Origin of the sequence: Cellvibrio sp. PSBB006 (assembly GCF_002162135.1) — a bacterium.
Lineage (GTDB): Bacteria > Pseudomonadota > Gammaproteobacteria > Pseudomonadales > Cellvibrionaceae > Cellvibrio.
Genome location: NZ_CP021382.1, coordinates 4,246,571 through 4,361,913, shown reverse-complemented (window position 1 = coordinate 4,361,913; position 115,343 = coordinate 4,246,571). Strand labels below are relative to the sequence as shown.

Here is a 115,343-nt window from a genome sequence, read left to right as displayed (position 1 = left end):
TTTACGATTGCTTAACGAGAATTTCCCTGGGATGTCTTTGGGCGAACTCCGTCGCCCTGATGTTTTAAAACGGGTGGCAACTCTCCCTGGCGTGCAAGGGGTTCATCCATGGCACAACCTATTCCTATCGGTCCTTCTAACCCACAACAGTACCTCTGCCACCTAGAAGACACAGTAGCGGCAGACCCCCTCCACTTTTTTTAAGAAATTTTTATATTTTTTATTATGGGTCTGCGGAAGTGTCCTGCAGGAGAACCACACCGGAACCCGCTTGAGCAGGTTCAACGCGCAGGTTGAGCGATTGACCCACTGCCCGGAGAGTGCTGGTGAGGTCGGAGAGCTGAATGACGGCGGTAATGCGCCGCTCGCCCAGAGCCGGATCATCCAGACGAATAGGCTCAGGAAAATAACGGCCCAGGTCGGCAACAACATCGGCCAAGGGTTGATCGCGATAAATCAATTGTCGGTTGCGCCAGGATAACGCAGCTTGGGCATCCAGCACCTCAGCACCTTTGCCGGCTTGCGCCGCGTCCAAACTTGCGCGCTCATTCGCGTTTAGCGTCAACCTTGGAACAAATTCATTTTGGTCAGCCGGTTTGCCACCCAGCGCAACGCGACCTTCAACCACAGTAACCACGGCATCGGCATCCAGCCGACGTACAGCAAAGCGCGTACCCAATACCCGCACCTGCCCCGAGTCAGTCACAACATCAAACGGCCGCTGTGGATCGGGTGCAATATCAAAAAAGACTTCACCTTGCTGGAGCTGTGCGATGCGTGCGTTATCTGTAAACGTCATATCCAGTTTGGTGTCAGTATTCAGTGTAATCCTGCTGCCATCTTCCAACTGGATCTCGCGCTGCTCGCCAATAGCGGTTTGGTAACCCTGGTGTGAATCCTTGTGGTTGAACTGGGGCAATAACACCAAGCCCACTACCAACAAACACGCACAGGCAACGGCCCAGCCTTGCCACTGTTGCATGGGTACTTTCAGGAAAGTGCGGGGTGGCGCAGCAGAAACGCGCCGTAATGCATCGCCCCGCTGCCAGAGTTCTTCGGCTTTAATATAAGCCGCCTGATGCAATGGCGACGCGTTTAACCATTCAAAAAAGCGGGCTTCATCGGCGGGTGAAAGATCAGGCGCATTTAATTTGGCTAACCAGGCAATGGCTTCGTTTTCTGCGCGAGTCAATCCGGCATTTTTTCGACTCATGATTTCACCTCCTCATCCAACTGATCCCGCAAATACTTCAGCGCCTTGATGATATGTTTCTCCACCGTGCTTTCAGCGATGTTGAGCTGTTCACTGATTTCGCGGTAGGACTTGTCGTGCATACGGCTTAAAAGAAATGTTTGCCGATATTTTTCCGGGAGCTTTACCAATGCCTGTTCAAGCCGCTGCAAATCGTGACGCGCCAGCACAGAACGCTCGGGCGATAGCTCATCCAATTCTTCCGCCTCGGTTGCGCCAAGGTCATTGAGGTATTGGTGATGGCGCTGATGCTTGCGGATACGGTTTAACGCCAGGTTACTGGCAGTTTGATAGAGGTAGGCTTTGGGGTTTTCCAGTTGCTCGACATTGTCCGCACGCAGGATATTGTGAAAAGCATCCTGCACGATGTCTTCGGCCTCATGATGCATCTTGCCAAATTTGCTGGCAATCAAGCGCTGCAAATCCAGCTGATGCTTTGCAAAGAGTGTGGCTAAAAAGTGCGATGCTTTCATTGTTCGATAACGACCCTGTTAAATATCCACGCGCAACGAACCGAGAATCGTTCGACCTTCGGATTCGTTCATGCGCAATCCGCCCAGAATGGCAGTGTAATAACGCTCGTCCAACGCATTGTTAACCGACAACTGCACTTTTGCATCGCTGCCTAACGCAGTGAAGGTGTAAGACACGCCCAGATCCAACGTGGAATACTCACCCAACCAAAATGCGTTGGCGTCTTCGGCATAACGCTGGCTGACATATTTATAACCGCCATTTAGTGACAACCCATTTTGCCATCGATAGCTGGCAAACATACTTGCCGTTTGCTCCGCCGCCAACGCCGGCTGATTGCCCTGGTTTTGACCAGACATAATTTGGGGATCACTTAAAGAGAACGCGCCTACCAGGTCAAACTGGTTCGATACCTGCCAGGTGATATCCATATCGATACCGCGCACCTGTTGCTCATGGCTTTGCAGTAAGGTGCGGAAGCCTTCTATCACTTGAACGTCGATGATATTGCGTTTATTGATTTCATAGATGCCAATGGTCGACAAGAGTCGTCCATTAAACAGCAAGGATTTCACACCCACTTCCACCTGATCGGAAAGCTCCGGATCAGCCAACTGCGGGCCAACCTCATCCAGATGGTAGTTCGCGCGCATGGCTTCGCTGTAATTCAGGTAGATGGAATGATTGTCAACCGGCTTATACACCAATCCAAACTGCGAGGAAAAATGCTCGTAAGTTTCCAGTTCGGTGAATGCCCATTCGGTGATGTCCGTGTAATCGCCGGTGATGATGTTATAGCGGGTACCGATGTTGGCCGTCCACTGCTCGCTTAACTCAATGCTGTCATGCAAGTAAAAGCCAACATCGTCGTACAGCAAACGCAGCTCTTTATATTCCAGTTCACCCAGCGGCTGATTCGGATCGAACATCACCTCCGCTAACTGCGGAAGAATCGCAACAAACTCGGATTCAGGTAACACCAGATTGGGAAACAAATCGCGCGCTTCAATCGTATATTGCTTATAAAGATCCTGCTGATGCCAATCGGCACCGAGTGTCAGGTGATGCGTCAAGCCACCGGTAGTAAAGGAACCCTCAAGATTCAGGCTGACATTATTTTCCGTTTCAAACGCTTGTTCATCATAAATGCTACGGAGTTTGCCAAGCCGGAAAAGCCATTCCGGCGACTGCGGATAAATCACCAGCGGTATCGCTACCTGGCCACCCAACACAAATACAGCAAAATCATTACCTAATTCTTCGCGCTTGAAAAACATGCCGTTGGTCAGCAGATTTTCCGAGGTGGTGCGAATACCCAAGCGCTCTTCGTCATGCCACACGTACTTCGCGCGCAATCGCCAATCCGGCGAAAAATAATGGGTAATAGCTGCATCAAACAACGTGTAGTCGGTGGTGAAATCCGGCCGCGCCTGTTTGGCGCTTGCGCCCAGAGACGCCCCGGGAAAAATATCCTCGTAAGCATTGAAGATAAGAAAATTCCGATCCCACTGCTGCGACGCCCGCTGATATTCGTAACCCATATCGATAATCGTGTCAGGCGTAAACTCCCAGCTCAGCGACCCGGCAATCAGTTGTCGGTGCACATCAGTAATATCTGCCTGTTCGTCCTGCGCGTCGTCCGCCAAGATCAAACGCACATCAACATCACCCGGCCCCGGCAATTGGTCGTTCATATCCAGGCTCGCAAAGCGTCGCCCTGATGAACCGCCACCCACCTCGGCGGAAATAAACGTCTCATCTTGCGGCCGTTTCCGCACAACATTGACCACCCCACCCGGCTCCGCTTGACCATAGAGCAAGGTAGACGGCCCTTTAATAATGTCGATGCGCTCAACATTCGCCGGTAACTGTTTAACGCCCGTGCTATCGCTCAAGCGAAAGCCATCGATATAAATAGCGTGCCGCTGGAAACCGCGAATGAAAACGTCGTCGTTAGAATCGGTCACGCCATCGCCCGGCGTAACGCCGCTGACAAATTTAAGCGCATCACCAATGTCCTTGGCCTGTTGGTCTTCCACCAAAGCACGGGGAACAACATTGAGAAAACGGGACGAATCGAAATAGGACATGCCGCCGTGCAAATGCGTATTGGTAACGGTGTGATAGCGAAAGGGATAGCTCGCCGAGGTCACCACCACCTCATCAAGAATCGGCATGGCAGGTTTGGCAACAGGAACCGGTTCCGCTGGATCGGCATCGGGCAAAGAAGGTTTCTGCTGAATAATAAAGGTGGCCGTGTCCGCGTCGAAGCGAAACGCCAGCGGCGTATTGACGAGCAGCCCCGACAGTGCCTTGCCGACTGGCTGCGGACCCACCACCGGACCGGAACGATAACTCGCAATCAGGCGGCTATCCGCAACCACCGTCACCCTGGCCTGTATCGCAAACTCTACCAGGCTGCTCTGCAACGCCTGACCGGGCAAGTCAAAATAACTGATTTGTTGTGGAGATAAGCCGACATCAGCGTTCACCGCTGCCGCCATCAATCCCCCAAGAACCACGCCGAACCCCAGGAACTTCACTGTCTTTATCATTATAGAAATATTTAAAAGTGGATTTTGAGGCCATTATGCAAGCGAGCCGACCAAATTGCGACCCCCGGCCAACAGCAGCCGACAGACGGAAAAACCGTAAAAAGTCACTGGCATTCCCCGCCCCAGCGCCCTACAATGCCGCCCACGTCGTCGCGAACCAACGCCAACAAGACTTGTCTTAAAGCAGGTTCATGACGAATGGGGCCGATTAGGATTCGACGCTGGTAACAAAGTCCAAGGTGCATGTCGTGAGGGTAGCCAATCACGTTAATCCAAAGCTGCAAACTTACAGTTGCCAATGATGACAACTACGGTGCCCAATTAGCTGCGTAAGCAGCTTTTGAAAGCACCACTTAGCGGTTCGCCGCTAACGGTCTCTAACAAGGTGCCAGTACCGCGTTAAAGCCCGTCATACAGAACTGGATCGCAGTGAAGCCTGCCTGGGGTGGATCAGCTAAAACTTATCAGGATCGCGTTTTACGTCCCGCCCGCTGGGCTGTATTACGCTAAATCAATAGGCGGTTCTAAACATGTAGAGCTGCGGATAGAGTGCTGGCGGACGGGGGTTCAAATCCCCCCGGCTCCACCAATAACAAACCCGGTGCCCAAAAGGCACCGGGTTTTTTATTGGCCGCAAAGCAGCGGTTTGCACTTGCAAAGTCGGGGTTCACAAAATGCCTGGAGCATTTTGTATCGCGTAGCGCCCGCAGGGGCAGCGCCATGGATGGCGCTGGGTACAATCCCCCCACCTCCACATTCCCCCATTTCCATAACAGATGTTATATTGCACCACCAACTTCCCCAGCTAATAACTCATACCCAAGGCACGGAAATGTCACCCACTTCCAACGACTTCGCCTCCACCGTCAAAGCCCTGCGAACGCAACTCCACCTATCACAGGAAGATCTGGCAAAGGAGCTAGGCGTAAGCTTCGCCACGGTAAACCGCTGGGAAAACCAAAAGACCCAACCGTCCAAGCTGGCCAGGAGGCAGTTGGAGCAATTCATCGCATCACAAAAGGAGCAAGGAGCGCTAACGCATGAATAATCAGCAACAAATTCAGCTATACACATCTGAGGATGGCCAAGTGAGACTGGAAGTCACCCAAGATGCCGATACCCTCTGGCTAACACAGGCTCAGATTGCAGAACTGTTTGTGGTTTCTCCGCAAAATATCACTATGCATTTGAAGAAAATCTATGCAGAGCAGGAACTTAAGGAAGAGTCAACTTGTAAGGATTATTTACAAGTTCAATCTGAGGGTGGACGAGAGGTTAAAAGAACAAGAAAGCATTACAACCTCGATGCCATCATCTCCGTTGGCTACCGGGTCAACTCCAATCGCGCCACCCAATTTCGTATCTGGGCCACTAACACGCTCAAACAACACTTGGTAGAAGGCTACACGCTAAACCAACGCCGGCTTAAGGAACGCGGCATAGAGTTTGAGCAAGCACTTACTCTGCTCTCGCAAACTCTTACGAACCAAGCGCTAATCAATGAACAAGGGCATGCCATTATTAATGTGATCCACGACTACGCCCGCAGCTGGAGCTTATTGCAAGGCTACGACGAGCAAAGTCTGAAAGACGTCACCAATAAGCAAGATGCCATGCGTGCACTCAGCTTGAATGATGCACTTGAAGCTATCGGACAACTAAAACGCGAACTAATGAATAAGGGCGAAGCCACTGAGTTATTTGGTCAATTGCGTGGCGAAGGCTTGGCATCCGCCATCGCGACGATAGAACAAGGTTTCGGCGATGACTTGTTTTATCCCAATATCGCAAGCCGCGCGGCACACCTGCTTTACTTCGTTATAAAGAACCACCCACTTGCAGACGGTAACAAACGCACAGGGTCGTTTTTGTTTCTGTGGTACCTACGAATCAATCAACACCTATTAGCAAAGTCTGTAGAGCAACTCATTAATGACAATACGTTAGTTGCGTTGGCTTTATTGGTAGCGGAGAGCAAACCCGAGCAGAAAGAATTAATGATTAGATTGGTAGAGCACTTTGTGATGTTAGTTGATTAAGGTGCGCACCATGGATAGCAAAGACAAAAGAAAGCTGTCAGAGCGCGACATTTGCAGTAAATACATTACTCCCGCACTTATTCGTGCCGGGTGGGATCTGCAAAGACAGATACGGGAAGAGCTTTCCTTTACTGCTGGCCGCGTGATTGTGCAGGGAATTGTGGCAACGCTACTGCCAATGGAAGGGTCTAACACCAGAAGCCCGTGAAGTCGTCGAGGCTCCTTATTATGATGACGGTCGTGGCCGCGCCCCCGCTATTATCAAATGAACGCTATCAATCGTACCGTAGAGGCCGTTGTGCGCGGCCAAGATCGTATTCTATTCGTTATGACCACTTGTTGGTATGAAGGGCATAAACATGAATCAGTTGGATGAGATAATAAAGAAGCTGCGTCAATTTTCATTGGATCGAGAGTGGGATCAGTTCCACTCGCCAAAGAACCTTTCTATGGCTTTGGCAGGTGAAGCTGGAGAGCTCTTAGAAATTTTACAATGGTTGACAGAAGAACAGTCGAAAAATTTAACGCACGAGCAGCTACTAGCGATAGAGGATGAGATTGCAGATGTTTTCCTATACTTGGCTCGATTTGCAGACATATTAAACATTAATCTATTTGATGCTGCTGAAAATAAAATCAGCAAGAATGAATTAAAGTACCCGGTAGATAAAGTAAAGGGTAGCGCTAAAAAATACACGGAATATTAATTATGCTGGTTTACAGTGGTGACAAGAAGAAATTTGTTGAAGATGTAAATTCAAACCAAATTGAGCACATCATACTTTCGGAATTTAAAAGAAAATTATTGAAGCGCCCATCCAAAAGCGAGATTCGCTCATGGAAGAACTCGATGCAGTATATGTTTAAAGTAATTATTGACCCTGAGATACCACAGGATGCAGGTGTATCAATTGAATACACTTTGCCATTAACGAACAATCGTATTGATTTTATCTTGACTGGAAAAGACTCTAACAAACGAGAGACGGCTGTAATTATCGAGCTAAAACAATGGAGCGAAGTAAGAAAAACGGAAAAAGATGGAGTGGTTGTAGCTCTGTATCCTAAGCAGGAAATAGAATTCAATCATCCTTCATATCAAGCTTGGACTTATGCTGCATTAATTGAGGATTATAATGAAACAGTGCGAAAGGAAGACATTCGATTAATGCCTTGCGCGTATTTGCATAATGTGGATGCTGATGCTGCTATCAATGATCCATTTTATTTAACACATACTAGTAAGGCTCCTGTTTTTATATCCTCAGATGCAAGGAAGCTTGCTGAATTTTTAAAGAGATATGTCAAATACGGTGATACTGACAATATTATGTACCGTATCGAGCATGGAAAAATAAAGCCATCTAAAGGGTTAGCAGACAGCCTTTCTTCGATGCTAAATGGCAATCAGGAATTCCTGATGATAGACGATCAAAAACTGGTTTATGAAGCTGCTATTGATCTAGCGCACAGGGCTCAAAAAGGTAAGAAGCAGGTTTTAATTGTAGAAGGCGGGCCTGGCACTGGAAAATCTGTAGTTGCTATTAACTTATTGGTTGAGCTGACTAAGCGAGAATTGGTAACCCAATATGTATCCAAAAATGCAGCCCCAAGAGCCGTGTTTTCAGCCAAGTTGACGGGCACACTGACTAAAACAAAAATTAATAACATGTTTAAAGGTTCAGGTTCCTATATTGACACCGAATCCAATTTTTTTGATGTGCTAATTGTAGACGAAGCTCATCGACTAAATGAAAAGTCAGGACTGTACCGCAACAAGGGTGATCACCAGATAAAGGAAATTATTCTTTCCTCTAAATTGGCAATTTTCTTTATCGATGAAAACCAGCGGGTTACTTTAAGTGACGTGGGATCGTTAGGTGAAATACAGCGCTGGTCATCGGAGCTAGGCGCAGTTTTACATACGATGAAGCTAACTTCTCAGTTCCGTTGTAACGGATCAGATGCATATTTGGCGTGGATCGACTCCACTTTACAAATCAGAGAGACAGCCAACCATACCTTGGAAAATATTGATTATGATTTTAGAATTTTCGATTCGCCAGTAAAAATGAGAGAAGCAATTTTCCAGAAAAATGCTATCAACAATAAGGCAAGAATGGTTGCAGGATATTGCTGGAAATGGATAAGTAAAAAGAAAGATAAAGATGCAATGGATATCAATATTCCAGAACATCAGTTTGAAGCACAATGGAATTTAGCTACCGATGGCAGTCTTTGGATTATTTCACCTGACTCGGTAAAGCAAATTGGATGCATTCACACATGCCAGGGCTTGGAAGTTGACTATATTGGAGTGATTATTGGTCCTGACCTCGTTGTTCGAGACGGCGTTGTAATGACCGATGTTAGTAAGCGAGACGGAGGAGACAATTCAGTTAAAGGGTACAAAAAGCTCTCCAAAGAAAAGCCAGAAGAGATGGCGATTATCACTGACAGAATCATCAAAAACACATATCGGACCCTAATGACACGCGGACAAAAAGGATGCTATTTGTTTTGTACTGATCGGGAAACTCGAGAATATTTTGAAAAGATGATTGAGCTATCTCAACAGGTTCGTAAGCTAACACTTGAAGAAAAATATCCGGGGTTAAATCTTAAAATATTGCCAGTACAAGAGGTTAAGCCGTTTATCAACTCTGTCCCAATATACAATCTAAAAGTTGCGGCGGGTGATTTTAGTGATTATCAGGAGGAAACTGATTTTGACTGGGTTGAGCTACCAGAGCATATCAGAGTATCAAAAGACTACTTTGTAGCTCAAGTCATTGGTGAATCCATGAACAAGCGAATCCCAAATGGATCTTGGTGTTTGTTTAAATCTTGTGCAGGAGGATCACGCGAAGGGAAAATAGTGTTAGTCCAACACCGCGATATTCAAGACCTAGAAACGGGTGGTCAGTACACCATAAAAGAATATCATAGTGAAAAGGTTGCTGTGGATGACGACAACTGGGCTCATTCTAAAATTGTATTACGCCCTAAAACTAGTTCACTCGGATATAAAGATATTATCCTTGAGCCTCATCAAGCAGAAGAATTGAAGGTGATTGGGGAGTATCTTTCTACGCTATCCTAATTAATGGATTTTCGGTTTAATCCGTCAACATAAGTTGAAAATACTGGAAACAACCTCAGAAAGAAGCGACAAAGAAAATTTCACCAACTTTGGGTAACAAGTGGCGAAACAGGTGTAGAGTACATTCGAGACACTAAAGAGAAGTTTTCTTGGAAAGCCGTAAAAGAAACTAAAGTCTCCATTTATCCAGCTGGAACGTTAATAATTGCAATGTATGACCAAGGAAAAACCAGAGGTCAAATTACGGAATTGTTAATTGAGGCAGGCACAAATCAAGCTTGCGCTGCTGTGCGCCTATTAGACAATTCAGCACATCACAGAGAATACATAAAATTATTTTTATCAAATCTTATGATAAGTTGTGTGAGTAATCATCCGGTGGAGCACAACCCAACTTAAATGTAGGTAAAGCTTTGACAACAGTTATACCGTTACCGCCTCTCGATGAACAACAACGCATAGTCGCCAAAGTCGATGAACTAATGTCTCACTGTGACACATTAAAAGCAAAACTCGCTTGAGGCGCATTACGCCGATATTGCCGCCTTTAGCTTACACAAAGGTGTACCAGACAATATTGCCACTCAATACGACATCGCACGCAATATTTACAGCTACGCATGGTTTGAGTATCGCTTTTTCAATGTAGCAGAAGCTAATGTACTGACCGTGTTGGAACTCGCGCTTAAAGAGCGTATCGGCCAAGAAAATATCAAAGCATACATAAGCAAAAGAAAGAACGATGCTAAATCTGAGACCGGCAAAAACATCCATCTCCAAAAAGGTTTAAGAACTTACATGGAGTATTGTCGCGACAATCAATTGGTTTCGAACCGTGGATTTAGCGCGTGGCATCGCTATCCCACGCAGCAAGCTCGTCATAAAGCGGAGCAAGAACAACTTGAATGGGCTATTGCCGAACTGAATAGGACGGGGAAAACCTGGATTGAAACACCGGGCATCACTGTTAAAAAGCTGCCGCCTGATGAAAACTATGATCATGTTCAGCATCTAATTAACCATGTAAACCACTTGCGTAACGGCTACGCCCACGGCAACACCAGTCTCTATGCTGAAGTTCTGCAGACATTTGAGATGGTCTCTGAGTTTATAAATCAGTTATATCTAATATCGAATAGCGTATCCGATTCAGAATAATCGCAGCCAAAGTATCGGAATTGTGAAAAGAGCCCCTCCCTCCCCATCTGGTGCCTATTTATATTATGATAGGTTGTAGTCATCCAGACTTTTTGGCGATTACGAGGATAAAACATGAATAAACTCATCGGCGCTTCACTACTGGGGCTCGCGGCTGTACTAATCGGCTGTGACTCCACCAACAACACCGAGCCTGGCGCGCAAGCAACGCAGGTCCCCGCGAGCAGCGCGGCCCCTGAAGCCGCAAGTGGCGCCCTCTCTGATAAGACGGCGCGCTTCACCAGCTTTCGTTACGAAGGCGAATCCCAGGAAAAAGTCACCGTCGGCGAAGGCGAATTCCGCAATCCTATTCTCTCCGGCTACGCCCCGGACCCCACGGTGGCGCGCGTGGGCGACGATTACTATCTGGTGCCGTCCACCTTTACCCACTATCCGGGCCTGCCCATTTACCACTCTAAAGACCTGGTTAATTGGACCCACATCGCCAACGCGATCAACCGGCCGGACCAGTTCGATTTTTCCGGGCTTAATGTGTCGCGCGGCATTTTTGCGCCTGATCTGTCTTATCACGACGGCACCTACTACCTCACCTCCACCTGCGTGGATTGCAAGGGCAATTTTGTGATGACCGCCAAGGACATCACCGGTCCCTGGTCTGATCCTCACTGGCTGGGCTTTGAGGGCATAGATCCCTCGATTCACTGGGATGACAGTGGCAAGGCTTATATCCTGAACAACGGTGCGCCCAATGAAGAGCCTCGCTACGACGGCCACCGCGCGATCTGGATTCAGGAGTTTGACTACAAGAACCTGACCATGACCGGCGAGCGTAAACAGCTGATCAACGGCGGTGTGGACATCTCTACCAAGCCGGTGTGGATCGAAGGGCCACACATCATCCAGCGCAACGGCTTTTACTACATCACGGCGGCCGAAGGCGGCACCAGCGTGCATCACTCGCAAACCATCTTCCGTTCGGACAATGTGCTCGGCCCATACAAGCCCGCGGAACATAATCCGATCCTGACTCAGCGCGACCTGGATGCTGATCGGGATGATCCGATTATCGCTGCGGGCCACGCCAAGTTTGTGCAGCTTCCTAATGGTGACTGGTGGGCGACTTTCCTGGCGATCCGCCCCTATGATCGCGAGATGTTCAATATCGGCCGTGAGACTTTCCTGCTGCCCGTTCGCTGGGAAAACGATTGGCCCTACATTTTGCCGCAGGGTGAGCGCATTCCTTTTGCGCTGAAAAAGCCCGCGCTGCCCACGCAACCACAAGCTACGCCACCCACCTCGGGTGACTTCGGCTACACCGATTCATTCGATGGCGATTCACTTGGCCTGAGCTGGATGGGTATTCGCGATCCGCAGGCGTCGTTTTATCAAGTGGAAGGCGGCGCGCTGAATCTGGCTTGCCACGGTGGCCTTGGCGACGTTAACAAAGTGCCGTCGTTTATCGGCCGACGCCAGCAGCACCACATCGCCGAAATCTCCACCACGGTGTCTTTCGCTCCCGTAGCAGAAGGCGACGCTGCCGGCTTGGCCGCCGTACAAGACGACCAGCACCTGATGCTTATCGGCATTACCCAACACGAAGGCAAGGACCAGGTCGCGCTTTATCGTCGGCAGGGTTCCAACGATGACACATTAATTAATGCCGTACCGATTTCCAGCACGCAGGATGTCACCCTGTCGCTGGCGTTTAATGGTGGAAAAATGCAGGCGTTTTATGAAGTGGACGGGCAGCGTCAACTATTGGCCGAAGGCGTCGATGCAACCAACCTGAGCACCAACGTGGCCGGTGGATTTGTGGGCACGATTGTTGGGCCTTACTGTACGAGTAATTAACGGCTTATTTGTTTAGGCTTTCCTGCAACTATCGAGGGTTCCACGGTAGTTGCACTGCGCAAGCTAGATCGAGGGTCAGATCAGATATCGGCTAGTGCAGTTAATTAGAAGCCATAGCATGCGCTATGGCTTTTCCCAATAGAAGCATAATAATTCTTATTCTTCTATACCCGTGAGAGGCGCAAGTTTTTGCATAGCGGGACAATCCCATTCTTTTCCCAACTCCGCTTCGGCACCGGTTTTAAAAATCTCGTAACGATCTTCGGGTACGGCATAGCTGACAGCCTCCCAAGATACTGTCACAGAACTGGAAGGTAGATTTTTATTTAGTCTCTCTGTGATAAATTTATTGCGTTGGTCCAGCGACATTGCCGACTTGCTGTCGGCTTTATCCAGCTCCTGGAAATATTGACACACCATGTCAAAGTCATTTGGTTTTTCATTGTCAACGCAGCCATATAACGATGAGGTAACAACCAAGAGCAGGATGCTATTACGAAGATAATTCATTTGGTGATTCCCCATACAAATTTTCCATTTTTCCTTATAAGAGGCTCTTTGGGTTGATAAATCACGACGTAGACATTCGGCTTGAAGTCTTTGACCATACGACCACGTGCATCAGTGATATATACCCACAACCCATTAGGATGTTTCCATGCAGTTCCGCCATTGCTGGCGATAATTTGGGCACTGATAGCGGGAGCTGATGAGCTAAAGTGATAACAATTTTTAATATAGGGAGACCATTTTGAATTCTCTTTTTTTTGAACCTCTGTCAGCTTTTTATTCATATCATCATCTACATGAGCTTTAAGTAAGCCCACAGCGACAGACGCTCCAGCCGACAGAAAGCCGGTGGCATATATTCCGACATCTGTTTTATCTGGCTGCGCCCCTGTTGCACTGTGATTGAGTGCCCATACGGCGGGCGTGACCAATATTCCGCCTATTTTCTTACCAGCATGATCCAGCCCCATTGATGCAATAGAACCCGCTGCTGATTGAATAAGATTTTTATGGTCCTCTAAAACTCTAACTGTTTTTTCCATAAAGTTGCTCCATGATGGTATTGTCGTTAATTAAATTCCGTTAATAGCCAGTGTGGTTGCATCAACTATTGATTCCAGCCATCGAGAGATAAACTGGAGGCGCGGCAATCTTAGTCAATGTGGTAGTTTGTTGCAATAAATGCCACTGGTACATGATCTATATCACAGATTCAACCCTAAAAACCTCTCAAAGGCTGCACCAATAACCAGATGGCTTCCGATAAAGGCATTTACATTACATGAACGTGCTTATTCCGCTCGCTTTAGCTTTGATTCTAATTAACCATCAGAAAATCAGAGATGATCAGTACTACCGGTTCTCTGTGCTATCGATTGTTGGCATAACCTATTTTTTTATTTTTAGGTACATTGATTACTATTTATCAATATTTACGCTTGGAGATATATGGCATTCGATTACCAAAGTAATAGTGGTATTGATAGCTGTCGGGATATGCCTTAGCCCATGGATGACTAAATCAACAACAGTTAAGGCTGGAGTTTGCGTATTTCTTTTTGTCGTAAGTATTTTTGCCGCCTTCGGCTTTGATCGGCTTATTAAAATAGCTATCACTGATTTGGGGGGATATTTCGGCGAACCACCTAAGATAGGTGCACCGGAGTATGCCGGTGATGCGGTACGGTACGTCAGCGACACCGGAGGCTATTCCCTAAGCATTCCGATCCACTGGGAAAAAAGAAGCCATGAATCTCAGGCTGATTACTTCGTGATCCAGCACGAAGACATCACTTTGGCGGAGCTGCGTCCAAGGTGTTTCCATGAAACAGGGATAGTGATGGCGGAGGTTATTAAGAACCTGAAGGCCGATGCGTTAATTGAAAGCAGGCTGGCCGAATCACACTGCTTTAAGCAAGCACAAGCCCATGTATGCTTAGTAAAAAGCATTGCCTCCGCGCCAATCAGTCCGCTAGAGCGATGGCGCTGGCTGGTTATGAATCCTAAAACGCAACAGAATATTGATATTGATGTATTAATTTATAGCGATAATACCGCAATAAAAGATGAGATAAATTTTGTATTTTCTTCATTAAAAATCAATTCGTTACCGACACCAACACCGACTTGTTTAACTAGCATGGACTGGTTTTAAAAACCTTATCGTTTTCCCCGGCTGATGGCACTCAAGAGTGAGTCCGACTGTGTACGACTATACGTGGCCGGAGCTATCGATGGGAATCATTGACGTCTACTTAGTCTTGGAACTTAAACCCCAGCCCTCTCGGACTGGGATTCATGACCAGCACTAGACATCAATACAAATAAACCCGCCAGTTAGTGCAATTCCCTTGAACATAGTAACTGCTGTTGCCGGGATAGAAAGTGCACTGATACGGATTTTGTTGCGTATTAAAATACACACCAACTTTATAAGGACCGCCCGCTGGACAGGTTATTTGATATTCATCGTACAGGAAGCCACCACCGCCTGTTGAATAGACTTTTGTGAAGGTACAACCCGCGTATGAATTGCCGATGACAGGGTCACCGAATTCAGCAACTTTGGTTGCGTGTGCGGAAGACATAAAACCAAAGAAAAGGGATATTGCAATGAATAATTTAAATTTCATGTTTGCTCCTTTGCCTATTGAATTGACCTTGCTTCCTGCAACCTTGCCCCAACCATGAGGCGATAGATTCGGCCTTCATCTATCACGGTACTGCTCCTTTTTACAAACTTATAGCGTCGATGCTTACATGACTTTTTTTGTAGTGTCTTTTCCTGTAGTTTCTTTTCTTGCGTAGATTTTTCTTGTGGCTACCTTTCTTGTTACTGCACTAAATCCATAACCCCACCCTGAGATACATAAATAATCATCTGGCCCGCAGCCGGGTCAGAAAAATAGGAAACTGTTTGATTAGGGGAATCCTGATGGGTAGTTACAGCCTTTAACATTGCGTCATACATAAAATCAGTTTGCTGTTGGTCGCCCGCTGCCAGGATAATTTGGCAATTTTTAGATTTGCAGCTTATATCCAAAGGTTTGAATGTGTGCAAATTTTCACTGGTGTCAAATAAGGAAAGTATCGCGTTTTCTTTATTAACTGCCCATTCATAGTTCAGCGGTTCAGATGCATATCGGTTTTGAATAAACTCCAGAGGACTGGCATCTTTGATCTTATCCAGCTGGCTTCTGAATGCAGCAATCTGATCTTCGGTGTCTTTAACGGGTTTGGCGGATTTTGATACTTCGGAGTGATTACTTTCAGGGCTTTGTTTCGAAATGGTTACATCGTGGGTTATTGTTCTGGGGATGGGTTGAGTTTGTTCGAGGTCGTCAGCGATTTGAATGTGCTTCGTAAGTTCATCTGCACTTTTCACTCCAACCAAATTAGCATCTGGCGTTTCGCATGAGGAAACAGACGTTGAAGCATCAACTGCCGGCTGAAAAAAATGATACGTTCCTACCGAACTGATTAAAGCAGTGGTGATGATTATTAGAAATAATTTCATCGCGCTCAATTCCTATGGGCTACTGGGCCGCATAGTAGAATCTTTATTATCGTAAATAAAGTGAATCTCCCGCCAAATTACATTTCCCTGGAATTTAATGAGAAGGCGCTTTAAAAAATTTTATCTATTAAACAAATTTTATTATTTTTTAATGTTTGGATTATTTTAATAACAAGAAAGTGATTAATCATTTATTAATATTCCAAAGAAAAAACTGTAAAGAATGAGTCAGGCCTTCCTTGGCGAAAAATACTTTTCCGCGTAATTATCTAAAACACGCGAGCCTCCATCAATACTTCCACTTCACCGTAAACGACACATTCCTCGGCTCACCATAGTTGGCGTAATCGATATTGGCCCAATAGGTTTTATCAAACAAATTGGTTGCGCTTAACGAAGCGGACCATGAGTCATCGAAACGCCAGGTGGCATAAAGGTTGGCGAGGGTGTAGGAGCCTTGTTTGAAGGTTACGCCATCTTCCTCCAACGGGTGGCTTACGCCATAACCCACAATTTCACCAGCCCAATTAAATCCACCACCGAGGATCAGCGGTTCGAGCACGCCGGCGAAATCATAATGCGTCGACAGTTGCACACTGTGTTCCGGCAGGTTGGTCCAGATGCGGTCATTGCCGTGGCGTTTGGTGTCCACGTAGGTGTAGCCGGCGTTGATGCTCCATTGATCGGTGATATAACCACTCACACTGAATTCCACGCCCTCGCTCTCGGTGCCATCAACCCCAACGTAAGCCGAGCTGCCGTCGGGCAGCGAGTTGTCCGGCTGGGTCATATCGCGCACGGCGTAGTTGTCCTGTTTGGTTTTAAAGAGCGCTGTGGACATCGTCAATTTGCCATCGAAATACTCGGCTTTTAAACCGACTTCTGCGTTGCTACCCAACACTGGCTCTAGCAGATTGTTGTCTTTGTCCTTGTAATTTTGTGGATTGAAGATGTCGGTGTAGCTGGCGTAGAGCGAGTAGGTCTGATTAATGTCGTAGACCAGACCGACGTACGGCGTTAATTCATTATCAACTTCAAATGAGCCGGTCGTGTTGACGAATGAACCCGCGGTATCGAAATTATCGGTGCCGGTTTCCCAGGAAGTTACGCGGACGCCAATGATCGCGGAGAATGAATCCGTCAGGCTAAAACGGTTCGCGACGTAAACGCCGAACTGCTCAGTGTTGGCGATGCGGAAAGAGCCGGTGCGCGAATAAGTTGGCATCGGCGCGCTGCCATCATAATTCCAGGCATCCGGCACCTGATAACTCCAGGAGGCGACAGAGGTGTACCCCGGCGTGACGGACTCGATCTCATAACTGTTAGCGCCCAGCACCAGGGTGTGGTTGCGACCAAAGAGGGTGTAATTGCCGGTCAGGTACACATCAAGGCTGTCGCGAGTGTCTTCACCGGCACCCACACCGGCCAGCAAGGTTAAGCCCTCGCCGGTATTGAGGTCCGGAAAACCTGTGGCGTAAACACGCAGGCTGAATACTTCGCCTTCCGTGCGGCTCACGGCCGCGCGCAGTTTCCAGTCTTCGTTAAAACGATGCTCAAGGTCAGCGAATAACGTGCTCGATTCCCGTTGCCATTGCGTCCAGCTGGGCGCGAGACTGGTGGATACCGGCAACTGCGCCACGGAACCGTCGGCGGCAAAGATCGGGATGGTTCCCCAGATAGTACCTTCGGGATTGTTGTCCTGATTCTGGTAACCCACCGCCAGGGTTGTGTTCTCGCCGATATCGCCTTCCACTACGGCAAGTACCGCCGTTTTATCCTCACGATAGCGATCGCGGAAACTGTCGGCATCCTGATAGGCCACCACAACACGGCTGCGTAAACCGCCCTCTGCACTTAAGGGCGTGGAGACATCCACCACCCCGCGCTGCCGATCCCAGGAACCCAGGCTGCCGGACACAGAAGCACCGAATTCTTTATCGGGGCGCTTGCGAACCTGGTTCACTGTCGCAGAAGGTGTGCCGACACCAGAGAGCAAACCATTCGCCCCCCGAATAACTTCGACGCGCTCGTAAAGCGCCGTGTCGTACTCCTGATTGGTGGAACCGCTGTAGGTGGGGATGCCGTCCACCTGGAAGTCGGTGATCTGAAAACCGCGCGAAAAATACAGCGGGCGTTGTGAATCGTAGAGGCTGACGTTGATGCCTGTGACATTCATCATGATGTCGTCCATGTCGGTCATCGATGCCAGCTCTATCATCTCCCGGCTGATTTCACTGACCGACTGGGGCAGCTCACGCACAGTGAACGGCAAACGCATTGAGGCGACAGTTTTGGTGGCTTCACCGTTGACTCGCATCTCTTCAATGCGCTCCGGGGATTTGTTTTTGCGGGATGTTGACGAGTCTTTTACATCCTCGGCGGCGCCAACTACCGGAGCCAGGCCAAAGGTCATTGCGGCAATCGCTAAAGCCAGATAATGCTTTTTAAAAGGTGTACCAGATGCAGCTGTTTGCTGCCCTGCGGAATGTGTGTGGATCATAGCGGCTTTGTCCTATTAACAATTATTTTCAAATACAAATGAGAATTATTATCTTAATGGCGCGGATTGTGCCTGTGCGATATCTGGTCGTCAAGGAAATAGGCGTCAGAGGTTGGAAAAATTTAAAGGGAGTGCCGAAAGAGCGATGGTTGGAGCGGATACAAGATATAAAGGCCCGCCATATGGAGAGCCTTAGGCCTGCCCGGCTTAAGAACCTGTGGGCCAAAACACGCGCAATAAACCCGGCCGCCAGGTAAGCATCATGCTGATTGATGGCGCCGAAGCAGCCAACAGCATTATCCACACCAAGGCTGCCATGGAGGGGCGATCTGCCATAAAACAAAACACCGCTGACACGAACAGGCCGGTGCAGCCGAGGCGGCGTAACAAGCTGACAGGCCGTGCGGCAGAGGAAGCCTGATGGACCGCCTTCCAGTGAGGCTCCATCGCCAGGGCCAACCAGGCCATGCCCGCAAGAGTGGAGATCGCGGCTAAACAGAGGAAAACCCAACTATCAACCACCTTTCACCTCCGCCGCCATATCAATGGCTCCCGCTACCGGTGCTCGCGCAGGCTTCTCCGGCATATTTTCCGTAAGGCGCGCGCGCTGTCCGAGTTTGCGGGCGGCAACTATCGACAGGAACGCCGCCGCCAATAGGCTCAGGTCTACGCCCGCCACAGCAAGATAGGTATCGGTAAACAACGTCTTGATCAGGTGATCGCCGGTACTCATCCAATTCAGCGCCACGGCGGCAATGGCCAATAGGGCGATAACCCAGCACTGCTCCCGCCACGCCGGATTAAATGCCGCCCGGGCGACCGGCGCGCTACGCCAGGCAGCATGCACAAGTGCCAGCACCCAACTGCTCCAGAATACATTTTGCTCAAAGCCACCTTTGCCGGGCAGATCAGCAGGCAATAAACGATTGGCGACCAACATGGCGATGGCGGCAATCACCATCCCTGTCACCGCTGTCACGGCCAGTGCATCCACAATACGAACACCCTGGCTGTTGGTTTTAGCGTGTTGCTGCTTGCGTTTTTCGACAAAAAAGATGAAGCCGGTGGCGATACACGCACAGCCCAGCAAGCCGCCGATCACGTACAACCAGCGCAGGAACCAGTGCTCGAAGTGCTGCAGGTGTAGCCCGGTCAGAAATTCGTTGATCTCAGAAACGACGGTGCGCGGCGGATCTTCTCGCAAGACCTCACCGGTGCTGGCTTTAAAGTGAATAGCCTCGCCCACCAAGGCCACGCGATCGCTACCGGCGCGGTAAATACTCACGTAGCCGTTCTCATCGCCGAGGTGATCCATATACAGATAACCCACCTCCCCCGCCATATCGCGCGCCGCCCAACGGCGCTTGGCCTCTGCCACCATGGCATCCACCGAGGCTAAAGGCGCGACAACGCCGGCTGGCTCATGCGGCAAACCGGTACGCTCTGACTCCAGCACCTCATGCTGATCGTGCAAAGGTTTAAGCATGGTGTGGCCGACCGGCAGGTAAATACCTGCAAAGATAATCAAACCGGTAAGCGCGAAGAAAAAGTGAAATGGCAGCGCAACAACGCCGGTCATGTTGTGCAAATCCAACGCGCTCCGCTGGGTGCGCTTTTTCGGGCGGAAGGTGAAGAACTCTTTAAAGATCTTGCGGTGCATGATGATGCCGGTCACCAGGGCCGCGAGCATGACCAGCGCCGCCAGACCCACAAACCAGTAACCCAGGTTTTTCCAATGCCAGTTCAGGCTGTAATGCATGGGATAAAACCAGCGGCTGCCGATCTTGAGTGCGTCGTCCGGGATGGCTTCACCAGTGCGCGGATCGATAGTCGCCCAGCCATGCACATGCTGGTGATCATCGGAGAGATCTTTGGGTTTATTGGGGATACTGAACTCAGCGCCGATAGCCAGCACCGGGTCACGGTGAGTGGTGTAGGCATAAAGGGAGGCCATGGGCATGGTTTTGGGATCAGGCAAGTCACCAATCACTCGCTGGGCAGTCGCCGCCATATCAACCGGATGGGGCTCCAGCTTCTCGAATACCGGCTTCAGCAAATTATCGAAAGACGGCATAGGCTGCGGCTCGAAGCGAGTCTTGGGAATAGCCCAACGATCAATCTCCCGGTCAAACACCGACAGCGCGCCAAAGAAGAAGCAAATCATCAGGACGTAACCCAACACCAGACCAAACCAGGTGTGTACCCACGTCATTGAAAGGCGAAAATTGTTATACATAGCGAATCTACCTAGCCCACCAACAGTTGCTGAATCGCCAGTGCTGCGCCTGTCATCGCAGCAGCACCCCCGGCGAAAACCACCCACACCTTCACCATGCTGTTCGCCGCGAAGGCCCACAGAAACAACCCCAGGAACAGCAAAAAGGCCAGCAACATCACCCCGGTTTCGGCTTCATGAAAGCTCACACCCAGTGCCGCGAGGCCCGCGACGCCAAGCGCGCAAAAGCCCCAGGTAAAGCTGTAACCGCCCAACAGCGCAGCGACAACACGATTAATGATGGGGAGATATTGAGTCATGAGTGATCCCGGAGCCATGGCCAGAATTAACGGTGATGAATATTGCGCATGTTTCCACAAATGATACATATTCGCAACAAGAAATGATTCTCATAATATCCCGAGGCGGCCATTGGGGAAAGCTGGCGGGGGAGGCAGGCTAGCACAGCGAAAGCGGACCACCGGGCGAGGCTTTGGGCACAAGCAGTCAACACACCAAGACTTGTATTAGTCGTTCTACTAAAAATTTATTCATTGATTTCTATTGTGTGCGTTTATTTTTCTTCGATCATTTACGGGGCATAAAAAATAATAGCTCCGTTGCTCGCGATCACACACCTCATCAAAAAAATAAAAACAAACAGAAATAAATACAACACCTTAGATCAATTCCACCGCGCATAAAAAACCTTGGCATAAAAATCGCGTAACCATAGGTGAGTTGTTATTCCTTGTTAATACAAGTTGATGCTCACGGTTAGTCATTCGCCACACTCCGCGTGGCGCCGCCAGCGGTAATTACATTTAATCAAGAGGGCGTAAGATGAAAGCAAAACGGTTTTTGGCAGTCATTATGGCAAGCGGCGGTTTATGGTGTAGCCATCTTTTTGCGGCTGAGCTCAATGATATTTTTGAGACCGGCAAGGTCAACGGCAACATCCGGGCTTATTACAACACGCGCGAGTATGATTACCGAACAGATGAAGGGGCGTTCTCGCTCGGAGGTGCGCTACGCGCCGAAACAGGCAGCATCAGCGGAATAAAATTCGGCGTTGGTTATTACACCGCGCAGGATCTTGGCACTAATGATGATGATCCGGCAAAAGTAAACACGCGTTTGGGCAGCGATCTTGAAGTGCTCGGTGAGGCTTATGTCAACCTGTCCGGCTTTAACACAGCCGTTACGCTCGGCCGCCAGAAGATCAATGCACCGCTCGCCAATCCGGGCGATGCATTTATTATTCCTTTCACCTTTGAAGCTTTCAGCCTGGTGAATACCAGTATTCCCAAGCTGACGTTGCAGCTGGATCACATCAATGAAATCAAAAATCGCAACAGCGAAGAGTTTGTTGATGTGGGGGAATGGTCGACGCTGCGCTATGGTATTGCGTCGCAGGAAACCAGCGGCACGACCAATCTCGGCGCTATTTATAATGCTAATCCGCTCAAGCTGGAATTATGGCTAACGCGCTTTGATAATTTATTTGACAGCATCTACCTGCAAGGCAATTACAACTTTTCCGGCACTGAAACAATTAAACCATTCCTCGGCGCGCAATTTGTGCAGCAGGAGGACTCGGGTGATTCACTGCTCGGCACCGTTGATTCAACGCTCTACGGTGTACAAGCCGGTGCATCAATGGGTAAAGCTTCTCTCACCCTGGGTTACAACACGGTTGCCGAGGAGGAAGGCACTTTCAGGAATGGTGCATTTCTGGCGCCCTACAGTTTTTCCACCAGTCCTATTTTTACCAACAACATGCTGGAAACATTTGAGAATGTTGATTCCGGGGATGCCAGTAAGATTACGTTCAATTACAACTTTTCCCCCGCGCTCGCATTTAAGCTCAGCTATGCAACGTTCGACTTTAATCTTGCGCCGGATCGCGATGCGACCGACGTTGATATCACTTACAGCTTTGATGAATATTGGAAAGGTTTGTCGCTTCGCTGGCGCGTTGAAGTCGTCACATCGGATACCGAAACGGTTGAGCAAACCAACCATCGTTTGCAACTGCAATTTGTTTTTTGATGATGGGTTTTCACACCGCATCACTGCCGTAACAATCTTCATGACTACTCCAGCTAGTCAAACACATTGGGGGCTCACTGAACGCCTTGGTAAAAGCCCCCGTTTTTTTCTTATTTACTGTCCGCCTTCTTTTCCGCCGAGCCATTTTCCCGCGCAACGCATCGATTCGCTTCCCGCCTCCATGCGTGACTTGTACTAAAAAAATTTCAGTCATTTATCCATTCCTGCCCGTCCCCATGAACGCTTGCGTGCACGCGCTCATTCCGAGTGCAGAATTGATCGTTATCGTGAATGGAGGAATTTTTTGGGATCAGGCGCGGGTAGAAAAAACACTTTAGAAAATAGGGAGTTACAAAACTAATAACCACTCTTCCCGTTATTGGCATGACTTATGCGTTTTTATTGGGAGTGATTATAACATGCCAATACAAGTTGAAATTTACGCTAACAATACAATTCGGGGATTGCATGATGATATCGATAAGATTGGTTTCAATGATTCTGGGGATCACCCTGGCAGCCGGCGCCAATGCCAAAACGATCAATATTGCGATTGGCCACCAAAGCATGTGTACGGATACTTACACCGCAGGCATCGTGGTAAAGGAATTGAAACTACTGGAGAAACACTTGCCCAAAACCGGCAAGTACGCCGATGCCACGTACGACGTTACCTGGAGCGATTACTCCTCAGGCGGTCCCATCACCAACCAGATGATGGCCAACAAACTTAACTTCGGTGTTATGGGCGACTACCCGCTCATCGTCAACGGTGCAAAATTTCAAGCCACTGAATCCCTGCGCACAAAATATATTGCCGGCACAGGTTACAACCTCAAAGGCAGCGGCAACGCCATTGTGGTACCCGTCAAATCCGATATCTTCAGCATTGACCAACTCAAAGGCAAAGACGTATCTGTGCCGGTTGGTAGTGCCGCCTGGGGCATGCTGCTAAAAGCCATGCAAGACAACAAGATCGAAATCAAGGATTTTGGTTTGAAAAACCAAAGCCCTGCCGTGGGTGCAGCCAATATTGCTGCCAATAAAATTGATGCGCACGCCGATTTTTGCCCCTGGTCTGAATTAATGGAATTTCGCGGCACCGGCCGCAAGATTTATGACGGCAGTGAAACCGGTGTGCCTTACCTGCACGGTGTAGTGGTGCGTGAAGATTTCCTGAACGAGTATCCGGAAGTGGCGGTGGCATTTATCAAAGCCATCTACGAAGCTGGCGAGTGGATTCGTGAAGATCCGGTGAGAGCCGTGGATATGATGGAAGGCTGGACCGGTGTGGAAAAAGAAGTGCTCTACATTTATTTTTCCAAAGGCGGCCACTTGACCCTGGACCCGACCATCAAAGCACAATGGGTTGATGCGCTCAAATTGAATCACGGCGTTCTCGCGCGGGAACAAGCTATACCCGCCCTGGATTTCCAGGCGTGGATTACTGAAGATTACATCAAGTCTGCCTACACCAGCCTCGGCAAAGATTACGCTGCGGAAAAAGCCGCTGTGGTTGACCCCGCTGTAACCAACGCGGCACTGCCGATGGAAATCTGGCATGCGCGAGAAGGCATCTCCTCCTACCCCACGCTCACGGATTTTTTGCATGCCGCTGGAAAATTCAACGAGACCGGAGCCAAGCTTAACGCCACCTATGTTTACGACAAAAAAACCGGTTTGAAACTGTTTGGCAAGACCGCATTTTTTGTGAAATCCAAAGAAGGATTCTCCACCTTCCTGCGCAAACCGGACGCCGATGCCTATGCCGCAGAACATCAGGGCGCGGTGATGGATATGGATAAAGCGTTGGATTCAATAACCAGTGAAATGGTGACATCACTTTAAATAGACCGGCAAGGATGCCACCCCAATGCGCTTTAATCCGATGTTCTTCTACTCCAATGCTCTTCTAATAAGGTTAGCTTGCAGGATGGGTGATCAATTATGACTATGACGTGCGAGAAAGTGGTTATCCGTGAAGACACGGTTACACACGGGGCCACTAATGAAAAGACAAACAAAAACGAAATACTCACAGCAGGAACCACGCATCATCAATTTTTGAAAGATGCCGAAAAGCAACCAGAGGGCGATAAATCCATTGCGCATAGCCGCGCAGCTCCAAGCGCAACAGCGCCTGTGTCACTAACCGCTAAATTGTCATCCTTGCTGCCAAAGCTCAAGCTGGAGATGATAGCGATCGGCCTCGCATCAATCCTTGGCGGGATATTTATCTGGCATGTAGCGACGCTCTACAATGTCAATTATTTTATTAATTTTGAAAATATTCCCGCGCCATTGGAAGTGGGCTCTGCCTTTCTCACCCATGCCGCTGATACTGAATTCCATACGCACATTTTGGTCAGCTTACGTCGTATCGCCATCGCTTACTCTCTGGCGGTAGTGTCGGGCATTGTGGTCGGCTTGTTAGTGGGTCGATCGCGTTTTGCGCGCGCGGCAGTCCTGCCCTATATCGAAATTATCCGCCCTATTCCCGCTGTTGCCTGGATTCCCCTCGCAATCCTCATGTGGCCCACTGAAGAGTCTTCCATTATCTACATCACGTTTCTGGGCGCGTTGTTTCCGATCATCCTCAATACAGTCCACGGCGTTGAACAAACACCGGAAGTGCTGGTACGCGCGGCATTATCCTTGGGTGCAGCGCGCTTAAAAGTTTTCTGGCATGTGGTGTTGCCGGCGGCATTGCCCAGCATCGGAGCCGGGCTTGCGATAGGCATGGGTGTGAGTTGGTTTTCATTATTAGCTGGCGAAATTATTTCCGGCCAATACGGCATCGGTTATTTCACCTGGAATGCCTACTCATTAATTAATTACCCCGACATTATTGTAGGGATGTTAATCATCGGCGGCCTGGGCTCCCTATCAACCTACCTGATTCGTGTGGTGATGGCACCGGCGTTGCGCTGGAAAAAATCCACTCGTTAGCGTGCACAATTTTATGCTGCCTCGATTAAGACGTATTGCACAGATAGTTCGCCGGAATTTGCTGGTGTGGAGCATCGCCACCTGCAGCATTACCGCGCTGTATTACGTCGGCCTGTTAATCGCGGTCATCATAAAATTTGGTGATCTACCGAATTACGTGAATTACTACCACTGGTTTGACAATGTGCAACGCATCATCGCGTCAACACCATCGGTAAAAGACCAGCTAGCCATCATCAAGGATGAATGGTTGATCGAAATTGGCTACATGAATTATGACTTTGGCATTGGCCTCGCCGAGTGGAGTTTATTTATTGTGCCCATCATCTTATTGGAGATTGCCTTGCTGTCAGCACTGATGACCACTTACTGGTTGCTGTTACGCGAACGACGTAACAGCTGCGCAGCAACTGCATCGCATTCCACCAGCATCGTCGGTGGTGTGGGTTCAAGCTGTGTGGCATTAACGTCCATCACACTCTCATGGGTTGTGTGTTGCTCAACCCCCACCTGGGTCGTCGGTCTCGCGATGATGGGGTTAGGTGTTTCCACAGCCTTGTGGCTTGAGCCTATCGGCGCCTGGGTAAATCTTTTCGGTTTTGTCTTGTTGATTGGCGCCATCGTAAAACTGGCCGGTGATGAACAGCCACACCTTGCAGCCAGACCAATGCGCTTACAACGCGTGTGAATCCATCAGGAGTGACAATGAATAGTAAAGCCATGATCGCTGAACCCTTAACGCCATCGCGTGCCAATCGCCGCTCGATGGATAAAGGCCACATTGAAATTAAGGATGTCACTATCGCGTTTGGCACAGGCACATCCGCCAATATCGCGGTGGAAAAAACCAGCCTGGATATTTCGCCGGGCCAGTTTGTGTGCATCCTCGGGCCATCCGGTTGTGGCAAATCCACCTTGTTAAATTCCGTTGCCGGTTATGTAAAACCCACCTCCGGGCAAGTATTGGTAGACGGTGGACTGGTGACCAAACCCGGTCCGGATCGCGGCATGGTATTCCAACAGTACTCGTTGTTTCCGTGGAAAACCGTGCGACAAAACATTGCCTTTGGGCCAAAGATTGCAGGCCACAGCGCGCGTGAATGTGACTCCATCGCCAACACATTTTTAGCCATGATCGGGCTGAGCAAGATTGCGGATAAATTACCGGGTGAACTCTCCGGCGGCATGCAACAACGCGTGGGGATTGCCCGCGCCTTGGCGAATTATCCCAGCGTGTTGTTGATGGACGAACCCTTCGGCGCACTGGATGCACAAACACGTTTGATCATGCAGGAAAGTCTACTGAATATCTGGTCGGAGTTTGGCATTACCGTCCTGTTTGTCACCCATGATGTTGACGAGGCGATCTTTTTAGCGGATCGCATCCTGGTGATGAGTGCAAGCCCCGGTTCAATCATCGCTGACCTGCCGGTAAAACTGGAACGGCCACGCACGCCGGAACTGGCTACCACAGAAAAATTTATCCAACTCAAAAAAGAATGCCTGGCATTGATCCGTGCCGAAAGTCTAAAAGCCTTTGAAAAGGTTGGAGAACACTAATGCGTAATTCACGGTGGTTTTCAGTGCTGGTTATCGCGCTGGCGCTCAGCAATAGCCTTACGGTTTTCGCCGGTGCCAATCAATATAAAACCCTTGAGGAACCTAAACCCTTAACCGCATTTTCATTAAAGGATCAAGCCGGTAACGATTTTGGGTTGGCACAACTCCAGGGCCAGTGGTCATTGGTCTTTATTGGTTTTACCACCTGCCCGGATATATGTCCGCTGACGCTAATGCAACTGGAAGCAGTACGCGCCGACCTGGGTTTGCGTTTTACACCGGAACGCATCCCCAACATTATCTTTCTCGCCGTCGATCCCAAGCGTGACCAGGCAATATTGGGGAAATACCTGGCGCACTTTCATCCGGACAATATTGGTGTTACCGGCGAGAGCAAGCAAATCGATATCTTCGTAAAAGGTATTGATGCGTTTTATCGCTTCGACCAAAAACCTGGCAGCGACCATTACGATGTTATGCACACCACCGCTATCGCGGTTGTTGATCCTGAGGCACAACTCGTCGCCAAGATAAGTCCGCCGTTTGAGGTTAATCCCATCGCGGAATATTTAACACACATGATTCGCCAGGCTAAACGTCATGAATAAATGTCGTCCGTGGATTTTTTTAGTCATTCAATTCATGAGCGGTTTGATCTGCGCAGTGGACGTTGCGGCCGAACAAGGTGGCTTTACCGAACATTTTATTATCCGGGATGCGCGCCAACCGGAAATTTCCTTACAACTGGACAGGCAGCTGGATAATCAACAGAGTCATGAATAAAGGGTATCGAGCTTTGGGTATCGCTGCGACGCTGCTGATGCCGACTGTGCCAACATTGGCAGACATGATTGACACCAGCGGCATGGCGGCGTGGGAAACCTGCGCGCTGTGCCATAGCGCTGATGGTATTAGTCCGATGGGCAAATTCCCCAAACTGGCGGGGCAGAAGCAGGCTTACATCAAAAAGCAAGTGCTGGATTTTCGTCTCGGCCAACGCAGCAACGATGGCGGACAAATGCAGACCATCACCGCCGAGGTGGAATTGGCATCGCTGAACGATATTGCCGATTATTTTGCGTCGCTCCCGCCATCACAAGGAGCGACCTGGGAACCAAACGATGCGCAACAAGCGCAAGATTATGCGCTCGGCAAGCAGCTATTTGAAAAAGGGCGCGAGGGTTTACCGGCCTGCGCCAGCTGCCATGCAGACAAGCGTCATGTTGCGCCCTGGATCAACGCCCAACATCGGGATTATTTGAAAAAACAACTCAAGGATTTTAAACAGCGCGAACGGAAAAATGATGCAGGACAGCAGATGCAAAATATTGCTAATGCATTGCAGGAAAACGAAGTGGACGCCGTGGTTTTTTATCTATCGACCACGCCATTAATGCGTGATTAAGGTGCAAAAATCAGAAATTTATTGCGTTGTTTTTGTGCGCGCGCACCGCGATAGGACAACACAGAAAAATGATGTTTTTACCGGGTTTTTTAGCGTTTTTTAACTTGTTATGACAAGTAATGATAGGTAGTATCGGTGTTAAATAGCCGTTAAAAAATTATGTATCCAAGCAACCAGACTGATTAGCGGAAGACTTACATGCTGCCACAAAATATGTCTCACCAACCGCTGTATTTGCAAATCAAAGAAGCGCTGAAAAAGCAGATTCTTGCAGGGGAATATGCGCCCTACCAACGCATGCCTTCCGAGAGCGAATTGATGAACAGTTTCGGTGTCAGCCGAATTACGGTTCGCCAGGCACTGCGGGATTTACACAGCGAAGGTTTGATATTCACCTCACAAGGTAAAGGCACATTCGCCAGCAAACCAAAAGCCATGCAAGACGTGCAACATCTCGAAGGTTTTGATGAGGCAATGAAACCCAAGGGTTACGAAACCTCTGCACGACTTATCAGCATTCGCGAAACCACAACCAGTAAAGACGTGCAAGAAAAACTCGGGCTCAGCGCCAAGGATCGCGCGGTAGAAGTGGTGCGCGTGCGCTACCTCAATCGCGAACCCGTGTCGGTTGATCGTTCCTATTTTCCCATCGCCATCGGCCAGGGATTATTTTCCAAAGACTTGAGTCGCGACATTTTTCCCATGCTCGAAAACCAATTGGGCATCGCACTGGGAAGAGCTGAGATCAGCCTGGAAGCACGGCCTGCCGATGCAGACATCGCAAAATTTTTAGGCTTGGAACCCGGCAGTCCGATTATGTGGGTCGAGCGACTCACGCGCGACCGCGACGACAACCCCATCGATTATGAATACCTTGCGTTCCGCGGCGATTCTTACAAATACCGCTTCCAAATTGAACGTGACCCACACAAGCACGCCAACAATCAAGAGGATTAATCATGATGCTTCCCGATGATATTTCATTAACGGATGTGGACATACTCGTCATTGGCGGCGGCACCGCTGGCCCTATGGCGGCAGTAACGGCCAAAGAAAAAAACCCGGACGCAAAAGTCATGCTGCTGGAAAAAGCCAACGTCAAACGCTCCGGCGCAATCAGCATGGGTATGGATGGACTGAATAACGCCGTGGTGCCGGGCCATTCCACGCCGGAAAATTATGTCAAGGAAATCACCATCGCCAACGATGGCATCCTGTTGCAAAAAGGCGTGATGGCCTACGCGCAAGGTTCCTACGACATGATCAAAAAACTCGATAGCTGGGGCGTTTATTTTCAGAAAGACGAAACCGGCGAGTACGACATGAAAAAAGTTCACCATCTGGGAACTTACGTGCTGCCCATGCCCGAAGGCCACAACATCAAAAAAATTCTCTACCGCCGTTTGCGCCGTCACCGCGTCGACATTGAAAACCGCTACCAGGCAATACGTTTACTGAAAGATAAAACCGGCACCGTGTGCGGTTGTATTGCACTCGGCACCCGCGATGCTGATGTCATCGTGATTCGTGCCAAAGCAGTCATTATGTGCACCGGCGCTGCAGGTCGTATTGGCTTGCCCGCCTCCGGTTATTTATTTGGCACTTACGAAAATCCATCCAACTGTGGCGATGGTCATTCAATGGCCTATCACGTCGGCGCCGAGTTAAGTGGTCTGGAATGTTACCAAATCAATCCGCTGCTGAAAGATTACAACGGCCCGGCCTGCGCCTACGTCACTGGCCCCCTGGGTGGTTACACGGCCAATGCCAAAGGTGATCGCTTTATCGAATGCGATTACTGGAGCGGCCAAATGATGATGGAGTTTTATAAAGAATTGCAGGGCGGTAACGGCCCGGTATTTCTCAAGCTCGATCACCTCGCGGAAGAAACCATCCAGGAAATTGAACACGTATTACATACCAATGAGCGGCCCAGCCGCGGTCGATTCCACGACGGGCGCGGTACAGATTACCGCACCAAGATGGTGGAGATGCATATTTCCGAAATCGGTTTTTGCGCCGGTCACTCGGCATCCGGTGTGTGGATCAACGAAAAAGGTGAGACCAGCGTACCGGGACTTTATGGCGCAGGCGATATGGCCTCGATTCCCCACAGCTATATGCTCGGTGCGTTTGTGTACGGGAAAATCTGCGGCGAGAACGCCACTGAATTTGCACGCGACCGCGAATTGCCTGAGCTGGATGTGGAATATATTTGCGCGGAGCGGGATCGCATCCTGGCACCGCTCAAACGCACCGACGGCATTCCGCCCAATCAATTTGAATACAAGGTGCGCCGCTTGGTAAACGATTATTTGCAGCCACCTAAAGTCACCAAAAAAATGGATATCGGCCTGGCGCGCTTGCAAGCCATGGAGAACGATATTCCTTACCTCTACGCGCGCGATCCGCACGAATTGCTGCGCGCGAATGAAGCGCAACACATCTTTGACTGCGCGCAAATGGCCGCCTTTGCATCGCTCTATCGCCAGGAAAGTCGCTGGGGTTTGTATCACAACTACGTCGACTATCCAGCCACTGATAATGACAACTGGTTTTGTCACGTGCAGCTATACAAAGACAAAAACAACCAGATGGCCTGCAAAAAAATTCCCGTTGAGCCCTACGTTGTCGAACTGGAAGAGCATGAAAAAAATGCCTACCAACAATTGCGCGTTAAAAAAGCCAGCTAGTCAGAGGAGCAGTCATATGCCAACAGCATCCCAGATCTCCATGGTTCCCGTCGTCGTCGACGAGGAAAAATGTATCGCCGACAAAGGTTGTCGCACATGTATTGATGTGTGCCCGCTCGATGTCTTGTGGATTAACGAAGAAACCGGCAAGGCGCACATGAAATACGATGAATGCTGGTATTGCATGCCGTGCGAAGCCGACTGCCCCACCGATGCGGTCACCGTTAACATTCCGTATTTGCTGAGATGAGGTAAGCCATGTTCAATTTTGCAGATCCCTTGCTCAGTTCCATCGCCGAACGTCTTCAGGATGCTGACCCCGGCATTCGCCGCGTGGCGGTGATGGAATTGGTAGAAAGCCCGGAACCGGAAGCGGTCGATTTATTGGTCATGGCCTTGAGCGATGCCGATGAAACCGTGCGTATGGAAGCCGCCAAAGTGATTGATGAATTTGATCCGCGCGACATGATGGACGCACTGGTCGGCGCGCTCACCGCCAAGGACGAAAATGTGCGCAACGCTGCGGCCAATGCCCTCGCTGATTTAAAAGATAAAAATGCAGCGCCCGCATTAATTGCCGCACTGAAAGAAGATGATCCATTTGTGTTGGCGGCGATCCTGCGTTCGCTGAAACAACTGCGCATCAAAGAGGTAAAGCCGCATGCTATTACCTTGTTAAAACATCCAGATGCAAGTGTGCGACGCGAAGCAGTCAGTGTATTGGGCTATTTGCAGGAAACCGAAAACCTGCCGCAATTAATGAGCATTGCTGTTGGCGATAGCGACCCGGAAGTACGCCGTACTGCCGTCGGCACACTGGTGTATGCGGAGCCGGATCAGGTTGCCAGCGCGTTGATTGCCGGCCTGGCTGACGATTATTGGATGGTGCGCGTTGAAGCGGCAAAAGGCCTGGGACGTTTACATATTCTCAAAGCCGTCGATGCATTAATTACTGCGACGCAAGACAGCATGTGGCAAGTGCAGGAAAAAGCCGCTGAAGCCATTGGCAAGATAGGTTCACCGCGCGGCATACCGGCACTGAGCCAATGCCTTACCAACCCTATCAGTAATTTGCGCAAAGCAGCCGTGGCCGCCGCCGGTGAAATTGCACATCCCAGCGGCATGCCCATGGTGGACATTGCGTTAAATGACAATGATCCCGACGTAAGAAAATTAGCGCGCTGGGCGAAGGAAAAAATCCAATCTGCCAAAACTGCTGTTGGAGAATAATCATGACCTTTGTTGTGACTGAACAATGTATTCGCTGCAAATTTACGGATTGCGTGGCTGTGTGTCCGGTGGATTGTTTTCGCGAAGGACCAAATTTTTTGGTTATCGATCCGGAAACCTGTATCGATTGCGCACTCTGTGTGCCCGAGTGCCCGGTCGATGCCATCTTTGATGAGCATGACTTGCCCGACGAGATGACGGAATACATCGCCATCAATGCCGAACTTGCCAAACAATGGCCGGAAATCAGCGACACCAAAGATCCCCTGCCCGAGTCGGGCGAATGGGCCGACCTGCCCGACAAGCGCCAATGGTTAATAACCGAAGCAGAAGAGGCTTAAGCTCGCGCCAACTTGTCATAACGAGTGTGCGCGAACCATTCGAGCCATTGAATAGCGGTGAAAAAATTGAGCGAGCTTTTGTATCCACCACAAAAAATTACGCTACGAAAAGCGCAAGCCGAGCTGGACATTATTTGGAAAAATGGCGAACACAGCCAGATTTCCGGTGATGACTTGCGCCGCTATTGCGCCTGCTCAAGTTGTCGCGCCCGACAGTTAATGGGCACACGCCTGATCACCGAAAGCGCCGAAGTAAAAAACCTGGTCATGATGGGCGGCAACGCGATTCAAGTGGTCTTTGCCGATGGCCATGATCGCGGCATCTTTCCCTGGCCTTACCTTTACGCCATCGCCAGCGGCCGCGCCAAGGAATATCTAGATGAGTGAAGGTGAAGTCGAAAAAAATCGCGCATTTCGTTTTACCACCATCAAACACTACAGCCTGACGCGCGCGCCCGGCATTTGTTTCTGTCTGGTGCTGGTGTTGGCTTCCAGTTATATCTCGGAGCACTACGGCATCACGCAGATTTTAGGCGCGTTGCTGTTAGGTATGGCATTTAACAGTATTTCGCGTTACGACGAATTCGCGCCCGGCCTGGATTTTTGTGTCAAAAATATTCTGCGTTTCGGTGTTGCATTATTAGGTGTGCGCATTACCTTTTCACAAATTTCCGCACTGGGAGCCAAACCGTTGCTGGTGGTCAGCGTCGCCGTTGTTACCACGTTATTGTTCAGTGTGTTATTGGCAAAACTACTTAAAGTTGATCGGGCGCGCGGTCTTATTTCCGGCGCAGCGGTGGGCATTTGTGGTGTATCCGCCGCACTGGCAGTTGCATCGGTCATTCAGGGTAACAAAGACACCGAAAAACATTTGTTGTGCACGTTAATTGGCGTAACGGGCATGAGCACCATTTGCATGATCTTGTACCCCGGCATCCTCGTGAGTCTGTCATTAAGCACCGAACAGATGGGTTTATTTTTAGGCGCAAGCATTCACGACGTGGCCCAGGTATTCGGCGCCGGGGATATGATCTCACCAGAGGTTGCACAACTCGCCACCTACACCAAGATGCTGCGCGTCGCCATGCTGGTGCCCACCGTGATGGTGTTGGCTTTTTTATGTCGCTCACGCACGGTCGGCCAAAGCCGATTTAAACGCATCCTGCCACCTTTTCTGATTGCGTTTGTGGGGTTTGTCATACTCGCGAACCTGCATATCTTCCCGGCGCAAGCTATCAACGCGGCCAGCGATTTATCACAAGTGTGTTTATGGATTGCGATGGCGGCGCTGGGTGCAAAGACCAATTTAGTGGAGTTATGGCAGGTGGGTAAAAACACGTTTATTTTATTATTTCTCAATACCTGTTTCATTGCCGGTGTTTCGATTCTCTTAGTCATTTAATAAAAGTCAGTTAATAAAAGCCAGCCAACAAAGCCCCATTAACCTTAACCAACTGGTGGTGAAAAAAATGATTGCACAAAAAGCGAGAAGGTTTACCGAAGCTTCGGTTATAGCAGCCTTGCAAACGATTCAACTGCCGTGGCTAGCGGAGGACTACGTCGCACTGAAGGCTGTCTCGGCGATAAAAATCCATGAAAACACTATTGATATTTCTATTACGCTGGGATTAATAGCGAACTCACAAAATCACTTGCTCGCCATGGCTTTAACCCATCATCTGGAGGAAGCCGGATTGCCTGGAGTGAATGTTCATATTCATTCCGATGTTTACGCATCACCGTCTATCACACGCCAGGGACAACTTGCTGCGGTAAAAAATATTGTTATGGTCGCCTCCGGCAAAGGCGGCGTGGGTAAATCCACCACCGCCGTTAACCTGGCACTCGCCCTGCAAGCGGAGGGAGCAAAGGTGGGCATACTCGACGCCGATATTTATGGCCCCAGTATGCGTACCATGCTCGGCATTGCCGCTGAGAGTAAACCGACGCTGGTGGATGAAAAAACCATCGAGCCGATACAAAAATATGGTTTGAAATCCATGTCGGTGGCTTACCTCTCCGAAGAAAAAACACCGATGATCTGGCGCGGCCCCATGGCGGTACGTGCACTGCAACAATTGTTAGAGATGACCCGCTGGGGTGAGCTGGATTATCTGATTATTGACATGCCGCCGGGCACCGGCGATATCCATATTTCACTCGCACAAAAAGTGAATGTATCCGCAGCGGTAGTCGTCACCACGCCACAGGAGATGGCTTTAATTGATGCGCGCAAAGGCGTTGAGATGTTTAACAAAGTGAATATCCCCGTGCTGGGGATTGTGGAAAATATGGCGACCCACATTTGCTCTCACTGTGGCCACGCCGAATCCATCTTTGGTGAAGGCGGCGCGCAACAACTGGCCAGGGATTATCAGGTAAGCCTGCTAGGCTCCCTGCCACTAGATCGCACTGTGCGAGAACATATCGACGCCGGTACACCGACGGTTATCAAAGATCCCACTGGTTCGTTAACAACCGCCTATCTGGCCTTGGCGAACAAGGTGAGCGCAGCGCTGTGGAAAACTAACTTGCAGGCTGCGGCCGCACCACTGATTCATATTGTTGATTAGCGCTTTCTCGCACCATTACCGACGGCATTACCGCGCCGACACCACGCCAGGCCCAGAAGCCCCAAACCCAGTAACACCAGCGATGAAGGCGCTGGCACGCTGGTGTATTCATAAGCCAGGTCATCAATCATGGCCGAGGTTCGCAGATTATAAAAACCCTCAATAACGATAGAGGAAATTCCCTCTGCCGATGTAAAGGTCATCAACTGATTGGGTGTGTAGGGCGTGTCGTTGTAGGGCCCCGCATAACCGCTGGTTTGTTGTTCGTCTATCAGGCCGCCCGCACCGAAGACATCAAAAAAGATAGCCTCTTCGTGCGCAGCACTGACGATCATACTGACAAAGGTGGGCAAGGCTCCCACAAAGCTGAGCTGCAGGTAATTGCTTCCCAATAAATAATTTGGACCGGACACAATATTCTCGTCCCACTCCGAGTATTCCGCCAAAAAGCCACCGTCGATCACCAGGCCTTGGGACTCGTACTCATTCGTCAGTGGATAATCACAAAAACAGGGAAAATCGGGATCACTGGGTACTAATGTCAAATCATCAAAATTAATCACTACCGCAGAAGCGGGAAGTGCAACAAACAAGCCGAGCGGGATAGCTAAAAACAGTTTTTTTATTATCGCAAGAAACCCTGGATTGGCGCGCATGGTAACCTCCTGTTGCTTGGCTGAATATGAAGATAAACGCCTGAACAATAGAACGGCACCTGTGCAAAATCCAGTGATTTGCGTCGCGTTTTAAGAATCTATCTTGCTTAGGTTTGCCGCCTCACATAATTAAATAATAGCGACAGCGGAGGCAGGCTATTTAACCCCGACCGCACGATGGGTATGGGAAGGGGACATCCGTAACAAATTTGTCACCTTGGCGCCATAAACTGTATCCAACGCCTGAAGTTCAGCGTGATTTGCGCAACGCCCTCATGCAGCACATCATCTTTTGACGCAGTCGTTTCCGCAATGTCTCACTCGCCTCATCTCAATTAGCGGGTTTTAGTTTTGATAGCATAGCTTCGGGTGCCCCAGGGCACCCATTTTTATTATCATCGTTAGTCTCTGCCGAGTATTTCCTGTATTCATTTTTTATAGCGAAGATCTATTTCTGAAGAAGGTTGGCGCAATTCATGAAGCCCGCGTTTGGTTTATTATTTTTTTCCTGTCTGATTATCTTCGGCTGCACCACCACACCCACAACGACACAAACAGAAGACTTGTCTATTGCTTTTATGCCGGACATCCATTTCCATGACATCTATGGAGACTTTGTCGATCAGGCATTTGTGGGGTTGCCCACGGACACGCCCGACGGAAAAAAATTGGCCACCATACGCTCGATGAGCGCCCAATTAAATTCAACCCGGCTATTTAACGAGAATTATTTCGCGTTGCTGGCTGCACTGGATGACATCGTCGAGAAAAAAATTAAATATGTGGCTCTGCCAGGCGATTTCAGCGATGACGGCCAACCGTTACACATTCGTGGATTAAAGAAAATACTCGATTATTATCATCAAGAGCACGGCCTGGAATTTTTTTCCGCCCCCGGCAATCACGACCCTACCCGACCGTTCTCTCACCCGGCGGGCAAATGGGATTACCTTGGCGAGCAGGGCAAAGAGCAACCTGTCTTTAGCCATCAACATCCTGCCTGTACATCGCAAACCCAAAAGCCCGACGCCCACCCTGTTATCTGTTCCGATGACGTTATGGAGTGGGGTTACGAACCCATCATGAGCCTGCTGGGCGAGCACGGCTTTTATCCGAAGCCGGACTATGTGTATTTCGAAACCCCTTACAGCGATTACGCTTATGGGGATTACGATTATGCGACAGCACATCGCCAGGCGGGTTTTGCATTACGGCAATATGAAATTTGCCATCAGGGAACTGGCGGAACCTATAAACAGCAAGGTTACACTGATTGTTATTCGGTACCGGACAGCAGCTACCTGGTTGAACCGACGCCCGGCATCTGGTTGCTTGCTATTGATGCTAATGTGTATAAGCCCAAATCAAATAGCAGTGGCGATGCACAAGATGCAGAAAATTATCTTGGTTCCGGCAATGCAGGATATAACAAGGTTGTCACGCACAAAGCGCATCTACTTAACTGGATCAATAAGGTAGTACAACGTGCACACGTGCAGCAGAAAACCTTGATTGCATTTTCTCACTTTCCCATGCATGAGTTTTATGATGGTGCTTCGGATGACATAGCAAAACTGGTTGGAGACAGACAGTTCCAACTCGACCGTAAGCCAAGCTTGCATACCAGCAAAATCCTTGCAGAAACTGGCCTTAAATTACATGTAGCGGGTCATATGCACATTAATGATACAGGGATCTACCGAGATGAAGACAAGGTTCTATTTAATATCCAGGCCCCTTCACTGGCTGCCTATGTTCCCGCCTATAAAGTGTTGACCATCAAGCAGCAACATCAGATTGAAGTACACACCGTTATCCTCAAAACGGTTCCACGCTTTAACGAACTTTTCGAGCACTATTATGCAGAGTGGAAGCATTTACATGATGTAAATGCACCACATATCTGGGATCGAGAGATATTACAATCCGATAGTTACCAGGCATTCACGGAGTGGCATTTACGGGAACTTGTGCGATTGCGTTTTTTACCTCAAGAGTGGCCCAGCGATGTTCGCGACCTGCTGTTAACTCTTGACGGAAAAGATATATTGATACTGTCACAGCTTAATATTGATATCGGCCTTGAGCAGATTAAATTGTTGCGTTTGGGAAAGTCTCAGAATAAGGCTTTACAAAAAGCATGGCATTCGGCAACAGAAAAAGCCAACCAGGTGGCCAGCCAGTATAGCTGGAAGCTGGAAAGCTTTACGTCATGGACAGGCCAGGATGTAGGGCTGGACCTCTACCGACTACGCAATGCCGACCAGCTCGCCCTAAAGCACATCTCCGCACTGCGGCTGCAACAATATCGCGTTATCTCCGATCAATTGGCTACCAATGCCGCCCCCGGCATCAATAAACCGGGAGATGATATAGGTTGGGTGACCTATCGTGAAAAGCTCGCCGCGCTGTTTACCATATTGCAGCAGTTTTCAGTTACCCAGCCCAGCGACCATTTTTTGCTGGATCTCGATAAAGGGCAGATAATCGATTTAACGGATAACACACCAAGCGCAAAATAAATGGCGTGACCCGTGCGAAAAGCGCGGCCTGGAAGGATAAGTCGGGCCGGCGACATATAACTAAAAGATTATTTTTATCGAGCAAGTCCCCGCCGCAGTTATTAAATGGCTGGCAATAATCAGTAATAATAAATGAATTGACTTAGATAGCCTTTTGGCTAGACTAAATCGCCACGGCCCTCGCGCCCGTGAGTATGTTCTATTGTGGATGGAGCATGAATCCAAAAAAGGCAAGGATAGCGCACAACTTCCTGACGTTTCCTTTTCAATCTCCACCATCCATGTACCAGGCTTTTAAAGTTTGGAGAGCGAGCCTTATTCAACGATTAATGACAAGAAACTTCAGATCAGGATGAATCTAATGATTAATAAAAATTTTAGACTCTTTGCCTCATTGATACTGGCTTTAGGGGTTACTGCATGCGGCGGTGGAGGCGGATCGTCCGATACACCGCCCATTAATACAGGAGGCAGCTCATCATTGGCTGCCTCCAGCACACCATCAAGTTCACCCGCATCGTCAAGCGCAGCAGCATCCAGTATCGGGGCTTTGCCACCTTCCGCAAAAATTACCTTTCCCAAACAAAGTGCAAAGACTGACTCCAACACGATCACTGTCCGGGGTACCGCCAGCGACGACACGGGCATTAGCAGTATAAAAGTCAATGGTGTTGCAGCTACTCTTCAGAATAACCAAGAGAGCAAGCAGGCCAGTGGATTACAAAAGTCCAACGACACAACGGAAATAACCTGGGAAGTAACCCTTGAGCTGCCCTATGGTGAAAGCGATATCGAGCTAATAGTTGAAGACCAGGCGGGAAATATAACCCACGGTGAACAAGAAAACCTCGTACTCAACAATAGCCGTTATCCCCACGTATTTTTACTGGACGAAGCTAATAATCGCTTTGTAGGTTCTGCATACGACGCTCATTTCTCCTCGCGTGAAGAATTTTTCATCGATACCGCAACAATGGCGATGTCTGCATCAACTCCATTTCAGGTGCTTGAGGCTCCTCAAGTCAATACAGCAGGAACCCATATCTTATCCGCCAGAATTACTGGAAGCACACTGGTCGTTCAGTCAACAAACGTAACAACCGGCGCAGAAAACCAGGAAGCCAATCTGGATATCGAATTAGATGATAGCTTATGGTCCTGGGCTACGATTGTAGATTCCGCTATTGCGCCAGATACCGGCTTTTATTACATGCTGGTTTCCTATTTTCCAGCGGAAACCTCATCATATGAAGGCCAAAAATCAGTGATTTTTCAATACAACGCAAATGACAAAAGTATTTCACAACTAACTGCCGCTGAGAGCACACTGAAAAATGCAAGAAGTATTGCTTACGCAGAAAGCTCACTACTGGTTAACGTATGGTCATATAACGAATATAACGAAGCGGTTATAACGGTTAATCTGGCGAATAAAAACGAGGCGCTTCTCATTGGCGATTTAAATATCACCGGCATCGCTATCGTTGTTGATAAGGCTTATGAAAATGCTTATGTCGCGGGATTTAAAAATATCGTTAAAATTCCCCTTGATGAGCCAGAGCTTATTTATATATCCCCCGATGATGAGCAAGACTTTTTCAACATCGCACATATCAATTACATGATTATGGACAATGAGAATCAACGCTTGTTGATTGGCGATGACTCAATGAAAGAAATTTTAACCGTGGACATTAATTCTGGAGAGAGAGGCTTGTTATTTCATAATGGCATCGGTGAAGGCCATAAGATGATAGCCCCACGCCAACTTGCCTTAACGAGTAATAATGAGTTCGTGTTCGCCTTGGACGATGGGGGCAATGCGCCAGAAGCACTCTTTAAAATCGACTTGCAAACCGGAAACCGGCTCGAAATTTCTAATGTCGCATCAGCCTATAACGAAATTGCCAACGGGCTGATTCTTGATGAGACGAACAACCGAGCTTTTGTATCCTTTGGAAATCGAATTGGAATGGTTGATCTTATAACAGAGGAATATTTTTCTGTATTTGAACCAGTAGACCCATTGACGCCCGCAGTCGGCGGCATGACTTATGATGCAGAGAATAATCAATTGATTGTGATTGACGACGTTGAAGGTGTCATAACAACCATTGATGCAGATACTTTCGCGCGCAATGTATTGTTCGACAACTCAGCCGGAACGGGACCAATGATTAAAAATGCCGTGGACCTGGTTCTTGATCGCGAAAATAATCGCCTGCTCGCGCTCAGCCAATTCCTGGGAGCCGTTATGGAGGTTAATTTGGCTAATGGAAATCGAACAGTGATGTTTGATGAATGTGTTGACAGCTACGGTACCGACCGATTTTTAACCGGCGAAGAATCGGCGTCCACACAGAATTTTGATTTTAATTCCAGCAAAGGAAAATTATTGATTACCGGGGAGTTTTCTGTACTCGAATACGATTTCGCGACGCAGAACTGCCGAGTCATTAATGGAAGCGTCTTCGACGCTTTATATCTCAACGACGGCACTATTCTCGGCAGTTATTTCAATAGTTTGAACCAGATTGATCCGGTAACCGGATCAATGGTCACCATTTCAAAATAGCGCTAAGAAGATGTAACCTCCCGATGGAGGTTACATCGCTAACATCAAGCTGCCCGTTTAATTCTAACCCTCTTACCATTCACGCCCGTTTTCGGCCGCTTCGGCGTCGTCGGATCAAACTCATCCAGCTTTCGCTCAAGGTAACTGATGATGATCGGGGTTAAGTCACCGATCAATTGTTCAACACCCTGGGTACCAAAGATGCGATTGAATTCAAACAGATAAGGATGCTCGCCCACCATCGCCACATCAAAGCCGGCGTGATCAACACCCAATGTGCGCGCGACTGACTCTACCAGTGCAATCGCCGCCGGTGGGATAAAGCCGGGCATCATCGTGCCGCCCCGGGCGATGTTATTGTGAAAACCATTATCCGACTGGATTCGCCAGTAGCCACCGACCACCTTGTCACCGATCACGACCAGTCGCAGGTCACGATCTATCGGCAGGTATTCCTGTGCGTAAAGCACATCGGTTTTTTTACAATAGGCATTCCAGTCGGCGCGGTTCTCGATCAGGAACACGCCTTCGCCCATGCTGGCCTTGGGTATTTTTGCTACAAAGGGCAACGGCATCGCATCCCACATATCATTGGCTTTATCGGGGGTGTTGCCGTGAATCAAGGTAAAAGGAACATGATTGGGTACCAGGGTTTCAAAGACGCGGGTCATCTCAATCTTGTTGTGTCCGATGAGGTAACTGGGCAAGCTGGGAAAGATGCGCGCTTTAAGTCCGTACACCAACGGGTTGAGTTGCCAATAATCTGGAAATAACACCCAGTCTGCCGACTGAATGTCTTCTTTGTGGCGAAAAAAAAGTTCGGGTTTGATATAGGTGTGCGATGGAAATTTTAAGGTTCGCAGGGCATCGAAACTGATCAGCTTCATATACGACCGGAGGTGGGTTGGAATCGCGCTATTATAGAGAGGCCCCAACCACTGTCCAGTAGGCTTAAAAAATAAAGTTACCGCTACGTCCGGGTGTCGGCTTATGCCAATAATGCAGCCACTACGCCAATAAACTGTTGATCAACCTCACGCAGGACGACCGGTAACCCGCGACAACCGCCGGTACGCGAATCGTATGAGTGGCCTGTATCTGTTCAAGTGCCTGCGCTTCTGCAGCAAAAAGTTGATGATGGCGACGATTGATTTTGACGAAGTATTTCTGATCTTCGCCGTGCAAAAAATAATTTTCGTTAATATCACCACCGCCGACCGGCACAGCGTTTGACGGGCTGAACTCTTGCCACGTATGACCGACAAATGGCAGGCATTGTCGCTGTAGTTTATACTCTCCCAACATAATCACTAACGATGCTATCACCTTGAATACCTTGTCTCCCGATTCGCTATTGTTTAATGCGCACGATCTTATCCTGCTCATGGCCGCCAGTCAGTATCTGTTATTGGCTGTGCTCCTTGAAAGTACGCGCCGGCGCAACGATATCAGCAGTCATTTGCTGGCATTAATCCTGGTATTAAATACATTCAAGGCCATCGACGTTTTACTGGTGTGGAGCGATTCGCTGCGCAATATTGTTCTGGCCTGGGACCCGGATATTTTGTTACTGGGTGGTTTCGCCTACTGGCTAGAGGGACCATTACTTTATGGCTATGTTTCCACCGTATTGTATCGGGATTTTCGTTTTAAACCCTTATACCTGATACATCTGGTGCCTGTTTGTGTGCTCGGCGCCATCTTGCTCTGGCAATATTATTTGCAGCCAGATACCACGCAAGTGGAGATGATGGGCGATCTGGAATTTATGTGGGGTGGATTAATGACCCATACCATCACGCTGCGCAATTTATCGATCATGTTGTACGGCAGCTGGTGCCTGTATGAATTGCATCGCTATCGTCGCTTGCTGCGCGATAACTATGCCAACCTGGAGGATCGTGAGCGGCGTTGGCTGACCTGGTTTGTCAGTGGCTTTGTCCTGATTGCAAGCTGGGCGTTATTGATTCATGTCATCGGCAATCGGATCGGTTCGGATCTGGCCAACATCCTCGGTATCTGCACCAATTACTTCACCTTCTTTTTTGTGAACTCGCTGGTGTTTATCAGTATTCGCTATACCCATTTATTTGATGGCATTGACGATCAACGCAATATACCCGCAGAACCGGCGTCGCCTTTTTTTAAACAGGAGCAAGTCGAGCGTTTACAAAGTTTTATGGCAAAGGAAAAACCTTTTCTCGATTCCAATATCAGTATCGAGCTGCTGGCGAAACGCCTCTCGCTGCCGGAGCGGACGTTATCACGCATATTGAACCAACATTTTGGCAAGAATTTTTTTGAGTTTATCAATGGTTATCGTGTAGAAGAAGCAAAGCGTTTATTACGGGATGCGGAGTACCAGAATGCGTCGATGTTGGATATCCTCGCCATGGCCGGTTTCACATCCAAATCGACGTTCAACACTATCTTTAAAAAACACCTCGGACAGACACCGTCACAATATCGCCAGGAAAATTCCTCCGATAAGCATACCCCGACATAAAAAAAGCCCGGCGTAGCCGGGCAAAGTACTGAGGTTTGGGGTTGCACCTCCCTGTGAGTACAACGGCCTTCAGAAGACGCTATGCCCTAAAATTGCAATCGGGCACCAACACTGTAGCGCGCACCATTTTCATAAAAACCGACTGGGATTCCGTCATCAGTGCGTTGGTAAATAATTTCATTCGTCAGGTTGACGGCGGTAAAAAATAACGAAACCTGATCCGTGATCGACCAGTTAGCTGTCGCGTCCCATTGATCGTATTCATCCGTCACCAACTGCGAACCGGATGTCAAACCGCCGAAAGCCTCCGAGCGATAGTTGTAGGACAGACGCACACTGAACACATCGTCCTCGTAATACACGGACGCGTTTAACTGATCCTCCGAGTTACCGGGCAATTTTAATTTTTGCCCACCATCAACAGCCGGCACAGTCGCATCGGTATAGGTATAGTTAGCCACCACACCAAAACCCATGCCCAACTCCTGCTGCCATTGCAGCTCCAGCCCCTGGATATCTGCACCGTCCGGCGCGTTATAAGGCCGCGTCACCGTCAATGTTTGTCCGTCGATAACTTCTTCGGCGGTACGGGTAAACACAAAGGTATCCAGATCCTTAACAAAATACGTCGCCGATAAAATGGCTGCTTCCGCAAAATACCATTCCACACCTGCCTCATATTGATCGGTGTAGAAAGGTTCAAGCGCCGGGTTGCCTGCACTGGCCGATGAGGTTGTGGCGTTGATGGTCAGGTTGGCACTCAGGTCCTGAAACGTCGGGCGCGCCATAACTTGCGACGCGGCCATGCGCACGATCACATCATCCGCCGCATCGTAGATCACATTCAGGCTCGGCAAATAATCGGTGTAACTGCGCGAAATGCTACCCAATTCTCCGTCGATATAAGCCTGCGATGTTTGATCTGTTTCTACACCACGCACACCCACATTGCCGCGCCATTTGCCGGTTTCAAAATTTGCTTTTGCATAAAAAGCCATAATTTCTTCATTGATTTCGTAATAGGCTTGCTGGTCGAAGGTGTAAGTCATAGCCCCATCGAGGAACATCGGATCGATGACGGATTTTGCCAGACCACCGTCAATCCAGGCGTATTGGGTTAATGATCCTGCGGTGGCGGATTCACCGTGCAAACGCGGCGTTAATCCACCGGATACTTCATCCATAGTGATCGTGCGCCAGGCCGGATGGGTGCTGTCGGTAGTGCCTACTGTGCGGTTATTGGTGATGGTTTCATCGCGGAATTTAGTGCCCAGTTTAACGCTGGTAATCGGCCCCCAATCCACATCAAACTCCACATCGGCTTGCGCATAATTTTCCTCGTCTTCCATGGTGCGAATCCAATCGCGGGCACTCATCAGCGTCAACGCCGAATGATCGGTGGGATCAATGTCGAGGTATTCAATTTCGATCGTGTTGGGGCCAAGGTTAATCCGCTCGCGCGTGTTAGCTTCAAACCAGTAACCCATATCGCGGTCGCTGCCACCTTCTGCATTGGTCGTGCCGACTTGTCCGTGGGCCACCCAACCCTCGCCGTGGTAGGTCACATCAAAATCCAGCACTTCGGTTTCTACGGACGCTTCACGAAAAATCGGTTCAATAGCCGCACCGCCGCTGTTCGGATTTTCCAGCGTGCCACCCACCAGAGCGAGATTACCATCGCCGGTAGGAATAAAACGTGGGTCAGTTACCGTGTCACCATTTTCGAGTTTGTAGCCGCCGGGCATAAACAAATAATTCTGGTTGTTGTTGTCAGAATCCATATCGGATTTAACGTAATTCAATACCATATCCCAGGCGTCGGTGGGCATAAACTGCATGGTCAGGTTGGTGGTCAGGCGCTCGTTGTCCTGCTGGAAAATCGCTGAGCCGCCACCCCACACGGCATACACATTGTCAGTCACCTCGCCGTTTTGATCAGTGACCGAATAGAGTGTGTTGGTCGGGAAGGCTTCCAACCCATCGCGTCGCACTGTGCGTTTTTGCGAGCTGACGGACGCAAGAATACCGAAGGTTTCGTCGGCATTTTTCCAACTGCCCAGCGCCGAAAATTGCGGATCAATTTCGTCGGGAAGTTCGCTGTAAACACCTTCAGCGGAGGCGTGGAAAGTCATGGAGTCCAGATCCAATGGTTTACGTGTGCGCACAATTACCGTACCACCGATACTGCCTTCGTCAATATCCGCTTCCGGACTTTTATACACTTCCAGCGATGACACCAGCTCTGAGGCGAGGATGGAATAATTAAATCCACGACTTGGATTGTCGTTGGCCCACCAATAGGCGGAGGCGACATTCTGGCCGTTCATCAGCGTGCGGTTCATGGTGCTGTTGGTTCCGCGCACAAAGATGTCCCGTCCTTCGCCCCAGATGCGATCAACCGAGATACCGGGAATACGTTGCAATGAATCGGCGACGTTTTTGTCCGGAAATTTGCCAATGTCTTCAGCGTTGATGGCGTCAACGATGGAGTCGGCGTTTTGTTTGACGTTGAGCGATTGTTTTAGGCTGCCGCGAATACCGGTGACGAATAGTTCTTCAATCATGCCATCTTCGCTGGCGGCTTGTTGTGCTTGTAGCGGTAGTGCGGCGCCGAGTGTGAGTAGTGCGATGGTGGAGGCGAGTTTCTTTTTGTGTGAGCTGATCACTTTTGGTTTTCCCCTTTGTGTGTGGACCGCGTTGTGGACGGTCTTTGTTATGTAAATACCACTGCCGGTTATGTAAACGCAGAGGGAAGGGGAATCCCGACATGAAAGTGTCATATGGAAAGGTAATTCGTCTGATGATCACAAATGCGAGAAAAAACTTGGAAGAATTGTCGGGATTGGTGGAGATTGTGCGTTTAATGTTGAATGCTTGGAGTTATAGGTGGGGCAGTCGTTGCGGAGTAGGGTGTGAGACACGCCGTAAACCCATCCGTGGGGGCTCAGCATCGACATCCATGTCGATGATGGTCTCACACCCTACTCCGCAACGCCTGCTGTGCTAATTTCAAGATCATTTTTCTTTATGGCTGTTTTCTTAAAAAAGTTCCTGGCACAGACTCGCAGAGAATTGGGCAGAGGTTTGCGGGACCATCATCGGCATGGATGCCGATGTTGAGCCTCCACGGATGGATTCACGGCGTGTCCCGCAGGCCTCTGCCCAATTCTCCCCACCAAACTAAACCTTAAAGTCTTAACCTCACTCCAACAGAAAACCGTCTGCCATTTTCATATAAACCTTGGGGAATATCATTCGCCGTTCGATAAAAAATCACCTCGTTAGTCAAATTAACACCCTCAACATAAACCGTCGTGTTTTCTTTGGGGGTATAGGCAGCAGAAAAATCCCATTGTTGATAGCCGTCAGTTTCATCCTGCGAGCCGGAAATTAATTCACCGAAAGACTTGGAGCGATAGTTGTAAGACAGTCGCACGCTGTAGCGCGGGCTTTCATAATAAATCGAAGCGTTGACTTGGTCGCGCGAGTTGCCGGGTAAGCGTAAACTTTGTTGACCGTTCGGTGAAGGTACGCGGGCGTCGGTGTAGGTGTAATTGCTCAACCAACCCACACCATTTCCCAGGTCCTGTTGCCATTGCACTTCCACACCGTTGATGCGCGCGCCTTCGGCGTTGTAAGGGCGGGTGATATTCAGTTGTTGGCCGTCGATAGTTTCTGTCACGGTTTCGGTGTAAATAAAAGTAGAGATGTCTTTATAAAAATAAGTTGCAGAGAGAATCGCGGCGGTGTCGAAGTACCATTCGATGCCGGTGTCGAGTTGGCGGGCGCGGAAGGCGTCAAGGTCGGGGTTGCCTTCGGATGCCGTGCCGCTGGTAGCGTCGATAACAATGTTGGGGCTCAGGTTTTGAAAGGTGGGGCGCGCCATGACACGCGATGCAGAAAAGCGCCACAGGGTTGTATCGTTGATGTCGTAAGCGATGTTGATACTGGGAAGGTAGTCATGATAGCGGCGTTGTTCTTCAACCGATTCCAGATTGCGATAAGCAAAAGATTTTTGCCGGGTTTCTACCGCACGCAATCCCAGGTTGCCATGCCACGCGCCCTGCGCGAAATCCGCTTTAAGATAAGCCGCCGTAATATATTCGTTGATGCGATAGAACGCGGCGGGATCATCGTGGTAGATCATTAATCCTTCTGCCAACAACGGATCAATAACATCGGCAATCATGCGTTGGTCGGCCCAGGCGAAGCGCGTGAGCGAGCCTTCGCTGGCGGTGTTGCGGTGCAGTGTCGGGGTCAAGCCGCTGGATACTTCTTCGAGACCAATCTGTTCCAACATCGACCATTGCGCATGCGTCGTATCAATGCGGCCCAAGCGGCGATTATTTTCGATACTGTGGTCGCGCCATTTAAAACCCAATTTAATGTGTTTAAAAATAAATGTATCCAGGTCTCGCTCAACGTCCATTTGCCCATAAGTTTCGTCGTCTTCCATCCGGCGCAGCCAATCGCGGGAATCGCTGGAGAAGCGCGCGAGGCTGGCGGGATTTTGCGGATCGAGATCGAGATAACTCACTTCAATACTGTCGCGGCTCAACGAAAAATACTGCCGCGTATTACCGAGAAAACGATATAAGCGATCATGGTCAGTGCCACCCTCAGCACTGGTAACACCTAACTGGGTATGCCATTGCCAGACATCGCCCTGATAACGCATATCCAGGTCATACAATGCACTGCTCACATAAGCCTGACGAAAGATACTGTCGATGGCCGCACCGACGCTGTCAGGATTATTCATGACACCACCGAGTAGCGTTTGCCGCCCATCACCGGTTGCACCGAAACGCGGATTGCTCACGGTCACGGGTGGTGTTTCACGCAATTTAAATCCACCAGGCATGAATAAAAAATTCTGATTGCTGTTATTCATTGCCATTGAGGATTCAACATAATTTAATGCCAGTTCCCAGGCCGCGACCGGTCGCCATTGCAGTGTCACATTGTTGGTCTGGCGTTCGCGCTCCTGTTGAAAAATCGCGGAACCACCGCCCCAGATAACATATACATCTTCCGTCACCTGCCCTTGGTCATCGACGATATCGTAGCGCGAATTATCGGGAAAGGCTTCCAGGCCATCGCGGCGCATATGGCGGTTTTGCCAATTAAAGGAAGCGAGCATACCCAAGGTCTCCGCCGAATTTTTCCAACTGCCAAGGAGCGATATTTGCGGGTCCCAGGCATCGGGCAATTCACTGTATTGCCCTTCCAGGTTTATGCGTAAGGTGTTGTTGTCCATGTCGAAGGGTTTATGGGTGTAAATAATCACCGTGCCGCCGATGCTGCCCTCATCGAGATCCGCCGTGGGACTTTTATGTACCGCCAGGGATGCAATCAATTCCGAGGCGAGAATCGTGTAATTAAAACCGCGACCGGGATTATCATTCGCCCACCAATACGCTGAAGCAACATTTTGGCCATTCATCAAGGTGCGGTTGATGTCTTTGTCGGTGCCGCGAATATTAATATCCCGCCCTTCGCCCCAAATGCGATCCACCGACACACCGGGAATACGTTGCAAGGCATCGGCAATATTTTTATCCGGAAATTTTCCGACGTCTTCAGATGTGATCGCATCCACCACCGAATCCGCATTTTTCTTTTGCGCCAGATTACGTCTTACACTGCCGCGAATACCCGTTACGATCATTTCATCAGGACTCGCAGGTAGCGACGCGCCCTGCTCTTCAACACCCTCGTTGAAAAACCCCGCTGACAGCTCGTCAATGTCTGTTTTCGGTGGTGATTGAAAAATCACGATGGCGTTGTTGCGCAGGGTGTATTGCAGAGCCGTGTCACGCAACAAATGCGCGATGGCTTCCTGCGTCGTGAATTGTCCGTGCAGCGGTGTCACACGGATAGCAGGAATGTCCTGGGGACGAAAAAGAATTTGTAGTTCAGATTGTTCGGCAAAATGTGTCAGAGCAGTGGCGAGTGGTTGGGCATCAATAGTGTAGGTATAGCTATCCGCAAAAACTCCGGAGATGGACAACCCTAAACCGGCAGCCAGGGTCCATCGTCGCAGTAAAACCATAAAGGTCAGCTGTTTCATCCAACTGCTCTTGCCAATAATGAAAGAAGTTTTAACCGCCAGACCAGTGGCGTCGAAGCAACATACCAAATCATCCGCCACAGCAACAGATCAACATCCTTACGATCAGACCAGGTTCCGCTTTTATAACGGAACCCCCGGGCGGAACCCGAGTCCACTTTTTTGGCACCTCGTGTCGGGTTTTGCGCGCTAATTACGTTATAGGGATTGTTGCTCGGGATAAGATACGGCGGCACTCGCTATTAACATCCGGTCATTTTCAACGACCATTGGCATTTTAACCACGCGGAAGTCACTCATGTCGTCGGGCAAACCCAACCTCACGCTGGTTTCGAGCCAGCCTCCCGCGCCCGCCAGCGATACCGGCAATTTATCGGTTGAAGCCCTGTACCATTGTTATCGCCACAGCTTGCTGAACTATCTGGCGGGTATCCTGCCGGGGGGGCGCCAGGATGCAGCGGAGATCCTTCATGAAACCTATGTGCGCTTGCTGCGCCAGGAAGACCTGACCCGTTTGCAGGAAAATCCGCGCGCTTACATCTTTGCTATCGCCACCAATCTGGTGCGCGATTCGTTGCGCCGGCGCAGCAGTCGCATGACCGATGCCCACATCGACTTTGATGAACTGGAATTTCCCAGCGATGAATCTACACCAACCCGCGCGTTGGACTGGGAGGATTCCCTGAATCGACTGAAACAATCATTGCTGGAACTTCCGGTCATCACCCGGCAGATTTTTTTACTCAGTCGCTTTGACGAACTGACCTATCCGGAGATCGCCGATGCGCTCAATATCAGTACGCGCACGGTGGAACGCCATATGAGCACCGCCATCAAAGCACTGCAACATTCACTTGAAGATTTACTATGAATCAGTCTGTTACTGAAAAGAAAACCCGCCGCGCAATCAAAGCAGAGGCTGCTCTCTGGTTTGCCAAACTGCGTGCGCCGGAGTGCGACGCAGAGTTACAGCTGGATTTTGATACCTGGCTGAAAGAAAACCCCGCCCACGAATTGGCTTACGAACAATGCTGCACCCTGTGGCTGATGACCAATAACCTGCGCGACGATGAAGATATTCAACGCGAATTAGTCAGCGCCCGCCAGGAGCTGGAACCGGGCTATCGCCAACGCAGTATTCGTTTGAATAATCCCGGCAACTGGCTGGCTTATGCTGCGGTAATGATGCTGTTTTGTATCGGTTTTATCTTCAGCATTAATTACCTCAGTGAAGAGGAATTCAGCACGCGCGTTGGCGAACAACGGCTGGTCCAACTGCCCGATGGCTCTACGGCGATGCTCAATACCGACACGGTCATCAGCGTGCATTATTCCGGCAAGAAAAGGCGCATTCGCTTGCGTCAGGGCGAAGCCTATTTTGATGTGCACAAGGATAATCAGCGGCCGTTCGAGGTGTCGGCAGCAGGCAGCGTGGTCAGAGCTTTGGGCACCGAATTTAATGTTGCTATTCGCGAGCAAACCTTGTCGGTGGATGTGGCCGATGGCGTGGTGGAATTGCGATCCAAAAATCCGTTGAACACCGACCAATCGATCATCACGGAAATTCGCGAAGGCGAAGCCGTCAATTATAAAAAGGGCGACGAAGCCACCAAGGTAGAAGCTGCCAGGTTGGCCCGGATTTCGGCGTGGCAAACACGCAAAATTTATTTCGATGCGGATACGCTCGCCGATGCGGTGGCCGAATACAATCGCTACATCACGGAAAAAATTACCGTGGTGGACAACGAATTAAATCAGCAGCGCATTACCGGTATTTTCCATTTGGGCGACCTGGATACCTTTATCTTCAGTCTTGAGCAGGCGCTCAATGCACGCGTCGAACGCAGCGGCAAAAATATCCTGGTGATGAAAGGTCTGGATTTGCCTGCGGAAAGTTAACACGCGCTCACACTCACCACGCTCCATATCACAACCTATCGCAAGCAGCTTGCGCTCAAGGCTGACTTGCATGCACGGGTAAACTGCGCTAAAACGCATCCGCGTTTTTTGCGGAGAATCAGTATCATGAGCAGCACCTTAAGCCCGGAATACTTGCAGCGCTTTGGCGGCATTGCCCGACTCTATGGTCAGGCCGCACTGGCAGCCCTGGCTAACGCGCATTTTGCGGTGATCGGACTCGGCGGTGTCGGCACCTGGGCAGCGGAGGCGCTGGCGCGCAGCGGGGTTGGCGAGCTGACGCTGATCGAACTGGACGATGTGTGCGTGACCAATACCAACCGCCAGTCCCATGCCCTTGCATCGCAGATCGGGCGCTCAAAAAATCAGGTGATCAGCGAACGCTTGCGCGATATCAATCCGGACATTCGCCTGCACACAATCGAAGATTTTATTGATAAGGACAACATGACGGCGTTGATTGGCAAGCAACATCACGTCGTTATTGATGCAATGGATGCGGCGCATATCAAGGCGCGCCTGGTAGCCTATTGCAGCGCTATAAAAACCCGCTTGATTGTGGTCGGTTCCTCCGGTGGAAAACGCAATCCACAACTGGTGCGGGTCGATGATCTCGGCCGCACCGAGAGCGACCCCATGCTCGCCAAGATCCGCACGCACCTATACCGCCATCACCATTTTGCCCGCGACAAGCAACGCAAGTTTCGGGTTGACGCCGTCTACTCCACCGAACAGATGGTCTATCCCAAGCCCGATGGATCGGTGTGCATGGACAAGCAGGTGTTGCAGGACGGGGTAAAACTGGATTGTGCTGGCGGCTTCGGGTCATCGGTTATGGTGACCGGCAGCTTCGGGTTTCTGGCGGCCAATCGCGCGATTGAACGCTATCTGCAACAGGTGAGTGAATCGGCGAGCGATTAGTTTAATCCTGCCTCAACCCCGGCCAATTCGCAGGCGCGGATGGCCATCGCACGGAAACCGTTATTGCGCGATGGCGTCATGTGTTTTTCCAATCCAGCCTCGCGTAACAATCCGGCAAGATTCAGCTGCGCTAATTCGCCATCGGTTTTGTCATCGATATGAACCAGGAGTAACGCCGCCAGGCCTTTGATAACCCGGCTGTCGCTGTCAAAGGCAAACCGATGTCGCCCCTCACTATAGTCGTGGGCCATCCAGGCTGAAGCCTCGCATCCTTTGATTACATACATCGGCTGGCGCAAGTCCGGCTTGGGCGCAATCAGCCGCCCCCAATCGGTTATCAGGCGGTATTTGCTTTGCCAGTTATCCGTCGCCAGCAGTTGCGCCAGCGACACCGTGCTCAAATCATCGTAGATCACGGCAAGGCCCCCACCGGTAAGCTGAACAGGCGACGGCTGTTTTCCGTGGTCTGGCGGGCGATATCCTCCACGGATTGCTGACGCAATTCGGCAAGCACACGGGCCGTGTCCGGCAAATATTGAGGGCTATTGCGCTCGCCCTGCCGACCGCATAGCGGCATGTCCGGGGCATCACTCTCCAGCAATAGCGCGCTGAGCGGCACCTCGCACACGGCCTGCCGGGTTTTGTGAGCACGTTCGTAAGTGATGGTGCCGCCGATACCCAAATAAAAACCTAGCTCAATGTAGGTCTCTGCAATCTGAGTGCTGCCACTGAAGGCATGGATTACCCCACCCGCCGATGGCCGATGCTGACGCAACAGTGCAATGACTTCGTTGTGGGCTTTGCGGCAATGGATGATCAATGGCTTGTTCAACTCGCAAGCCAACTCCACCTGCATGGCAAAGAGAGTTTGCTGGTGCCGGAAATCGCTGCCAGTAAACTTATCGAGACCACACTCACCCACAGCGACATATGGCGACGTCAACAGAGCCTGCCGCAACCTACTGCGTAATGTCTCCAGCTCAACTGCCGACAAGTGCTCTCCGACCAGTTCTTTCACCCACCAGGGGTGGATACCTGCCGCACAACAAATACCGGGATAGTCCGCGCTGATGTTACTTGCCGCTTGCCATTGGTCAGGCGCAACACCGGGGATAATTAATTGCTCAACACCCAGCTTTCTGGCCGCCGCCCAGACTTGTGAGCGATCACTGTCAAAAGCAGCAAAATCAAAGTGACAGTGGCTATCTATTAACACGGGCAAGACCGACACAGAAAGCTCCCAAAAAACATGACGTGAAGAAGGGGAATTATAGAGGAAGGATTCTTGACGACGGGGCAAAGTTTCCCTGCACAGATGACCTTGAGCTCATTTTCCTTAAGCCCAAAAACAAAAACCCGCCGAAGCGGGTTTTTGTCGTGCAAACTACCTGTTACGCAGCGTTTTTCTTTCTCAGCAATCCCAAGCCGATCAGTCCCAGCGCAAGCAGTGCTACAGAGCCTGGCTCCGGAACAGAGGTGGTTACGACTTCCAGTGTCGATGTACCTATATAGAAATCACCGAAGTCACTCCACACTTTCACGGACAACAAGCCAGTGTTATTGAGTGAAACCAGTGAGTTCAGACCCAGCGCGCCGGTCCAATCACTGGTCGGTACATAGATAAATGCACCGTCCAGAAAATCGATGGTACCGACAACGATAGTGGCCAGTTCACCCAAGTCCAGGAAACCGCGATCGTCCCAGAACTCGATGGACAAGGTAGCGCTTTCAGCAGTACCTGCTACAAAGCCATCATCATTGATATCGTGGGTCCAGCTCGTTGAATCCCACCAATTTACAAAGGTATCAACATCTTTTACGTCAGTGATAACAGCGGCATAACCACTGGCACTGAATAGCAAAGCTGATACGGCGATAAGTTTTTTAAGCCATTGAAAGTTCATAATTGTTCGTCCTTTAAGACACAGCTATCCGACCTGGTATACGGCCGGCAAAAGATCAGGTTGTTAATATCTCACACCATTGAGCTTCTACCATGGCGCGCAAGCCTTCAGAATGCATGAACCAGGCCAACACCAAAAAATTCATCCATATCAACCATTTATTGATACCCATTTCACACTTTCAAGCGAAAATCTGTAAAAGGAACCGACTGAAACGCCCGCTGACCATCAAAAATGTAAATTTTGGCGACACATGAATCCACCACACTCTTTGAAAAAATAACAACGCCGGCGGGGCATTTTTGCGAGGTGTAAAGAACCCCGATGGCTGTTTCACGCAGACAGGAGCCGTCCATTCGTTGGTAAAGCGCATAAGGAGCAGCACCCTGTTCAAAATATCACCAGGCATTGCCGCAACCGTGAAACTATTTCTCCTTGAACCTTTTACAAGTATCCGCAAACCTGGCCAGACATTTTGCGCAGGAACTACCGCGCACATGGATAATTCATCGACACTTGTATCAAGCACCTGATCGTAAACTTGCCTCGCAGGTTTTTAGGGGCACGTAAAAAAAACCGACACGCAAAAAAGCAGTTGTTTTATCGTGCGATTGGGACTAAAAAATGAAGCGCGCTTGAGAAACATCTTGTCCGGTCTGTACAAAAAATTGTATAAGCAATGCACAAGGATTTTCATGAGGGACATTCACATGCACAATAAAACCGTTACATATTTTCTTACTCCACATCTGCCGGGTACATCACGATTACCTTTTCCCCAAAAGCTCCACCTTTTTGGTTTGCCATAATTTCCTTGTCAATCGCACAGTTTCAGAATCACCGAATAGCAAGATTCCTAATTACTGGCCAAGGATTTATCACATGGCGGCGTCTTATGATCAAACAACTGATTGGCTGCACTCCAGATGACAGAGACTGACGACATTCGTCTGGCACAACAGGGCGACAGAGCAGCGTTCGAAACATTGCTCAATAACCATTACGACACCATGTTTCGCTTCGCGTACAAGTGGTGCGGGAGCCATGCCGATGCGGAAGATGTAACGCAACAGGCATGTATCAAGCTGGCCCGGACGTTAACCCAGTTTCGTTTTGAATCAGCCTTTACGACCTGGCTCTATCGCCTGGTGGTCAACTGTGCCAAAGATTGGCAACGCAGCCAGTCGCGCCATTGGCGTGAAGACAGCAGGAGTGAAGACAACAGGAACGAAGATGATGTGCCGACAGAAGCGTCTGAGAGCCAGGATAATCCTGCTGAAACCAACATCTATTTACAGCAGGTACTCAGCATTCTCGACGATATGGCCGACGGCTTTAAAGAAACCGCCCTGCTCGTTCACGCGGCAGGCATGACCCACGCCGAAGCAGCCAGCGTTTTATCCATCAAGGAAAGCACCGTGTCCTGGCGGTTGCACGAAATTCGCAAACAACTCCTTCTTTTACAGGTTCCCTCCGCCGAATTACAGGAGGCAAGACTATGACCGATGATGTAATCAACAAAGCATTCAGCACTAACCCGACACCGGACAGCGAGGCAAAAAAACGCGCGCTGAATCTGGCACTGATGGAATTTGATGCGGTGCAAGAGGCCCTGACGCTGGAACAACAAGCTGCAGAAACACAGTCGGCCGACGCGCAAACCGCTGAAAAAAATCCGGCTTCGCAAAAAAAATCATTCGGGCTCCAAGGTTTTCTGGCCTGGCTTCGTCCTATGGGTACCAACAACCCGAACAGGACAGATTCCATGAACGATCACTCTGTTAATTTTGCGCAAAAGAAATTATTGATCAGCGGTCTGGCGACCTGCAGCCTTGCCGTAGTCGGCGTGCTGCTGTTTCAGCAGATGCCACTCTACACCGCCAGCTCCACGATGGACGACACAGCGATGTCGAAGGAGTTAAGACGCCCGGAGATAAATGCCGCAGCGGATGACACTGTTGAAGAAATCATAGTGACTGGCTTGCGTGAGTCGGAAATTGCCACCGAGTATTCACCGGCCGAGCCCCTGGCAATGGCAGAACAAAAAGTCATGTCTGCCAAGCGCGCTCAGGAGACCGCACGCCTGGCTATGCCTGCCAGCCCGATGCCATCCATCGCCACGGCGAGCGACCTCGCAGTTGCACCGCCACCCGCCGAATTTCGCGACCGTTTTGCCGAATTCCAGGAAAACTCCGTCAAGGCGGTCAGCGAAGAACCGGTGTCGACATTTTCAATTGACGTGGATACGGCAGCCTATAGTTTTGTTCGCCGCAACCTGAACAATGGTTACTTGCCGTCCAAGGATGCCGTACGCGTTGAGGAGCTGGTGAATTATTTTGATTACCAGTATCCCGTGCCGAGTGATAAAAAATCGCCGTTTTTACCCAGCGTTTCGGTGATGGATTCGCCCTGGAAGGCAGGCAATAAATTAATCCACATCGGCATTAAAGGTTACCAGCTGCCAGCGGGTGCTATACCGCGCAGTAACCTGGTGTTTTTGCTGGATGTGTCAGGCTCTATGCACAGCCCGGATAAATTGCCCCTGGTACAGCAATCCATGGAATTATTGCTGAACAATTTAAAACCCGATGACACCGTGGCCATTGTGGTGTATGCCGGCGCAGCAGGCACGGTCCTGGAACCCACTGCGGTGAAGGAAAAGCAAAAAATTCTCAAAGCTGTGCAGCAGTTGCAGGCTGGCGGATCAACTGCCGGCGCGGAAGGTATTCAACGCGCTTATGAATTAGCGGAGGCCAACTTCGATTCCAAAGCGGTCAATCGCATTATCCTCGCCACTGATGGCGATTTTAATGTCGGCCCCACCGGCGACAGCGATTTGCAAACGCTGGTGGAACGCAAACGCGACCAGGGTATTTATCTTTCGGTATTGGGTTTTGGCCAGGGCAATTATCAGGACGCCATGATGCAAACCCTGGCGCAGAACGGCAATGGTATCGCGGCTTATATCGATACGCTGAGTGAAGCGCAAAAAGTGTTGGTGCACGAAGCAACGTCGACGCTGTTTCCCATCGCCAATGATGTGAAGATTCAAGTGGAATTTAATCCAGCCAAGGTCGCGGAGTATCGTTTGATCGGTTATGAAACTCGCGCATTACAGCGTGAGGATTTCAATAACGATAAAGTCGATGCCGGAGATATCGGTGCCGGCCACAGTGTGACCGCAATCTATGAAATTACACCGGTCGGTGAAGGCAAGCCTTTATTGGAGCCCAGCCGTTATGCGCCGGCTGAAAATACAAAACCAGCCAGTAACACTGGGAATGAGTACGCCTTTTTACGGATTCGTTATAAGTTGCCGGGCGAAAAGCAATCGCAGCTGATCGAACAACCGATCACCGCAAGCCAGTCCATCACGCTGGATAAGATAGCACCTGATTCACTTCAGCAAGAAGCCGGCTTTGCCACTGCCGTCGCGGGCTTTGCCCAATTGTTGCGCGGCAGCCACTTTATTGGCGATTACACTTATGACGATGTGATTGCGCTGGCCCAGAAAACCAAAGGCACGGATGACTACGGCTACCGCACCGAATTTATTCAGTTGGTACGCAAAGCGAAATTAGCGAAAGCGATGTAACGAGAAGTTGCCGGAGCCAAACGGATTATGGCTCCGGCAATGTATTGGATATTGTCTAACGTTATTTATAAAACCTACTCACGCGCTCTTGAAAGGCATGGCCCCGAGATAATCTTTCTTCCCCAGGTCGACGCCGTTGTGCCGTAAGATGGCGTAGGCGGTCGTGATATGAAAGTAAAGATTGGGAACGGCGTGCTGAACGGCGTATTCAAAGCCAGTGAGATATTTTCCTTCCCAACGCGGCTGACTGATGGAACGCTCTTTCGCGCCTTCAAAATCCTGAGGATTCATACTCGACAGGAACGCAAGCACGTCGTGAATCCGTGCTTTCAGTTCCGCCACACTGGTTTCATTATCCTCGTGAACCGGCGCAGTTTTACCGGTCAGGCGCGCTACCCCCAACTTGGCGGTGTCGCAAGCAATTTGTACCTGACGAATCAAATGAAACTGGTCCGGTGCCAGGCGAGCATTTAACAATACCTCTGAATTAAATTTTTTGGCCTCGGCATAGGCAGCTGCCTTGTCGAGAATCAGATCCAGATTGGTCAACATCTTGGAAAATTGAATAACGGTAAGTTCATACAACATCACAATAACTCCGGTAAGTTCGGGGGGTGAAATCTTTGAACATCAGCATAGCAGACAACTGCGCCAGTTCCGCGGGCTGAATGCATCATATGCCAGGCATTTACCCTAAAGTGAATGGATCGTTACGTTGTCATTGGCGCTGAAGCCAATCTTTGCGCATCCGGGTTGAATAACCGATAATGCGCGCGGCCGGGACCGCTGCCATCAGCTAATAATAAATACATTCAGTCCCGCGAGCCGCTATTGAACCTTCGGGGGTCGCCTGACTCCTGACATCCTATAAAGATAAAAAAATCGCGCGTATGAAATTGCGGCTATGCTCTTAGAGTAACCAATAGCCGCTGTGCAACGGACAGCTGTGTGGAGACACAAGATCGAATGCTCGAAGATTCCAAAAAAAGATTCCAGCTTGGCTTGATTTATTTATTCGCCGCGCTCGCCACCCTCGGCGTTGCGCCCTTTGTGGTGCTGCGTTATCTCAATGGCGAATACGTCAAGGCAGCGCTGGATCTGTTCATTGTGATTATCGCCGGGGCGAACGCCTTGTATGCACACCGCACGCAGTCGGTGTTTTATCCCTCTATCCTCGCGGCCATGCAATACAGTGTTGCCACTGTCGCAATAATCTATCTGAATGGTCCACTGTATTTTTTCTGGATATTTCCCGCTTTCAGCGCGAACTTTTTCCTGTTGCGTACACCGTTTGCAGTAACCGTTAACTTGCTGATCATGTTCGCCATGGTCCCTGTTGCCATGCAAGTCGGGGATCAGGTGGCGGCGGTCGGCATGTTGGCCGCCCTGTTATTTGCCGGCAGCATGACGTTCGTTTTTTCCCGTGAGGCGAATAAGCATCATGAGCTATTGCAGACCTATGCTACCCAGGACGCCCTGACTCGCCTGGGTAATCGACGCTCCATGGATCTGGAGATGACCCGCTGCATTGATGACTTCAAACGCAGCGGCACGCCCGCCACCGTTATCGTGCTGGATCTGGATCACTTTAAAGAGGTGAATGATAACTTCGGCCATCAATGTGGCGATGAATTGCTGGTGGATATCGCCAACCTGTTACGTCAGCGGGCACGCAAAACTGATCGCCTGTTCCGCTTTGGGGGTGAGGAGTTTGTGATCCTCGCCCGCAATACTCACAAGGACGCTGCCCGCGTGGTAGCAGACGATTTTCGTACCCAGATTGCTGCACATATTAAAAGCCCGGCTGGCGCTATCACCACATCGCTGGGTTGCGCTGAATTGAAAACAGAGGAAACGGCTATTCAATGGTTTGAGCGGGCAGATCGGGCGATGTATCAGGCCAAGCAGGAAGGGCGTAATCGGGTTGTTCTCGCGGACTAATCCGGTCACATAAATCCTGATCCTCTCAAGCCTTCAATACCTGCTGCACCCGCTGGCGCAAGGCTGGCACCACGTCTTCTTCAAACCAGGTATTACGCCGTAACCAGATATTGTTGCGCGGGCTGGGGTGCGGCAAGGGCAGGACCGCTGGAAAATACTCGCGCCAGGCTTTTACCGTATCGGTCAGCGTCGCCGGTCGCTGAGGCAGGTGGTAGGCCAAGGCATATTGTCCGACGACCAGCGTTAACCGCACCTCCGTCAGCTGCTCCAGCAAGGCTTGCCGCCAGTGCGCCGCACATTCCGGACGCGGTGCCAGATCACCGGATTTCCCGGTGCCGGGATAACAAAACCCCATGGGCAAAATGGCGATGCGGCGCGCATCGTAAAACGCCGCCCGCGTCACCCCCATCCAGTCACGCAGACGTTCACCGCTGGCGTCGTTAAAGGGAATCCCCGACTCATGAACCTTGCGCCCAGGTGCCTGGCCGGCAATCAGGATGCGCGCTCGCGGATCAATCTGGATAATCGGATTGGGCCCATGAGGCAGATGCGCCGCGCAGAGATCACAGGAACGCACCGCATCGACCAGCGGGATCAAATCACTATCAGCCATCAGGGTTGAGGCTCTGATACACCCATTGCATCAGTTGTGGTAGCGGCAAAGCACCGGATACCCGTTGAACTTCCTGGCCACCTTTGAACAGGATCAGGGTGGGAATACTACGAATGGACCAACCTTCCCCCACCAGGGGCTCTGCTTCGGTATTAAGCTTGGCCAAGCGCACGTAAGGTTCAAGCCGTTGCGCAGCCGCCTCGAAGACTGGCGCAAAACTTTGACAGGGACCACACCAGGGCGCCCAACAATCGACCAACACCGGTATCTCGTTATTACCCAACACAGCTTGCGCATTAGCGCTGGTCAGGTTCATAGGGTGCCCTGAGAAGAGCGGTGTTTTACAACTGCCGCATTTAGGGCCATCGCCCAGCCGCTCTGCGGGCAGGCGATTGGTGGCAAGACATTGGGGACAGGTAATTTGCAGGCTGCTCATGGTGGTTGTTCCTGAAACAAAAAGAGGGCGTCTGAACGCTATTTCAGGCCAGGTGGGATTTTTTCAAGCGTTGACGAGCCATCATTCCTCGGTATCACGCGACTGGGCATCAATGGCTGCATCGACCTCCGACTCCGACATCACGCGCGACGCGCCTTCCCGCTCGACGTCAGTACGCGGTGCGGACGGAATAGGATCGGTGATTAAATCGGAACTCTTGAGGCCGCTACCGCCACTGGCCAACGCATCGGATACCGCCTTCTTCAGGACGATGATAGCGATGCGCCGGTTGATAGGGTCCATCGGCTTATCGGCCAACAGCGGCGCAACAGACCCCATCCCCTGCACAGTGGCCACCTTGGCCTCCGGGTAAGTCCCCCCCAGCAAGGCGCGGCGTGCGCTGTTGGCGCGGTCCGCCGATAGCTCCCAGTTGGTATAGGACGCACCGGCACCGTAAGGCATAGCGTCGGTGTGGCCGGTAATGCTGATCTTATTGGGGACTTTATCAAGGATGGGCGCCAACGCATGGAGCACATCTTTGGAGTAATACTTGAGCCGGGCGCTACCTACATCAAACATAGGCCGCTGCTCTTTATCCACAATCTGAATGCGCAGCCCCAAGGCGGTGAAGTCGATCAGGATCTGGTCTTTCAACAACTCAAACACCCTATCCAGACTGATCTCGGTTTCCAGTTGCTCTTTCAACTCTTCCAACTGCTCCTGTTCCGCCTGCTCCAACTGCCGACGCAAATCGTCTTCGGAAAGTTCAGGTATATCGGATTCCTCGCGGGAGGATTCTGAGTCTTTCGGTTCAGGCGTCAGATCAATTACACCGGAATCCGCACCACCCGGCCCAATGATGAATTCATTGCCGGGGTCCTGGAAATAGCCGGCTATCGCCAACTGTTCCTCTTTGGTGGTGGTTTCCAATACCCACATCAACAGAAAGAAGGCCATCATCGCTGTCATAAAGTCAGCAAAAGCCACCTTCCAGGAACCACCGTGGTGTCCGTGACCATGGCCCTTTTTCTTGCGGACGATAATGATTGACTGAGCGCCCTTTTCCATCGTCAGTGGCCCTTACTTCTTGGCACGATATTGTTCTTCAAGTTCAGTAAAGCTTGGACGCACGCTGTGATACAGCACCTTGCGGCCACACTCCACCGCAATCTGCGGGGGCAACCCATTCATCGACGCCATCAGGCAAGCCTTGATGCATTCATAGAAATGCGCTTCGTCGCGGTTTTTGTGTTCGAGGTAGGCAGAAAAGGGACCGATAAAACCGTAGGCGAACAGAATACCCAAGAGGGTTCCCACCAACGCGGCCGCCACGGATACACCCAGTTCTTGCGGCGGACCGCCCAGTTTCCCCATGGTGATCACAATCCCCAAAACGGCAGCCACAATACCGAAACCGGGTAAACCATCGGCGGCTTTGGCAATAGCACCGGGGACCAATGCCGCTTCCTGGTGATGCCCTTCCAGCTCCTGATCGATCAGCGACTCCAGCTCATGCGGCGCCATACTGCCCACCACCATGATGCGCAGGTAATCACAAATAAAATCAATCGCGTGGTGGTTTTTAAGGATCTCAGGGTAGTTACTGAAGATAGGACTGTTTTCAGGCTCTTCGATATCGCCTTCAATGGCCATCAAACCCTCACGGCGGGTTTTGTTGAAGATGTCGTACATCATGGTCAACAGGTCCAGGTACATGGCCTTGTTGTATTTGGATGGCGTCAGGAGCGCACCGGCAGATTTCACTACGCCAATGCTCACAGACAAGGGGTTGGAAATAATCATGGCACCTAATGCGGCGCCACAGATGATAATGACCTCACTCGGCTGCCACAGCGCCATCACTTGGCCGCCGTGCATGGTGTAACCCAACAAGATACAGCCGATGACGACCACCGCACCGATAATAGTATTCACGCGACTTTCCCCTCAGAACCCCTTGGAACTTTCTATGCTTTGCAAAATAGTGCCCGGCAAACCGGCACAGGTATGCGTATGCGCTTTTGATATGAGCTTTAACGTTATCGACAACTATAGATTCTAATTGAGGGGATTTCCCGAAAATTTACCGAGATGACAAATACCGCACACAGCCAGCGAGGTTTGTCACGCTCCGGATGAACTTCTACACTAGCCGGCCCAATCCGCTGTTATGGACTCTGACCATGAAGATCGACCAACTGGACCCTCACACCCAACAAGCTCTGGAAGCAGCCGCCTTTCGCCGGCTGTTGGAACACCTGGACAGCCGTAAGGATGTACAGAATATTGAGCTGATGAACCTGGCTGGCTTTTGCCGCAATTGCCTCAGCAAATGGTATGTGGCAGCGGCGACCGAGCAAGGAATTGAACTGGATTACGAAGATGCGCGGGAGCGGGTTTACGGCATGCCGTACCCGGAGTGGAAAGATCAGTACCAAACGCCGGCGAGTGCGGAGGCGCAGGCGCACTTTAATGGAGATAAGTCCTGATTGGACATAGCGGCGTCAGTTGCTGGTCTGTTGAGTGAGGTTAGCTGACGCCGCTGGAGACATGCCGAGGCGATAGAGCGTCGGATTACGCTGTGCTAATCCGACCTACGTACTCATCAAGTTTTTAGCCAACTATCATCAACGCAGCTGATAAGCGGTCAGTGAATTCTTGTGAAAGTTGGGGACGTACACTATCCGACTTTCGTCATCAAACCCGATGTCGGCGGTATTGATCTGTGTATCGCGGCTGTCTAATAACTTTTCGATGCGCCCGTCGGCGTAAACGTAATACACCAGCCCCGCCCAACAGGACACAATAAACTCGCCCGGCTGCGTCATCTCAACACCATCGATATTGCTTTCAAAACCTTTCGCCAAAGTGAGCAGGTTCTTGTCTTTATCAACCAACAAGAGCCGGGTCGCCGCACCCACGATGAGCGTGCTGCCGATGGTGCGCAATCCGTTGGGGGAAGGAATATTGTCGAGGTACAGCTCCACCTTACCCTCGACGATACGGTGTACTTTATTGGTGCGTGTATCAGACACATAAACGACACCGTTGATATCGATGGCGATATCGTTGAGGAATACGGCATCCACTACTGGAATCCGCGTATCAATATCACCCGAGTCGATATCGATCACCACCACGTCCTTCACATCCGCTACGTACAATTTTCCGTCGTGCGTTCCCATGCCTTTCGGACCGTTCAGGCCGCGCACCCAGTCGTGTTCGAGAATTTTGCCATCCAATGAAAGCCGGGCTACACCGCCCTCGCCATCATCGTCTTTGCCGTCAATTTCGCTCACGAATAAATATTTTTCTTTACCGTCCTCATACACCAGTGCGGATTCCGGTACACGCAAACCCGCTGTTACCCATAACTGCTCCAGTCGCCGCCCTTCGGCAGCATGAGCAGGCAGTGCAAGTTGCAGGATCGCGGCGATTATTACCCCGGTACCGGGGGAGATAAAGCGAAAACACGTGGCGAGTTTCATGGTTTACGTCCTCATTTTTTATAGATATTGAGGAACCTCCGCGCGGCCGATGCGCTCACTTCAGGAGGTTACTGGTCAGGAATTGGAGTGCAGCATTACCTGGCGCTACCCGCTAAGTTTGGCACGTCTGACCGTAATCGGCCAAAGCGCTTTACACTGTCTTACTTTTTCAGATACGCCCGCTTCACTGTTTGTGAATTAATACGCGGCCAGCGTATCAGAAACCTTGCCGCTACCACGGCTTTTCACCCTGGTTGATTGCACTGGCCGCCTCGACACACTACTCTAGCGGCCACGAGAACAACATAATCATTAGACAACTATGAAACCCACTATCAAAGACGTTGCCAAACTCGCCGGCGTGTCCTTCAAAACCGTCTCACGCGTGATCAATAAAGAGGTTACTGTCGGTCAGGATTTGCAGGATCGGGTGTGGAAAGCCGTCAAAGAACTGAATTATCAACCCAACTTGTCGGCCCGGTTATTGCGCGGCGCAGCCTCCTCCATCGGTTTTATCTACGACAACCCTAACAGCAACTACGTGATCGATATGCAGCACGGTATCCTCGGTGAATGTCACCGTCAGGGTTATGAGCTGATTATCCACCCCTGTGACGCAAAGTCAGAAAATATCATTGACGAAGTGCTGGGCATGATTGATCGCAGTCGCGTGGGCGGACTGGTGTTGACACCACCCATGTCGGAGATGCCGGAAGTGCTCGCCGCCCTGAGCAAGCGCAAGATCAAATTTGTGCGCATCCTGTCCGGCTCCCATCCACCGGATGACAAAGCACCCTGCATCTTTATCGATGACCGCACAGCGGCTTACCGCATCACCCAATACCTGATCGACCTGGGTCATAAATCCATTGCCTTCCTCGGTGGAGAGGAAGCGCATAAATCGAGTATTGAACGCCTTGAAGGTTACAAAGCCGCATTGAAAGACAACAAGCTGCCGGTCGATAAAAAGTTGATTGTCGGTGGGGAATATTCATTTGAGTCCGGTGTTAAGCGCACCCGTCAATTACTGTCTGCCAACAGCAAGCCCAGCGCGGTCTTTGCCTGTAACGACGAAATTGCAGCGGGCACGCTGTTTGCCGCGCGCATCCAGGGCGTGGATGTGCCGCACCAGCTCTCCATCGTCGGGTTTGAAGACAGCCCCTTTTCCCGCCAGGCCTGGCCAAACCTGACTACCGCCCAACAACCCAACCGCACGATTGCCCAACGGGCTACAGCATTGCTGATCGAATGCATTCGCAACAGCAACAACGCCGACCATAAGGTCGACAGCGAAGGGTTTTACCCGCAATTGATTGTGCGCGACTCCACCTGCCCTGCCCTGGGCCGCAAAGCCTGATAAGCCGGTCCCGAACCTTTGGGGCGGGGCCGCTTCCAAGCCTTACCCGGCGCAATCTTCCGATTGATCAAAATGTCTACCCGTTAAAAAAATCAGGCATTGTTGCGCCAATGCCTTTACAACGGTTAAAAATCAGTCCACAATGACAACGTTGTCTCGCAACCCGTTTCATTTTTGGAGTTAGGTTTTTATGTCGTCAGCCAGTGTTTTAGCCCCTCGCCTGCAGCCTGAAGAAACCCTGATGTTTCAGGAAGCCGCTTCCGCGTCGAGTGTTATTGCCCAGCAATTTGAGGCTAATGCCCCTTTGATTGCCGCTGCAGTCGAGCGACTGAAAGCTTTTGCTCCACGATCCATCGTCACTTGCGCGCGCGGCAGCTCCGACCACGCGGCAACCTATGCAAAATATTTGTTTGAAACTCGTCTTGGCCTGGTGACCTCATCAGCCGCACCGTCTATTACCTCGATTTATTTCGCCAAGCAACAATTGGAAGGCACGCTCTACATCGCCATTTCCCAGTCAGGCAAAAGCCCTGACTTGCTGGCCAGCGTCGAACAAGCCAAAGCCGGCGGCGCCCTGACATTAGCTTTGGTAAATGTTGAAGATTCACCCTTGGCTCAGATGGCCGATATTGTTATTCCCCTGCGCGCCGGCTCCGAAAAAAGTGTCGCTGCCACCAAATCTTATCTCGCTACCTTGGGTGCGATCATGCATCTGGTATCTGAGTGGGGTAACGACGACGAATTGAAAACGGCACTGAAAAGTTTGCCGCAATCTCTGGCACAAGCCTGGGAAAATGATTGGCAAGCTGTTGTTGATGGTTTGAAAGACGCACGCAACCTGTTTGTTATCGGTCGCGGTATTGGTTTTGGTGCCGCACAAGAAGCAGCACTTAAATTAAAAGAGACTTGCGGCTTGCACGCTGAAGCCTTCAGTGCGGCGGAAGTAAAACACGGCCCCATGGCGATCGTCGGTGAAGGCTTTCCGGTTTTATTGTTCGCCCAGCAAGACAAAACCTTGGCTGGCATGGACTCTCTGGTTGAAGATTTTCGCGCACGCGATGCCAAGGTATTTGTAGCCAGCGAAAGTATCAGCGGCTCATTGCCAGTCGTGCAGGGTGCACACCCGGCGATCGCCCCCATGCTCGCAGTACAAAGCTTTTATCGCATGGCTAATGCGCTGTCTATCGCGCGCGGTTACAACCCGGATGAGCCGCCGCACCTGCGCAAGGTTACGGAGACAATGTAATGACCAGTGCACTGGTTAACGGCCGAATTTTTACTGGTGATGAGTGGCTTGAGGATCATGCACTCATCATCACTGGCGACCGCATTCACGCTGTAGTGCCAGCTGCTGAATTGCCTGAAGACATTGCGCAAACCGATCTTAAGGGCCTGACGTTACTGCCGGGTTTGTTTGATACACAAGTGAATGGTGGTGGCGGTGCATTGTTTAACGATGCTCCCACGGTAGAAACCTTACGCACAATTGGTGAAGCACATCGTCTGTTCGGCACGACGGCATTGTTACCAACGCTGATCAGTGATGACCTTAGCGTTGTGGAAAAAGCCATCGCGGCAGTAGAGCAAGCGATGAATGAAAACGTACCTGGAATCGTCGGTGTTCATCTGGAAGGTCCGTTTTTAAATCCGGCGCGTAAAGGTGTTCATAATGCGGAAAAATTTCGCACCATTGATGAATCAGCATTTGCATTATTGACGTCGCTCAAGCGCGGAAAAACACTGGTGACTTTAGCACCGGAGCTGACTACACCAGAGATTATTCACGGCCTTGTTGAAGCCGGCGTGACCGTTGCAGCAGGCCATAGCGCCGCTGACTACGAGCAGACAAAAACCGCGCTGGCGGCAGGCCTGAGCAGCTTTACTCATTTGTTCAATGCCATGACGCCGCTCACCAGTCGCGAACCGGGCATGATCGGCGCAGCACTGGAAAATGCCGATAGTTATTGCGGCATTATTGTAGACGGTTATCACGTTCACCCGGCTGCGTTGAAAGTTGCACTGGCAGCCAAGGCGCGCGGCAAGATGGTTCTGGTTACCGATGCTATGCCCACCGTGGGTGCGATCAATAAAGAATTTGTGTTAAACGGTGAAGTTATTCGTAGCGAGAACGGTCGTTGCGCTACTGCCACCGGAACACTCGCGGGTTCCGACCTGGATATGCTCAGCGCCGTGCGCAACAGTGTATCTATGTTAGGACTGGAGTTAGGCGAAGCCGTGCGTATGGCGAGTTTGTATCCTGCTGCGATGGTCGGTTTGGAAAATGAATTGGGTTTGCTGAAATCCGGCTATAAAGCCAGCATGATTCTGGTGGATGAAAATCTGAATCTGATTAACAGCTGGATTGATGGTAAACCTTTGCATCACTGATTGTTGTTCATGGTTGTGTTGTTGTAGTTTTAATGTCGTTCTGTTGTAACGTTTTTTTGTCCGTTGATGTTTGTTGTTGTTCTCCATAAATCGTTTTTCTTCCTCGAAAAACAAAGCGCTTACCCATCAACCCTCGTGGTTGATGGGTTTTTTTATTCCCTTATATCGAGATAATGATTTTCTTGCGATGCAAGTACCAGGCAACAACCCACAGTACCGCCACAGGAATCAAAGCGAACATCAACGACGCGTTATAAGGATCAACCACTTTACATAATTGATCGTACAGCCATTGATACGCAGAGACCTCACCGACAGGCACAATCAGGAGCGTTTTGGCCCACAAGATAGACAAGGCATAAATGAACAAAGGATTTTGCCCCAACATGGTAAAGGCTTTGTATATGCCTTGCATAAAGGAGAATGTTTCCAACCTCACCAGCACTAACAACACCAGCACACCCACACCGCTGGTCAAGAGTACAAATGAACTGGTCCACAGGCTTTTATTGATGGGAAATACCGGATGCCATAGCAAGCCTAGTACTGTCATCACAACGCCAGCAGCAAACAATTGCCACTGCGCTTTGATCTTGTCACTTGCAGAAATAAGATGCCGGGTAACCTCATAACCAATCAATACATTGACGATGGCCGGCAAGGTGCTCAATAAACCTTCCGGATCAAAAGCGATACCTTTACCACGCCATAAGTGCTGTTCGCCAAGCACCCAAATATCGAATTGACGCACAACGGAATGTTCCAGACTGTATGGATCAGCATTCAGTTGTAACAAAGCCCAATAACCCAACAACAAAGCCGCCGCAATAACCAGGCGCCAGAGCGTATTGGCATATAACACAATCCAGGCTGCAAAACAGTATGCCAGTGCTATGCGCTGCAACACGCCGAGAAACCGCAAATTACTCGGGTCCTGGGTAAACGGAAAATAATTCAGTAACAAGCCAATCAGAAAAATCACCAGTGTACGCCGAAAGATTTTGGTTGCCTGCTCAGAGAAAGACAAGGCATTGAGTGATTTTTGTGAGAACACCATGGCCGCACCGACCATAAATAAAAAGAACGGAAATATATAATCGGTAGGCGTGGCGCCATGCCAATCAGCATGCAGTAAGGGGGAGTACACATAGCTCCAGGAACCGGGCGTATTGACCAGAATCATTAAAGCCAGCGTCAGGCCACGCATTACATCCAGCGCCTGAAAACGTTGTTTCGTTGTCATGATTACACCTTTTGACAGCCGGGCAGCTTATAAAAATTCCATAACAGAACCACAATAAGCCGCAAAAAAAATGGCTGTAAATGCAACGCATTAACAGCCATGTTGATTAAACCAATGGGACTTATTAAAAGATCACTTCCAGCTTCTTAGCTTGTGACCTTTCACTGCATAGAAAAGAATAAACAGGTAAGCGGGCGTCATCACAATGTATGCCGTCTGACGACCGATATCACCGATTGATGCCACACCAGCCAACACAAAAGGCAAGACCGCACCACCAGAAATCGCCATGATCAACATCGCCGAACCAGTGCTGGTATAGCTGCCCAAACCACTCAACGCCATAGGCCAAATTGCCGGCCAGACAATAGCATTCGCCAAGCCCAGCAACGCCAGGAACATGATGGTGTTAGGCAGAGCAGGCAAACCGAGAGGCACAAACAATACGTTTGCAAAACTGGAGGATGTGCTGTCCCCCAATACGATAGACAAACTTAAAATAACACCGAGAATAGCAGACAACATCAACGCTTTTTGCTGTGAGATCACACGGGGAATTAACAAAACGCCCAAAAAGTAACCCATCACCATAAACGCCATCGTGAATGATGTCAGTGTCGCAAAGCCACTGTAGCCAATGCTGCGACCAAAAGAGCCGATCGTATCACCCGCAATAACCTCTACACCGACATATAAAAAGAGTGCGATAACACCCAGTACTAAATGCGGAAAACGGAACACTGAACCTTTGTCCGCCACTTGCGCATCTTCCTTCTCCAGATTCAATTCTGGCAAAGGTGAAAATTTTACGCACAGCGCTAAAAACGCAATAAACAAACCCATGCAGATATAGGGAAACACGAGGTTGCTGGCAAGAATTTCAATTTCTTCCTGCGTCGGTGCCTGGGTTGAATAGTCTTTCATCCCCCCCAAAATCATCGCGGCAAATACCATAGGTGCCACGACGCCAGCAGATTTGTTCAAAATACCCATGATGCTGATACGTGCCGCCGCAGACTCTTCCGGGCCGATCTTGACCACGTAAGGATTTACCGCCGTTTGCAGTAACGTCTGGCTCGCACCCATCATAAATTGCGCAACCAGGAACAAACCGAACATATGTGTTTTTGCTGCGGGAATAAACATGAACGCAGCCGCCGCCATGCCGAGCATGCCCAGCGCCATACCGTTTTTGTAACCCACACGCCGAATAACCCAGGCCGAGGGAATCGAGAAAACCACCACAGCAATATAAAACGTAAACAGGATGAAGGAGGCTTGCACGGGCGTCAGTGTTAACACCAGTTCAAGGTAAGGCATCAAGGAGCCATTCAACCAGGTGGCGAACCCCAGGATAAAAAATAATCCGGCAACAATGGCCATTGGGATGACGCTGCTTTTTTGTGCCGGTGCGGTATCAACTGTCATTTCCATAAACCTGCTTCTCGTGAATTGCTCCCAAACAATCGGGAGTGAAATATGAACGCGTTTGACATCCACCAGCGGCGCAAACGCTTTTATTATTTGAACACTATGGCGAAGAGGAACGCTCTGAATGGGTCAACAACTTAAATAACCCATCCAGAGGCACCTGTTTTTTATAACGCGCGAACGCGTGGTATTGACCGAGGTAACTCTTGTCCATAACCCGTGGACCATGGACTTATATAAGCCGCCTATAACACCTATAACACCTATAACAATAGGAACAACAATGCGGCTCAGTTTGAGCGGGCGAGACCACTGTTTACATTTCCAGCCCACTCAAATTCCTAGCCCGCCCGAATCCTAGGCGGTCGCCGTCAAGCGGCTCATTCGCTTTGCGTAATAGATCGCACCGAACTCCGGCTGACTGAGAGGCGGTGACAGACTTTCAGCAATCGATGGTTTCATCCAGGGCGTCAGACGCGGCGCCAGACCACCAAGCAATGACATGCGCGGCGGCTCGGTTTCCCATAATTTTTCCGCCACAGCGCTCATGTAATCAGCACCCTGCTGGACAATACTCAACGCAACCGCATCGCCAAGATCAGCGGCATCCAGAACAAAGATGGCCAACTTGGCATAGTCACTGGATTTTGCTGCCGCCATCTTGTCAACAATCATCACGCCCTTGGCCTGTAGGTGATCGCCAATCAAATCGCTGAGGATGGATTGCGGACCAAGATTATCAGAGGCAAGCAACACTGCTTTAATCGCTTCAAGCCCCATCCAGGCACCGCTGCCGATATCCCCGAACGGGAAACCGTGCGCACCGAGAATCGTGGCCTTACCTTTCACAAAGGAGTAACCGCAAGAGCCTGTACCAGCCACCATCACCGCGCCTTCGTCACGGTTATGCGCACCCAGACAAGCGATGTGCAGGTCGGTAGTCAAATACATGGTTTTGAAGGGATGCTGCCACTTGTTGATCACATCGAACAAACTGGGCAGGTTAACCCCAGCCAGCCCCAGCCCAGCGGTTAAATGACTGATCGCCGTTACCGGCAAACCAGCGTCCGCCAATGCCAGCTCGGTAGCTGTCTGGATTGAATTCAGAGTTTGTTGAACACCATGGAGCGGGTTCGCAGGGCCGCCGACACCGGTACCCAGGACTTCGTCTTTAGCAGAAACGATGCGCGCACGGCACTTGGTGCCGCCACCGTCGATGCCCAGATATAAAGGTTCTTCTAACGCACTGTCATTGATTGGGTGTATCCCCATAACCAACCTCATATTTATTAGCAATGCCTGTGCGGTACTCTCGCTTAATTTGCTGATCGGAGGGATTCGCTATATCTCAACCACCAACGTCAATCAAATCCTGTATTTAGAGTTATTCCGCCTTCCTTTTTATCTATCTTCACAGGCTTGTAAAAAGGGTTGGCGGTATGACACGCGCCAACCACAAAAGAGCCATGATAGATATCAACTACATCGTTGGACTGCTTCGAGGCTCACATGGCGGATCTGCCAAACCCCGAAAGAAACCAACAACAACGAACATAAGCAGAGCATTCACAACCGGAGATACACGCTCAAAGATACATTACGCCGCGAAGACAACGTTGTCAATAATTTTGTATTTCTTGCGACACCGCTATATCTTCCAAATAAGTTATATAGCTCCCTGAACAGCAGCATCTTCTCTTAATTAAGCATCATAGCTGGCGCTAGGTCATCCTTACCTGCCAATGTGCTATTCCAGCCGCGAGAAGTAGACAGTAACACACGCCACAAACAACGTTGTCAATGAATACAAAATCGCCGTAAACTAAATTATGGTGGCACCCATCAAGCGAGCCAGGTAAGAATCGAGCAATACCAATATATGGGAGTTAATGTGTTCCAAATTAATACACAGCTGCTAGTCAAATCATTTTCGGTTGGCATAGAGAAGCAGAAGGTTCTTATTATCGACAACTTCATGCAACAACCCGAGCATATGGTTGATTATGCATCAGCAAGGGAGAATTTCGAGCATTACACTGGACATTGCAACTTCTATCCAGGTATAAAATTGCCAGCACCGAAAGAATATTCCGATTCGCTAATGGCCGTGATCAAGCCGATTCTCGCTCAAGGATATGAAGGCATATCCCTTGCTTGGGATATGAATAAAGCGGATTGTTCACTCTCATTGATTACCATTAAGCCTGAGAGTTTACGCAAGGTACAGCTAATGCCACATTTCGACTCAACCAACCCTTACCAATTCGCATTGTTGCTTTTTTTATGCAATGAAACGCATGGAGGTACCGCTTTCTACCGTCACAATACCACTGGTTACGAGACAATTACGCAAGAGAAAAGAAAGAGCTTTGAAGATATTTACTTCAGAGAGATAGAAGAAAAACCACTTAAAAAAGAGTATTTTACCGACTCAGATGAACGCTTCACCAAACTAGGCGTGGCTGATGCAAAATTCAATCGAATGATCATTTATCGCAGCTGCTTACTACATTCTCCTTATATTGATTCCACTTACAGCGTAGATGACAATCCTAAAACCGGTCGCCTAACGGCAAATTCGTTTGTAGCATTCTGAGCACTCAAAAAATCAACCAGGTTGCATAGCCTTTTTTAGTTTATCCAACCATTCCCTATGGCCTAAAAGTTCAACAGCTAACCTTTCTGCGTCCTGCCTCACTTGTGCCATCTTTCCCTGGCCGCTCTCAACGTCATACGCGGAGGCATGAGGAGGCACGGTATAAAACTTCATTCCATATAAAACATACAAGTAATTCTCTACATCAAAAACTTCAAATTTACTAAAAAAATCAGATTTTTTCGGATGAAATTTTTCCCATATAGATAGTCGCTCAACCAAGACATCGGACACATTCGACATATCTCTATTCTCACGCCAAAAATCTGAGTCATCCCGATCAGAAATACAATAATGCAGCTTAATAAAATCCAAAATCCTTGCCCAACTATATTCGACAACTTTATTGTAACGTTTTTTTAAAAGCGAAATATCTTCTACGTTTACTGGAAAGGCGCGAGCCAAATACTCAGCAGAAAAATCTGTAATCAATATTGAGGTAGCTTCAAGAGGTTCAACAAACCCCTGTGACAAACCTATAGCAACGCAATTATTAACCCAAAACTCTTCTCGATAACCGACAGGCATAGATATCTTTCTAGGCGATAACATCTCAACATCTACACCAAGATACTTCGAAAAACCCTCTACGGCTTCAGTTTCACTCATATGCTGACTGGAATAGATAAAACCCGTTCCCCGCCTACCTGTTAGCGTTATATCCCAAACCCAGCCTGCTTTATGTGCTGTAGCAATTGTATAGGGTGGTATTTCTTCATCTGCTTCAGTTTGCACCTGTAGTGCCAATGCGGTATCGGTAAGTATCTGATTGGATTTATCAACAAAAGGAACTGATAGCTCCTTTTCAATTAATAAAGAAGAAAACCCACTGCAGTCAATGTAGAAGTCAAACTTTGAAGACTCCCCAGAGCCAAGCATTAAGGAATCAATGTTTCCCGCGTCATCTTTTTGTGCCCCAACAACTGTAGCAATCTTATGTTTTACACGATATTTTGAAATAGCATTTCTCGACAACAACTTGGCAAATTTAATCGCATCGAAGTGATATGCGTAATTCATTTCTCCTTGGTAAGGGGGGGAAGATATTTTTTTGGGGCACAGCTTTGCTTCGCAAGCATATGATTGCGCGGTAATTTCATGGAAATTCTCCCTTGAACGATGATTAAGCCAATACGGGATAATATCAATACCCGATGGAAATGGTGATTCAAACGGATGATAGTAGTAGTGCTTTTCTCCATGAATAGCTGAATTAAGCCATTCAACAAATTTTATACCCTGCTTAAAAGTTACATCGCAGCTAGCAATTAGTTCTGCTTCAGAAATACCAAATTTCTCCAGCGCCTTTTTAATATAAGGAACCGTTCCCTCACCCACACCTATAGAAGGAACATCCTTCGACTCGATCAACGTTATTTCAATTTCGGGGTCTTTTCGTAACTCAAAGCCCAAATGGTTGGCAGCAAGCCACCCCGCAGTACCGCCACCGACAATTGCAATACGCTTAATTTTCACCTGTTTATCCAGAAAATAATCATGCTGAAAACTGAAATTGAAAAAGCCCAGATAAACTGGGCTTTTTCATTCAACCACTCATACAACCTGAATTAGAACTGGAAGCTCACACCCAAGGTGTAACGTGCCTCACCCTTAAATGCCCAAGCAGGATACTCAGCACGCAGCTCCTGTTTCACACCTGACGAGGCTGGAGAAATACCATATTGAATATCGTCCTCTTCGAGAACATTTGTAGCTTCAAATGTAAACGTCATAAAGTCTGTCGCATTCCATCCGAAACTCAGGTCAAGCGAACCGTAATCATCATGCATGCGATTACCGTAATAACCTGTCTCACGGACGATGTACTCTGAACGCCAGTTATACGCAGCGCGAGCAGAGTAGACATCGTTTTCCCAATACCCCACCAAGTTCAAACTGTCCTTCGAGGATTCAGTGAACAACCCTTGCTGGTCAGAGAACACTTCGCCAGGAGCATTGCCATTAGCATAAGTGTAGTTGATAACTGTACCAAAGCCGTTATCAAATGCATGGCTCCATTGCAGCTCGATACCTTCGATCTCACCACCACCAGCATTGACCTGATTGTTCACAGTCCAACTATCAAGACCGGAGTCAGGACTAACCAAACCAATTGACTGATTAAAGCTGGTATCGGAGACAACAAAATTATTGATGTCTTTAACAAAGTAGGTTGCGGACAACAAATTGCCATCACCATAATAGTATTCAAGACCTAAATCCGCCTGGCTTGACTTCATTGGTAGCAAGCCAATAGAACCTTTAGTCAGTGTTTCATTACCCGCAATTGTGTCTTCATAACCCGCTTGGCTGGAGGCGCTGAACATATCATTGTAATTAGCACGAGCAATTGTTTGCGCTGCTGCCATACGCAACACCAAACTATCCGTTAGATCAAACAATATATTCACACTCGGCAATACATCATCATAATCCGCCTTATCTGTTGTGATGGTAGTGCTGTAGTACAAGTTAGCATCAATATCACCATCCGCCAGCGGGGTACCATCAAGCTTATAAGAATCACTTTCTGCATCAGTATGGATATAGCGCAAACCGAAGTTACCGCGAATACCGTCCGCTTCGAACGTAAACATACCGTAAAGAGCGCTATTTTTTTCATTAATAGTACTGTAGCCCGAGCGGATTTCCGTCCATGACTCCAGCGTATCACGCGTTACAGCATACATTGCTCCCGGTTTTGGCACTGGGAAGCTGGCGCTATCACTAAAGCCGAGGTCCTCATTGCCGCCGTAATATTCGCTAGCAGGTAAGGTGGGAGCATCAGGATCTAATGCACCTTTGTAGTTAAATTTCTCTACATCGTGATCAGTGTAGCGAACGCCCGCCTTAAATGATTTTATCGCACCCAAATCCAAATCAAACTCTACGTCAAGTTGACCGTAAACTTCCTCATCCGAGTTTGGCCCTTTCCCAACCGCCCAACCTTCGGGTCTAGTGTTTGGCAAATCCTCAACGGTTGTAACGTGCTTTGGACCATCAATATTGATAGTTCGGCCGGAAGCGTCAATTGTGCCAGCCCAGTTAGCCAGAGGATAAAAGCCAAAGTTAGTCGTTAAATCAGTACCACCTTCAGCCTCTGTTGAACCTATAGCAGCACTTAACTTAAATCCATCAACCTCATAAGAAGCATCAATGGCGATTGTGTCTGATGTCATGGTACCGACACGCGCCCAGGTCTGACCAAAAGCGGGCACAGCTTGAGCTTCAGAAATAACACGTGTATCACACACACCGCTCACGTTGGTATTTGTACAATCGCCGCCAGCACCGAACAAATACACAGAACTTGATGTATTGTCACCAACCAGCTCTAACGACATGTAATTGATGCCGAACTGTAACTCATCCGTAGGCGCGAACTGAGCACCTAGGTTAACGGTCGTACGTTCACGTTGTTGAACAAAGCGCGACGGAACTGCAGCCGCACTCCAAGCCAAATCAGACTCATCACCCTGACGAACATATTCATCATCACTGTAGGATACTGCGGCTAATATACCGAACGACTCCGAGTCATTTTTCCAACTATACAAACCAGAGAAATTAGGCGCCGTTTCATCGCTGATTGTGCCTACACTCGCTTTGACACCCAAGAATGCGGTATTTGCATCCATATCCAGCGGTTTGCGTGTTTTTACAATCACAGTACCGCCAATTCCGCCTTCGTTAAGATCTGCCTGGGATGATTTATAAACATCAATACCAGCAATAGCTTCCGGCGGAAGCAACGAGTAATTGAATGAACGATCAATAGCAACCTGGTCGTACCATCCAGTTGAAGCTACGTTTTGCCCATTTAACTGGGTCAAGGTCATTTGTGGTGCACCACCACGAATGGATACAGATGCGCCTTGGCCGAAAGATCGTCCTACGGTAACACCAGGAATGCGGCTGAGAGACTCACCTAAATCTGAATCAGGGAATTTACCTACATCCTCAGCGGAAACTGCATCTACAACTGCAGTTGAGTTACGCTTGATATCCACGGCATTTTTCAATGCCCCCCGAATCCCCGTCACCACGATTTCATCAACCACTTCCTGCGCACTGGCAGCAACACCCGTCAACGCCAGGGTGGCAGCCGTACCGTATATCGCGGCGGACCTATTTACCGCTTTTATTGCATCTCTTAGTTTGATAGCCATGATTATCCCCTCTGATTCTTTTTTGATAAAGCCATTAGTCTTGACAACCCGCCAGCAATAATAACGGCGCACTGGACAACGTTGTCGTTCGACATTAAACCCGAGGGACAACGTTGTCAATAGCGGCGCCATGTCATGTTTTCAGCCGTTAAAAACCGCTTTTGCCTTAAAAATCAGAGGGATGAAGGTAAATTTGGCTAAAGATGGGATAAAGAAAAGAAAATATATGAAAAGTTTTTATTGAAATGACAGCGCTGTACCAGCAAGGCACCAACCAAAGTACCTTGCTGGCAGATCATTTATTCAGCCAATTTGGCCCGCAGGTTTTTCAAACTTTCCTGTAGGCGACGGGTGTTATCTGGCCCCATTCTCAACAATAGTTTGTGGGAGGCCGGGAGTTTCTCCAGCGCGGGATCGGCGTACTGATAAAACACTTTGGGACGCACCAACAGGATGTCCTGTTCCACCACCGGTGCGGCCAACAGATTATCAATAGCGCCTAGCATTACCGTGTGAAAGTTGCCTTTTTTCAACCCCATCTCACGATAAGCTTCTTCCAGCAATGGGTAGAACCGTTTGTACAAGGCAGCCAACGCGTCGGTCTCTATAGCAGCAAATGTCGCTACATATTTGTCATAGCGACGATAGTTCTCTTCCGACAAGGTGTATTGTTGCACCTGTTGTTCCTCCACCGTGCCATCACGCTCCACCTGAAACGGCGGCGCTGGCGAAACCAGTGGCCGGTACTCATGAACAACCTTGCCTTCTTCAACGGCGTTTACCGCCCGCACAAATTTGCGTATAGATTCTTCTGGCACAATCAGCGACGGTGCATCGGCGGCAAGTTTGCCGAACGCATCCAATACACTTTGATCGCTGTTACCCAGTTCAGGCAGGGGCTCTTCCTGGGGTTCTGGTTCAGGCGCTTCATAAACGGGGCGAGTCGGCTCCGGCTCAGGAACCTGTTCTGGTTCAGTCTGTACAAGCGGAGGGGGAAGTGACACATTTTTGTCTTCTTCTTTTGCTGGACGCCAATAAAAGAACACAATTGCCGCAACCACAACAGCAGCAACCAACACCAGAACTACCGTGGTGGTGATCGATTTGTTTTGCTCATTAGCCATACAGAAAATCCTTGCGCGATTGGATGAGATGCCCTTTGCCGAGATTAGGGAAGAATTCGGTCCGAGTCACTAGCAAAGGCGAAAAAACTTGCGCCGTCCTGCAATCCGGCGCAGAAGATAACCTTTCGCTAGGACTCTGTGCTGTGTCGCGGGTTCAGTGATCATCCACAAACATTCCGTCGCTCGCATACCAAACTTTACCTGGATCGCACCGCAAGCGGAGAGCATCAAATTGCTACCCCCGATCAAATCGAGTATTCTTTTTAGTAATTACTCTCATTTGCATAAAGATTCCCACTCTTATGAATACTGCCCTCAACCCTGCCGCCTCGCTCACCGAGTCACCCGCCTTACGTCTTGATCAATGCGCCAAGGGCGCAGAGGTACGCGTAGTAGAGCTGCTGGCTCAGCCCTTATTCGGCCAGCAAGACAACGGCGTATCCCTGCGACTCAAGGAGTTAGGTTTCTTGCCTGGTGCCAAGCTCAAAGTTATCGGGTTCGGTTTGCTGGGTAGCGACCCCTTGGCTGTTCAGGTCAACGGCACCAAGTTTGCCCTTCGTCGCGCTGAGGCCGCTAAAGTCAGTGTGGAATTGATCAATAGCGCGGAATCCCGTTAATGTCGACAAGTCTTCGTTTCGCCCTGGTGGGCAATCCCAATTGTGGTAAAACCTCTCTCTTCAATCGCTTGACCGGCGCACGCGCCAAGGTGGCGAATTATCCCGGTGTCACGGTTGAACGGCGCGTCGGCCAGTTGAGCGGGATGCAGCATCCTGCCGAGTTGTTGGATTTACCCGGTACTTATAGCCTGATCGTCACCTCACCGGATGAGCAAGTAGCTCGCGATGTCATCCTCGGGAAGATGATCGGCGAAGCGTTACCGGACGCCCTGATTGCAGTGGTGGACGCTACCAATTTGCGTTTGGGCTTACGCCTGGTGCTTGAGCTTAAAGAGCTTAACCGCCCACTAATCCTGGCGTTGAACCAGGTCGATGCAGCGCGCAAACGCGGCATTAGTATTGATGTGGCGGGTTTATCGCACGCCCTCGGTATTCCCATCGTCGAAACGGTCGCGGTCCATAACCATGGTGCCGATGCGTTGCGCAAGGCGCTGGCCGATTTTGCCGTCGATAAATCCCAGTCCGATGTGGTTCGCACCCCCAGCGAACACCAATCGGTAGAAGCGTCTTATCATCACATTGAAGCCTTGATGTCACAGTTTGTTGTGCAGCCGGACGCAGCGCCACGCTGGCAGGACCGCCTTGATGCCTTTGTTATGCATCCGGTCCTGGGGCTGGTTATCCTGTTCAGCATCCTGTTGGTGATCTTCCAGGCAGTCTTCGCCTGGGCGGGGCCGGTGATGGATTTGATTGATGCAGGCACCACCTTTCTTGCCGATGGCGCCGCCACGGTGCTGCCCGAAGGCGTGCTGCAGGATTTTATTGTTAACGGCCTGATCGCCGGTATGGGTGGGGTTATTATCTTCCTGCCACAAATCGTCATCCTGTTCTTCTTTATTCTTATCCTCGAAGACTCCGGTTATCTCACCCGCGCTGCGTTTTTGCTGGATCGCCCCATGCGCGGTATCGGTTTGTCCGGTCGCTCGTTTATTCCTTTATTGTCCAGCTTTGCCTGCGCGGTGCCGGGCATCATGGCTACCCGCACCATTCAGGACCCATTGGAGCGGATGATCGCCATTATGGTAGCGCCGCTGATGACCTGCTCTGCCCGTTTACCGGTTTACGCACTGATTATTGCGGCGTTTATCCCGGAGCAGACCGTGTGGGGGATCTTTAACTTACAAGGCTTGACCCTCTTTGCCTTGTATATGGCCGGGATCGTCAGCGCTTCCCTGGTTGCCTGGATCATGCGTCGCCGCCAGACCCGCGAGGAATATCCCCTGCTGCTGGAGTTGCCCAGCTACCGCTGGCCTATGGCTTATCATGTGTTGATCGGATTACGTGAACGCACCTGGATCTTCCTGCGCCGTGTGGGCACCATCATTCTAGCGCTGTCGATTCTCTTGTGGTTCCTCGCCAGCTATCCGGCCGCGCCGGAAGGCGCGACCCACGCCGCCATTGAGTACAGCTTTGCCGGTCGCCTGGGCATCTGGATGCAGCCGCTATTTGCCCCTTTGGGCTTCACCTGGGAGATGTGTATCGCCCTGATTCCCGCCATGGCAGCGCGCGAGGTCGCGGTCAGCGCCCTGGCAACGGTGTATGCGGTAGGTGGTGAGTCGGCGGATGCAGCTCTGGGCTACGCCATCGGCAACAGCTGGGGATTACCGGTCGCGCTCGCGTATCTGGCCTGGTTTGTCTATGCACCCCAGTGTATTGCTACCATCGCCGTGGTGCGTCGCGAAACCAACTCGCGCGCGGCAACAACCTTTTTTACCGTGTATTTGTTCGCACTGGCCTATTTTGCTGCATGGGCGACCTATCAAATCGCCATGCTCTGGTATTGATGTCACTGACGGAGGTAGCGTATGTGGCAGGAAATGATTGTCGGACTCTGCGTTATCGGCGCGCTGGTTTTTCTGGTGCGCCGCTGGTTACCCGTGGGTAAGAAAAAGCCCACGGGCTGCAGCAGCGGTTGCGGTGGATGCGCCAGCACGAACACTTGCCAGACACAGACAGACTCCACCCCAAACACCCACCATCAAGACCCGGGTAAGGTTAACCAGTAGCGCGGATTATCCAGCGGGGTTTCTTCGGGCAGGTCGGGATTATCCAGGGTGATAATACGCCGTGGAAATTTTTCCAGCTGCTCCAGCCCTGCTTTGGTCCGGGCATGCGAATAGAAAAATCTGTCGAATTCCCCGGTATCGATTAACCGTTCCAACCCCCGCTCAATTCGCTTTGCCAAGGCTTCATTCGACTTGGGAACAAAATAATAAATAGCCGTCGGGTAGACAATCATCAGCTTTTGCTCCACCACCACGTCCTTATCTTCCGGTCGCTGCGCCAGCTCAAACCAGGCCTCGGAAATACCGCGGGGAAAATAATCGAACCGTCCAGCCATCAGCATCTTGAATAACGAGTCGGTAGTGGATGCAGTAGTGACAGGTAAATCATTCAATTGCAGGATGCGTGTGTCCGGCCAATGCGCGCCTTGTCCGGCCAGCAACTCGCCCAATTGATCGCGGGTCGTAATCGGATCAAACCGTTTTTGATCCTGCTTGCGGATGATGAACACCCGTTTGCCGAACAACCCTTTGAACAATGGAATACGGATCGGACGCAGCAGTTTTTCCCGCTCTTTCGAGGTCATGGTCCAGATCACCGTGTCACTGGATTCATGTTGCAGCAGATAAATCCAGCGCGCCTGGGACAATTCATAAGGCGCAAAACGCAGTTCAATCTGTTCATCCGGTGCCTTGCTGGCATCAAGCGCCATCTTCAGCAATGTGACGAAATAATCGCTGGGCTGCTCCAGTGCTACGGCCTGAATATTGATCGATACAATCTTTTGTTCAGCCGCAAGTGGCAAACACCAGAGTAAGGCGATACATAACAGCAGTCGTTGCAGATTAATCAAAACCGTCACATCCCGGTGCTCAAAAAGCACGCAATTTGTCAGCTATCTAACAACTCTAGCCCATGGCGCTCCGTTTGCTCAAGAATCTCCTTGAAATGCCCAGGTCACTCACCTACCGTATAGGCCAACCCTACCCACCCGAGGCACAGCCATGCAGGAAAAAATCAAACAAGAAAAACTGGAGATGCGCACCTTTATACTGTTCCTACTACTGGTGTCGATTGGTTTCCTGTGGTTACTGCGCCCTTTTTTCGGCCCCATTTTCTGGGCCTGTGCCATCGCGGTAATTTTCTATCCTGTGCAGCAAAAATTATTGCGGCGGTTCAATGGCCGTCGCAACTTGACCGCTCTATTAACTTTGTTGCTATGCGTGATAATCGTGGTCTTGCCGATGATCTTCATTGTCACCTCCGCCGTGAACGAAGGGACAGCTATCTATCAAAAAATTGAAGATGGTGAAATTAAACCAGCGCAATATATTGAACGTTTTCGCGAGGCGTTTCCGACCGCTGAACAGTCGTTGGAACGCATCGGTGTCGACCTGAATAAGCTCAAGGAAACCGCCACCGACGCCGCCATGAGCAGCGGTAAAATTCTCGCCCGACAAACACTAAACATCGGGCAGAACGCGTTCAGTTTTATATTGAATCTCTGCCTGATGCTTTACCTCACTTTCTTTATGCTGCGCGATGGCAACAAATTAATTGAATTGCTGGTCCGCGCGCTCCCTTTGGGCGATGCGCGTGAACGCCTGCTATTTAAGAAGTTTGCCGAAGTCACTCGCGCCACCATCAAAGGCAATCTGGTCGTCGCTATTGTGCAGGGCGCGCTGGGTGGATTGATCTTTTGGATATTGGGTATTCCAGGGGCGTTGTTGTGGGCCATCTTTATGGCGATTGCCTCCTTGATTCCCGCCGTTGGTCCGGCGCTGATCTGGCTACCGGTAGCGCTCTATCTGTTTGCCACAGGCGAGACTGTCGACGGGGTGATTCTTGTTGCTTTTGGAGCGGGTGTTATCGGCTTGGTCGATAACGTCCTGCGCCCTATCCTGGTCGGGCGGGATACCAAGATGCCGGACTATATTGTGTTGCTGTCCACCTTGGGCGGACTGGCCTTGTTCGGTATTAATGGCTTTGTCGTGGGGCCTCTGGTCGCGGCCTTGTTTATGGCCTTTTGGGGCATTTTTATCCGCGAAGTCAACACGCAGGATGAAACAACCGCCGAACCCGACATCACTCAGCCATGAGCGACGGCAAAGCGCGGCGGGATTTCATGATAGACTGCCGGCCCTTTTTTATCCTCACGTGAGAAATGACTTATGTCAGAGCAATACACCACCGTTGAACAACGTGTTAGCTACGGTGTTGGTCGTCAAATGGGTGACCAGCTAGCCGCCAATCCCTTTGAAGGTGTCGACGCGGCTGCCGTTGCAGCGGGCGTAATCGATGCCCTGCAAGGCAAAGCCAGCGCGGTAGCCCACGCCGACCTTGAGGCCGCCTTCAAGGAAATCAGTCAGCGCATGCAAGCCAGGCAGGCTGAACAAGGTAAAGCCAAGGCCTCTGAAGGTGAAACGTTCCTCGCTGAAAACGCTAAAAAGCCGGGCGTGACGGTTACCGCTTCTGGCTTGCAATATGAAGTTGTCACACAAGGCAACGGCGAAAAACCATCCGCCACCTCCCGTGTAAAAACCCATTACCATGGCACCTTGATTGACGGTACCGTATTCGACTCCTCTTACAACCGTGGTCAACCGATCGACTTCGCCGTTAACGGTGTCATCGCCGGCTGGACCGAAGCCCTGCAATTGATGCCCGTCGGATCAAAGTGGCGTTTATACATCCCTTACCAACTGGCTTACGGCGAGCGTGGTGCAGGCTCCAGCATCGCACCGTATTCCGCGTTGATCTTTGATGTGGAGTTATTGGAAATCCTTGGTTAATACCATGTCCTGACACACTGCGCGCGCCTCATCGCAGATGAGGGTGCGTGCAGTAGTATTTTCTGCGTTTAGCGTTATTTCCCGGATTGATTATGTGGTTTAAAAATCTGCGTCTCTATCGCCTCACTGAACAATGGACACTCTCGCCCGAAGAACTGAACGAACGTCTGGGTGAACACAGTTTTAACCCCTGCGGCAATCTCGACATGATGCGTTATGGCTGGGTACCGCCATTAGGCAGGCACGGGAGCGAATTTGTTCATGCTGCCAACGGTTACATCATGATCTGCGCAAAAAAGCAGGAAAAAATTCTGCCTGCCGCTGTCGTGAATGAACAGGTAGAAGAAAAAGCAATTGCCATCAGCGAAGCTGAATCACGCAATGTCGGGCGCAAGGAACGACAAACATTAAAAGATGAAATTATCTTTTCACTGCTGCCCAAAGCCTTTACCAAATCCTCGCTGGATTTTGCTTACATTGCGGTACAGGAAGGGCTTATCGTTGTAAATGCCTCTTCCGCCAAACGCGCCGAAGATTTATTGAGTGCATTGCGTGAAGCATTGGGTAGTTTGCGGGCAATCCCCATTACGCCAAAAAACATTCCGACTCAAGTGATGACCCATTGGCTGCGCGACGCACAGCTGCCACCGGAGTTTGAGCTACGAGAAGAATGTGAACTACAAGCCGGTAAAGATGGCCGTGTTATCCGCTGTAAAAATCAGGATTTGTATGCCGATGAAATACGCAGCCATTTGAATAGCGGCATGTTTGTGAACAAAGTAGCCATCACCTGGAAAGAAGCCATTCACTGTGTTATCGACGACCAACTGGCTATCAAACGCCTGAAGTTCGAAGACAAGATTCAGGAACAAGCCAACGACCGCAACCCGGAAAGCAAAGCCGAGCAATTTGACGCTGACTTTGCCATCATGACGCTGGAATTAAAGACGTTTATCAAAGCTCTCCTAAAAGCCTTCGGTGGCGAAGATGATTCATATCAGGATGAATAACCAGCAAGGTCGCGCGTAAAAGCGCGACCTGGTTTCGCGGAAGCCGTTCTAAAACCCGCACGGATTCATCAAGCTGCAATAAACCTGCCCCATACTCCCGCCCACGAACAAGACCACCCTGCTTTATCCAAATCGCAACATTTGTTGCGTCACAGCTTTCAGTATGAAAAATGATGTAATGTCTATATCAGATTCGGAAAACCAATCTACCCCTGACGCCATATCGCACAATCAAATGAGCAGACGGGCGAATATTACTCTGCGACAAGCTCGCATGCTGATTGAAGAGCTGGAGGAAGCCATAAAAACCAGCAATACCTTAGTGCATGCATTACTTGATGGGAGCGCAAATGACAAAAAAATTGGTAAGTTCATTCTAAAAACAGCCAAACAAACCGATGCTTTGCTTGACCATCAAACCTGTAAAGAACTGTATGCGTTATTGGAAAGCAGCACCGATGAAAATGATCAATCAGATTGAGTAACTTGCTGAAAAGTCAGATCAAACTTCTGTAGATATTGTTTCAGCCGGTGAGAGTCATTAATACTGGTCTTCTTATTGCGACTCACATTAAATAACTTACGACCAGCATCCGCCATAGAACGGCTTTGCTGACAGATACGAATAACTTCTGATAAATGTAAGCGATCAAACATATCCAATTCTTCCAGCGCTGCTGATGACAAAAGCAATTCCAAGTGTTCACTCTTTTCTTCATCAAACCCACCAAAGCCCTTCCATGCCTGACGCAGGCGCTGGATTTCAGCTGATACAACATCCTCGGTGATCCTCCCACCTACAGCCAGAGTAGCCATGCGCGTGATGCTAGAGTTGAGATCACGAAAATTAGCTCGCCATAGCGCATCCACCGAATAGGCAAATGTCAGGTACATGGTTCTTGCGCCCTTATTAAAATTCACCATGTATCCTGCCTTGCGGGTAAAGTTTTGCAGCTCATGTTCGATGTTGGGCTCAAGATCTTCGATCCGCTCCCGCAGGGAGGGCAGCTCGTAAGTCCATAAATTAATGCGGGCCAGCAAGTCTTCACGGAATAATCCTTGTCGCACCAACTCAAACAAATTGCGATGCGTACCGGCAATTAGTTGGAAATTACTACTGACAAGCTGGTCCCCACCGAATGGCATAAATGTTTTATCTTCGATCGCGCGTAACAACATCGCCTGCTCATCCAACCCAAGCTCACCAATCTCATCCAGAAATAACAACCCTTGATGCGCCTCGCGCAGCAGACCGGTCCGTGCGGATTGCGCTCCCGTAAAAGCACCTTTAACGTGTCCGAATAACGCTGACATCGCGTTATCACCGCGCAAGGTCGCACAATTCACTTCAACCAGGTTACCTGTCAATTGCCCACGCTGACGCTTCAACTCGTAGATACGTTTTGCCAATTGCGATTTGCCAACACCGGTTGCACCGATCAACAAAATAGGTGCAGAAGATTTGATTGATATGCGCTCCAATTGCAAGATCAATTCATTAAACGCACGACTGCGCGTATGGATACCGCTTTTTAAATAAGTAACGGCATCCTCGGTTTCCTTGGCAAAACGGGAGGCAATCTGATCGTAGCGCGACAAGTCCAGATCGATAATATGGTAGGTGCCCTTGGTGCCCGCCTCACGACCAGGCGATGCTTGTAGTAACTTGCCGGGGAGGTAGTGCGCTTCGGTTAATAAGTACAAACAGATCTGCGCAACATGAGTACCCGTCGTGATATGAACGTAATAATTATTTTGTTCCACATCAAAATGCTGACTACGCGCGAAGTCATGTAACTGGCTGTAGACTTGCTCAAAATCCCACGGGTCGGAGCAGCTCCAGGGATACAACGTAACCTTGGTGTTGGGCGAGATGTCAGCCATATCACGGATCGTTAAATTTGCCAGAACCTCGTCTTCCGTCAAGTAGATAAGGATGTATTCATCGATTGGCAACTCGGAGTGCATAAGCACCGCAATACTGGGCCGCCAGCGATCCCAGCGACCTCTTCCCAGCCCGCCATGGTCCAGACGCGAGCCCAGAATTCCCACCACCACATTATTCATTTCGATACTCTCTTATCAAATTCGATAATTTTTTAAACCCAGCACATCCTAGGGCGACCGCCACAATACCGCAAGAATTTTTATTTATTATTTAAAATCAATAGCTTGGAATTTGTTAGCGGCCCGGTGAGCCAAGTTGGCAACTCCCTTGCTATATACCTCCCACAAAACAACGATCAAGTGCTACAGGGAAAATACGATGGATACCTCTTACGACGTTTTACATACTCCAGGCCAGGCACCGATTAAATCCTGGACCCGCAGCGTGCCCTTCGATGAAAACGCCAAAGCGCAACTGAGCAACATGGCCCAGATGCCGTTCATCCATAAATGGATTGCCGTGATGCCCGATGTGCATGTGGGCAAAGGGGCAACAATCGGTAGCGTCATTCCGACTATTGGCGCGGTGATTCCTGCCGCCGTGGGGGTAGACCTGGGCTGCGGGATGATGGCCGCCAAGACCACCCTGACGGCCACCCAATTGCCCGATTCGCTCGCTGCGTTGCGCAGCCTGATTGAAAAGCGTGTACCCCACGGTCGCGCCAAACAATTGCGCAGCACGCGTGACCCTGGCAGCTGGGCAAATGTCCCCGACGACGTGGCCAACGCCTGGCAACCGCTGCACGAAGGATTCAACCAGCTATGCGAGAAGCATCCGTTTTTGAAGAACACCAACAACATTCATCATTTGGGAACGCTAGGAACGGGCAACCACTTTATTGAAATTTGCCTCGACGAAGCGGATGCCGTGTGGGTGATGCTGCATAGCGGATCACGTGGCGTGGGCAACCGGATTGGTACCCATTTTATTGAACAGGCAAAAAAAGATATGGAGCGTTGGTTCATTCAATTGCCAGATAAGGATTTGGCCTATTTGCCGGAAGGTAGCGATCACTTTCATCATTATGTCAGCGCCGTTGCATGGGCTCAGGATTTTGCGCGCATCAATCGCGAAGTGATGATGGCACGTACGCTACAAGCCATGCGCGAAGTTATTGATATTCCGTTTGAATCGCACGTGGAAGCAGTGAACTGCCACCACAACTACATCAGCCGTGAACACCATTATGGCAAAGATGTATGGGTTACCCGCAAAGGCGCTGTAAGCGCGCGCAAAGGCGAGATAGGCATTATTCCGGGGAGCATGGGCGCACGTTCTTTTATCGTGCGAGGACTGGGCAACGAAGACAGTTTTTGCAGCTGTAGCCACGGAGCAGGACGCGTGATGTCACGTACCGAAGCAAAGCGTCGCGTATCGATGGACGAACATTTATCAGCGACAGCGGGAGTGGAATGTCGTAAAGATGAAGATGTGATCGATGAAACACCGTCAGCTTACAAGCCGATTGAAAAAGTCATGGATGCACAATCCGATCTGGTTGAGATTGTGCACACATTAAAGCAGGTACTGTGCGTGAAAGGCTAACGCGCAGCCTGTTATGAAATGTATTTATAACGGAATTTATTCACCACTAATTTCCGTTTAAAAGAATTTGGTGCGGCGTGATGACTAACCTCATCACACCACTGTTTGGACGCAGCGGAGCAGACTCATATCATCTGCCTGACACACCCGCCATTGGTCGACGTGTGTATCGCGGTCAAACAGAACCAAATAACTGTCGTAGCTCAGCTTGGTAGAGCAACTGTTTTTACAGTGTGCCGCTGGTTCGAATCCAGTCGACAGTACATTGCTATAGCTCAGAGGGTAGAGCATCTCACTGTGGATGGGACGGTCGCCGGTTCGACTCCGGCTAGCACTACCATTTCCTGGTAGCAATACGTAACCGCCCGCAAGGGCATCGGCAGATCTCCATGCAAATGATGAAAGCAGAAGGATTTTTCAGGGAAGAACACTCAGTGAGGGATCAAAAAAGGAGTGACTCATCGCGTGCAAGCAACTGCATCGCCTTTAGTTGGGGGCTGGCAGCTGCGCAGGTGCGTCGTGCGATTTTCGACGCGCCATGCCCAGGTGTCATAACAATTAAAGCCGAAAGGTTGCGGAGATTCTGCCTCTTTAACAACAAGGACTCGACATGAAATATCTAAAGAAAATCATTATTACCGAAGCACAAAAAGGTTTGCTCTTCAAAGACCAGCAATTTGAAAAGGTGCTGATGCCAGGTGTGTATAAACTTTGGGATTGGCGCAATCAATATCAGGTGCAAAACCACAACATTCAAAGCACTCTGCAGGATGGCATCCATAAAGATGTACTGCTGATGGCGGAGCTACATCCGGATGCCTTTGCTGCCCATGTACAACGCTGGGAAACCGGTGAGCATGAAGTGGGGTTGGTCTATCAACAAGGCGTATTACGGGAAGTTAAAGCTCCGGGCCAGCGCGGTGCCTATTGGAAAACCCAGCACGATATTGAACTTGTGAAACTCGATATCAGCGATAATTTTGCTATTAGCGAGAAATTGATGCGGGTATTGTCATCGGCACGGGACACGTTACTAAGCCGTTCTGCTCTGACATCTATTGCCGTGGTCAATGTTGCTGAAGGCCATATTGGCTTTCTCGAAGTTAACGGCAAAACCGTCGGCAAGGTCGAAGCGGGCCTACATATGTGGTGGAAATTCAATCGTGTCATCGAGGTGAAGCAGCTGGATTTGCGCTTACAAAACATGGAAGTGAATGGCCAGGAAATTTTAACCAAGGATCGTGTTAGCTTGCGGATCAATCTGTCAGTCATGTGGCAAATCGTTGAGCCGGAAATTGCCAAAACGGCACTCGCTGATGCGAAGGACTATCTTTATCGAGAACTGCAACTGGCGTTACGCGCTATCGTCGGCACGCAAACATTGGATGAGCTGCTAGTCGATAAAAACTCGCTGAACCAACAGCTGCTGGAATTGGTGTCGACCAAGGTATCTACTTACGGTTTGCTCCTGAAGGCGGTAGGCGCAAGAGACATTGTCTTACCTGGCGAAATGAAATCGATACTGACCCAGGTCGTCGAAGCACAGAAACTGGCTGAGGCAAACCTGATCAAACGCCAGGAAGAAACCCAGGCAACACGCTCCTTGCATAACACCGCCAAGGTCATGGAAGGAAATCCGATTCTGTTGCGCTTAAAAGAACTGGAGGTTCTGGAGAAGATCACTGCGCGCATCAACACACTGAACGTTTATGGAGGACTGGATGGTGTGATGAATGACATGGTGAGATTAACCGATAAAACTGCACGGCAATAACAACAGGCGTAGGTGGCAGCACCTACGCCTGTTGTTATTTATACGAGTAAAGCATCACCCAGCGTAGCGCCTTCGCTAAAAATCTATAAAAATTACAATTTCCTGTAAAAAAATACCTATTTCCACCAACGCTTCACCACGGAAAGAAAAAGAACATTCTCAAAAAAGTGTTCGCTACCAATAACTTACGCTTAAAAAAATAATGTTGGCATAGGGTCTGCAATAACCTCCCCGTCAAATAATGTATTGATTGAGGATGTAATGATGAAAAAACTCCCTATATTTTTTGCCTGTGCCTTGCTGGCCTCATCTGTCCTGGTTTTAGCAAACGATCCTGCACAGCCCGGTGCAGCGCAAGGCCCACAGGCGCCCAGCTTTAATGTGCTGGATGTTAATAAGGATGGCTCTATCAGCGAAAGCGAAGCCTTGTATCACGGATTGAGCGAAAAAAAGTTTACGGTTTGGGATACCAATGGCGACGACATGCTGACTGAAGCGGAATACAAGAAAGGAATCGCTGAAAAAAGTGATGTCGATGGCAGCACGGAAGATTATTAATCCTCGGGATCACACCTGCCAGGGACCGGTAAGAACTCAAGGATGAGTGGCAGGACAGCCCCATCGTGCCCTGTGGATAATGTTCGTGATGTGTTAATATGCGCGCTTTTTTCCGATCTGGACCGCGCATTATGAGCAACAAAGTCGCCGTTATTATGGGTTCCCGCAGTGACTGGGCCACCATGCAGGCCGCTGCGGAGATACTGCAGCAATTGGGTGTGGATTATCACACCGAAGTCGTCTCTGCCCACCGCACCCCCAGAAACTCACCAGTTTTGCTGAGGCAGCCGCCGCAAATGGCTATGGCGTGATTATCGCTGGCGCCGGCGGTGCCGCCCATTTGCCCGGCATGGTTGCTGCTCATACCCGTTTGCCCGTCCTGGGTGTTCCGGTCCAGAGTAAAGCGCTGAATGGCATGGACAGCCTGCTTTCTATTGTTCAAATGCCCAAGGGTATTGCCGTCGGGACACTCGCCATCGGTACCGCCGGGGCATTCAATGCCGGCCTGCTGGCTTGCCAGATCCTCGCGCTGAACAACCCCGCCCTGGCCGAGCGCATCGAACAATTCCGCACAGAACAAACCCAGGCTGTTCTGGATAACCCTGATCCGAGTGTTGAATAAATGAGTCTGCGTGTATGGGTTTTAGGCGCTGGACAATTAGGCGCCATGTTGCAAACGGCGGGTCGCCCGCTCAATCTGGATGTCCGCCCGGTGGCGATTGATGCCAGTGAGGCACCGGCACTGGATGCCCGGGACATCGTTACCGCCGAGCGCGAGCAGTGGCCCGAGTCGGTAGCCACCCACGCGCTGGCACAACATCCACGCTTCATCAATAGCACGGTGTTCGGCCGCTTGGCGGATCGCAAAACCCAAAAAACGCTGATCGACGAACTGGGTCTGGCAACCGCGCCTTGGGCCCATGTCGATGAAACAACCCTCGCGGCTGATCTGCATCATAAGTTTGGCGAACGGGTTCTGCTGAAGCGCCGCACTGGCGGTTATGACGGTAAAGGCCAGTACTGGCTGCACCAGTCCCGCCAGGATGAAATCCCTGACAATTGGCACGAGCAGGCCATTGCAGAACAGGCCATCGCCTTCGACGAAGAAGTTTCTCTGGTCGGCGCGCGCAACGCGGCGGGCCAATGTGTGTTTTACCCGCTCACCCTAAACCTGCACGTTAACGGCATCCTGCTCGGCTCCGTATCACCTCTGCCACGCCTGGCCCACTTGCAAGCTCAAGCCGAAAAGATGCTGGAGACATTGTTGCAGCATCTGAATTACGTGGGCGTGATGGCCATGGAATGTTTCCGTGTCGGGGACCGCCTGATGATCAACGAACTGGCGCCACGCGTGCACAATAGCGGCCATTGGACCCAGGCCGGCGCCAGCACCAATCAATTTGAATTACACCTGCGCGCGATCACCGACTTGCCGCTGGGCCAGCCGACCATCAAAGGCCAGAGTGTGATGGTGAATCTGGTAGGTACTGAACGCAATAATCAGTGGCTGGCGGTGCCGGGTACTGAGCTGGTGTGGTATGGAAAAGAGGTGCTGCCTGGCCGCAAGGTGGGGCATATCAATATTACCCATTCGGATAACACTGCTATTCGCGCTTCGCTGGAGGCGCTTCGCCCACATCTGCCGAGTAATTACAATGAAGTTATTGATTGGTTGATACAAAACACCTAAAAGAAATCTTCTGTTGAACATACAAATTAACAGAATTGAATTTAGCACAATGTAGTTTGGCGTTAGGGTGTGGGTTTCGAAACCCTCAATTCAGGGATGAATTGAGGGAGCTACAGGGAAGTATTTATGCGTTTTCGAAACCCACACCCTAATGACAAACGAGCTACAAAGTACCACTTATTGATCAGCCCGCTTAAACAAACGTTGAATCAAGCTCACAATCAGCAATATCATCGCACCAACCAAAATACCCGCCACAGCATTAAATAATGTTGCCACCAGCGCACCGATAAAGCCTTCATGCGCAACCGGAATCGCTTCGAGCCAGTGATGTAAAAACGGTAGGCCGTGAACCAGGATACCGCCGCCCACCATAAACATAGCTGCCGTGCCGACGACTGATAATGTTTTCATCAACCAGGGTGCGGTACGCAAAATGCCGGCGCCGAAACCGCGTTGAAATCGCGCAGCAAAACTTTCACCGGATTTTTTTTGCAGATATAAACCGGCGTCATCAAGTTTCACAATGGCTGCCACCAGACCGTAAACGCCGACCGTCATGATGATGGAGATCACCACCAGCACGCCCAGCCGCCCCACGAAATCCATCTCGGCAGCAGCGCCTAAGGTAATGACAATAATTTCAGCGGACAACACAAAATCCGTGCGGATAGCGCCTTTCACTTTTTCTTTTTCCAGCGCAAGCATGTCGATAGCGGGATTAACCAATGCCTGGGTGAGCTCGGCATGATGCTGTTCTTCTTCTACGCGATGTAAAAATTTATGCGCGAGTTTTTCGCAGCCCTCAAAACACAAAAAGGCACCGCCCAGCATCAATAGCGGCGTGATCGCCCAAGGCATAATGGCACTGATCAATAGCGCTGCCGGTACCAGGATAAGTTTGTTGCGCATCGACCCTTTGGCGACCGCCCACACTACAGGTATTTCTCGTTCAGCCCTGACGCCGGCTACCTGTTGCGCGTTCAGCGCGAGATCATCGCCCAATACACCAGCGGTTTTCTTGGTGGCGACCTTGGTCATCACCGCAATGTCATCCAGTACCGTTGCAATATCATCCAACAGCGTTAATAAACTACCACCAGCCATACCGGGTTTCCTTGTGTAACAAATGATGGGAGCCGCCAGGGTAATTCTGGCGGCATGAACAGGATCAGCGTTGGAGGAGGATGCTAGCAGCTTGACCGGAGACTATCCAGATGACGAGAAAAATAACAAATCCATAATGGATTAAGCAGGGTTACTTTCGATGAAGCTGTTAAGCGTTAGCCGCCCAACGCGAGGATCAGACGACAAACCCACCGCCGCAGATATATCGCCGGAATGCAGGGAGCAACTGCGGTAAATCAACGCGCGATTAAACCGTACCTTGATCCGTGCGATGCGCTCAAACAAGCGGGTATTACCATTGATGTAATCGCCCCCGGCCGAATCATCAGCCATCACTTCCTGTTTCAGAACCTTGAAGTAATGTTCCAGCCTTTCAGCAGTAATAGTTTCGTAACCGGTGCTGCGATGGCGATAAAAGGACGTGCCGCCAAACTTTTCCTGACATAAGTAATGCACCACAGCAAATTGATTAGGGGCATGATTATCAATATGCGGCACACATTGGATGGGGCGCAGTTTTTGCGGTTGAGTGGTTGTGAGGGAAAATGCTGACAGACGCACCTGTGGTTGATACTGATGCTCCAAACCAAACACGTCACGCAATACCGGTTCGACTTTCTGCAATAAAATATCCGAATAAGTGTTGCTGATGGGTTTGCGGATACCGGGATAATAATCTGTCGGTTGTGCAACGAACGGTGGACCGGCTTCGGCCAGCGCAATTAATGCTTCGGGATCATCAACGATATTATCGATGACCACCAAAGGCTGAGCCTCATGACCGAGGGCATGAACGTCATAGGTTACACCGGCCACCTCAGGAGTCGTCGGCAAGGCGCGCATTTTTCTTTTCCACCAGCGAATAGATATGCCCTAATGATGCGATCAGCGTATAAATAGGTTTCAGATATCCCTGCCGATGGAGTTGTGCTATCGCCGCATCGTCAAGGGTAGACAGTTTTTCTTCATCAATGGTGTATAGCCCTTGTACTCGCTGCTCCTGCTGATTAACAAAGGTGATGTTGAAAGACATCGGCATCAGCAGTTTGTGTTGCAGCAAGGCTTCGATAAAGGTTTGGGTGTGTTGTTCGCCTTCAATCAGCTGCGCCAACATGGCTTTCACCTTGCGCAGAAATTCTGTTTCCTCGCCCTGCTCGGTAAAGATTGCTTGCCCTGCTTCACGGGTCAGGCAATCGCTTTCCGCATCGATACAAATAACGGTTTTGTCATCCTCCTGCCCAACAAAAAATGGCTGGCGCACAATATTGAGTGGTGTGTAAATGCCTTGCCAATGCTCACCGTCCCAGAAAAGATTTTCGTGTTCCTCAAACCCCAGAAGCGCTACACAGACAAAACGACCGGTGTCACTGTACTTGGTAAACGCAATGGGATATTGCACCGCTAATTTAAGAAATTCACTCATCACCACCGGCACCATGCGCTCTTTGGCACCTTGTGCTTCGATTCGGCTTTGATCTACACGAATGTGGCGGTGAAGGTTATTGTGCAGAGAAACAAATTTGGTCATCTGATCACCCATCATCAGTTATAGGGTTTGTAACCCGTATTGGTGAATCTTGCTTAACAGATCGCGATTGGTCGGTAATTGTCGCAAAGCCTGCTCTATATTCCTACGGTTTTTATTCAGTTGCTCGCGCGCTTGCGCTTCATCCAACTGATGTTGCTGAAATTCAGGATGAGTTTCAAATCCCATTCCATAGAGCACGTATTGGTAACTCGCCGCCGGAAAGACTTCGTTATTGCTGGTAAAGTCATGATCCCAGGGCGATTGATAACGCCATAGCGTCATTAATTCCTGCAAACTTTCCGGGATAGTCTGCGGATCGCGATTATCAATCCAGAAGGCGTTATCCGTGCGCTTACTGAGGATGTAATGCAACTTCAGGAAATCAATAATCCGCTGCCAACGATAGTGAAAGGTATCATTAAAACGCCTGGCGGTGATATCCATCACCGCACGGCACGCGGGTAATTGTTCAGCAATCATCGCCGCTGATAATTCAACCAACACCAATGCGGAAGCTTCCAGCGGCTCCAGAAAACCCGCCGACAAACCCACAGCGACACAATTATTTTTCCAGAATAATTGCCGATGACCCGACCGAATCGGAATACGCCGCACGGCAGACTCATCAAACATCGGCCCCACATAATCGGCCAGACGCTGCAAGGCTTGCTCTTCAGTTGTGTAACCACTGGCATAGACATGACCGACACCACGCCGATGCACCAAGCCAATATCCCAGATCCAACCCGCTTCCTGTGCAGTGGAAATAGTGTGGGACGCAATAGGCGCATCCTCACCAGCATAAGGCACCTGCACAGCGAGTGCGCGATCAATAAACAACACATCGCTGCAATCTACCCAAGGCACCTCGAAATGCTTGCCCAACAACAACGCGGAAAAGCCGGTGCAGTCAATAAAAAGATCACCTTCAACACGACCAGCCTGCTGCGTTTCCACGGCAGCGATATCACCGTTTTCTGCGGAATGAACAGCGGTAACATCCGCAAGAATATGTTGAACACCCAATTTTTCGCAGCAGTGCTTTTGCAAAAAGGATGAAAATTTTCCCGCATTTAAATGATAGGCGTAATTAGCCACTGAATTAAATTCCGGCGTGGTGATCATCTTGGGCGCCAACCCCTGCTCACAGATTGCCTCCTGAAAACAGACCGCGGCGGAAAATGATTGTCCTTCCAGCCCGTTGTGGCGATGCTGTTGCCAATAGGGCGCGAGGTTAACCTTGCCAAAACCTTGAGGAAGCATTAAAGGGTGGTAATAAAAATCCGTATCTGACCCATCAACCCAGCGCGCAAACTTTGCGCCTTGCTTGAAAGACGCATCGCACTCGCGAATAAAATCAGTTTCCGAAATACCTAATTTAATTAATGTATTCCGCATCGTCGGCCAAGTGCCTTCACCCACGCCTATGATAGGAATATTGGGTGATTCCACCAGAGTAACCTGAACACCATCCGGTTGATTGGCTTTGTGCATGGCAGCAATACGGCCAGCGGTGATCCAGCCCGCCGTCCCGCCACCAACAACCACAATGGATTTTGTTGCTTTGTTCATTATTCTTTCATTTTTTCCAAACGATACATTGTTTGCGCCATGGGGCAGGAATAGCGGTGAGTATGCGAGACTCGCCGTGAATACATCCCTGTAGGCTCATCACCGGCATCCATGCCGGCGATGGTCTCGCATACTCACCGCTATCCCTGCTGTGCCTCAACGGGCATTGTTAAAAACATTTTAAAAGCTTGCGCGTACGCCCACTGTCCAGCGCCGTCCGCTATCCTCAACCAATAATAATTGGTTGGCGTAGCGTCCGCGTTTATGAACATATTCTTCGGTGAGATTTAACCCTTCAGCGAAGATAGAAATATCATCGGTAACATCGTAGCTAGCACTGATATCCCACTGTTCATAATCTTCCACAATCGTCGGGCCATCGCCATTGAGTTGCGTCAGTGATTGCACAAAATCATCGCGGCGATTGTAGGCCAAACGAATCTGGAATGGTCCCTGTTCGTAAAAACCCACGAGATTATAAGAATCGCTCAAGCCAGTTAGCGCGAAGACTTGCTCAACATTCGCCGGATCGAGTTCCGCGTCACTGTCAACCAGGGTTGCATTTACCATCACACCAAAACCCGTATCGCCAAAGGTGTGTTGCACACCCATTTCTACGCCGTCCACAGTGGCTGTTTCGCCGTTATTAGGCAGAGTATTGGTAAACACAGCGGCTGTATCGTTGGCGTCTGCCGCACCGGGATCATCACCCGTGGATGGGTCCAGCAAGGTGTCGCCGTTGGGTAAGGTAAACGTAATATCTTCGAGTGAATTTACGATAAAGTTTGCTACGTCCTTTTTGAAATAGCCCACGGAAACATAACTGGCGTCGCCGTAGTACCACTCCCACGATAGATCGAAATTATCGGACTCGAAGGGCTCCAGTGCAGAGTTACCACTCGTGGAGGTCAAGTCGCCGCCTTGACGGGTCGTGGTAATGACCGTGACCGGCGCCATACTTTCCAGCGTTGGACGCGTCAGCGTCTTGGAGGCTGCTGCGCGCACAATCATGTCATCGGTGATATTCAATTTAATATTCAGGCTGGGCAGGATTGCGTCGTAGCTGGCGTCCGCGCCGATACTTTGTGCCGGACCGTATTGCGCTAACATTTCTGTTTCATCGAGGATGGTTAAACCGATTACGGGTGCCTGGGTTCCGTTCACGGTGGTATCGGTGCTTTCTACACGCACACCGGAGGTTGCCGAAATTGGCATACCGCCCAGCTCTCCCGCGAAATCAACCTCCAGATAGAACGCAACCGTTTCCTCTTCCACCTCAAAGGAATTATCGCGGCGCACCGCATCAAAGCTGATCGGCTCGCCGTTGACACTTTCATAATATTGCTCAAGAAAAGCAAAATTTGCTTCGCCATCGTGCGCAAGCCATTGCGTCGGCATCCGTCCACTACCGCTGACGTCGCCGAGGAAGTCATTACCGGCATCAAAAACATATTGCATATCAGCAGGAATTTCCGGCAAGTCGGGATAACCACAATAGGTACAGTGAATACCAACACCTTCGTTGTCCCAGCGCACCAGATTTTTGGTTTCGCTTGAGAACATCGCACCGAATCGTGCTTTTACCAGTCCGCTGCCACTGCCCTCGTCCCAGGTGCCATCCAGTTTAATTTGTGTCACATCATCTTCTACCGCCCAACCGCGCCGCAACATCACATGGGCGCGGCTATTTTCCTTGCTGAGAAAATCTTCCACGCCTGCTGGCGCTTCATAATCCGGATCACCGGGTTCAAGGTAAGCTGTGCCATCCAATTCTTGTTGACCTGAATAAATATTCGGGTTGGCGGTTTCAAATTCACTGGCCAATGGCAGGATGGCGTCGTCTACCTGAAATCTGACACGATTGGCGTAGCCGATCAGTGATAGTTGATCACCGCCACCGTTATTGGCTTCGCGTTCAGCGTTGGAAAAACTCGCATCAAAATTTACATTCAGATTTTCGGTTACATCCCAATCTGCATTAAAGCCGAATAAAAAGGTTTCGGTCAGGCGATCAAATTTCTTGGCGTGCATGTCAGTCGCCAAACCAACTTCCTGACGCAAATCAATCACCGTGCCATTTTCATCCGTTACTGCATCGGTAATGTTTGGGGCGGTAAACCAGTGTCCGTAAGACAGTGCATTGGTTTCAACATCGAAATCGGAATAAAGTAAATCGGTGGTGAGGGTTAAGGTATCAGAAGGGGCAAACTGCAACACTAACGAACCGTTGGTGCGTGTACGTTCTTCGAAGGTCACTTTGTGGTCATAGTTACGTGGTGAAAAAATAGTGGAACCTTCAGGCACACCGGCGCCACCATTCAATTCTTCCGAGGGAATACCGACATTTTCCAACCAGCCGTCCATCTGCGCCTGATTCAAACGGGTTTCCCGTTCCTGGTATGACAAAGCCAGCAGTACACCAAAGGTATCTTCGTTAAAGGTATTACTGATTAAACCCGAAAATTGTGGCGAGGTGGACTCACTATTTTCGTCGACCAGGGCTTTCACACTGCCTGCGACTTTAAAACCATTCATATCAAAAGGTCGTGCGGTTTTGACATTCACCGTCGCGCCGATACCCCCGGACTGCATGGTTGCCGTAGAGGTTTTATGAACATTCAAACCGCTCACCAATTCCGAAGCAAGCGTGTCAAAACTGAACGCGCGCGAATCATTTTCTGACGCAATCTGACGGCCATTTACCAGCACCGTATTAAATTGCGGGCCGAAGCCACGCACGGTAATTAATTGCCCTTCGCCGCCGGAGCGGTCGATGGATACCCCGGTGATACGTTGGAGAGATTCGGCCAGGTTGGTATCCGGAAATTTACCGATGTCTTCCGCCGAGATGGCATCTACCACACCGGGTGCATCGCGTTTGATATCCATCGCGCGCTGTATACTGCCGCGAATACCCGTAACCAATACTTCTTCAACAGAACCGCCATCATCCTGCGCGAGTGATGGCGAGGCTGCCATGGACGACAGTATGCCGAGAATAGCACTCGATAATTTATTTTTAGTGTGCATGGAATCGATTTCCCCTTGAGTCTGATTGCTCGTAATCATGAGCTGACCATCCTCACCGACGCCCACCTTCAATCGCGTATTCGCCAATAACAACCTGACGGCTTCTTCGATGGAATACCTGCCAACTAACGGATTCGCTGTCACTTCCATTGCAGCATCAAAAGGAAATATCAGCGTGATGTTGGCCTGTTTGGCGAACTCGATGAGCGATAAATCCGCTCGTTGCTGAGGGATATCGAAAGGGATTATTGTGCCAAGATGCGCGTCCTCCGCCCAGGCTGCCGAACTTAGCATCATGAGCAAAGCACAGCGCAATGGTGCAAAAATCGCCGCTTCGTGTCCTTCAGAAGCGAGCGTATTGCTCGCCTGCTGAATAGACGAATGAGCGATTTTTTTCCGCCATAAAGTCGAAGACATTTTTTTGAATAATTATTGTCATGAATCGATGTCGCAAGATGCGACGCGCATTGGCGGAGTGTAAGGTTTTACTCACAGCACAACAAGCAAGGCTCGGGGAATTTTTTAGCGGGCGCGCAGCAAAATCTTATTGTCATCCAGACGTTCACTCTCAATATTAAAATTGCGCGTCAAGGTGGCCAGCAAACCGTCTACATCACCCGCCTTGAACAATCCAGCGATGCGCTCCTGCTTGATGCGCTCATCCATGACTTCAAATTCAACCGATGTATAACGGGTGATTTCAGCCAGCGCCTGCTCAAGGCTTTCGCCGCGAAAAATCAGATTGCCCTCACGCCAACTCAATTGCGCCGCGATATCGGTTTCAGCGACCTGAGCAATAGCTTCCTGCGCCGAACCCAGCACCACTTTTTCACCTTTGGCTACTGCCATGGCCGTTTCCGCCAGACGTACCGGTGTATCAATCGCTGCCGTGTCAGGCTGGCGTTTGGCCACCAGCACTTTGCCGTCTGTCACTAACAACTCCACTTCCCGTTCGTTGAACATCTTGACGTTAAAGGCTGTACCCACTGCCTGTACAACCCTGTCACCCGCCATCACACTCAGGGGGCGCGCCTGATCGTGCGCGACATCAATATTGATCTCGCCCCGCTCCAGTACAAACAAACGGTACTCCGTATCGTATGTCACGCTCACCCGCGTGTTGGTGTTGAGCACCAGCAGCGAACCGTCCGGAAGATTAACCCTGGAATGCTCGCCAATGGCGGTTTCATAAACGCCGTCCAACACTTGATGACGCCCCGCCAGATAGGTCCAGCTCCAGGCGAAGGCGAGCGCGGTCAGCATCACGGACGCGGCCATCGCCATATAAACCCGTGTGCGCGGTTTTGCACGCTGCGGTGCATCAAACAGATCCGCCAACCGTGCGAGACTGTCCATGCGATCCCACAACGCGGCCATCTCAAACAACACCCGCCGATGTTCACGACTCTGCCGCACCCAATCGCCGAGGGCTTGCTGCTCGTCCATACTCAAGCCGCGATCCAGCCGCGCAATCCACACACTGGCCTGATCGTGGATCTGCTCTTTGTTGGGAAACTCCACCACCTTACTCATGACCAACACCTGCTTTTGCCATGGGCGCTTCTTCGTGTGAAGGCTCATCGGCCATTTGACTGTTACTGACACTTTGCCTGCTGACATCATGCAGGTCACCCGCTTTACGCGCCATCATATAGCCGGTACAGCGTTTGATACCGGTAGCAATATGTTTCTCCACCGTGTTCTCGCTGATCCCGAGACTGTCGGCAATCTCCTTTTGGGAGTAGCCATAAACCTTGCGCAGCACAAAGGCTTTGCGACATTGCTGCGGCAGTTGGCGAACCGCTTCGCAGAAGTAGCCAAATTCCTGGTTGGCCGCCACCCGGTCGTAGGTGTCATCGACGCCGGTGGACAATTCCTGCAAATCCTCCTGCAAGTCTTCCATGCTATCGGCCAGTCGACTTTCGGAACGCTTGCGATGATCCAGCGCCAGATTGCGCGCCGTGCGCAACATAAATGAGCGCGGATGGTGAATATCATCCCGTTCACCCACCTGGCACACCCGCACATAGGTTTCCTGCACGATATCTTCAACCTCGCGCGGCGGCACAATATGCGAGACCGCCCGCGCCAGGGTCGTTCTCAGGGCAATAAACAAGCTGTTGACGTTTTCGTTATTAGACATAGTTTCAACCGGTAAAGGCGTAAAAGCATTTCCATCATAGCGACAGACGATTGAGCGGGCTTTTTCCGCCATAGCCAGTGAAAAAAATGTTCAGGAGGGTGAAGCCATGGCCTCACGCCGTTGCGCGGCGCGTTCACGCATGGCATCGGCTTGCTTCTGGTCGCCCAAGGCTTCGTAGATTTTTACCCCCAGATCATAGAAACGTACTTCCGCTTTTTCTTTGCTGATAGCTTTCTTTAACAGATCACGCGCTTGCTCGGCGTCACCGGACTCGAAGGATTTGTTAGCTTCGTAATAAAGAAAGTAGGGGTTGCTGTTGCGGTGCCGCTCCGCCAGGCGAAAAAAAGTTTCGGCCTTTTCCGGTTCATCCAGTTGTCGATACAAACCACTGAGATTGCTGATGATCGTCAGATCCCCGCGGTCCACCTGCAAGCCCTGGAGATACAGCGCTTCGGCTTCCTTTAAATAACCGTTGCGCCGATAAACCGTAGCCATATTGTTCCAGATATAGCTTTGCTGATCATCTAACAATAACGCTTTGCGCAGATGCAGGAACGCATCCTTGAATTCACCCTCTGCGGACAACTCCATTCCACGATTGTTATAAAACTGGGCAGCGACGAGTTTTTCGGGGATCAGCCGCTGATCATAGGTGCTGCTGTAGCGATCCATCTCCAGATCAATAACAACTTCGTCGCGGCGTAATTTCACCCTGGAGTTGACGTGCCGTAAAAACAAAAACGCATCCTGATTACGCAGGTCCCAGGTGGGCGGTAAATCCACTTCGTTGACATAAGCATCCAACCCGATATGCCGCGCCATGGTGACATAAAGCAAGGTAAAACTGAGGCAGTTGGCTTGCCGTTGGTCAAACGCATCCGCACCAGTCAGGGTGTAAAACGCGGTGTAGGTAATGCCGTGACCACCTGCCGTGCTCGGTGTCAGCAGTGCATGATGCAAGGCTCTGGCGCGCGCAAAACCGCCTTTGATGCCAGCGGTATGTCGTTCGGCAAAGGCTTTCATTGCTGGCGTAAGTTCAAATAACTGGCGGTCCGGCAGGCTCGCCTCAGAATAGGGCTGTCCCAATAAGGGCTCGCCACTCAAGGCCAACTGGAGTAACTGCGCATCCGGTTCCTCGCCATTGCCCGGCAAAACAGTGGCGCAACCAGCCAACAGCACGCTCAACCACAGTGCCGTAGCGGTAACCCACTGATTCAGCAATTCTTTTCGCATACTGTGTCACTCGCAATGATTCTTATCCATTATGTAAATTGCCAGCACAACCTGATAACACAACCGGGTTTATCGAATTGATCTTTTTCTACTGATTTGGATTCAAGCTACCCACATTAAATCCCGTGCTGCCACAAACTGTTCCAAAAAAGTGCGGTAGCGAGCGTAATTGCTTTTCCATAGCGCACATTTACCTCTTACATCATAGCTCCAAAATAGCCCATTGCAGATCAATGCGATCCATATAAGTGCAAAAAAATGCAAAACATCTTTTTCGGGTAGATAAAGCCTGCATTTTTTTGTGCACATCGTGATTGGCACAGAGTTTGAATAATCACCTCCAGTAATCCTGTGCACGCAGCATGAATAACAATGCCAGATATTCAGTCAGCCGAATAAGATCGTTCGAAGAATTTTTCCATAAGGTTTTCGAGTTTCTATTTTTTTGCACATCAGATTGGAGCGCTTTTATGTTTAGCACACCCGGATATAAGGTTTCTCATGAAACCTCAAGGAACGCCTCACTTTTTATCACTGTGTTGCGTCATTGCGCCTTTGCAATAACCTGCTGTATTGCCTTGGCAGCAACCCACGCACAAGCCAAACTCGGCCCCGCCGAAAAAGAAGATTTGAAATTCGGTTTTATTAAATTAACCGATATGGTGCCGCTCGCCGTTGCCTATGAACTGGGTTATTTTGATGATGAAGGGTTGAGTGTTCAGTTAGAGGCGCAAGCCAATTGGAAAGTTTTGCTGGACCGCGTAATTACCGGTGAGCTCGACGGTGCCCATATGCTCGCGGGACAACCGCTGGGAGCCACCATCGGCTTCGGTACAGAAGCGCATGTTGTTACTGCATTCGCCATGGATTTACACGGCAACGCCTGTACTGTGTCGAACGATGTATGGAAAGCCATGAAAAAAAATGTTCCGGTAAAAGACGGAAAACCGGTTCACCCTATTACCGCCGAAGCACTTAAACCGGTCATCAAAAGTTTTCATGACGAGGGAAAATCCTTCAATATGGGTATGGTGTTTCCTGTATCTACCCACAACTATGAATTGCGTTATTGGTTGGCCGCTGCTGGTATCAAGCCGGGATTTTATGCACCGCACAAAGGTGACATCACCGGTCAGTTAAATGCTGATGTCCTTATCTCAGTAACCCCGCCACCACAAATGCCTGCAACGCTGGAGGCCGGCACTATCAGCGGCTATTGCGTTGGTGAACCCTGGAACCAACAAGCGGTATTTCGCAATATCGGTGTACCGGTTGTAACCAACCGCGATCTGCGCAACAACATTGTTGAGAAAGTGTTTGGTGTAACCAAAGAGTGGGCCGACGAAAATCCCAATACCCATATTCGTGTGGTGAAAGCCTTGATCCGTGCCGGCAAATGGCTGGATGACAAAGACAATGCCAATCGCGCCGAAGCGGCGAAGATGATTTCGCAATCACATTATGTCGGTGCTGATTATAAAGTGATTGCCAACAGCATGACCGGCGTCTTCGAATACGAACGCGGCGATGTACGTAAAGAACCCGACTTCAATGTGTTCTTTCGTTATCACGCCACCTATCCCTACTACTCCGATGCGGTTTGGTTCCTGACACAAATGCGTCGCTGGGGCCAGATACCCGAAGAAAAACCGGATGCCTGGTATATGGAAACTGCCAAGAAAGTTTTCCTGCCGGAAGTCTACCAACAAGCCGCAAAAGAACTGATTGCGGAAGGCAAATTAAAAGCCACCGATTTTCCCGACTTTTCCAGCGAAACCGGTTATCGCGCTACCGATGCACATACCTTTATTGACGGCATCGTGTTTGATGGTACCAAGCCCAATGATTATCTGAGCAAGTTTGCCATTGGATTGAAAGGTAAAGAGAAACTGTAAGGTGCAACGATTTGCCGGCGCCATCTTGCTGCGCCGGCAGATCAACCAGGTTATTTTTTGTAACACCAATGTTGTGCACCATTCAGCGCAACAGGAGAAGACGCCATGAATACCGCGATCCTTAACTTAAAAAAAATCAGCCCCGTCAAGCTGTCTCCGCAGCAGTTGCGCGATGCTGTGCTCGGTGTTTTGATTCCGTTTATCGGCCTGCTGTTTTTTTTGTTGTTCTGGCATATCGGTTCACAACATATTCATACTTCGTTGGGCACGTTTCCCGGCCCAAAGGAAGTCGTACAACAATGGTCCGGCCTTGTCGATGAGTATCGGGCCGAAAATGAGCGGGAACGGAAATTTTATGAGCGCCAGGAAAAACGTAATGCCGAGATTCTGGCTGAAGATCCCAGCGCAGAAATTCGTGTCCGTGAATTCAACGGCCGTCCGACATTTTTCGACAAGATACTGACCAGCCTGATTACCGTTGTATGTGGCTTTCTACTGGCTACAGTGATCGCGATTCCGGTGGGAATTGTGATTGGTTTGAGCCAATCCCTGTATCGCGCGTTTAATCCGCTCATCCAATTATTCAAACCGGTTTCACCGCTGGCCTGGTTGCCGCTGGTGACCCTGGTAGTCAGTGCAACCTATGTCACTGATGACCCGATGTTTTCAAAATCCTTTGTCATATCCATGATCACCGTCACCCTCTGTTCACTCTGGCCCACCATGATCAATACCGCGGTGGGCGTTGCCGGTGTCAGCAAGGATTTAATCAATGTGAGCCGGGTTCTGCGCTTAAGTTGGTTTACCCATGTGCGCACTATCGTACTGCCGTCAGCTATTCCGATGATGTTTACCGGGCTGCGCTTGTCATTGGGTATCGCCTGGATGGTGTTGATCGCAGCGGAAATGCTGGCACAAAACCCCGGTCTCGGAAAATTTGTCTGGGATGAATTTCAAAACGGTTCATCGGATTCATTGGGTCGTATTTGTGTGGCCGTATTAATCATTGGTTTTATCGGTTTTATTCTGGATCGCAGTTTGCTGGCGCTGCAAAGCTGGGTTAACTGGGACAAGTCTGCCGTTATCCGTTAGGAGGATAGAGTGATGAGTCAAGTACAGTTGGAATTATCCAAAGTGGGCATTGAGTTCCCCACCCCCAAAGGACCATTTTGTGCACTGCAAAGCGTCAACCTGAAGATTGCCAAAGGCGAGTTTGTTTCGCTGATCGGTCACTCGGGTTGTGGTAAATCCACCGTTTTGAATATTGTTGCCGGTTTATATAAAGCCACCACCGGCGGCGTGGTATTAAATGGTAAAGAAGTCAACGAGCCCGGACCTGAGCGCGCCGTGGTCTTTCAAAACCACTCATTGCTGCCATGGCTGACGGCTTATCAAAATGTTGAGCTGGGCGTGAAGCGCGTTTTCAAAGGAAAAAAATCCCGAGCCGAAATGCGCGAGTGGATCGAACACAACCTTGAACTGGTCCAAATGACTCACGCCATTCACAAACGTCCGGACGAAATCTCCGGCGGCATGAAGCAACGGGTAGGCATTGCCCGCGCACTGGCGATGGAACCACAAATTCTCCTGATGGACGAACCTTTCGGTGCGTTGGATGCATTAACCCGTGCGCACTTGCAGGATTCATTGATGGAGATTCAAAGCCAGTTGGGTAACACCGTTATTATGATTACCCACGACGTGGACGAAGCCGTACTGTTGTCCGATCGCATTGTAATGATGACTAACGGCCCGGCAGCAACGGTAGGCGAAATTCTCGATGTGAAACTCCCGCGTCCACGCGATCGCCTGGCACTGGCCGACAACGCAGAATACAACCACTACCGCAGTGCGGTATTGCGCTTCCTCTACGAGAAACAACGCAAGATTGAAACTCTGTCCCCCAAGCGTTCTGAAAAAGCCGCTGAAACAAAACGCAATCACGTTGCGTAGCGCATAACCTGTCGGATTACGCGGCTTTGCCGCTAATCCGACCTACGGGGCGTGTTGGAAATAATTGATGGCGGCGGGATTGTGGTGGTAGAGAGGGAGATCCTTGGCCATCAGGTCGATACCGGTAAGGGCAGCCATGTAACCGTCGCCATTTTGCAGACCGATGGGCGCGTGTGAAATTTTAGGGTAGCTAAACGCGGCGTTTGGTGAAGCAATACGCCAACCCTGTTCAAGAATTTTTTCCATCAGCGGTGCAATAAAATAAGCGGCCAGATCGTTTTCTTGTAACAGCAAAATAATCCTGGGGTGCTCCACCGTTGGAATAGCATATTGGTAATAATTCACCAGCCCCTGCCATACCATATCCACATACACTTTTTCTAACGCCGCCATATCCACGCGCCGATTAGCATTCACTTGCTCGATATAGCGTTGGTTAAGGTAGGCATCATCGACTTTTACATTAACGTAGATTGGTTGCAGCCCATTCTCCCGCGTAAAATCGCGGAGCTTGCGCCGCACGTTCAGGTCACCACCGGCAGCGTAATAACCAAAGTGAAAATAGCCATGATAGTTTGCAAAGTCTTGCAACAAAGCATTGGATTTCAACAGATCGATTTCGTAAGCGTACAGGTTAACTTTTTTAAACAGGTTATGATCATGGCCGTGGCTCGCCAGCACATGCCCGGCTTTGTCGTACTGCACCAATCGCTCTCTGTTTTTGGTACGCGGATTGATTTTTTTGGTACGCACCAGAAACAATGCCTGCTCAACCTCCGCCCGACGTAAACCGCTGATAATCATCTGCGTGCGTGCCATGCCATCCAGTGTGGCGGATGGGCCGAGCACATCTTCAAATGCAATCACCACTTCTTGCGAACGCGCTGGTGAAGCCAATAGAAAAATAAACATGACGACCAAGCAAACCTGAGTAATAGAGCGATGCGATGAGATATTTGCTGTAATCATTATTGCCTCAAGTAATTCTCAATAGTTTGGAAAGGTAGTACGGTGGAGGGTGCGAGACACGCCGTGAATACGTCCGTGTAGGCTCAGCACCGACATCCTGTCGGTGATGGTCTCGCACCCTCCACCGTACTACCTTTTGTGCCGACTTCAAGGATTAGTGATTTTAAAATTTATTGGTAAAGATGAGTGACTTCGGCAACTGACGGAGAACTATAGACTGATCTCGTATAGTTCCAATGGCAAACCATCTGGATCTTGAAAAAAGGTGTAGCGCATACCGGTAAACTCATCCACCCGAATCGGCTCAACCTCCACGCCCTGTGCCATCAAGCGCTCTACCTGAGGATGAATATCTGTCACTCGAAAGGCCAAATGCCGAAGCCCTTGTGCTTCCGGCCGGCTCGGTCTTGGCGGTGGGTTAGGAAAGGAAAATAACTCTAACTGCGAGCCATCCTGTAACGCCAAATCCAGCTTCCAGGAATCACGTTCGGTGCGGTAATTTTCTGCCAGAACCTGTAGCCCCAACACCTCAACGTAAAAATGCCGGGAACGGTTGTAATCGAAGCAGATGATCGCTACGTGATGTATGCCATTAAGTGCCATGAATCTATTACTTGCAGGAGAGATGACAGAAAGGATAGCAATATTCAGCCGGGCTGCCAGCCGAATATTGCTTTCATATAGCGGGGCGTGAAGACATTCACGCTTTCACTGCATGAATGCCGGGCAGACCCTGATAAGCGTTTAGTAAGCTGCGTTCAACAGTTTTTCGATAGGATAAGCCGCACTGACAACAATTTCCTGATGCATTTGTTGTGCGCCGCGCAGAATTTTTCTCGCTGGTTCAAGCTGACCAGCGGGTAACGGCTTCTCGCTGGCATGTTGTTCCACCAGCTTTAAGCCCAGCTGTGTCACCTGATCAACCCGTTGCGCCAGGGGTTTCATATCGGCAAGGCTTGGGTTCCGCTCGATAACCTGCATCAAAGGCTTGTGATTTTTGTTCCAGGATTTCAACAACACTAACAACTGCTTTTTAACCTGTTTATCCCGTGGATTTTCCAGAAACTGCTCAACCAATTGATCCAGCTCGCGTACCGCCAGGCTTTCCGCCGGCAAGGTATCCACAAATAAATTTAACGGGTCGGCTTTTGAATAGGTGCCGTATACATGTTTCTCATGGTGGCGATGATAATACTGCGCCTGTTCGATGGCTTCGGCGAAGATTTTCAGTGGCTTGATATCCTGTGGCTTGCTGATCAGTTTCATCATACCGGCGTGCGCTTGCTGGTGGTGTTGCAGATCAATGGACACAGCAGCCAGGTCACCCACTTTTTGCATCCGGCGATACATGGAATCTTCATCCTGTAACGCCACTGGTGACCAGAGCCGTTCGCCTATGGCAAACGCACGTGGCCACAAGCGCAAATCAATCACGGTATCGTCAACCAACTCCGCCCACAGTGCCGCTTCACCGCCCAGTACCAATTCACGCGCGGCGTCGGTCAGGGGTTGTTGACGAATTGCTGTCGGCATGATGCTATCCGGTATAGCCGAGCCAGCAACTTGTTTGCCGGTTATCCTGTAGAGTGCATTGCCGACGATGACATCCCCTTGTAATTGGCCGTCTTGCAGCGTGACACGCGGTGTAAATACCCCCATCCAGGTATCGAGGTGAAATTGGGTTACACCGTGAATATTTTTTACATCATGCACAGCGCGGCGTGATTTGCCGTTGAAGTCGATAAAACCGCGTTGCTCGCCATCCCTGTTAATCAAGGTAAACGTGCCTTTAATGGCACTGCCGCGTTTGCGCGGAATCTCAAACGACCAGGTTTCCCATACCTCGCCCGCGCGCACCTGATCATCGAGCATTTCGATCACCGGTACCGGGTCATTGCGATAGTGATACGCCGTCGGTTGCGGTTGATCGACGTAATAACCGGTGGACAGAATGGCCTGGAAACCATGACTGACTGCGTCGCTCACTGCATCCGGCCCCTGCCAGGATTGAATGGCAATATTTTTAGGTAAATCGGGATGCTGAATTTCATCCCAGCCAATCATCTTGCGTTGGTGTTTTTCCAGAATATTGACCACGCGGCGGTTAAACCAGGCTTGCAGCGCACGGTGATCTGCCAGTGCATTTTTTTTCATAAACGCCTGAATGTCTGCATTGTTATTCCAGTGCTCGGGATCAACTTCATCACCGCCGATATGCACATACTCAAACGGAAACAACGCGCTGACTTCTGCCATTAATTTATCGACAAATTCATAAACCTTTTCATTGGTCGGATCGAGCGTGGGCTTGTGTACGCCCCAACGAATTTCCTTTTTATAGGGGTCAGGCGCCGACATTAATTCCGGATAGGCAAGCGCGATGGCGCTGGCGTGACCGGGTATATCAATCTCCGGCAACACATGAATACCGCGTTGCTGCGCGTAAGCAACAATCTCGCGAATATCCTGCTGCGAATAATATTCTCCATCAGAAGCCAATTCGTGCAGTTTGGGAAAGGCGTTGGACTCCATGCGCCAGCCCTGGTCGTCAGTCAAATGCCAGTGAAAGATGTTGTACTTGGCCGCCGCCATCGCATCCAGTTGGCGCTTGAGTGTGTCCATCGATAAAAAATGACGCGAGGAATCCAGCAGCACACCGCGCCAGACAAAACGCGGCGCATCCTCAATCACCAGTTGCGGTACGCGCACAGTTTTCTTCTGCAAACCAATTATTTGCAACAAGGTTTCCAGACCGCGTACCGCGCCGGTGCGGGTATTGGCCGAGAGCAGTATCTGCGTTGAAGTAACGTCAAGGCGATAAGCTTCATCCCGCTCTAATGCATAACCGTTTTCGACTTCAGGAATATTTTCCACCGATACACGCAGCACCGGCGCCGTTATTTTTTCTGCATCCGCTTTCTGGATCGCCGGGGCCGCCACAGTCAGTCCGGTTTGTTTTTGCAAACGCATGACAAAGCGTTCCAATTCCTTGCGCAGCAACGGCGAGTCAGCGCCATCAATGACCACATGGAACGATTTATCCAGTGTCAGCTGGCCGGGTTGCAGCGTGAGCTGTTTGGGGTAAGGCATTAAATCCAGTTCAGTGGCGGGAGCCGCGAACGTAAAAAGCGAAGAAAAAGTCAGCAGAAAAAAAGCAAGCGTTTTCATAAAAGCATTCACTGTTGGTCAGGTAAGGCATCAGCAGGATCACGCCTGCTGATTATGAAAATTCAAACAGAATTATTTATAACGGCATGTTTAAAAGAAGGTGCGCACCAGATCCACCACATTATAGTTATCGTCGATCACACACATCTGCTGCCATTTATCGAAAGTCAAACAAGGATGGGACGTACCAAAGGCGATGATATCGCCCACGCGCAAATCATCTCCCGCCGGAAAGGTCATGGCGGCATGTTGATCCATCATGGACACGACTTTCCATTCCGGAGAGGCCGCAACCGGCGATTCGCTCCCGGGACGGTAATGTAAATTGGGTATAGGCAATCCCGCATCAAAGGCCACATCGCGCTTGCCGAGGGTGATCACCGCCTGGCCCGGCTCGGGGATGGATTGCACATAGGCCCAGATTTCCATGGCAGATTGCAGGTCGCCGTCAATTTCGGCATCCAGGCCGCAGCGGGCCATCAGATTGTCCTGGTTGTGCATGCACAGCCCCTGATCGTGAACGATGTAACAACCGGGTCGGATCACCGGGATAATGCGTTGGTTCAGCTCCTCACCAAATACCTCGGCCACGATGTCGTACCAAGCGGAACCGGCACCGGTCAGCACAATTTTCTGCACATCAAACGCATTCTGAGCCAGCAGATCCAGGCATAAACCCTTGACCATCACCACATGGGCGCGGATGCGCTCCGCCAGGTTATCGCCCTTGATCACGCCTTCGTAGGTTTCAATACCCGCCAATTGAATCACTGGATGCCGGGCAATCTCTTCCACCAGCGCCTGCACGTCCGCCGGGGTGCGGGTACCACAGCGGCCACCGGCTACGCCTATCTCAATCAGCACTTGCAGGCTTTGGTTGCGCGCGCTGAAGAAGCGGGCCAGTTCCCGCACATTGTCAACCGAATCCACCAGGCAATAAAAATCCAACAGACCTTTGGCGAGCAATTCGCTGATGATCTCCATATTCCGCTGACCAACCAGCTGGTTAGCCATAATCACCCGGCGCACACCAAAACGATGCGCCACCGATACTTGGGTGGCGGTGGCCAGGGTCATCGCCCAGGAGCCCGCTGCCATCTGGTGCGCAAACAACGCGGGCGCCATGGTGGTCTTACCGTGGGGTGCAAGGCTGACCTTACGTTTATCAGCGAATCGCTGCATCCACTGCAGGTTATTTTCCAGTCTTGAACGGTAGAGGACGGCGGCGGGAAGGCTCACGTCCTCACGCAGTAAATTCCAACCCGGCTTGCGGTAGAACTCCGGTTTTCCACCGCCTTTAACCACCAGTGGTGCTTCGGCAAGCGCCTCGGCGATATCCAGTGAAGAATTGTTATAAACACTCATGAATAAGCCCTGATCAAGCATAAATATGGCAACATACGGCTCTATATAACCGCTCGCTGCACTGCGGACAAAATGATAGAAACTATCACAATTTAAAGACAATTATTGGTATTTTCAAACATTCGTGTATCATGACCGAATCGATCGGCGATACCTGATACCTGGAAAATACCGGATACCAGAGGAGCCGACCGTGAGTTACGAGATAGACATGGTGTCGCAGATAGCCAAACTCTACGATCAATTGAGTGACGCTGAACGGAAGATAGCTACACTAATTCTGGATGACCTGAATTTTGCCGCGCACGCCAGTATCAGCGAGCTTGCGCAGAAGTCCGAGGTGAGCGAAGCCACGATCACCCGGTTTGCCCGCGCACTGGGCTGTAAAAATGTCCGCGATCTCAAGTTGCGGCTGGCCCAATCGATGGCGGTGGGGCAGCGGTTTATCTCCGAGGTCAAGGTCGAGCCAACCGGTATCCACGGCATCTATGAAACCATCAAGAGCGCGCTGGACTTTAACGCGCAGCTTATCACCGTCGAGACGGTGTACACAGCAGTAGAAATGCTGAGCAAGGCGCGCCAGATCCTGATCTTCGGCGTGGGTGGTGGGTCCACGATCATGGCCCAGGAGTGCCAGCATCGCCTGTTTCGCCTGGGATTCGCCGCGACGGCGTATTCCGACCCCATGCTGATGCGCATGGCAGCGGCGGCGATTGATAACAATGATGTCGTGATTTGTTTGTCACTGGGCGGTTACAGCCCGGATGTTAATGAGGCAGCAGAGATTGCCCGCGCGTATAGCGCACAGACCATAGCGATTACCCCGGCCGATTCTCCGCTGGGTAAATCGGTGGATCTGGTGATACCCATAGAGCCGATAGAGACAGATTACATCTTCAAACCCAGCGCATCGCGCTACGTCATGATGGCGGCGATCGATGTACTGGCGACGGAGCTGGCCATTAAAAACAAACGTAAGAGCCGCGAAAAACTGCGGCGTTTGAAGCACAACCTGGATATACACAAACACGGTAAGGATCGTTTGCCCCTGGGGGACTAGGGACTTCTGAAATCAGCCATTTCAGCGGTTTCCCGGCAGGCTTATCGACTCTTACCCCGATGAGTGATGACGATGTACGAAACCCTGATTCGTGGCGCCACCATTATTGATGGCAGCGGGGCTCCGGCCTTTGCTGCCGATGTCGCCATTGTTAACGAAAGGATCTCGCTCCACCTGGCTGGCAGCAATATCCACGCCCACACCGAAATCGATGCTGAAGGCTTATTCCTCGCCCCCGGTTTTATCGATGTCCATACCCACGACGATACCCATGTCATTAAAGCCCCGGAGATGCGCGCCAAGATTACCCAAGGCGTCACCACTGTTATCGTCGGTAACTGCGGCATCAGCGCCAGTCCGGTCACCCTGACCGGCGAACCGCCCAATCCCATGAACCTGCTGGGCAAACAGAGCGATTTTAGCTACCCGACTTTTCAGGATTATGTCAGCGCCGTTGAAGCGGCCCAGCCCGCCGTCAATGTCGGCGCGCTGGTGGGCCATACAGCGCTGCGCAGCAATCATATGGACGACCTGATGCGCCCGGCCACGCGGCTGGAAATCGACGCCATGAAAAAACAGCTGCGCGAGGCCATGGCGCAGGGTGCCCTGGGTTTAAGCTCTGGCTTGGCCTATAACAGCGCTATCAATGCAACGACAGAAGAAGTCATGGCGCTGGTGGAAGAGCTGGCCCGCTTTGACGGTATCTACACCACCCATCTGCGCACCGAATTCGATGGCATTATCGAGGCGATGAACGAAGCCTTTGCCACCGCCAAGCACGGCAAGATTCCCCTGATTGTGTCGCACCTGAAATGTGCCGGCGCCGGTAACTGGGGGCGCAGCAGTGAGATCATCAAACACCTCGAACACCATGCCCAATCACAAAAGATTGCCTGCGATTGCTACCCCTACTCTGCCAGCTCCAGCACTCTGGACCTGGGCCAGGTAACCGACGATTACGATGTGTTTATCACCTGGTCCGAACCGCACCCGGAGATGGGTGGGCGCCTGCTGGCCGAGATTGCCGCCGATTGGAAATTGCCACTGCTCGACGCGGCCAAAAAATTGATTCCCGCCGGCGCGGTGTATCACGGCATGGACGAAAAAGACGTGCGTAATATCCTGCGTTTTCCGCGCACCATGATTGGCTCCGATGGTTTACCTAATGATCCGCATCCGCATCCGCGTTTGTGGGGCACCTTCCCCCGTGTGATCGGCCATTATGCCCGCGACCTGGGTTTATTTGACTTGCCCGTGGCCGTGCGCAAGATGACCGGCTTGTCGGCCGAAGAATTCAAATTGCATCAACG

99 protein-coding genes, 2 tRNA genes, 1 other RNA gene and 2 pseudogenes (1 of these 104 cut by a window edge) are annotated in these 115,343 nt (G+C 50.1%); 59 read left to right on the top strand and 45 right to left on the bottom strand.

Going from position 1 to position 115,343, the window contains the following annotated elements:
- Window positions 1–223: 223 nt before the first annotated feature.
- From CBR65_RS18155 to CBR65_RS18145, 3 genes are read right to left on the bottom strand one after another with little or no spacing between them, the layout of a single operon-like run.
- Window positions 224–1,213 (bottom strand): FecR family protein, encoded by a 990-nt coding sequence (locus CBR65_RS18155; protein WP_087468159.1) that lies wholly within the window; start codon window positions 1,211–1,213, stop codon window positions 224–226.
- Window positions 1,210–1,725 (bottom strand): RNA polymerase sigma factor, encoded by a 516-nt coding sequence (locus CBR65_RS18150; RefSeq protein ID WP_087468158.1) that lies wholly within the window; start codon window positions 1,723–1,725, stop codon window positions 1,210–1,212. Before CBR65_RS18150 ends, CBR65_RS18155 begins: the two co-directional genes overlap by 4 nt.
- A gap of 18 nt (window positions 1,726–1,743) precedes the next feature.
- Window positions 1,744–4,281: a TonB-dependent siderophore receptor gene (locus CBR65_RS18145; RefSeq protein ID WP_087468157.1), complete on the bottom strand. Its 2,538-nt coding sequence runs from the start codon at window positions 4,279–4,281 to the stop codon at window positions 1,744–1,746.
- 200 nt (window positions 4,282–4,481) lie between these two features.
- On the opposite strand from CBR65_RS18145, the gene ssrA reads away from it, so the two are divergent.
- The 9 genes and pseudogenes from ssrA (at window position 4,482) to CBR65_RS18105 (ending at window position 12,432) form a co-directional block, all read left to right on the top strand.
- Window positions 4,482–4,870, top strand: a transfer-messenger RNA (tmRNA) gene (gene ssrA / locus CBR65_RS18140).
- Between the two features lie 135 nt (window positions 4,871–5,005).
- Entirely contained in the window at window positions 5,006–5,329 is a 324-nt protein-coding gene (locus CBR65_RS22760) for a helix-turn-helix domain-containing protein (protein WP_369825627.1), read from the top strand.
- On the top strand, window positions 5,322–6,320 hold the full coding sequence (gene rhuM / locus CBR65_RS18130) for a virulence protein RhuM/Fic/DOC family protein (RefSeq protein ID WP_087468155.1): 999 nt from the start codon (window positions 5,322–5,324) through the stop codon (window positions 6,318–6,320). Before CBR65_RS22760 ends, rhuM begins: the two co-directional genes overlap by 8 nt.
- Before the next feature lie 10 nt (window positions 6,321–6,330).
- Window positions 6,331–6,528, top strand: a complete 198-nt coding sequence (locus CBR65_RS22345; protein WP_198300794.1) for a hypothetical protein — start codon at window positions 6,331–6,333, stop codon at window positions 6,526–6,528.
- A gap of 151 nt (window positions 6,529–6,679) precedes the next feature.
- On the top strand, window positions 6,680–7,027 hold the full coding sequence (locus CBR65_RS18120) for a nucleotide pyrophosphohydrolase (protein ID WP_087468154.1): 348 nt from the start codon (window positions 6,680–6,682) through the stop codon (window positions 7,025–7,027).
- Window positions 7,028–7,029: 2 nt separating this feature from the next.
- Window positions 7,030–9,423: a DNA/RNA helicase domain-containing protein gene (locus CBR65_RS18115; protein WP_087468153.1), complete on the top strand. Its 2,394-nt coding sequence runs from the start codon at window positions 7,030–7,032 to the stop codon at window positions 9,421–9,423.
- A 386-nt stretch (window positions 9,424–9,809) separates the two neighbouring features.
- Window positions 9,810–9,944: pseudogene (locus CBR65_RS22755) on the top strand (restriction endonuclease subunit S); the annotation flags it as partial.
- 148 nt (window positions 9,945–10,092) lie between these two features.
- A complete protein-coding gene (locus tag CBR65_RS18110) occupies window positions 10,093–10,581 on the top strand; it encodes a hypothetical protein (protein WP_087468152.1) in 489 nt (162 codons plus the stop codon).
- 114 nt (window positions 10,582–10,695) lie between these two features.
- The gene (locus tag CBR65_RS18105; protein WP_087468151.1) at window positions 10,696–12,432 is read left to right on the top strand and encodes a glycoside hydrolase family 43 protein; all 1,737 of its coding nucleotides are present in this window, start codon (window positions 10,696–10,698) and stop codon (window positions 12,430–12,432) included.
- Window positions 12,433–12,588: 156 nt separating this feature from the next.
- On the opposite strand, the gene CBR65_RS18100 is transcribed toward CBR65_RS18105, so the two are convergent.
- Together CBR65_RS18100 and CBR65_RS18095 are read right to left on the bottom strand one after the other, a co-directional pair.
- A complete protein-coding gene (locus tag CBR65_RS18100) occupies window positions 12,589–12,942 on the bottom strand; it encodes a hypothetical protein (RefSeq protein ID WP_087468150.1) in 354 nt (117 codons plus the stop codon).
- The gene (locus CBR65_RS18095; RefSeq protein ID WP_087468149.1) at window positions 12,939–13,484 is read right to left on the bottom strand and encodes a hypothetical protein; all 546 of its coding nucleotides are present in this window, start codon (window positions 13,482–13,484) and stop codon (window positions 12,939–12,941) included. Before CBR65_RS18095 ends, CBR65_RS18100 begins: the two co-directional genes overlap by 4 nt.
- A 239-nt stretch (window positions 13,485–13,723) precedes the next feature.
- Here CBR65_RS18095 and CBR65_RS18090 point away from each other — a divergent pair, with 239 nt between their 5' ends.
- On the top strand, window positions 13,724–14,596 hold the full coding sequence (locus CBR65_RS18090) for a hypothetical protein (protein WP_087468148.1): 873 nt from the start codon (window positions 13,724–13,726) through the stop codon (window positions 14,594–14,596).
- 160 nt (window positions 14,597–14,756) lie between these two features.
- Here CBR65_RS18090 and CBR65_RS18085 read toward each other — a convergent pair whose 3' ends face one another.
- From CBR65_RS18085 to CBR65_RS18060, 6 genes are all read right to left on the bottom strand, one after another.
- Window positions 14,757–15,074 carry a hypothetical protein gene (locus CBR65_RS18085; protein WP_087468147.1) on the bottom strand — a complete coding sequence of 106 codons (318 nt, stop codon included), beginning with the start codon at window positions 15,072–15,074 and terminating at the stop codon, window positions 14,757–14,759.
- Between the two features lie 200 nt (window positions 15,075–15,274).
- Complete coding sequence (locus tag CBR65_RS18080) at window positions 15,275–15,958, bottom strand: hypothetical protein (RefSeq protein ID WP_087468146.1); 684 nt, start codon at window positions 15,956–15,958, stop codon at window positions 15,275–15,277.
- A gap of 289 nt (window positions 15,959–16,247) precedes the next feature.
- Window positions 16,248–18,458 (bottom strand): TonB-dependent siderophore receptor, encoded by a 2,211-nt coding sequence (locus CBR65_RS18075; RefSeq protein ID WP_232461246.1) that lies wholly within the window; start codon window positions 18,456–18,458, stop codon window positions 16,248–16,250.
- Window positions 18,459–18,665: 207 nt separating this feature from the next.
- Complete coding sequence (locus CBR65_RS18070; protein WP_087468145.1) at window positions 18,666–18,980, bottom strand: DUF3325 domain-containing protein; 315 nt, start codon at window positions 18,978–18,980, stop codon at window positions 18,666–18,668.
- The gene (locus tag CBR65_RS18065) at window positions 18,973–20,694 is read right to left on the bottom strand and encodes a PepSY domain-containing protein (RefSeq protein WP_087468144.1); all 1,722 of its coding nucleotides are present in this window, start codon (window positions 20,692–20,694) and stop codon (window positions 18,973–18,975) included. Before CBR65_RS18065 ends, CBR65_RS18070 begins: the two co-directional genes overlap by 8 nt.
- Window positions 20,695–20,705: 11 nt before the next feature.
- On the bottom strand, window positions 20,706–20,993 hold the full coding sequence (locus tag CBR65_RS18060; protein ID WP_087468143.1) for an iron uptake protein: 288 nt from the start codon (window positions 20,991–20,993) through the stop codon (window positions 20,706–20,708).
- A 523-nt stretch (window positions 20,994–21,516) separates the two neighbouring features.
- Here CBR65_RS18060 and CBR65_RS18055 point away from each other — a divergent pair.
- From CBR65_RS18055 to apbC, 16 genes are all read left to right on the top strand, one after another.
- A complete protein-coding gene (locus CBR65_RS18055) occupies window positions 21,517–22,725 on the top strand; it encodes an OprD family outer membrane porin (RefSeq protein WP_087468142.1) in 1,209 nt (402 codons plus the stop codon).
- Window positions 22,726–23,193: 468 nt separating this feature from the next.
- Window positions 23,194–24,573, top strand: a complete 1,380-nt coding sequence (locus tag CBR65_RS18045; RefSeq protein WP_087468140.1) for an ABC transporter substrate-binding protein — start codon at window positions 23,194–23,196, stop codon at window positions 24,571–24,573.
- 99 nt (window positions 24,574–24,672) lie between these two features.
- Window positions 24,673–25,674 (top strand): ABC transporter permease, encoded by a 1,002-nt coding sequence (locus CBR65_RS18040; protein WP_232461245.1) that lies wholly within the window; start codon window positions 24,673–24,675, stop codon window positions 25,672–25,674.
- Window positions 25,675–25,687: 13 nt separating this feature from the next.
- On the top strand, window positions 25,688–26,362 hold the full coding sequence (locus tag CBR65_RS18035) for a hypothetical protein (RefSeq protein ID WP_157672143.1): 675 nt from the start codon (window positions 25,688–25,690) through the stop codon (window positions 26,360–26,362).
- Between the two features lie 17 nt (window positions 26,363–26,379).
- The gene (locus CBR65_RS18030) at window positions 26,380–27,234 is read left to right on the top strand and encodes an ABC transporter ATP-binding protein (RefSeq protein ID WP_087468138.1); all 855 of its coding nucleotides are present in this window, start codon (window positions 26,380–26,382) and stop codon (window positions 27,232–27,234) included.
- Window positions 27,234–27,842, top strand: coding sequence for an SCO family protein (locus tag CBR65_RS18025; RefSeq protein WP_087468137.1), 609 nt, complete (start codon window positions 27,234–27,236; stop codon window positions 27,840–27,842). Before CBR65_RS18030 ends, CBR65_RS18025 begins: the two co-directional genes overlap by 1 nt.
- Window positions 27,835–28,017, top strand: coding sequence for a hypothetical protein (locus tag CBR65_RS18020; RefSeq protein WP_087468136.1), 183 nt, complete (start codon window positions 27,835–27,837; stop codon window positions 28,015–28,017). The genes CBR65_RS18025 and CBR65_RS18020 overlap by 8 nt, the downstream gene beginning before the upstream one ends.
- Window positions 28,010–28,639, top strand: coding sequence for a c-type cytochrome (locus CBR65_RS18015; protein WP_087468135.1), 630 nt, complete (start codon window positions 28,010–28,012; stop codon window positions 28,637–28,639). Before CBR65_RS18020 ends, CBR65_RS18015 begins: the two co-directional genes overlap by 8 nt.
- A gap of 198 nt (window positions 28,640–28,837) precedes the next feature.
- The gene (locus CBR65_RS18010; protein WP_087468134.1) at window positions 28,838–29,596 is read left to right on the top strand and encodes a GntR family transcriptional regulator; all 759 of its coding nucleotides are present in this window, start codon (window positions 28,838–28,840) and stop codon (window positions 29,594–29,596) included.
- A gap of 2 nt (window positions 29,597–29,598) precedes the next feature.
- The gene (locus tag CBR65_RS18005) at window positions 29,599–31,332 is read left to right on the top strand and encodes a fumarate reductase/succinate dehydrogenase flavoprotein subunit (protein WP_198300792.1); all 1,734 of its coding nucleotides are present in this window, start codon (window positions 29,599–29,601) and stop codon (window positions 31,330–31,332) included.
- A gap of 16 nt (window positions 31,333–31,348) precedes the next feature.
- Window positions 31,349–31,582, top strand: coding sequence for a ferredoxin family protein (locus CBR65_RS18000; protein WP_087468133.1), 234 nt, complete (start codon window positions 31,349–31,351; stop codon window positions 31,580–31,582).
- Window positions 31,583–31,590: 8 nt separating this feature from the next.
- A complete protein-coding gene (locus CBR65_RS17995) occupies window positions 31,591–32,562 on the top strand; it encodes a HEAT repeat domain-containing protein (protein WP_087468132.1) in 972 nt (323 codons plus the stop codon).
- Window positions 32,563–32,564: 2 nt separating this feature from the next.
- Window positions 32,565–32,903 (top strand): ferredoxin FdxA, encoded by a 339-nt coding sequence (fdxA, locus tag CBR65_RS17990; RefSeq protein WP_087468131.1) that lies wholly within the window; start codon window positions 32,565–32,567, stop codon window positions 32,901–32,903.
- 66 nt (window positions 32,904–32,969) lie between these two features.
- Window positions 32,970–33,290 (top strand): DUF971 domain-containing protein, encoded by a 321-nt coding sequence (locus CBR65_RS17985; RefSeq protein ID WP_157672142.1) that lies wholly within the window; start codon window positions 32,970–32,972, stop codon window positions 33,288–33,290.
- On the top strand, window positions 33,283–34,305 hold the full coding sequence (locus CBR65_RS17980; RefSeq protein ID WP_087468129.1) for a YeiH family protein: 1,023 nt from the start codon (window positions 33,283–33,285) through the stop codon (window positions 34,303–34,305). The genes CBR65_RS17985 and CBR65_RS17980 overlap by 8 nt, the downstream gene beginning before the upstream one ends.
- Window positions 34,306–34,372: 67 nt before the next feature.
- Window positions 34,373–35,476 carry an iron-sulfur cluster carrier protein ApbC gene (gene apbC, locus CBR65_RS17975; protein ID WP_087468128.1) on the top strand — a complete coding sequence of 368 codons (1,104 nt, stop codon included), beginning with the start codon at window positions 34,373–34,375 and terminating at the stop codon, window positions 35,474–35,476.
- On the opposite strand, the gene CBR65_RS17970 is transcribed toward apbC, so the two are convergent.
- Window positions 35,473–36,132 (bottom strand): PEP-CTERM sorting domain-containing protein, encoded by a 660-nt coding sequence (locus tag CBR65_RS17970; protein WP_087468127.1) that lies wholly within the window; start codon window positions 36,130–36,132, stop codon window positions 35,473–35,475. The genes apbC and CBR65_RS17970 overlap by 4 nt on opposite strands.
- 476 nt (window positions 36,133–36,608) lie before the next feature.
- Between CBR65_RS17970 and CBR65_RS17965 the strand changes: the two genes are divergently transcribed.
- Together CBR65_RS17965 and CBR65_RS17960 are read left to right on the top strand one after the other, a co-directional pair.
- Window positions 36,609–38,654, top strand: a complete 2,046-nt coding sequence (locus CBR65_RS17965) for a metallophosphoesterase (protein ID WP_198300791.1) — start codon at window positions 36,609–36,611, stop codon at window positions 38,652–38,654.
- Window positions 38,655–39,015: 361 nt separating this feature from the next.
- Window positions 39,016–41,229, top strand: coding sequence for an Ig-like domain-containing protein (locus CBR65_RS17960; RefSeq protein ID WP_087468126.1), 2,214 nt, complete (start codon window positions 39,016–39,018; stop codon window positions 41,227–41,229).
- A gap of 44 nt (window positions 41,230–41,273) precedes the next feature.
- Here CBR65_RS17960 and CBR65_RS17955 read toward each other — a convergent pair whose 3' ends face one another.
- Together CBR65_RS17955 and CBR65_RS17950 are read right to left on the bottom strand one after the other, a co-directional pair.
- Window positions 41,274–42,116 (bottom strand): RimK family alpha-L-glutamate ligase, encoded by an 843-nt coding sequence (locus tag CBR65_RS17955; RefSeq protein ID WP_087468125.1) that lies wholly within the window; start codon window positions 42,114–42,116, stop codon window positions 41,274–41,276.
- A gap of 121 nt (window positions 42,117–42,237) precedes the next feature.
- The gene (locus CBR65_RS17950) at window positions 42,238–42,555 is read right to left on the bottom strand and encodes a fructosamine kinase family protein (RefSeq protein WP_198300790.1); all 318 of its coding nucleotides are present in this window, start codon (window positions 42,553–42,555) and stop codon (window positions 42,238–42,240) included.
- A 1-nt stretch (window position 42,556) separates the two neighbouring features.
- On the opposite strand from CBR65_RS17950, the gene CBR65_RS17945 reads away from it, so the two are divergent.
- Window positions 42,557–43,735 (top strand): AraC family transcriptional regulator, encoded by a 1,179-nt coding sequence (locus CBR65_RS17945; RefSeq protein ID WP_087468124.1) that lies wholly within the window; start codon window positions 42,557–42,559, stop codon window positions 43,733–43,735.
- Window positions 43,736–43,821: 86 nt separating this feature from the next.
- Here the strand turns inward: CBR65_RS17945 and CBR65_RS17940 are convergent, their stop codons facing one another.
- Both CBR65_RS17940 and CBR65_RS17935 read right to left on the bottom strand, forming a co-directional pair.
- Window positions 43,822–46,401, bottom strand: a complete 2,580-nt coding sequence (locus CBR65_RS17940; RefSeq protein ID WP_198300789.1) for a TonB-dependent receptor — start codon at window positions 46,399–46,401, stop codon at window positions 43,822–43,824.
- Window positions 46,402–46,922: 521 nt separating this feature from the next.
- Window positions 46,923–49,808 (bottom strand): TonB-dependent receptor, encoded by a 2,886-nt coding sequence (locus CBR65_RS17935; protein WP_157672141.1) that lies wholly within the window; start codon window positions 49,806–49,808, stop codon window positions 46,923–46,925.
- A 298-nt stretch (window positions 49,809–50,106) separates the two neighbouring features.
- Between CBR65_RS17935 and CBR65_RS17930 the strand changes: the two genes are divergently transcribed.
- From CBR65_RS17930 to tcdA, 3 genes are all read left to right on the top strand, one after another.
- Complete coding sequence (locus CBR65_RS17930) at window positions 50,107–50,679, top strand: RNA polymerase sigma factor (protein WP_087468121.1); 573 nt, start codon at window positions 50,107–50,109, stop codon at window positions 50,677–50,679.
- Window positions 50,676–51,707, top strand: a complete 1,032-nt coding sequence (locus tag CBR65_RS17925; protein WP_087468120.1) for a FecR domain-containing protein — start codon at window positions 50,676–50,678, stop codon at window positions 51,705–51,707. Before CBR65_RS17930 ends, CBR65_RS17925 begins: the two co-directional genes overlap by 4 nt.
- 126 nt (window positions 51,708–51,833) lie before the next feature.
- Window positions 51,834–52,646: a tRNA cyclic N6-threonylcarbamoyladenosine(37) synthase TcdA gene (gene tcdA, locus CBR65_RS17920; protein ID WP_087468119.1), complete on the top strand. Its 813-nt coding sequence runs from the start codon at window positions 51,834–51,836 to the stop codon at window positions 52,644–52,646.
- On the opposite strand, the gene CBR65_RS17915 is transcribed toward tcdA, so the two are convergent.
- The 3 genes from CBR65_RS17915 to CBR65_RS17905 all read right to left on the bottom strand — a co-directional run bounded on the left by CBR65_RS17915 (window position 52,643) and on the right by CBR65_RS17905 (window position 54,550).
- Entirely contained in the window at window positions 52,643–53,062 is a 420-nt protein-coding gene (locus CBR65_RS17915) for a SufE family protein (protein ID WP_087468118.1), read from the bottom strand. The two genes, tcdA and CBR65_RS17915, sit on opposite strands and share 4 nt — an antisense overlap.
- Entirely contained in the window at window positions 53,059–53,877 is an 819-nt protein-coding gene (locus tag CBR65_RS17910) for a TatD family hydrolase (RefSeq protein WP_232461244.1), read from the bottom strand. The genes CBR65_RS17915 and CBR65_RS17910 overlap by 4 nt, the downstream gene beginning before the upstream one ends.
- A gap of 160 nt (window positions 53,878–54,037) precedes the next feature.
- Window positions 54,038–54,550 (bottom strand): PEP-CTERM sorting domain-containing protein, encoded by a 513-nt coding sequence (locus CBR65_RS17905; protein ID WP_087468117.1) that lies wholly within the window; start codon window positions 54,548–54,550, stop codon window positions 54,038–54,040.
- Window positions 54,551–55,476: 926 nt separating this feature from the next.
- Here CBR65_RS17905 and CBR65_RS17895 point away from each other — a divergent pair.
- A complete protein-coding gene (locus CBR65_RS17895; RefSeq protein ID WP_087468115.1) occupies window positions 55,477–56,052 on the top strand; it encodes an RNA polymerase sigma factor in 576 nt (191 codons plus the stop codon).
- Window positions 56,049–58,145 carry a VWA domain-containing protein gene (locus tag CBR65_RS17890; RefSeq protein ID WP_232461243.1) on the top strand — a complete coding sequence of 699 codons (2,097 nt, stop codon included), beginning with the start codon at window positions 56,049–56,051 and terminating at the stop codon, window positions 58,143–58,145. The genes CBR65_RS17895 and CBR65_RS17890 overlap by 4 nt, the downstream gene beginning before the upstream one ends.
- Before the next feature lie 78 nt (window positions 58,146–58,223).
- Here the strand turns inward: CBR65_RS17890 and CBR65_RS17885 are convergent, their stop codons facing one another.
- Entirely contained in the window at window positions 58,224–58,733 is a 510-nt protein-coding gene (locus tag CBR65_RS17885) for a DUF1993 family protein (protein ID WP_087468114.1), read from the bottom strand.
- A gap of 378 nt (window positions 58,734–59,111) precedes the next feature.
- Here CBR65_RS17885 and CBR65_RS17880 point away from each other — a divergent pair, with 378 nt between their 5' ends.
- The gene (locus tag CBR65_RS17880) at window positions 59,112–60,086 is read left to right on the top strand and encodes a GGDEF domain-containing protein (protein ID WP_087468113.1); all 975 of its coding nucleotides are present in this window, start codon (window positions 59,112–59,114) and stop codon (window positions 60,084–60,086) included.
- 25 nt (window positions 60,087–60,111) lie between these two features.
- Here CBR65_RS17880 and CBR65_RS17875 read toward each other — a convergent pair whose 3' ends face one another.
- The 4 genes from CBR65_RS17875 to motA all read right to left on the bottom strand — a co-directional run bounded on the left by CBR65_RS17875 (window position 60,112) and on the right by motA (window position 63,070).
- Complete coding sequence (locus CBR65_RS17875; protein ID WP_087468112.1) at window positions 60,112–60,699, bottom strand: uracil-DNA glycosylase family protein; 588 nt, start codon at window positions 60,697–60,699, stop codon at window positions 60,112–60,114.
- Window positions 60,692–61,135 carry a thioredoxin TrxC gene (trxC, locus tag CBR65_RS17870; RefSeq protein WP_087468111.1) on the bottom strand — a complete coding sequence of 148 codons (444 nt, stop codon included), beginning with the start codon at window positions 61,133–61,135 and terminating at the stop codon, window positions 60,692–60,694. The genes CBR65_RS17875 and trxC overlap by 8 nt, the downstream gene beginning before the upstream one ends.
- Window positions 61,136–61,216: 81 nt before the next feature.
- Window positions 61,217–62,203, bottom strand: a complete 987-nt coding sequence (gene motB, locus CBR65_RS17865; RefSeq protein WP_087468110.1) for a flagellar motor protein MotB — start codon at window positions 62,201–62,203, stop codon at window positions 61,217–61,219.
- 12 nt (window positions 62,204–62,215) lie between these two features.
- The gene (gene motA, locus CBR65_RS17860) at window positions 62,216–63,070 is read right to left on the bottom strand and encodes a flagellar motor stator protein MotA (protein WP_087468109.1); all 855 of its coding nucleotides are present in this window, start codon (window positions 63,068–63,070) and stop codon (window positions 62,216–62,218) included.
- A 248-nt stretch (window positions 63,071–63,318) separates the two neighbouring features.
- Between motA and CBR65_RS17855 the strand changes: the two genes are divergently transcribed.
- A complete protein-coding gene (locus CBR65_RS17855) occupies window positions 63,319–63,624 on the top strand; it encodes a DUF1244 domain-containing protein (protein WP_198300788.1) in 306 nt (101 codons plus the stop codon).
- 138 nt (window positions 63,625–63,762) lie between these two features.
- On the opposite strand, the gene CBR65_RS17850 is transcribed toward CBR65_RS17855, so the two are convergent.
- Window positions 63,763–64,623 (bottom strand): GTP-binding protein, encoded by an 861-nt coding sequence (locus tag CBR65_RS17850; RefSeq protein WP_087468108.1) that lies wholly within the window; start codon window positions 64,621–64,623, stop codon window positions 63,763–63,765.
- Window positions 64,624–64,945: 322 nt separating this feature from the next.
- Between CBR65_RS17850 and CBR65_RS17845 the strand changes: the two genes are divergently transcribed.
- From CBR65_RS17845 to nagA, 3 genes are all read left to right on the top strand, one after another.
- Window positions 64,946–65,980 (top strand): LacI family DNA-binding transcriptional regulator, encoded by a 1,035-nt coding sequence (locus CBR65_RS17845; protein ID WP_087468107.1) that lies wholly within the window; start codon window positions 64,946–64,948, stop codon window positions 65,978–65,980.
- A 190-nt stretch (window positions 65,981–66,170) separates the two neighbouring features.
- Window positions 66,171–67,226: an SIS domain-containing protein gene (locus CBR65_RS17840; protein WP_198300787.1), complete on the top strand. Its 1,056-nt coding sequence runs from the start codon at window positions 66,171–66,173 to the stop codon at window positions 67,224–67,226.
- Window positions 67,226–68,368: an N-acetylglucosamine-6-phosphate deacetylase gene (gene nagA / locus CBR65_RS17835; RefSeq protein WP_087468106.1), complete on the top strand. Its 1,143-nt coding sequence runs from the start codon at window positions 67,226–67,228 to the stop codon at window positions 68,366–68,368. Before CBR65_RS17840 ends, nagA begins: the two co-directional genes overlap by 1 nt.
- A 160-nt stretch (window positions 68,369–68,528) precedes the next feature.
- Here nagA and CBR65_RS17830 read toward each other — a convergent pair whose 3' ends face one another.
- The 3 genes from CBR65_RS17830 to nagK form a co-directional block, all read right to left on the bottom strand.
- A complete protein-coding gene (locus CBR65_RS17830) occupies window positions 68,529–69,611 on the bottom strand; it encodes an acyltransferase family protein (RefSeq protein WP_087468105.1) in 1,083 nt (360 codons plus the stop codon).
- A gap of 132 nt (window positions 69,612–69,743) precedes the next feature.
- Window positions 69,744–71,045, bottom strand: a complete 1,302-nt coding sequence (gene nagP / locus CBR65_RS17825; RefSeq protein ID WP_198300786.1) for an N-acetylglucosamine MFS transporter NagP — start codon at window positions 71,043–71,045, stop codon at window positions 69,744–69,746.
- 354 nt (window positions 71,046–71,399) lie between these two features.
- Window positions 71,400–72,314 (bottom strand): N-acetylglucosamine kinase, encoded by a 915-nt coding sequence (gene nagK / locus CBR65_RS17820; RefSeq protein ID WP_087468103.1) that lies wholly within the window; start codon window positions 72,312–72,314, stop codon window positions 71,400–71,402.
- 619 nt (window positions 72,315–72,933) lie between these two features.
- Here nagK and CBR65_RS17815 point away from each other — a divergent pair.
- Entirely contained in the window at window positions 72,934–73,638 is a 705-nt protein-coding gene (locus tag CBR65_RS17815; protein ID WP_157672140.1) for a DUF6445 family protein, read from the top strand.
- Between the two features lie 12 nt (window positions 73,639–73,650).
- Here CBR65_RS17815 and CBR65_RS17810 read toward each other — a convergent pair whose 3' ends face one another.
- The 3 genes from CBR65_RS17810 to CBR65_RS17800 form a co-directional block, all read right to left on the bottom strand.
- Window positions 73,651–75,174 carry a tryptophan halogenase family protein gene (locus CBR65_RS17810; RefSeq protein WP_087468101.1) on the bottom strand — a complete coding sequence of 508 codons (1,524 nt, stop codon included), beginning with the start codon at window positions 75,172–75,174 and terminating at the stop codon, window positions 73,651–73,653.
- 92 nt (window positions 75,175–75,266) lie between these two features.
- Window positions 75,267–77,867, bottom strand: a complete 2,601-nt coding sequence (locus CBR65_RS17805) for a TonB-dependent receptor (RefSeq protein ID WP_198300785.1) — start codon at window positions 77,865–77,867, stop codon at window positions 75,267–75,269.
- A gap of 299 nt (window positions 77,868–78,166) precedes the next feature.
- Window positions 78,167–78,991, bottom strand: a complete 825-nt coding sequence (locus CBR65_RS17800) for a DUF3014 domain-containing protein (protein WP_087468100.1) — start codon at window positions 78,989–78,991, stop codon at window positions 78,167–78,169.
- 302 nt (window positions 78,992–79,293) lie between these two features.
- Between CBR65_RS17800 and CBR65_RS17795 the strand changes: the two genes are divergently transcribed.
- Genes CBR65_RS17795 through CBR65_RS22750 form a run of 3 tightly spaced genes read left to right on the top strand, consistent with a single transcriptional unit; the run spans window position 79,294 to window position 81,674 of the window.
- On the top strand, window positions 79,294–79,608 hold the full coding sequence (locus CBR65_RS17795; RefSeq protein WP_087468099.1) for a FeoA family protein: 315 nt from the start codon (window positions 79,294–79,296) through the stop codon (window positions 79,606–79,608).
- Entirely contained in the window at window positions 79,608–81,452 is a 1,845-nt protein-coding gene (locus CBR65_RS17790) for a ferrous iron transporter B (protein ID WP_087468098.1), read from the top strand. The genes CBR65_RS17795 and CBR65_RS17790 overlap by 1 nt, the downstream gene beginning before the upstream one ends.
- Before the next feature lie 21 nt (window positions 81,453–81,473).
- Window positions 81,474–81,674 (top strand): FeoB-associated Cys-rich membrane protein, encoded by a 201-nt coding sequence (locus CBR65_RS22750; protein WP_087468097.1) that lies wholly within the window; start codon window positions 81,474–81,476, stop codon window positions 81,672–81,674.
- On the opposite strand, the gene CBR65_RS17780 is transcribed toward CBR65_RS22750, so the two are convergent.
- Window positions 81,647–82,534: an ABC transporter substrate-binding protein gene (locus CBR65_RS17780; RefSeq protein WP_157672139.1), complete on the bottom strand. Its 888-nt coding sequence runs from the start codon at window positions 82,532–82,534 to the stop codon at window positions 81,647–81,649. The genes CBR65_RS22750 and CBR65_RS17780 overlap by 28 nt on opposite strands.
- A 142-nt stretch (window positions 82,535–82,676) precedes the next feature.
- On the opposite strand from CBR65_RS17780, the gene CBR65_RS17775 reads away from it, so the two are divergent.
- The 4 genes from CBR65_RS17775 to CBR65_RS17760 all read left to right on the top strand — a co-directional run bounded on the left by CBR65_RS17775 (window position 82,677) and on the right by CBR65_RS17760 (window position 85,955).
- Window positions 82,677–83,771, top strand: coding sequence for an AI-2E family transporter (locus CBR65_RS17775; protein WP_087468095.1), 1,095 nt, complete (start codon window positions 82,677–82,679; stop codon window positions 83,769–83,771).
- A gap of 72 nt (window positions 83,772–83,843) precedes the next feature.
- A complete protein-coding gene (locus CBR65_RS17770; protein WP_087468094.1) occupies window positions 83,844–84,464 on the top strand; it encodes an FKBP-type peptidyl-prolyl cis-trans isomerase in 621 nt (206 codons plus the stop codon).
- A 92-nt stretch (window positions 84,465–84,556) separates the two neighbouring features.
- On the top strand, window positions 84,557–85,474 hold the full coding sequence (gene rdgC / locus CBR65_RS17765; protein ID WP_087468093.1) for a recombination-associated protein RdgC: 918 nt from the start codon (window positions 84,557–84,559) through the stop codon (window positions 85,472–85,474).
- A gap of 163 nt (window positions 85,475–85,637) precedes the next feature.
- Window positions 85,638–85,955, top strand: coding sequence for a hypothetical protein (locus CBR65_RS17760; protein WP_157672138.1), 318 nt, complete (start codon window positions 85,638–85,640; stop codon window positions 85,953–85,955).
- On the opposite strand, the gene rtcR is transcribed toward CBR65_RS17760, so the two are convergent.
- Complete coding sequence (rtcR, locus tag CBR65_RS17755) at window positions 85,943–87,541, bottom strand: RNA repair transcriptional activator RtcR (RefSeq protein WP_087468091.1); 1,599 nt, start codon at window positions 87,539–87,541, stop codon at window positions 85,943–85,945. The two genes, CBR65_RS17760 and rtcR, sit on opposite strands and share 13 nt — an antisense overlap.
- 199 nt (window positions 87,542–87,740) lie before the next feature.
- Here rtcR and CBR65_RS17750 point away from each other — a divergent pair, with 199 nt between their 5' ends.
- The 7 genes and pseudogenes from CBR65_RS17750 to purK all read left to right on the top strand — a co-directional run bounded on the left by CBR65_RS17750 (window position 87,741) and on the right by purK (window position 92,989).
- Window positions 87,741–88,967 (top strand): RtcB family protein, encoded by a 1,227-nt coding sequence (locus CBR65_RS17750; protein WP_087468090.1) that lies wholly within the window; start codon window positions 87,741–87,743, stop codon window positions 88,965–88,967.
- A 192-nt stretch (window positions 88,968–89,159) separates the two neighbouring features.
- Window positions 89,160–89,230: transfer RNA gene (locus tag CBR65_RS17745), tRNA-OTHER, on the top strand.
- 1 nt (window position 89,231) lies between these two features.
- Window positions 89,232–89,307 (top strand) — tRNA-His (locus CBR65_RS17740).
- Between the two features lie 270 nt (window positions 89,308–89,577).
- Window positions 89,578–90,741, top strand: coding sequence for a slipin family protein (locus CBR65_RS17735; protein WP_087468089.1), 1,164 nt, complete (start codon window positions 89,578–89,580; stop codon window positions 90,739–90,741).
- A 264-nt stretch (window positions 90,742–91,005) separates the two neighbouring features.
- Window positions 91,006–91,299, top strand: coding sequence for a hypothetical protein (locus CBR65_RS17730; protein WP_087468088.1), 294 nt, complete (start codon window positions 91,006–91,008; stop codon window positions 91,297–91,299).
- A 131-nt stretch (window positions 91,300–91,430) separates the two neighbouring features.
- A pseudogene (gene purE, locus CBR65_RS17725) lies at window positions 91,431–91,921 on the top strand (5-(carboxyamino)imidazole ribonucleotide mutase).
- The gene (purK, locus tag CBR65_RS17720; RefSeq protein WP_087468087.1) at window positions 91,922–92,989 is read left to right on the top strand and encodes a 5-(carboxyamino)imidazole ribonucleotide synthase; all 1,068 of its coding nucleotides are present in this window, start codon (window positions 91,922–91,924) and stop codon (window positions 92,987–92,989) included. It begins immediately after the preceding pseudogene.
- Between the two features lie 177 nt (window positions 92,990–93,166).
- Here the strand turns inward: purK and CBR65_RS17715 are convergent, their stop codons facing one another.
- The 8 genes from CBR65_RS17715 to CBR65_RS17680 form a co-directional block, all read right to left on the bottom strand.
- Window positions 93,167–94,096 carry a DUF808 domain-containing protein gene (locus CBR65_RS17715; RefSeq protein WP_087468086.1) on the bottom strand — a complete coding sequence of 310 codons (930 nt, stop codon included), beginning with the start codon at window positions 94,094–94,096 and terminating at the stop codon, window positions 93,167–93,169.
- A gap of 141 nt (window positions 94,097–94,237) precedes the next feature.
- A complete protein-coding gene (locus CBR65_RS17710) occupies window positions 94,238–94,960 on the bottom strand; it encodes a DUF6445 family protein (RefSeq protein WP_087468085.1) in 723 nt (240 codons plus the stop codon).
- Window positions 94,935–95,645 (bottom strand): SapC family protein, encoded by a 711-nt coding sequence (locus CBR65_RS17705; RefSeq protein WP_087469148.1) that lies wholly within the window; start codon window positions 95,643–95,645, stop codon window positions 94,935–94,937. Before CBR65_RS17705 ends, CBR65_RS17710 begins: the two co-directional genes overlap by 26 nt.
- An 18-nt stretch (window positions 95,646–95,663) precedes the next feature.
- Window positions 95,664–97,217 (bottom strand): tryptophan halogenase family protein, encoded by a 1,554-nt coding sequence (locus CBR65_RS17700; protein ID WP_087468084.1) that lies wholly within the window; start codon window positions 97,215–97,217, stop codon window positions 95,664–95,666.
- A gap of 180 nt (window positions 97,218–97,397) precedes the next feature.
- The gene (locus CBR65_RS17695) at window positions 97,398–100,664 is read right to left on the bottom strand and encodes a TonB-dependent receptor (protein WP_198300784.1); all 3,267 of its coding nucleotides are present in this window, start codon (window positions 100,662–100,664) and stop codon (window positions 97,398–97,400) included.
- A 105-nt stretch (window positions 100,665–100,769) separates the two neighbouring features.
- Window positions 100,770–101,780, bottom strand: a complete 1,011-nt coding sequence (locus CBR65_RS17690) for a FecR family protein (protein ID WP_198300783.1) — start codon at window positions 101,778–101,780, stop codon at window positions 100,770–100,772.
- Window positions 101,773–102,390, bottom strand: a complete 618-nt coding sequence (locus CBR65_RS17685) for an RNA polymerase sigma factor (RefSeq protein WP_087469146.1) — start codon at window positions 102,388–102,390, stop codon at window positions 101,773–101,775. Before CBR65_RS17685 ends, CBR65_RS17690 begins: the two co-directional genes overlap by 8 nt.
- 90 nt (window positions 102,391–102,480) lie before the next feature.
- A complete protein-coding gene (locus CBR65_RS17680) occupies window positions 102,481–103,623 on the bottom strand; it encodes a tetratricopeptide repeat protein (protein ID WP_087468082.1) in 1,143 nt (380 codons plus the stop codon).
- Window positions 103,624–104,093: 470 nt separating this feature from the next.
- Here CBR65_RS17680 and CBR65_RS17675 point away from each other — a divergent pair, with 470 nt between their 5' ends.
- From CBR65_RS17675 to CBR65_RS17665, 3 genes are all read left to right on the top strand, one after another.
- On the top strand, window positions 104,094–105,518 hold the full coding sequence (locus tag CBR65_RS17675) for a CmpA/NrtA family ABC transporter substrate-binding protein (protein ID WP_087468081.1): 1,425 nt from the start codon (window positions 104,094–104,096) through the stop codon (window positions 105,516–105,518).
- Window positions 105,519–105,623: 105 nt separating this feature from the next.
- Complete coding sequence (locus CBR65_RS17670) at window positions 105,624–106,610, top strand: ABC transporter permease (protein WP_087468080.1); 987 nt, start codon at window positions 105,624–105,626, stop codon at window positions 106,608–106,610.
- A 12-nt stretch (window positions 106,611–106,622) separates the two neighbouring features.
- Window positions 106,623–107,471: an ABC transporter ATP-binding protein gene (locus CBR65_RS17665; RefSeq protein ID WP_198300782.1), complete on the top strand. Its 849-nt coding sequence runs from the start codon at window positions 106,623–106,625 to the stop codon at window positions 107,469–107,471.
- A gap of 42 nt (window positions 107,472–107,513) precedes the next feature.
- On the opposite strand, the gene CBR65_RS17660 is transcribed toward CBR65_RS17665, so the two are convergent.
- The 4 genes from CBR65_RS17660 to CBR65_RS17645 all read right to left on the bottom strand — a co-directional run bounded on the left by CBR65_RS17660 (window position 107,514) and on the right by CBR65_RS17645 (window position 112,973).
- The gene (locus CBR65_RS17660) at window positions 107,514–108,440 is read right to left on the bottom strand and encodes a hypothetical protein (RefSeq protein WP_157672137.1); all 927 of its coding nucleotides are present in this window, start codon (window positions 108,438–108,440) and stop codon (window positions 107,514–107,516) included.
- Between the two features lie 210 nt (window positions 108,441–108,650).
- Window positions 108,651–109,043: a VOC family protein gene (locus tag CBR65_RS17655; protein ID WP_198300781.1), complete on the bottom strand. Its 393-nt coding sequence runs from the start codon at window positions 109,041–109,043 to the stop codon at window positions 108,651–108,653.
- Between the two features lie 141 nt (window positions 109,044–109,184).
- Window positions 109,185–111,608 carry a beta-N-acetylhexosaminidase gene (locus CBR65_RS17650; RefSeq protein ID WP_087469145.1) on the bottom strand — a complete coding sequence of 808 codons (2,424 nt, stop codon included), beginning with the start codon at window positions 111,606–111,608 and terminating at the stop codon, window positions 109,185–109,187.
- A 90-nt stretch (window positions 111,609–111,698) separates the two neighbouring features.
- Window positions 111,699–112,973: an amino acid deaminase gene (locus CBR65_RS17645; protein ID WP_087469144.1), complete on the bottom strand. Its 1,275-nt coding sequence runs from the start codon at window positions 112,971–112,973 to the stop codon at window positions 111,699–111,701.
- 193 nt (window positions 112,974–113,166) lie between these two features.
- Between CBR65_RS17645 and CBR65_RS17640 the strand changes: the two genes are divergently transcribed.
- Together CBR65_RS17640 and CBR65_RS17635 are read left to right on the top strand one after the other, a co-directional pair.
- Complete coding sequence (locus tag CBR65_RS17640) at window positions 113,167–114,033, top strand: MurR/RpiR family transcriptional regulator (protein WP_087468076.1); 867 nt, start codon at window positions 113,167–113,169, stop codon at window positions 114,031–114,033.
- Window positions 114,034–114,105: 72 nt separating this feature from the next.
- On the top strand, window positions 114,106–115,343 hold the 5' portion of the coding sequence (locus CBR65_RS17635; protein ID WP_087468075.1) for an amidohydrolase family protein. 241 nt of this gene lie beyond the right edge of the window; only the first 1,238 of its 1,479 coding nucleotides appear in the window; the start codon lies at window positions 114,106–114,108; its stop codon lies off the right edge, out of view.

Excerpts from the sequence above, each read along its gene's own strand:
- CBR65_RS17665 (WP_198300782.1), top strand. The coding sequence starts at position 106,623 with ATGAGTCAAGTACAGTTGGAATTATCCAAAGTGGGCATTGAGTTCCCC.
- purK (WP_087468087.1), top strand. The coding sequence starts at position 91,922 with ATGAGTCTGCGTGTATGGGTTTTAGGCGCTGGACAATTAGGCGCCATG.
- trxC (WP_087468111.1), bottom strand. The coding sequence starts at position 61,135 with ATGAGCAGCCTGCAAATTACCTGTCCCCAATGTCTTGCCACCAATCGC.
- CBR65_RS18030 (WP_087468138.1), top strand. The coding sequence starts at position 26,380 with ATGAATAGTAAAGCCATGATCGCTGAACCCTTAACGCCATCGCGTGCC.
- CBR65_RS18155 (WP_087468159.1), bottom strand. The coding sequence starts at position 1,213 with ATGAGTCGAAAAAATGCCGGATTGACTCGCGCAGAAAACGAAGCCATT.
- nagP (WP_198300786.1), bottom strand. The coding sequence starts at position 71,045 with ATGGAAATGACAGTTGATACCGCACCGGCACAAAAAAGCAGCGTCATC.
- CBR65_RS17795 (WP_087468099.1), top strand. The coding sequence starts at position 79,294 with ATGAATACTGCCCTCAACCCTGCCGCCTCGCTCACCGAGTCACCCGCC.
- rhuM (WP_087468155.1), top strand. The coding sequence starts at position 5,322 with ATGAATAATCAGCAACAAATTCAGCTATACACATCTGAGGATGGCCAA.
- CBR65_RS17730 (WP_087468088.1), top strand. The coding sequence starts at position 91,006 with ATGAAAAAACTCCCTATATTTTTTGCCTGTGCCTTGCTGGCCTCATCT.
- CBR65_RS17645 (WP_087469144.1), bottom strand. The coding sequence starts at position 112,973 with ATGAGTGTTTATAACAATTCTTCACTGGATATCGCCGAGGCGCTTGCC.
- CBR65_RS17840 (WP_198300787.1), top strand. The coding sequence starts at position 66,171 with ATGTCGTCAGCCAGTGTTTTAGCCCCTCGCCTGCAGCCTGAAGAAACC.
- CBR65_RS18150 (WP_087468158.1), bottom strand. The coding sequence starts at position 1,725 with ATGAAAGCATCGCACTTTTTAGCCACACTCTTTGCAAAGCATCAGCTG.
- CBR65_RS17960 (WP_087468126.1), top strand. The coding sequence starts at position 39,016 with ATGATTAATAAAAATTTTAGACTCTTTGCCTCATTGATACTGGCTTTA.
- CBR65_RS18000 (WP_087468133.1), top strand. The coding sequence starts at position 31,349 with ATGCCAACAGCATCCCAGATCTCCATGGTTCCCGTCGTCGTCGACGAG.
- CBR65_RS17675 (WP_087468081.1), top strand. The coding sequence starts at position 104,094 with ATGTTTAGCACACCCGGATATAAGGTTTCTCATGAAACCTCAAGGAAC.
- CBR65_RS17850 (WP_087468108.1), bottom strand. The coding sequence starts at position 64,623 with ATGAAACTCGCCACGTGTTTTCGCTTTATCTCCCCCGGTACCGGGGTA.
- CBR65_RS18075 (WP_232461246.1), bottom strand. The coding sequence starts at position 18,458 with ATGATCCACACACATTCCGCAGGGCAGCAAACAGCTGCATCTGGTACA.
- CBR65_RS18145 (WP_087468157.1), bottom strand. The coding sequence starts at position 4,281 with ATGATAAAGACAGTGAAGTTCCTGGGGTTCGGCGTGGTTCTTGGGGGA.
- CBR65_RS18080 (WP_087468146.1), bottom strand. The coding sequence starts at position 15,958 with ATGAAATTATTTCTAATAATCATCACCACTGCTTTAATCAGTTCGGTA.
- CBR65_RS17905 (WP_087468117.1), bottom strand. The coding sequence starts at position 54,550 with ATGAACTTTCAATGGCTTAAAAAACTTATCGCCGTATCAGCTTTGCTA.
- CBR65_RS17680 (WP_087468082.1), bottom strand. The coding sequence starts at position 103,623 with ATGCGAAAAGAATTGCTGAATCAGTGGGTTACCGCTACGGCACTGTGG.
- CBR65_RS18055 (WP_087468142.1), top strand. The coding sequence starts at position 21,517 with ATGAAAGCAAAACGGTTTTTGGCAGTCATTATGGCAAGCGGCGGTTTA.
- tcdA (WP_087468119.1), top strand. The coding sequence starts at position 51,834 with ATGAGCAGCACCTTAAGCCCGGAATACTTGCAGCGCTTTGGCGGCATT.
- CBR65_RS18085 (WP_087468147.1), bottom strand. The coding sequence starts at position 15,074 with ATGAAATTTAAATTATTCATTGCAATATCCCTTTTCTTTGGTTTTATG.
- CBR65_RS17995 (WP_087468132.1), top strand. The coding sequence starts at position 31,591 with ATGTTCAATTTTGCAGATCCCTTGCTCAGTTCCATCGCCGAACGTCTT.
- CBR65_RS18005 (WP_198300792.1), top strand. The coding sequence starts at position 29,599 with ATGATGCTTCCCGATGATATTTCATTAACGGATGTGGACATACTCGTC.
- CBR65_RS17875 (WP_087468112.1), bottom strand. The coding sequence starts at position 60,699 with ATGGCTGATAGTGATTTGATCCCGCTGGTCGATGCGGTGCGTTCCTGT.
- CBR65_RS17685 (WP_087469146.1), bottom strand. The coding sequence starts at position 102,390 with ATGTCTAATAACGAAAACGTCAACAGCTTGTTTATTGCCCTGAGAACG.
- CBR65_RS17660 (WP_157672137.1), bottom strand. The coding sequence starts at position 108,440 with ATGATTACAGCAAATATCTCATCGCATCGCTCTATTACTCAGGTTTGC.
- CBR65_RS17710 (WP_087468085.1), bottom strand. The coding sequence starts at position 94,960 with ATGCGCGCCTTGCCGACGACTCCTGAGGTGGCCGGTGTAACCTATGAC.
- CBR65_RS18090 (WP_087468148.1), top strand. The coding sequence starts at position 13,724 with ATGAACGTGCTTATTCCGCTCGCTTTAGCTTTGATTCTAATTAACCAT.
- CBR65_RS17935 (WP_157672141.1), bottom strand. The coding sequence starts at position 49,808 with ATGAAACAGCTGACCTTTATGGTTTTACTGCGACGATGGACCCTGGCT.
- CBR65_RS18065 (WP_087468144.1), bottom strand. The coding sequence starts at position 20,694 with ATGTATAACAATTTTCGCCTTTCAATGACGTGGGTACACACCTGGTTT.
- CBR65_RS17930 (WP_087468121.1), top strand. The coding sequence starts at position 50,107 with ATGTCGTCGGGCAAACCCAACCTCACGCTGGTTTCGAGCCAGCCTCCC.
- CBR65_RS18100 (WP_087468150.1), bottom strand. The coding sequence starts at position 12,942 with ATGAATTATCTTCGTAATAGCATCCTGCTCTTGGTTGTTACCTCATCG.
- CBR65_RS17650 (WP_087469145.1), bottom strand. The coding sequence starts at position 111,608 with ATGAAAACGCTTGCTTTTTTTCTGCTGACTTTTTCTTCGCTTTTTACG.
- rtcR (WP_087468091.1), bottom strand. The coding sequence starts at position 87,541 with ATGAATAATGTGGTGGTGGGAATTCTGGGCTCGCGTCTGGACCATGGC.
- CBR65_RS18010 (WP_087468134.1), top strand. The coding sequence starts at position 28,838 with ATGCTGCCACAAAATATGTCTCACCAACCGCTGTATTTGCAAATCAAA.
- fdxA (WP_087468131.1), top strand. The coding sequence starts at position 32,565 with ATGACCTTTGTTGTGACTGAACAATGTATTCGCTGCAAATTTACGGAT.
- CBR65_RS17805 (WP_198300785.1), bottom strand. The coding sequence starts at position 77,867 with ATGGCTATCAAACTAAGAGATGCAATAAAAGCGGTAAATAGGTCCGCC.
- CBR65_RS18025 (WP_087468137.1), top strand. The coding sequence starts at position 27,234 with ATGCGTAATTCACGGTGGTTTTCAGTGCTGGTTATCGCGCTGGCGCTC.
- CBR65_RS17770 (WP_087468094.1), top strand. The coding sequence starts at position 83,844 with ATGTCAGAGCAATACACCACCGTTGAACAACGTGTTAGCTACGGTGTT.
- CBR65_RS17970 (WP_087468127.1), bottom strand. The coding sequence starts at position 36,132 with ATGCGCGCCAATCCAGGGTTTCTTGCGATAATAAAAAAACTGTTTTTA.
- CBR65_RS17760 (WP_157672138.1), top strand. The coding sequence starts at position 85,638 with ATGAAAAATGATGTAATGTCTATATCAGATTCGGAAAACCAATCTACC.
- rdgC (WP_087468093.1), top strand. The coding sequence starts at position 84,557 with ATGTGGTTTAAAAATCTGCGTCTCTATCGCCTCACTGAACAATGGACA.
- CBR65_RS17670 (WP_087468080.1), top strand. The coding sequence starts at position 105,624 with ATGAATACCGCGATCCTTAACTTAAAAAAAATCAGCCCCGTCAAGCTG.
- CBR65_RS17800 (WP_087468100.1), bottom strand. The coding sequence starts at position 78,991 with ATGGCTAATGAGCAAAACAAATCGATCACCACCACGGTAGTTCTGGTG.
- CBR65_RS18015 (WP_087468135.1), top strand. The coding sequence starts at position 28,010 with ATGAATAAAGGGTATCGAGCTTTGGGTATCGCTGCGACGCTGCTGATG.
- CBR65_RS17845 (WP_087468107.1), top strand. The coding sequence starts at position 64,946 with ATGAAACCCACTATCAAAGACGTTGCCAAACTCGCCGGCGTGTCCTTC.
- CBR65_RS22345 (WP_198300794.1), top strand. The coding sequence starts at position 6,331 with ATGGATAGCAAAGACAAAAGAAAGCTGTCAGAGCGCGACATTTGCAGT.
- CBR65_RS18060 (WP_087468143.1), bottom strand. The coding sequence starts at position 20,993 with ATGACTCAATATCTCCCCATCATTAATCGTGTTGTCGCTGCGCTGTTG.
- motB (WP_087468110.1), bottom strand. The coding sequence starts at position 62,203 with ATGGAAAAGGGCGCTCAGTCAATCATTATCGTCCGCAAGAAAAAGGGC.
- CBR65_RS17775 (WP_087468095.1), top strand. The coding sequence starts at position 82,677 with ATGCAGGAAAAAATCAAACAAGAAAAACTGGAGATGCGCACCTTTATA.
- CBR65_RS18105 (WP_087468151.1), top strand. The coding sequence starts at position 10,696 with ATGAATAAACTCATCGGCGCTTCACTACTGGGGCTCGCGGCTGTACTA.
- CBR65_RS22750 (WP_087468097.1), top strand. The coding sequence starts at position 81,474 with ATGTGGCAGGAAATGATTGTCGGACTCTGCGTTATCGGCGCGCTGGTT.
- CBR65_RS18115 (WP_087468153.1), top strand. The coding sequence starts at position 7,030 with ATGCTGGTTTACAGTGGTGACAAGAAGAAATTTGTTGAAGATGTAAAT.
- CBR65_RS17750 (WP_087468090.1), top strand. The coding sequence starts at position 87,741 with ATGGATACCTCTTACGACGTTTTACATACTCCAGGCCAGGCACCGATT.
- CBR65_RS17880 (WP_087468113.1), top strand. The coding sequence starts at position 59,112 with ATGCTCGAAGATTCCAAAAAAAGATTCCAGCTTGGCTTGATTTATTTA.
- CBR65_RS18035 (WP_157672143.1), top strand. The coding sequence starts at position 25,688 with ATGCTGCCTCGATTAAGACGTATTGCACAGATAGTTCGCCGGAATTTG.
- CBR65_RS18095 (WP_087468149.1), bottom strand. The coding sequence starts at position 13,484 with ATGGAAAAAACAGTTAGAGTTTTAGAGGACCATAAAAATCTTATTCAA.
- CBR65_RS17700 (WP_087468084.1), bottom strand. The coding sequence starts at position 97,217 with ATGAACAAAGCAACAAAATCCATTGTGGTTGTTGGTGGCGGGACGGCG.
- CBR65_RS17890 (WP_232461243.1), top strand. The coding sequence starts at position 56,049 with ATGACCGATGATGTAATCAACAAAGCATTCAGCACTAACCCGACACCG.
- CBR65_RS18040 (WP_232461245.1), top strand. The coding sequence starts at position 24,673 with ATGACTATGACGTGCGAGAAAGTGGTTATCCGTGAAGACACGGTTACA.
- CBR65_RS17705 (WP_087469148.1), bottom strand. The coding sequence starts at position 95,645 with ATGACCAAATTTGTTTCTCTGCACAATAACCTTCACCGCCACATTCGT.
- CBR65_RS22760 (WP_369825627.1), top strand. The coding sequence starts at position 5,006 with ATGGCGCTGGGTACAATCCCCCCACCTCCACATTCCCCCATTTCCATA.
- CBR65_RS17895 (WP_087468115.1), top strand. The coding sequence starts at position 55,477 with ATGACAGAGACTGACGACATTCGTCTGGCACAACAGGGCGACAGAGCA.
- CBR65_RS17715 (WP_087468086.1), bottom strand. The coding sequence starts at position 94,096 with ATGGCTGGTGGTAGTTTATTAACGCTGTTGGATGATATTGCAACGGTA.
- CBR65_RS17965 (WP_198300791.1), top strand. The coding sequence starts at position 36,609 with ATGAAGCCCGCGTTTGGTTTATTATTTTTTTCCTGTCTGATTATCTTC.
- CBR65_RS18020 (WP_087468136.1), top strand. The coding sequence starts at position 27,835 with ATGAATAAATGTCGTCCGTGGATTTTTTTAGTCATTCAATTCATGAGC.
- CBR65_RS18045 (WP_087468140.1), top strand. The coding sequence starts at position 23,194 with ATGATGATATCGATAAGATTGGTTTCAATGATTCTGGGGATCACCCTG.
- CBR65_RS17790 (WP_087468098.1), top strand. The coding sequence starts at position 79,608 with ATGTCGACAAGTCTTCGTTTCGCCCTGGTGGGCAATCCCAATTGTGGT.
- CBR65_RS17980 (WP_087468129.1), top strand. The coding sequence starts at position 33,283 with ATGAGTGAAGGTGAAGTCGAAAAAAATCGCGCATTTCGTTTTACCACC.
- CBR65_RS17655 (WP_198300781.1), bottom strand. The coding sequence starts at position 109,043 with ATGGCACTTAATGGCATACATCACGTAGCGATCATCTGCTTCGATTAC.
- CBR65_RS17885 (WP_087468114.1), bottom strand. The coding sequence starts at position 58,733 with ATGTTGTATGAACTTACCGTTATTCAATTTTCCAAGATGTTGACCAAT.
- nagK (WP_087468103.1), bottom strand. The coding sequence starts at position 72,314 with ATGGGGATACACCCAATCAATGACAGTGCGTTAGAAGAACCTTTATAT.
- CBR65_RS17925 (WP_087468120.1), top strand. The coding sequence starts at position 50,676 with ATGAATCAGTCTGTTACTGAAAAGAAAACCCGCCGCGCAATCAAAGCA.
- CBR65_RS17955 (WP_087468125.1), bottom strand. The coding sequence starts at position 42,116 with ATGAAGCTGATCAGTTTCGATGCCCTGCGAACCTTAAAATTTCCATCG.
- nagA (WP_087468106.1), top strand. The coding sequence starts at position 67,226 with ATGACCAGTGCACTGGTTAACGGCCGAATTTTTACTGGTGATGAGTGG.
- apbC (WP_087468128.1), top strand. The coding sequence starts at position 34,373 with ATGATTGCACAAAAAGCGAGAAGGTTTACCGAAGCTTCGGTTATAGCA.
- CBR65_RS17695 (WP_198300784.1), bottom strand. The coding sequence starts at position 100,664 with ATGTCTTCGACTTTATGGCGGAAAAAAATCGCTCATTCGTCTATTCAG.
- CBR65_RS17690 (WP_198300783.1), bottom strand. The coding sequence starts at position 101,780 with ATGAGTAAGGTGGTGGAGTTTCCCAACAAAGAGCAGATCCACGATCAG.
- CBR65_RS17855 (WP_198300788.1), top strand. The coding sequence starts at position 63,319 with ATGAAGATCGACCAACTGGACCCTCACACCCAACAAGCTCTGGAAGCA.
- CBR65_RS18120 (WP_087468154.1), top strand. The coding sequence starts at position 6,680 with ATGAATCAGTTGGATGAGATAATAAAGAAGCTGCGTCAATTTTCATTG.
- CBR65_RS17735 (WP_087468089.1), top strand. The coding sequence starts at position 89,578 with ATGAAATATCTAAAGAAAATCATTATTACCGAAGCACAAAAAGGTTTG.
- CBR65_RS17830 (WP_087468105.1), bottom strand. The coding sequence starts at position 69,611 with ATGACAACGAAACAACGTTTTCAGGCGCTGGATGTAATGCGTGGCCTG.